This is a genomic window from Caballeronia sp. GAWG2-1 (genome assembly GCF_023631405.1).
Taxonomy (GTDB): Bacteria; Pseudomonadota; Gammaproteobacteria; order Burkholderiales; family Burkholderiaceae; genus Caballeronia.
In genome coordinates, this window is the sequence record NZ_JALQDD010000002.1 from 57056 (window position 1) to 171131 (window position 114076).

Here is a 114076-nt window from a genome sequence, read left to right on the forward strand (position 1 = left end):
GTCGGCGGCGTTGGCATCGACGATAGCCTGCTTGTAGCTGTCGAGCGCGTGCGCCTCGCGCGTCGCGATGAAGCGCGTGCCCATGTAAGCGAGGTCCGCGCCCATGGCCTGCGCGGCGAGAATCGAGCCGCCGTTGGCGATGGAGCCTGACAGCACGATGGGGCCGTCGAACATGCGCCGCACTTCGCCGACGAGCGCGAACGGCGAGATCGTGCCGGCGTGGCCGCCCGCGCCCGCCGCCACGAGAATCAGCCCGTCGACGCCCGCTTCGAGCGCCTTTTGCGCGTGCCGCAAGTTGATCACGTCATGCAGCACGATCCCGCCGTACGAATGCACCGCATCGATCATTTCTTTTACCGGTGCGCGCAGGCTCGTGATGAAGATCGGCACCTTGTGCTCGACACACACGCGCACGTCCTGTTCGAGCCGCGCGTTCGACTGGTGGATGATCTGATTCACCGCGATCGGCCCGATGACCGCATTCGGGTTCGCGGCCTTGTGTTCGGAGAGCGATGCCTGAATCTGCGTGAGCCATTCGTCGAGCAATTCGGCGGGACGCGCGTTGAGCGCCGGAAACGAACCGACGATGCCCGCCTTGCATTGCGCAAGCACGAGTTCGGGATAGCTGACAATGAACATCGGCGAGCCGACGACCGGCAATGCAAGGTTCTGCAGTACGGCGGGAAGTGCCATGGCGCGAGTCTCCGGGATGTCGTACTCATTTTACGGTTGGGGCGTCGTCTTCGAGCGGCTAAATTGAGACGCACGATCGTTCGATTATAGGCACAGGCGCCGCGGCCCTGTCATCCTCCGATTCCCGAGGAAATCCTCGGTTTCACCGTTTGTGTGCACGTTGCTCATCGAGCATTCGGAATGCCGCGCCTACAATGGACCGCTACGCCACGAACAAGAAATCACCATGTCCTTCAGAGGCTACGAGCCGTTTCGCGTGAATGCGGCGGGCGTCAAGATCGTCGGCGAGAAGGGCGGAGACGGCCCGCCGCTTTTGCTTTTGCATGGCTATCCGCAAACGCACGAGATCTGGCATTCATGCGCCGATGAACTCGCGCGGCACTTCACCGTGATCGCCACCGACTTGCGCGGCTATGGCGCATCGGCCAAGCCGCCGAGCGACGAACGCCACGCGCCTTACTCCAAACGCGCCATGGCCGCCGATCAAGTCGCGGTCATGCGTCACTTCGGCTTCGAACGTTTTCTTGTGTGCGCGCACGATCGCGGAGCGCGCGTCGCGCATCGGATGGCGATCGATTTTCCCGATGCCGTCGATCGCCTGATGCTGCTCGATATCGTGCCGACGCTTGCGATGTTCGAAGCGACCGACCGCGCGTTGTTGAGCGCTAATTTCCACTGGTTCCTGATGAACCAGCCATCGCCCTTTCCGGAAAAGATGATCGGCGCCGATACGACCGGGTTCATCGAACACTTGATGGGCCGTGGCCGTGCGGGTCTCGCGCCGTTCGCGCCGCACGCGCTGCAGGCATATCGCGATGCGCTGGCCGCGCCCGATGCGGTGTTTGCGACATGCGAGGACTATCGCGCGTCGGCGGGCATCGACCTCGAACACGACCGGGACGACACCGAGCGCGGCGTGAAGATAGCGTGCCCCGTGCGCGTGCTGTGGGGCGAGCAAGGCGTGCTCGAGCGCGCGTTTGACGTGCTTGGTCAATGGCGGCGCGTCGCGCGCGACGTAAGCGGCCGCGCGCTCGATTGCGGCCATTACGTGCCGGAGGAAGTGCCGCAGGAGTTACTCGTGGAGATGCGTGCGTTCTTCGAAGCAGAGTTCTGCTGACAAAGAGCCGATGATCCCAGGCGCGCGGCCTTACGCATGCTTCGAAAGTGCTTGGTTGGCTTCGGCCCGGACTTGTTCTATATCGGACGCCGCCAGCCAGTGGCAATACCCACCCAGCGTGGACCTATCGATGTCCTGCAGCGCAATGTGATCGTATGCGCCTTCGCGATACTTCAATTTCGACCAGTACTCTTCTGTTTGCCACGCATGAATATGCAGGACATCGCTGCCATGCGTAAGCGACGCGTAGGGGAAATGGTCGAGAAGTCCTATGGAGCAACGCTGCGGATACGTGCGGCGTAGCGCTAGTTCTCCTGCATACATGGTGATCACGTTTCTGCACCAGCCTGGCCACTCTCCACGGAAGTCTTTGAACTCCTCGTCGAGCAGGCGGATGCAACAGTCCATTTGAGCCGGCAGGAAGTCGCACACCATTGTCGATGGCCCCAGCACCGACGCACCGATATTGTGTAAGCCGGAATGAGGAAATCCCCACCGGGCACTGCATTCGTTAAGTTTCTGTCGGACCGACGCCTCATATGCGTAGGCTCCGAAACCAAAGCAAAGGCCGGCAGGATGAAACTTCGACAGCGCGGGCGTCACAAAGGTGTCGCAATCTGTTTTCAGAATGTAATCGAACTGCCGACAAACGTCTAAAACTGCTTTATCGCAGAGATTGGCGACAGAATTGATGTATCCATAATCCGACCATTCGCTGTTTTTCTGAGAATAAGGAACGCTCGGAATAACGACTATATTACTGTCTCGCGGCAGTTTAAATGTTGCTTCCGGATGGCACGCGACAATTAACGTGCTTCGGTCAAACAAGCCTGTATGGATGATGCTCTTATAGAGCCAGCCAAATTCCTCGATGTTACTCGGAACATTGTCTACATACACCAGTATGCCGATATCTTTTCGTGCTTGATTCAAGAAAGACCTTTAACGATACATTTATTTAGTGCCAGCGGCGAAGTTGGCCTGCGCTTGCCGGCACTTGGCACTTCTGCTCGCTTAGATCACGGGAAAAATAGTAACGGGACCGCTACAGTGGATGCAGATACGATTTTTCTACGATTAATGTCCATTATGATTTGTATTGAGTTGTAAAAATGGAGGCTCAAAATTACTTAAATTCAAGTAATCTCGGGCGTTTTAATCGTAGCGGAAGCAATTGCCTGCATCAATGCCGATTTTTCTTATTACTTGAGCAAAGTCGTGCCTGTTTTGTCTTTAAGCCAACGGCGTTATGCATCGCTTTGCCGCACATGCAAATCGCATTAAGCGGCATTAAAGTGAGTGTCGATAGCGCAAACATGGTTGCCTTTAGTGTGCGCTCTTCGTCAACTTACTGTAGGGAAAGCACCGATGCACGTGATATAGCGGCGGGTTACGATGGCGTCGACGTTGATCACGTCCATACTATTCCGCCGCTTGCCGTAGCTGACAAGCGGCTTTCTTTTTGCGCGCGGAGTTCATACCGCCGAGAGCATGTCGCGTTCCACGTTGAGCGATCCGCCGCGCGCCAATTCCCCGACTATCTTCTCCAGCAATGCGCGATGCTGCGCGGGCGCGGCAAGCGCGTTCGCGGCGGCGCGCATGACGCGGGCAGATGCGGTCATCGCGAGCAAGGTGTCGAAGGGCATCGAACGCACGTCCATCAACTTGAAGACGATCAGCACTTTCAGCGCGTTCTTTGCGTTGCGGGCAGGGTCGGCACGCAGATAGTCAAGCCGCGACGCGGCCACGTCGAGTGCGCGCGCGACATCGGTGAAAGGCGCGCCGTGGCCCGGAACGACGACATCGACATCGAGTTGCGCGATGAGATCGAGCACCGCGCGTTCTTCCGCAAAACCGCTTTCGCCTTCGAGTTCCGGAAAAATCACGCCAAAGCCGTTTTCCCATAACGCGTCCGCGCTGATGAGGATGCGCGCCTCGGCGCAATACAGCATGAGCGAGTGCGGATCGTGGCCCGGCGCGCCCAGCACGGACCATTCAAAGCCGCCGAGCATGAGCGTGGCGCCATTCTCGACCGTGCCGTCGGACGTGAACCGGTCACAACGCTGCGCCGTGGCGTGAAACGTCAGCGCCTCTTCGTCCCAGACACGCACCGCGTGCGCTTCACTTTGCGGGATCAGCGTATTGCACGCATAGGTGCGTTGCAGCAGTGCGTTGCCGCCGCAGTGATCCGAATGCAAGTGCGTGTTGACGATCAGATCGAGCTTACGCGCACCGAGCGCGTGCTGCACGAGCGCCAGCGTTTGCGGCGCGTGCGAGACGTAGCCCGTGTCGATCAACGCCGTGCCTTCATCGCTCGCGAAAAGCACGTTGTTCGACGACAACCAGCCGCGCTCGAACACCGTCATGGAAGCGGGCAGCGCGATCACGCTTGCTCCTTCGGCATGACGACGATAGTCGCCGTCGCCTCGATCACCGTCTCGCCAAGCTGATTCACCGCGCGGCCAGCGAGCTTCACCAGGTCGCCGCGAAGGCTCGTCTTCCACTTTGCATCGAGCACTTGCCAGCGCATGGCGAGCATGTCGCCGGCCTTCACCGCGCGCGTGAGCTTGATGCCGAACTCCAGTCCGAGCGGTTGCGCGTAAGTCGAGAAGTGTTCGGCGATCATCGCCATGAGATGCGCGGTCGGTTGCGTGCCCGACGCGATCAGCGAGCCGAAACGGCTGGCGCGCGCATACGCTTCGTCGTGATGCAGCGGGTTGGTGTCGTTGACGAGCGTGGCGAAGTGGCGAATGGAGTCCGCCGGCAAGGCAAGCGTCGCTTCGAACGATTCGCCGATACGCACCACGCGCGCGCCGCGACGACGGCTTTCGCCACGCGCGAGCACGTCGCGTTTCGCGTCATCGTCAATGGATGACCACGCCGCGATTTCGTCGATGGTGCGCAGGCAGCCGTCGCAAAAGCCCGTCTCCGGATTCATGCGACAGACGTCCACGCACGGCGACGCGACTTCGCCTTTCATGACGCGCGCAAGGCAACATCGACAACCGGCGCGCCCGTCAGCGACACGAGTTCTTGCGGCGTCAGATTGAACACCGCGTGCGGATGACCCGCCGCCGCCCACAGGCTTTCGAGCGTGAGCAAGTCTTCGTCGATGAGCGTCACGGGTTCGGTCGCATGACCGATCGGACATACGCCGCCAATGGCATAGCCGGTTTTCTCGCGCACGAACTTCGCATCCGCGCGCGCCAGTTCGCCGACGTGCGCCGCGACCTTCGCTTCGTCCACGCGATTCGCGCCGCTTGCGATCACGAGCACGGGCGCGTCGTCGTCGCGGCGCCGGAAGAGAATGGACTTGGCGATCTGCGCCACGGAACAGTTCAGTCCCGCCGCCGCTTCCGCCGATGTCTTGCCGGTTTCCGGCAGCATCACGACGGGCCGCGCGTGACCGCGTTCCTGCAACAGAAGCGCGACGCGGCGCGCGGAATCGGGGAGGTCATCGAGATTCTGTACTTCGGTCATTGCTTTCCTTTCCATCGAACGATCAACGGGTCAGACGCAGGCGGCAACGGCGTCGCGCTGCTTGGCGAGCAGCGCCTTGCCCGCACGCGACGAACTCGGCTTGCCGATGGCGCGCGAAATGAAGTCGCCTGTCTCGACCAGTCGATCCAGGTCGATGCCCGTCTGGATGCCGAGTCCATTCATCAGATACACGACGTCTTCGGTCGCGACGTTGCCTGTCGCGCCCTTGGCATACGGACAGCCGCCGAGCCCCGCAACCGACGCATGAAATATCTCGATGCCTTCGAGCAGCGCCGCATAAGTGTTGCCGATGGCCTGCCCATAAGTATCGTGGAAATGTCCTGACAGGCGTTCGCGCGGAAACGCTTTCGACGCCGCCGCCAACACTTCGCGCGTGCGCTTGGGCGTGCCGACGCCGATGGTATCCGCGATATCGATTTCGTCGCAGCCGAGCGCCTTCATGCGCTCGACGACATCCACCACCGACGCCACGCTCACCTCGCCCTGATACGGACAGCCGAGCGCGCACGAGATGCTGCCGCGCAGACGCAAGCCTGCGTCCTTCGCGGCTTTCGCGACCGGCTCGAAGCGCGCGATGCTTTCCGCGATGCTGCAATTGATATTCCTTTGCGAGAACGCCTCGCTCGCCGCGCCGAAGATGACGATCTCGTCGGCCTTTGCTTCGAGCGCGCCCTCGAAGCCGCGCAGATTCGGCGTGAGCACGGAGTAAATGGTGCCCGCGCGACGCTCGATGCCCGCCATCAACGCGTTGGCATCCGCCATTTGCGGCACCCATTTCGGCGAGACGAACGAAGTCGATTCCACATTGACGATGCCCGCACGCGCGAGCCGGTTCACGAGCTCGATCTTGGTTTCCGTGGCGACGAATTCCTTCTCGTTCTGCAAGCCGTCGCGCGGCCCGACTTCGACGATTTTGACTTGAGTGGGGATCATGCCTGTCTCCTTGCGATTCTCTGGCGTCGGTTCGTTGCGTCAGCCAGTTTGCCACATCGGAAGCGAGCGCAAATGTCTGCTTGATTCAAGTAGCTTGTATGTATTGATTGCCGGATGGCAGTTAATGCTTTGATTGAATTGTAGTTTTTTGGCGTTTCACTTCTTTAACGAAAGGCCTGCTAACTATCATGGGCAGCCGAGAATGCCAGCCGGTCCGGGCGAGCGCGACGAGGCGAGGCGACTGGCTCGGTCACTTAGTCCTAAGGAACAACGCCGAACGGCAGAAGGTCATCATGAAGTTCGAAACTTATCCGCTTTCCCGAACGCAGGCGCGTGCGGCGAAGCAAACCGCCGCGGCACGCAATCTGTGCGCGGTCTTTCGACTGGACAGCGTTCCCGACAGCGCGCGACTGGCGCGCGCGGTGGCGTGCGTGGCGCGGCACTCGCAACCGTTGCGCTGGCGCGTGATCCACGGCGACGATGGTCCGCGCTATCTGCTGCATGAAATCGGGTTGGCAGAACTCGAAGTCGTCGATATCGACGATGCCGATGAAGCCAGCGCATCCTCCATCATTCAGATGCTGTGCGCACGTCCGCTTCGCATAGACGCCGGCGCGCCTTGGGCGCTCACGTTGTTGCGCGGCGCATCTCGCGGCTATCTGGTCTTCGCCTGCCATCCCGCGCTGCTGGACCGCTTCTCATTGCAGCCGTTGTTCGCGGCGATCTCGCGCTCGTACGCGGGCGAGACGCTCGCAGGCGAGCTTTCGCTGGATCAGCGCGGCGTGCTCGTTGCGGAGCGCGCGTCGATGGAAGCGGAGCAATGGCGCGGCGATCTCGCGTTCTGGGTTCGGCAACTGGCCGACGGCGAATTCGCCTGGCAGCCGCCGCGCGTGGAAGGCGCGCCCGGCGAAGCGAGCTTTACGATGGCGCTCGGCGCCGCTACGAGTGGAGCGTTGCGTGAACAGGCCCGCGTGCTCGGACTGAGTATCGAATTTCTGCTGCAGAGTTGCCTGCATGTGCTGCTGCAGAAGATGTCGCGACAGTCGGCGGTGATTACGGCGCATCATCGGCGCGGGCGGGAGCAGTCATACGAGACGATGGGGCACGACGAGCGTCTGCGCTTCATCTGCAGCGAGTTCGACGACGCCATGACGTTGCGCCAGTATCTGCATCATGCGGCGTCGCAATTGGCGATGGCGGATTTCCACGGCAACATTCCCGCAGGCGATATCTTCGACGAACTCAAGCGCCTGCGTCCGGAATACGAACGCGCGACCACCGTGCTGTGCGAGCGCGATCATCTGCCGCATGACGCGCTCGTTCTCGGCGGCGCTCGCGGCGTGCTGCTCACGCGCTTCTGCCGCCGGCCCGAACGGCAGGACGTGGCGATCTATCTGCACGTGAGCGAGGACATCACGCTGCATGTGCAATTGCGTCATCCGCAAGCTTCGAACGGCCTTTCCATCGCCCTCGAACACTACGCGGCATTGTTGTCGGGACTCGCGGTACAACTCGATACGCCTGTCGGCGAGCTCGGTTTCGACACCGCATCGCTCGATGCGCGCCGTCGCGCGTGGTCGCATGGCGCGCCGCTTGCATCGCCGCCGCGCGATGTGCTTGCGTGCATCGACGAGATGGTGCGAACTCAGCCAGATGCCCCGGCGCTGAGTGGCCCCGATGCGCGTTTCACCTACGCGGAACTGGCGGAAGCATCGGCGCGTATCGCGGACGCGCTTGCGCCCCACGCGAAGGCCAATGGTCTCGTCGGCGTATGCGTGTCGCGCGGTGCGCGAGTCGTGGCGGCCATGGTCGGCGTGCTGGCGGCCGGCGCGGGATATGTTCCGCTCGATCCGTTGATGCCCGAAGAGCGGCTGCGCTTCATGGCCGAGGATGCGCAACTGTGCGCCGTGATCGCGGACACCGCGACGCAAGCGCGAGTGCGCGCCGCATTCGATTGCCCGGCGCTGCTCATCGAAGACATGTTTGATACACCGAGCGGCGGACCATCGGCGCTGTTTCGCGGGACCGATCCGTCGCACGCTGCGTATGTCATCTACACCTCCGGCACGACGGGCCGGCCGAAGGGCGTCGTGATCGAGCGCGGCATGCTCGCGCACATGATCGCGTCGCTCGAAGGTCGTTACGCACGCAATCCGGGCACGCGCTGGCTGCAGTTCGCATCCGTCAATTTCGACGCCAGTGTCTTCGAGATTTTCAATCCGCTCGCACATGGCGGACAACTCGTGGTTGCGCCGGACTCGGTTCGCGCCGATCCCGCCGCGCTGTTCGACTTTCTCGCGCAATCGCGCATCACGCACGCATTTCTGCCGCCGGCCGTCTTGCGCTTGCTGCCGCGCCGCCCGTTGCCGGACCTCGACACGATCATGTGCGGCGGCGAAGCCAGCGACGACGACACCGTGCGCTTCTGGTCCTCGGTCGTGCGCTTGTCCAACATCTACGGCCCGACCGAGGCGACCGTGCTCTGCACGGAGAACACCTTCGGCGACCAGAAGCTCGCCAATCAACTGGGCCGCCCGCTGCCCGGCTACGCCATTCATTTGCTCGATGCCAACGGGCGCGGCGTGCCGCTCGGCGGTATCGGCGAGCTTTGCATTGGCGGAGAGTCGGTGGCGCGCGGGTATTTGCGTCGTCCGGAAATGACGGCGGAAAAGTTCATCGATGACGCAAACGCAAACGAAGGCCGGCTGTATCGCTCCGGCGACCTTGGCCGCTTCCTTCCCAATGGAGAGATAGAGTTCCTCGGCCGCAGCGACTTTCAGGTGAAGGTGCGCGGTTATCGGATCGAGATTGCCGAGGTCGAGCATGTGATCGCAACGCAGCCGGAAGTCAGCGCGGTGTGTATCGGCACGCACAGGCATCAGGGCAGCAACGCGCTGGTCGCCTGGTACACGGCGAACGGGCTCGCCGTCGCCGAGCTGCGTCAGCGGCTGGAGACGCTTTTGCCGGCCTATATGATTCCCGCGTTCATCGTGCCGATTGCACATTGGCCGCTCACCTTGAACGGCAAGATCGATCGCGCGCGCTTGCCCGCGCCTTCGACGCCCTCATCGCAAGCGAGCGCACGCCAGTTCGATTCGCTCGAATGCGCTGTGCAATCGGCGTGGGCCGCGACGCTTGACTTGACGCCGGATGCCATCGACGAAAGCAGTCACTTCTTCGAGGCAGGCGGCCATTCGTTGCTGGCGACGCTGGCTTGCGGACGTATTGGCGCGGCGCTCGGCGTGAACGTGAAGCCCGGCCTTCTGCTTGCCCATCCCGGTTTCGATGCGTTCTGCCACGCCCTGCGCAATACGCTCGATGGCGACGACGCTCTGCCGCCCTTGCTTCACGATGCACGAGCCGCGCCGAGCGTCGCGATAACGAGCGGCATCGTCGAGGCGCTGTTTCATCGCGCGCGCATCGACCGGACTGATAACGCGTACAACATCGTCGTGCGCGCCGACTTCTCGCGCGAAGTGAATCCACTCGAACTGCATGCGGCGCTCAAACGGCTTTTCTCGCGCGATTCGCTCTTCAGTTCCACCCTCACGGATGCTCACGGTGAACTGCGTCTAATGTCGGTGGCGTCTCGCGACTCCGCGCTCATTCCGATCCAAAGCGCCACGGCGGAGACGATCCGCGCGCACATCGACGCATGGACCACGGCAGCGATTCATCCGGACGCAGCGCCTTGCTGGCGCGCGCACATGCTGCTCGATGCCGAAAGCGGCGTGAGCACGGTCCTTATCGGCGTCCATCACGCGCTGTTCGACGGCTGGTCGCTCAAGCTTCTGCTCGATGAACTCGCGGCGCATTACGAAGGTAAGCCGTTTGCGCAGCGCACGCCGAACTGGTTCGACTACTGCGCGTGGATGCATGAGATAGCGAAAACGCCGGCGCATGCGCGCGCACGAAACTACTGGACGAACAAGCTGCGGGGCACGCCACTGCGCCTCGAATTGCCATTCGATTTCACCACGCGCCACGCCAACACGAACCGCATCGTTCCCGTTCACCTCACGCGAGAACGCGCCGACAAGCTGCGCCGTATCGCGCAGGATCGAGGCACGACGCTATCGCCCGTGCTGTTCGCGCTGCACCTCGCCTGGCTATGGCGCCTGAGCGGGCAGCCGACGATTGTGAGCGGCTACCCTCAGGCGGGCCGCGACATTCCCGGCAGCGAGAACGTCTACGGCATGCTCGTGTCGATGGCCGTGATGAAAGTGCGCATCGATCCGCGTCAGAGTTTCGGCGAACTCGTCTCGGCCGTGCACGCGCAAATGCTCGAAGACCGCGATCATCTGCTCGCCACGCCTTACGAGGCCGGCATCGAAGATATCGGCGCGCTCAACACGCTGTTCAGCTTGCAAAGCGGCATCGACTTGCAGGCGCGCATCGGCGCTGGCAGCGTCAGCGTGGAGGAGTTGCCGACGAAGACCTCGAAGGCCGATATTTCCGTGATCCTTTACGCGAATCAGCAAGGGGAAATCGATGGCCGTATCGAATACGATGGTTCGCTCTTCGAAGCGCGCTCGGCCCACGCAATGAAAGACGTGCTGGACACCCTCATCGACGCCGCCGCGAATCAGCCTTCCGCGCTCGTCGGTGAGTTCGCCTATCTGAGCGATGCGCAACGCGCGCTCATCACGGGCTTTTCGCACGGCGCGCCGCTCGACGACGCGGCTTCGTCGATACCGGCGCGCTTCGCATCGATAGCGTCGCGCTTTGCCGATCGCGAAGCCATTCGCTTCGAGAACGAAACACTGCGCTATGACGAACTCGACGCTCTGAGCGAGCGCATTGCCGGCGGCTTGCTGGAACGGGTGACGGCGGGCTCGTGCGTCGGTCTCGCGATGGCGAAAGGTCCGCTTCTCGTCGCCGCGATTCTGGGCGTGCTCAAGGCCGGTTGCGCTTATGTGCCGCTCGACCCTTCCTATCCCGCCGAGCGTCTCACGCACTTCGCAACCAACTGCGCGCTTACCGCATGTATCGCCGATGCAGACGGCTGCGCCGGCCTCGAAGCCGCGCAACTCTCGCATCTCACCTTTCTCGATGCCGACATGCTCGCGCGAGCCGTCCCGCGCGCGCGCCCGGATGTATCGCCCGATGCACTCGCTTACGTCATCCACACCTCCGGCTCGACGGGCAAACCGAAGGGCGTGCTGATCGAACATCACAGCGTCGCGCGCATGGTCGCGGGCGCGGCGACGGCGCTCGGTTATGCGGCTGGCTGCATCAGCACCCTCGTGGCATCGACGAATTTCGACGCCAGCGTGCTCGAAATTTTCCTGGCGCTTCTGAATGGCGGCACGCTCGTCATCGCCCCCGAAGCGGCGCGGCGCGACCCCGAAGTCCTGCACGGCCTGCTCGAGCGCGAAAGCGTGACGCACGCCATTCTCGCGCCGGTGCTGTTGCAAGGCTTGCCGAAGAGGCCGTTGCCTGCCATGCAGATGCTTGCGTTCGGCGGCGATACCCTCGACGAAACCGCCGCGCGCTGGTGGTCCGGCCAGACGCGCCTCTTCACGCTCTATGGCCCAACCGAAGCCACGGTGATGGCAACCTGCGGCCAGATCGCGCCCGATGGCCGCGTGCGCGTGCTCGGCAAGCCGCTGCCCGGCTATGACGTCTATCTGCTCGACGCGCAGTCGCAACGCGTGCCGGTGGGCTCCATCGGCGAGATTTGTATCGGCGGGGCGAATCTCGCGCGCGGCTATCGCAACGAATCGACACTGACCATGCGCCGCTTCGTTGCCGATCCGTTTGCGGGCAAGCCCTATGCACGGATGTATAAGACCGGCGACCTCGGCCGCTATCTCGCGAATGGCGAAATCGAGTACTTCGGCCGCAACGACGAACAGATCAAGCTGCGGGGTTTTCGGATCGAGCTGGGCGAAATCGAGAACGAGCTTGCCAGCGTGCCGGGCGTGGAGAGCGTGGCCTGCGCGATGCGCGGCGAAGGCGAGCAACGCTACATCGCGGCTTATTACGTGCTGCAAGCGGATGCGTACGTCGATGAAGACAGGCTGCGCGCGCAGGTTGCGGCCGCGTTGCCGGATTACATGGCGCCCGCGCGCTATACCGAGCTTACGGCTTTGCCCGTTTCGGGTTCCGGCAAGATCGATCGCCGAGCGCTGCCCGAGCCGGCGGCACGATCGAGCGGCGCACCGCCGCGCGCGGGAGTAGAAGCGGACATCGCCGCGATCTGGTGTGCGCTGCTCAATCTCGATACCGTCAGCCGCGAAGACGACTTCTTTCGTCTCGGCGGCAACTCCATTCTCGCAATGCGCATGCATGCGCGCGTGCGCGCCGAGACGGGCATCGATTTCGCGATTCCAGCGTTTTATCGCGCGCCGACCATCGCGGCTCTCGCCAATGGCGATGGTTACGACGACATCGCCCGCGCCGTCGCGGACGCCGCCTTGCCGCTCGCGGCGCCCGACGTTGCGCTGCCGCCGTGGCACGAGAAAGACGGCGCGCGCATCGGCAGCGTGATTCTGACGGGCGCGAGCGGGTTTATCGGCATTCATTTGCTGGCCGAACTGAGCCGTCGGACCGATACGATCTTCTGTCTTCAACGCTGCGCCGATCCCGCAGCGGGCCTTGCGCGTCTTGTCGATGAAGCGCGTGCAGCCGGTCTGGCAATCGATTTTTCGCGCGTGCAGGTGCTGTGCGCCGATCTCGGGCGGCCGCGTCTCGGTCTGTCCGATGCCGACTGGCAGCAGCTCGCCGAGCGTGCGGATGCAATCCTGCATTGCGGCGCGCTCGTACATCATCTGCACGGTTACGGCAGTTTGAAGGCCGCGAACGTGGGCGGCACCGAAACGTTGCTGCAACTTGCGTTATCGGTGCGCATGAAGCCGTTGTGCTTCCTTTCCACCATGTCCGTGCCGATGATGCAACAAGGCGCGACACGCGTCGAAGAGCGTATCGACGGCGCGAGGCCGCAGTCCGACAACGGCTATTTGCTTGGCAAATGGGTCGGCGAGCAGCGCGTGCTGGCGTATAGCCGCGCATACGGCTTGCCGGCCACGGTCGTGCGCGTGGGCAACGTCACGGGGCACGGGGAGAGCGGCTATAGCAACTATCGGCATAACCACTTTTGGCTCTTCAATCAGGGATGCATTCAGATGGGCGCGTATCCTGCCACGGGGCAGCCCGTGGAAATGACGCCGGTCGATTTGCTCGCCCGCGCCGTATGCGCGCTGGCGCTGCATCCGCGAGATGGATTGCATGTGGCAAATCTGCAGAACCCGGAGCGTATTGAACAGGCGGAATGGTTCGATGCGCTCGCCAGGCAAGGTCTGCGCGCGAATCCGGAAACGCCGGAAGCGTGGAAGCAGCGCCTCGCGACGATAGACCCGACTAACGGTCTGGGGCTTCTCCGTGATTTCTACACGGGCGACCTCGACTGGCACGACATGCCGGTCGAACAGATCGGCACGATCAGCCGGCTCGCGCAGTTCGATGTGAGTCTTACAATCGACCGTGCGCGGTTGATGCGTGTCTATGTGCGGTATTTGCGCGATGAAGGCTTCATGCCGATCGAGGCAAAAACCATGTGAGGCCGGCGCTGCTGTCTCCTTCAGGCAAGACGGCAGCGCCGCTTACGGTTTTCGCATTCAATACCCTCGCGAAAAGTCCACGATACCGCCAATGGTTTCCCCGCGCGACAGCGCCTTGATCTTCGCCGCGATCTGCACGATGCTCTCCTGGCGCAACGTCTCCGCCGAGATATGCGGCGTGACCGACACGCGCGGATGCTTCCAGAACGGATGCTCCTTGGCCAACGGCTCGACATGAAACACATCGAGCGTCGCGGCGGCGAGCTGGCCGCTATCGAGGGCGGCGAGAAGGTCGTCATCGACGAGATGCGGACCGCGCGCCACGTTCACGAGATAAGCACCGCGCGCGAGCTTCGCGAAAGTGCGCGCGTTGAGAATGCCTTCCGTGTCCGGTGTATGCGGCAGCAAGTTGACGAGCACGTGCACGCCATCCAGAAACGCATCGAAGCGCTCGGGACCCGCATAAACCTCGACACCTTCTATTGTCTTCGCCGTGCGGCTGTAGCCTCGCACCGGCACGCCGAGCTCGAGAAGCCCGCGCGCCACTTCACCACCGAGAACGCCGAGACCCAGCACACCCACCGTGAACGATGCGCGCGCATGCTGCGTGAGCTTCTGCCAGCGTCCCTCCCTTTGCAGCGCTTCGTATTCGTCGAAGCGGCGCAGATAGCGCAGAACGGCATACGTCGAATACTCGACCATTTGTTGCGCCATGCCGGTGTCTTCCAGACGCACGAGCGTGGCGTTCGGCGGCAACGTGCCGGGTTCCTTGCGCTCGACATCGAGAATTGCATCGACGCCCGCGCCGAGATTGAAGATGGCCTCCAATTCCGGCCGGTTCGCAAAGAGTTCGCGCGGCGCGCGCCAGACGATGGCGTAATCGGCGGGCGCGGTGTCGCCAGGCTGCCAGATGCGCAGATCGGCGTCCGGCAGTTCGCGGCGCAAACCGCCGAGCCATGCGTCAGTGTCCGCGTGCTCTTCGTAGAAGATGATTTTCAACGTCCGCCTCCGTCGTTCGATCCACCCATTCTAAAGGGTGCAAAAGCGTGCGGCTGCATCCGCGAGCATATCGACATGACGATTGATTCGTTCGTCCTTGCCGCGCGCCACGCGAAAATGCAAGGTGAACAATGTCAGCGAGAACCGCACATGACGACCAGCAATCGAACACCGCGCCCCGCGCTGCTGACGGTGCCCGGCTTGCACGGCAGCGAGGGCGCGCACTGGCAAAGCTGGCTCGAGCATCAGTATGCCGATACATCGCGTGTCGAACAGGCAGACTGGGACGCACCGCATCTCGACATCTGGGCGAACGCGGTGCTCGCGCAACTAGCGACCATTCGCCGTCCTGTCGTGCTCGCCGCGCATAGCTTCGGCTGTCTCGCGACGGCGCACGCGCTCGCGCAGAAACGAACCGATGCCGAAGTCGTCGGCGTATTGTTCGTCGCGCCCGCGAGCCCGGAGAAGTTCCGTTTCGCCGGTCACTTCGAGCCGACGCGTCTTGCCGTGCCTTCCATTCTCGTCGGCAGCGAAACCGATCCGTGGATGCCGCTCGACCACGCGCGCGATCTTGCAGCACGGCTTTCGAGCGCGTTCGTGAATCTCGGCGATGCCGGTCATATCAACACGGCGGCGGGTTTCGGTCCGTGGCCGCGCGCGAAATATTTCATCGACACGCTGGCTCAATATGCTTACCCTGCTGAAAGTTTCGCGGGCGAAGTCTCCTTGCACGAGCACGCGTATGGCTGATGCGCCCGGTTTCATCGACGAACATGAACCATCCGGCCGCCATCGCGCGGCCTTTCTTTTGCAATCGCATTCTTGAGGACGATATGGCGGGATACAGTAAGCGCGTGCTGATGGCAGCCGCGGCGCTCTATATGACGGCGGGCATCGCGCATGCCGATACTTCGTTGCTCAACGTCTCCTACGACGTGACGCGCGAACTGTACAAGGACATCGATACGGCGTTCATCGCCGACTACAAAAGCCGCGCGGGCGAAACGGTGACGGTGAAGCAGTCGCATGGGGCGTCGAGCGCGCAGGCGCTGTCGGTGCTTCAGGGACTGCAAGCCGATGTCGTGACGATGAATCAGCCCAACGACATCGACCTGCTTGCCGAACGCGGTCAACTCGTTCCGGCCAACTGGCGCACGCGTCTTCCGAACGGCAGCGCGCCCTACACGACGACCATGGTGTTCCTCGTGCGAAAGGGCAATCCGAAGAACATCAAGGACTGGAGCGATCTCGCGCGGCCGGGCGTGCAAGTGATCATCGCGAATCCGAAGACTTCGGGTAATGGCCGCTACACGTATCTCGCGGCGTGGGGCTACAAGAAGCAGCAGGGCGCAACCGATGCGCAGGCGCTGGACTTCGAGAAAGCGATCCTCGCCAACGTGCCGACGCTTGACACCGGTGGGCGCGGTGCGACCACGACCTTCACGCAGCGCAATATCGGCGACGTGCTCGTGACTTTCGAGAACGAAGTCGGACTGATCGAAGCAGGCGTCGGCGCGAAGGACTTCGATGCGGTGTATCCGTCATCGAGCCTGTTGGCGGAGCCGCCGGTTTCCATCGTCGACAAGGTGGTGGACAAGCGCGGCACGCGCAAGGAGGCGCAGGCATACGTGGACTTTCTTTACACGCCGCAAGCGCAGGAGATCATCGCGCAGCATCATTTGCGGCCGCGTAACGCGGAGGTGCTGGCCAAGCATGCAAGCGAGTTCAAGCCGCTCAAGACGTTCACGGTGGAGCAGATCTTCGGTAGCTGGCAGAAGGCGCAGCAAACCCATTTCGCCGATGGCGGGACTTTCGATCAGGTGGTCGAGAAGAAATAACCGAAAGGGCTCGCCACGCGCGAGCCCTTTTCTTTTTACTCTCCGCTCAGTTCGAGCAGCCGCGTTCTTCCGCGCTGACGTTCTGCGCCGATTCCGCGCGCATTCCCAGACGCTCGATCAGCTTGCGGTCCGCTTCGGCTTGCGGGTTGCTCGTCGTGAGCAACTGATCGCCGTAGAAGATCGAGTTCGCGCCCGCCGCGAAACAAAGCGCCTGCAACGCTTCATCCATCTGCTCGCGTCCGGCCGAAAGACGGACCATCGCCTTGGGCATGGTGATACGCGCCACCGCGATCGTGCGCACGAACTCGAAGGGATCGAGCCGCGCGGTGCCCGTGAGCGGCGTTCCGGCCACTTGCACGAGATTGTTGATCGGCACCGACTCCGGATACGGCTCCATGTTGGCGAGCTGCGAGATCAAACCGGCGCGTTCACGCCGTGATTCGCCCATGCCGACAATCCCGCCGCAGCACACGTTGATGCCCACATCGCGCACGCGTTCGAGCGTATCGAGACGATCCTGATACGTGCGCGTCGAAATGATCTGGCCGTAGAACTCGGGCGACGTATCGAGATTGTGGTTGTAGTAATCGAGGCCGGCATCGCGCAAGCCTTCTGCCTGATGCGGCTCCAGCATCCCAAGCGTCACGCAGGTTTCCAGTCCCATTGCCTTGACGCCGCGAATCATGTCCTTGATCGGCTCAAGATGGCGATCCTTCGGATTGCGCCACGCCGCGCCCATGCAAAAGCGCGTCGCGCCGTTGGCCTTGGCGGCTGCGGCGGCCTTCAGCACTTCATCCACGGCCATCAGCTTGTCGGCTTGCAGGCCGGTGTCGTGATGCACGGACTGCGGACAGTACGCGCAATCTTCCTCGCAGCCGCCGGTCTTGATCGACAGAAGCGTGGAGAGCTGTACGGCGTTCGGATCGAAATGTTCGCGATGCACCGTTTGCGCGCGATACAGCAGGTCGTTGAACGGCAGGTCGTAAAGCGCGACGATATCGGCGACTTTCCAGCGCGCCTGCGCGGGCGTTTGCGTCGGCGCGGAGGTTTGCGCGGCAGTTTGCAACGATGCGTTGGCAGTGATGGTCTGCGTCATGAATTCAGTCCTTGAGTAAAAGCCGGTCGAGCAGAAGGCGCGTGTCGAGATGATCGGCGGCGCGCGCGGCGTCGGATGGCGCGAAATGCGGAATCACGCCGATGAGCGGTGCATCGAGCCGGTGTTGCAGCGAATGAATGTTTTCTTCCGGATAAAGCATGTGCGGATCGACGCGATTCGCCACCCAGCCCGCGATGCGCAAGCCGCGCGACGTGATCGCCTCGGCGGTCAGCAACGCATGGCTGATGCAGCCGAGCCGCATGCCGACCACGAGCACGACCGGCAGCTTCAGCGCGACGGCGAGATCGGCGGTGTCATGGGTATCGTCTAGCGGCACGCGAAAGCCGCCCACGCCTTCCACGACGACGATATCCGCATGATCGCACGCCACGCGATGCGCCTTTACGATGCGCCCGATATCCAGCGCAATGCCTTCACGCGCGGCGGCGATATGCGGCGCAATCGGCTCGCGCATCATGAACGGCGTGCGAATGGCGGGCGGCAGCGCGACGTTGGCGGCGGCATCGAGTTGATCGGCGTCTTCGTTATGCAGCACGCCGTCACGTTCGATTGCGCCGGACGCGATGGGTTTCATCGCGGCGGCGCGCAAGTTCGCGCGCGCGAAGCCATGCAACAGCGCGCACGAGACGAAGGTCTTGCCGATCTCCGTATCGGTGCCGGCGACGAATAGCGATAAAGCGGTCATGTCGTTTCTTTACTGAGCGTGCCAAGTGCTTCGTCGAGTCGGGCGAGGTCGTCGTCGCCATGCGCGGCCGATAACGAAATGCGCAAGCGCGATGTCCCCGCGGGCACGGTCGGCGGGCGGATCGCGGGAACCCAGAGGCCTCGTTTGTCGAGCGCGGCGGCGAGCGCGAGCGTTTCGTCGTTGCCGCCGATGACGAGCGGCTGCACCGCCGTCTTCGATTCGACCGGCAACCAGCGTGTGCGTTTCAACATGCCGCGCGTCGTTTCGATGAGCGATGCCAGATGCTTGCGTCGCGCATCGCCGTCTTCGCTGCCGATCAACCCGATGCTCACGGATACGGCGTGCGCCACGGCAGGCGGCGACGCGGTCGTGAAGATATAAGGCCGCGCGCGCTGGATCAACCATTCGATGACCGTCTCGCTTGCCGCGACGAACGCGCCGGAAACGCCCGCCGCCTTGCCTAGCGTGCCGACATAGACGAGATGCGGCGAGCGCAGCGCGAATTGCGCGAGCGCGCCGCGACCTTGCGGACCGAGCACGCCGAAGCCGTGGGCATCGTCGACGACGAGCCACGCACCGTATTTCTCCGCGAGTTCCACGAGACTTTGCAACGGCGCGATATCGCCGTCCATGCTGAACACGGTATCCGTCACGATGAGCTTCGTCGTCGCGTCCGCTTGCGATGCATCGAGCATGGCGTCGAGCGCTTCCATGTCGGCGTGCGGATAAATTTGCACCTGCGCGCGCGAGAGCCTGACGCCATCGATCAGAGACGCATGATTCAGCGCGTCGGAGAACACCATCGTGCCGCGTCCGGCGAGCGTCGAGAGCACGGCGAGATTGGCCATGTAACCGGTGCTGAAGTAAAGCGCGCGCGGGTCGTCGACGAAGCCGCCGGAAAACGCGGCGAGATCGTCTTCGAGTTGCGCGTGGGCGCGCGAATGGCCGCCCAGCAGATGCGAGCCGCCGCTGCCCGCGCCATACAGCGACGCGCCTTCGGCAAGCGCTTCCCGCAGCGCTTCGTGGGCGGCGAGACCGAGATAGTCGTTGCTCGCGAAGCCGATCATCGCGCGGCCATCGACGGTCATATGGGCCGAACACGCGCTGTCGATGGTTCTGCGACGGCGGCGCAAACCGCGCGCGTCGATATCGGCGAGTCCTTGCTGCAGCGTTTCGTAGAGCGCTTTCGATGTGTCGCTCATGCGGTGGCCTCGGCGGCGGCGAGCGTGGCATCGAGCGTTTCGCGCGTGCGCCTGGCGAGCAGCGCGAGTTCGTCGTCGGTGAGCACGTATGGCGGCATCAGATAAACCGTCTTGCCGATAGGACGCAGCAACAGTTCGCGCTCCAGCCCCAACTCGAAGAAGCGACGCGAGAACGCGCGATCTTCGGTGACGACATCGAACGCGAAGATCGTGCCGCGCTCGCGTAGATTGCGCACGCGTTCATGCTTCACGAGCGGCTGCAAGGCCTCGCGCAAAAGCGCGGCTTTGCGGCGATTCTCCGCGAGCACGTTGGCGCTTTCGAACAGATCGAGCGTCGCGAGCGCGGCGCGGCATGCAAGCGGATTGCCCGTGTACGAATGCGAATGCAGAAAGCCGCGCGTAACGTCGTCATCGTAGAAAGCGGCGTAGATGTCATCGCGCGTGAGCACGATGGAAAGCGGCAGATAACCGCCGCTGATGCCCTTCGACAAGCACACGAAGTCCGGCCAGATGCCCGCTTGCTCGCACGCGAAGAAGGTGCCGGTGCGGCCGCAGCCGACCGCGATCTCATCGGCGATCAAATGCACGCCGTGTTCATCGCACAGGGCGCGCAAGCGGGTGAGATACGACGCGTCGTACATCGCCATGCCGGCCGCGCATTGCACGAGCGGCTCGACGATCACGGCGGCGAGATGCGCGGCGCGTTGTTCGAAGAGCGCGCGCATGGCGTCGATGGCTTGGTCTTCGCCGCTCGCCGCCGGCGATGCGACCACATGCGCGTGGCGGATCAGCGGATCGTATGCGTCCTTGAAGAGCGCGACATCGGTCACGCCGAGCGCGCCGATGGTTTCGCCGTGATAGCTGTTCGCCATGCACACGAACTCGCGCTTTTCACTTTGCCCACGGTTGTGCCAGAAGTGAAAGCTCATCTTCAACGCGATCTCGACGGCGGACGCGCCATCGGACGCAAAAAAAGCATGACCGAGCGTGTGCCGTGTGAGCGCGGACAGCCGTTCGGCCAGTTCGACGGCGGGCGCATGCGTGCAGCCCGCGAGCATCGCGTGTTCGAGCGTATCGAGCTGATCCTTGAGCGCGCGGTTGATGTCGGGATTCGCGTGGCCGAACAGATTGACCCACCACGAACTGATGGCGTCGAGATAGCGGTTGCCCGCCGGGTCGTAGAGCCACGCGCCCTTGCCGCGCGCGATGGGCACGAGCGGCATGCGCTCGTGGTGTTTCATCTGAGTGCACGGGTGCCACACCGCGGCGAGCGAGCGCGCGACCCAGTCCTGATTGTCTTCTGTGTTCAAAAACGGCTCCCAGGCGGCGCATGGCGCCAGCCGGATACATCGGGCAAGCCGCGAGGGCCTGCGCTATTCGAGGATTGCGCCTGACTTCGCGCGCTTCGATTATGGCGAAAATATCCGGAAGCTTCGCTTTTCGGCCGGGTCCTGGATCGCCTGCGCACGCTTCCACGAAGTGGTGAAAAGCACGATCGCGGCTAACTTCGCCGAACGGACCGCCAACACGGGCGAAAGAAGCAAAAACGCCGGCGCAAGGCCGGCGTTCGAAAAATTTGGAGGGAAGAAGCGTATCAGCGCGATGCCGTCTGCGTTTGCTCGCCCGCTTCGTTCCACACGACGGCGTTATCCACCGCGTAGAGCTTGCAGGGATCGGCGCTCTGCTTCTGGCAACTGGCGAGCGCGACGGACATCGGGTCGTCGCCGCCTTCAGCCCACGACCACGCGCCCGAGTTCGACACGGCGAACGCGCGGCTCGAATATTGGCTCAGGAAGTTGCGATAGCCGTTGCGGCCGCTTTCATCGATGAAGGGCACGGATTGCACGGCATCGAGGTTCGCAAAGTCGGTGGCCTTCGGCGAATGCGGCTCGGCGACCTGATATTGCACCGTGGTCGGCATGCCGACTTGCGCGAGGAACGCCTTCACGCGCGGCCACCAGACCTGCACGCCGTCGCGGTCGCCGACGAGCCGATGCGCGTCGTTCTTGTAGGTGCCGAAGTCGGTCATCTGCGCGCGTGCGCCGTGCGACACGAACGCGGCATACATCTGCGTGGACAAGTCGCCTTGCCACACCGAATCGTTGTCACCGTAGAGCCACAGCGAAGGCAAACGAACGTTCTCGCCATAAGCGCCGAAGGCATCGACGAGATTTTTTTGCCAGCCGGCGCATTCGTCCTGACGCAGACCGCCCGAGAAATTGATGAGACCGCGCACGCCCGGCGCCGCGACCGCTTCGCGCGCACCGTAGGCCATCGTCGTCAAGCCGCCGTGCGAAGTGCCGCCCACGACAATATGCGTCTTGTCGACATAAGGCTGCTGGCTCATGTACGCGACCGCTGCGGCGACGTCTTCCGCCTGCGCGAAGCCGTTGGCTTCGACATCGCAACCATGGCCGGCGTAGTCGCCGCCCGAGCCCGCGAAGCCGCGACGATTCGGCACGACCACGACATAGCCATGACGCACGAACTCGCGTGCGAGCGCGACCGGCCGATTACGCGGTTGGGCGTGGGAGTCGCCGGGGAGCTTGCCGTGGTTGAAGACGATCATCGGGAAAGGACCCGCGCCGTCCGGTTTGAAAACGGTCGTTTCGAGCGAGATGTCGGCTTCGGGAATTTGAACGATGCTTTCGTTCAGACCATTGCCGACGACCGGAAGGTGAGCGTCGAGCGCGTCGGGTATCTGGCCGAAGACGGGGGCTGAAAGCCCTTCGGAGGGGCGAACGCCGCCGATCGGTTCGGCTTTCACGACAGTCGTGAAGAACGATGTCGCAAGTGAGCACACCATGCTGCATCCGACCAACCAGGTTCTGATCGCCATCCCTTAACTCCGCCTCGCTCCGATTAAGGCTTGATTGGCTTGGCCCCAAATGCACGATTGAAGTCACAAACCTATCTCGCTGCTCATGATGAGCAGTATCGAATGCGGGTTCCGGGAGCCATGCCTAGAAAAGGCATGACAATTGGCTTCAATACGGGGCTTCGCTGCGAACATCGGGGCGCGGCAATGACTGCGCCCTGACGTGAAGAGAGATTAACTGTTCAAAATTGCACTGCACAATAAGCGTAACCCCGTAACCATTTAATTTGAAAGGAGAAATCAAGGAAATTAATACTGAATCGGATTTATATGTTTTAAAGAGACATTTACTTTTCTTTTATGTCACCGTCGATATAGACCCAATGGCCGGCGTTGTCGCGGCAAAAGCGGCTGGCTTCGTGCAAGCGATGCGCTCGCCCTTCGACCTTGTAGCGCGCGACGAATTCGACTTCCTCGTGTTGTGTATCGATCACAGCGTGACGTTTGATTTGCAAACCGAGCCAGCGTGTGTGCGTGTCGTTCGAGACATCGAGATCGGGCGGGCGGCTTTTGTCGTCCCAGGTCGCGCGCAGGTAGGTCGTATTGCCGAGGACGTAAGCGGTATAGCGCGAACGCATGAGTTCCATTGCGTTCGCCGGAAAGGCGCCGCCTTCGATAAAGCGCCCGCAGCATGCTTCATAACGCGGCGCGCGGGCGTTCGGATGTTGATTGGGCGATGCTCCGCCGCAAGGACATTCCACCGGCTTCATTGATCCACGCTCGGCATGTCGATGCGCCCCGGCTGGTTCTTCACGCGCGCGAGCCAGGCGCGAATGGCCGGATAGCTAGCGAGATCGAGACCGGCTTCATCCGCGACATGCGTGTAAGCGTAAAGCGCGATATCGGCCACCGTGTAGCGCTCGGCGGCGAAGAACGTGCGCGTGGCGAGATGCTGCTCCATCACGTCGAGCGCGCGGTACGAACCAGCGATCTTGTCGGGCAGCCGCGGATCGTCGTGCTTCTTCAGGAACTGCTTGATGAAGCGCGCCACCGCGACATATGGCTCGTGACTGTATTGCTCGAAGAACATCCATTGCAGCACGCGCGCGCGTTCGAGCCGGTCGGCGGGCAGGAGCGGCGTGCCATCGGCGAGATAGCAGAGAATGGCGTTCGATTCGGTGAGCGCCATTTGTTCGTCGATGACGAGCACCGGAACCTTGCCATTCGGATTGAGCTTCAGGAACGACTCGGTGCGCGTGGCGCCGTTCATCATGTCCACTTCGTGCCAGACGTAGGGCAGATTCAGTTGTTCGAGCGCGAGCCGCACCTTGTAGCAGTTTCCCGATGACGAAACGCCATGTACCTGATAAGTCACGTGCAATCTTCCCTTGTTATGGATGGTCGTGGCACGGCGCCAACTCTTTAGACCAGTTCGATACCCATGGCCGTCGCTTCGCCGCCGCCGATACACAAGCTCGCAACGCCGCGCTTGAGCCCGCGAGCCTTCAGCGCCGCAAGCAAGGTCACGAGAATGCGCGCGCCGGACGCGCCGATAGGATGTCCGAGCGCACACGCGCCGCCGTTCACGTTGACCTTGTCGTGCGGCAGATCGTGCTCGCGCATCGCGGCCATGGCGACTACGGCGAAGGCCTCGTTGATTTCGTAGAGATCGATATCGCCGGAACGCCAGCCGTTCTTCTCGAACAGCTTGCGAATGGCGCCAACCGGCGCGGTCGTGAACAACGCGGGCTGCTGCGCGAAAGTGCTGTGACCCACGACTCGCGCGAGCGGCGTCACGCCCAACCGCTTGGCGGTGGATTCGAGCATCATCACGAGCGCGGCGGCGCCATCGGAGATGGACGACGAATTCGCGGCCGTCACCGTGCCGTCCTTGGCAAACGCGGGCTTGAGCGATGGAATCTTCTCGATGTTCGCCTTGAACGGCTGTTCGTCGCGCGCGATGACCGTATCGCCCTTTCTGCCTTGCACCGTGACGGGCGCGATTTCCCAGGCGAAGGAACCGTCGTCGTTGGCGCGCTGAGCGCGTCGCAACGACTCGACGGCAAACGCATCTTGCGATTCGCGCGAAAACTCATACGACGACGCGCATTGCTCCGCGAACGCGCCCATGAGACGCCCCTTGTCGTAAGCGTCTTCGAGGCCGTCGAGGAACATGTGGTCGAGCACCTGACCGTGACCCATGCGCATGCCGCCGCGAGCCTTCGGCAACACATACGGCGCATTCGTCATGCTTTCCATGCCGCCCGCGACGATCACATCGGCCGAGCCCGCCAGCAGCATGTCGTGCGCGAACATGGCCGCGCGCATGCCGGAGCCGCACATCTTGTTGATGGTCGTGCTGCCGGTGGAAAGCGGCAAGCCCGCGCCGAGCGCCGCTTGCCGTGCAGGCGCTTGACCTTGGCCCGCAGGCAGCACGCAGCCCATGATCGCTTCGTCGATCCGCGCGGGTTCGAGACCCGCGCGTTCGCATGCCGCGCGAATCGCGACCGCGCCGAGCTGCGGCGCGGTCATCGCGGCGAAATCGCCCTGAAATGCGGCCATCGGCGTGCGTGCCGCCGATACGATGACCACGGAATCCTTCGATGTCTCACTCATGTTTCAGCTCCTTGATGACGCCTTGAATGACGGCGGGAACGTCGCCGAGCCGCGCCGCATCCGACGCGATCACATCGTTCGCCGCGGCATGCGCGCCGCCGCGCGTCAACGCGGCGAGGCATGCCTGATAGGTTGAATCCACCTGGTCTTGCGCGCTGATCATCATGCCCATGTTGCGCAAGCGGCCATCGTGCACGCCATAGGTCCAGCCGTGCACGGTGAGGTCCTGACCGCGCGCCCACGCGTCGTTGACGATGGTCGTGCGGCACACGTTGAGCGTCTGCTCGATGGTATTGAGTTCGACCAGACGCCGGTGCCGCGCTTCTCCAACCGGCCATTCATCGAGCAGCGCTGCGTGTTTTTCGCGCACGTCCTCGACGTGCCGCAACCAGTTGTCCGCGAGACCCACGCGCTGGCCGACGAGCGCCGCACCCACGCCCGAGCAGCCGTAGTGGCCGACGACCATGATGTGCTTCACCTTCAGCAAGTCCACCGCGAACTGAATGACGGACAGCGCATTGAGGTCCGAGTGAACGACCACGTTCGCGATGTTTCTATGCACGAACACTTCGCCGGGCGGCAAGCCGATGATCTGGTTCGCCGGCACGCGCGAGTCGGAGCAGCCGATCCACAGATACTCCGGCGCCTGCTGGTGCGCGAGGCGCGTGAAGAACTCCGCGTCGTCGGATAGCTTGCGTTCGACCCACGCCTGATTGTTGTCGAAGAGATGGGCGAGGGGATGGAAGGCTTGGTCGTTTTGCTCAGTCATGGTGATGGTCGTGTTTCGGGTACTTGCGCGCTCGATGATGTATCAAGCCGCGCGTATCGATGCCGTTGCCTTGTCGAAACGCTCCGGATAGCGGATGCAGAATCGCAGGGCCCGGTCGTAGGGGAAAAAATCGGCGAGTTCGCCTCGTTGCAGCTGCTCCTTGTGACGCTGCCACAGCGCGGGATCGAAAAAATCCGCGTGATGACGCATGAATGCTTCGCGCACGCGCGGATCGCCGAGCAGGAACGTGCCGTACGTCTCCGGAAAGATGTCGTGCGGCCCGACGGTATACCACGGTTCCCCGGACAGCTCGTCTTCCTCGTAGCGCGGCGGCGGCACGCTACGCACGTTGCAATCGGTCAGATACTCGATTTCATCGTAATCGTAAAACACGACACGCCCGTGGCGCGTCACGCCGAAATTCTTGTACAGCATGTCGCCGGGAAAGATGTTCGCCTGAATCAACTGCTTGATTGCGTCGCCATATTCGCGGATGCCGTGATCGACGTCCGCGTCGCTGCCGCCTTGCAGAAAGAGATTGAGTGGCACCATGCGCCGTTCGATATACACGTGCTTGATGACGAGCTTGTCGCCTTCGTATTCGATCATCGAAGGCGCTTCTTTTTCAAGTTCGCGGATCAACGCATCGTCGAGGCGCGCAAGCGGCAGCGCGACGCTCGAATATTCGAGCGTGTCGGCCATGCGGCCCACGCGGTCGTGACGCTTGACGAGTTGATACTTGCCCTGAATCTTCTCGCGCGTGGTTTCCTTCGGCGGCGGAAACGCGTCCTTTATGAGCTTGAACACGTAAGGAAACGAAGGCAGCGTGAACACGATCATCACGAGCCCCTTGATGCCGGGCGCCACGATGAAGCGATCGCTCGAATGTTTCAGATGATGCAGCAGGTCGCGATAGAACAGATTCTTGCCCTGCTTCTGCAAGCCCACCGAGGTATAGATTTCGGCCTTCGGCTTGCCCGGCATGATGCTGCGCAAGAACTGCACATACGCGGACGGCACTTCCATGTCGACGAGAAAGTACGAATGCGAGAAGCTGAAGATGACGAGCAACTGCTCCCGGTTCAAAAGCACGGTGTCGAGCGCCAGCAAGTGCGGCTGCGTGTGACGGATGGCAACCGCGAACGGAAGTAAGGCATCGCCATTGATGATGCGCCCGACGACATATGCCGCCTTGTTGCGAAAGAACAGCGACGAGAGCACGTGAATCTGAAAGTTCGGCGCGGGCGTGAGTTGGCCAAAGGCCTCTTCGATTGCATCCACCACGCAATGCACGTCGCGCGGCAAATCCTCGAACGAAGGCTCCAGCTGAAAGTTCGTGACGATGCGTTCGAGCGTGGCCTGCAGCCCGTCTTTCTCGGGGTAATACGCGCGATACGTCGGCTTGGCGGCGGGCTCGTCGTTCTCGATGTATTCCGTCGAAATGGCGGGCCGCACGAAGATGAAATCGTTGTTGAAATACGAGCGATGCAGGATCTTGCAGCACACCGAGTTGAAGAACGTCTCCGCGCATTCCGGCTGCCGATGCGTCGTCAACAAGCCGATGAAGTGCAGCTTGATCTGCTGCCAGATTTCATCGTCGATGGTCTCGGCTTCGTACTCGTCTTCCAGCGACGTCACGCATTCCGCGACGCGATCGTCATAAGACGCGATGCGGTCGCGTGCGCGTTGCGCGAGCGCTTGCCAGTTGCCTTCCTCGAACAGATGCTTCGCCTCGACTGCCGCTTCGCGAAAGACGCGGTAATGGCGATCGAAGCCTTCGAGTATCGTCTGCGCGACATCGAAACCTATTTGCGACGAGAGCAGCTTGGGGAAGTGATTCATGTCGGCTGGGCGTCTCGTTGGCCATCATGCGGCTTTGGCTCTGCGGGCGCGCTTTTCGACGCCAGCGGCAAGGAGCGCGCGGCCTTGCTTCTCGTATGTTTCGAGTTCGGCGAGTGTCGTGGTGAGATCGACGAGTTGCCGCTCGAGCACTTCGCGATGCGCCGCGATGGTATCGACAAAAGCCTGCAACTGCCGCGTGCCGCCCGTGGGCGAGTCGTACAAGTCCAGCAGCGTGCGAATCTCCGACAACGTAAAGCCGAGCCGCTTGCCGCGTAGCGTGAGTTTCAGGCGCGTGCGATCGCGTGACGAATACACACGCCGCAGGCCGTTCGCGCCTTCGCGCTCGGGCGCGAGTAGACCGTGGTCTTCGTAGAAGCGAATGGCGCGCGACGTGATGTCGAACTCGCGCGCCAGTTCGCTGATGGTGTAGTGAATGGCTTGAGTCATTGCCGGCGCCGGAGCACGTGATCACACATGCGACGTTAGAATGAGGTTTACGTTATCGTCAACCTGGCGAAATTGCAACGTGGCTTGAACCCGCATTCATGCACACTTCAGAGGCGCAAAAGAATGAACGCACTCGAACATCAACTCGATTATGTTTTTGCCGACGAATTGCCCGAAGCGGGGCGCGTGAAGGAAGTCGCGCCTGGCCTTTACTGGCTGCGCATGCCTTTGCCGTTCGCGCTCGATCACATCAATCTGTGGCTATTGCGCGATGAGATCGATGGCGTGCAGGGTTGGACCATCATCGATTGCGGCATCTCGAACGAAAATATTCGCGCGAACTGGGAAAGCGTGTTCGACAGCGCGCTCGACGGCTTGCCTGTGCTGCGCGTGATCGTCACGCATTGCCATCCGGATCATCTCGGTCTTGCCGACTGGATCTGCAAGGGTGGCGACAAGGCACGCTGGAACGTGCGTCTCTGGATTGCGCTCGGCGAGTATGCAATGGGCCGCGTGATGGCCGCGGGCGATGGCTCGAACGCGGGCGGCGAGCGCGCGGCGAAGCACTTCGCGGCGCATGGTCTAACGGACGAGGCATCGCTCGATGCATTGAGAAAGCGCGACAGCTATTACCCGACGCTCGTGCCTTCCATCCCCGCCGAGTTCCGCCGTATCCGCGATGGCGACCGCATCGCGATTGGCGGACGCGAATGGCAAATCATTTCGGGCTACGGTCATTCGCCCGAACATAGTGCGCTGTATTGCGCGGCGGACAAGCTGCTCATTTCCGGCGATATGGTTTTGCCACGCATCTCGACGAACGTGTCCGTGTTCGCTATCGAGCCAGAAGGCAATCCGCTTGCGCTATATCTCGAATCGTTGGGACGCTACGAACACATGCCCGCCGATGTGCTCGCCTTGCCTTCGCATGGCAAGCCGTTTCGCGGCGTGCTCACGCGTATCGGTCAGTTGCGGGACCATCATCGCGCGCGGCTTGCGGAAGTGGTCGAGGCGTGCACGCAGCGTCCGTGCAGCGCGGGAGATATCGTGCCGATCATGTTCAAGCGCAAGCTCGATATCCATCAGATGACCTTCGCACTTGGCGAAGCGCTCGCGCATCTGAACTTGTTGTGGCTGGATGGCACGCTTACGCGCGAGACGGGCGAGGACGGGGTGATCCGGTACTCGCCCGCTTAGAACTCGTTACTGCACCAACACAGCCCCGAAGTTCTGCCGCCCGAACGGACTCACGTTATAGCCGCTGACGTTGGCACGCGTGATTGCCGCCGCAGTCGGATAAACGAGCGGAATCCACAGCGCCTGATCGTGGATGATCTTCTGCGCGTCCACATAAGCCTTCGTGCGTTTCGCGACGTCGGAGGTGACCTTGCCATCCGCGATGAGCTTATCGAGTTGCGGGTCGCAGAAGCGCGCGAAGTTGATGCCCGACTTCACCGCATTGCAACTGAAAAGCGGCGAGAGGTAGTTGTCCGGATCGCCGTTATCGCCGGCCCAGCCCATGAAGAGCATGTCGTGCTGGCCCTGCTTGGCTTCCTTGATGAGTTCGCCCCACTCGATAATCTTCACCTGCGCCTTCACGCCGATCTTCGCGAGATCCGCCTGCAGCAGTTCGGCGCCAGCTTTCGGATTCGGGTTCAGCACACTGCCGTTCGGACGCACCCAGATGGTCGTTTCGAAGCCATTGGGCAAGCCTGCATCCGCGAGCAGTTTCTTCGCGGCATCGGGCGAATACTTGTACGCCGCGATGTTCTTGTCATAGCTCCACGTGTTCGGCGGATACGGGTTCACAGCGGGCGTTCCCGTGTTTTCGAACACCGTCTTCGTATAGGTGGTGCGGTCGAACGCCATGTTCAACGCCTGCCGCACCTTCGGGTTATCGAGCGGCTTCTTCTGCGTGTTCAGCGCGACGAACGCGGTCATGAATGCGGGCGTCTCGCTAACCTTCAGCGACTTGTCCTTCTTCGCGTCGAGCACGTCCTGCGGCTTCGGCGACAACGCGATCTGACATTCGCCCGCCTTGATCTTCTGCGCGCGCACGGCGGCGTCCGGCGTGATGGCATAAATCAGGCGATCGATTTTAGGCTTCGGCCCCCAGTAGCTCTGATTCACGTCATAACGGATCACCGCGTCTTTCGTATAACTCTTGAGCACGAACGGACCGGTGCCGACAGGCTTGCTGTTCAGATCGACTTGCTGGTTCGCTTTCAGCAGCTTGTCCGCATATTCCGCCGAGTAGATCGATGCGAAGCCCATCGTGAGGATCGGCACGAAGGTCGCGTTCTGCTCGTTGAGTTCGAACTTCACCGTTTTGTCATCGACCTTGGTCACGGCCTTGATGAGCTTCACGAGACCCATCGATTGCGCATGCGGAAAGCCGCTCGCGCCCGCGATCTTGTGCCAGGGGTTGCTGTCCGACAACATGCGCTCGAAGGTGAAGACGACATCGTCGGCATTGAGCGGACGCGTTGGCTTGAAGTAGTCGGTGGTCTGGAACTGCACGTTCGGACGCAGATGGAACGTGTAGGTGAGACCGTCGCTGCTGAGCTCCCACTTCTCGGCGAGCGCGGGCGCGACTTTCTTCGCGGCCTCGTCGTATGACACGAGCGTGTTGAAGATGACATCCGCCGACGCGTTGGTCGTGACGAGCGAATTGAACTGCACGACATCGAAGCCGTCCGGGCTCGATTCTGTGCAGATGGTGAGCGGCTTGGCCATTGCGATAAGCGGCGCGACGGCGAACGTCGCGGCGATGGCGGCAGCGAAAAGTGTGTTGCGCATGAGATCTCCCGTGACCCGGCTGGTCACATTACGATTGTTCTTGTGGCTGGTTTTACCCTGTGCGCGTGTGGCGAGCAAGTAGCGCATCCGCGCGGCTAGGTTAGCGAAGCGCTCGCCGCTCGACAACGAATCGTTGCGCATACGCTTATGCCTCGAACGCGCCGTGCGGGTTGCCGAACCGGGCGGCTCAGGCTACACTGCCCCGGTCTTTGGGGAGTAGCCTTCCTTCCATCAGCGAAGGAGAACGCGTCAACATCCTCGGCCTTGCTGCCGTGGCGCGTTCGACCGGTCGGTGCTGTCGCATCCGGCGGTTTGGCGAGACCATCGATGCGCTTTGTCGTTCTTGGTCGGACGGCGCATGGCGCATCGTGGTTCGCTGAACGTCCGACCGTGGAATCATCGTGTCCCCACAACTACAAAAATCCCTGTCTCGCTGCGCGCTCATTCGCGCATGCGCGTTGCATCGTTTCCCGCGAGGTGCCGCATGACGATGCTCTTCGTCGAACTCGCGTTGATGCTCGCGGTCATTCTCATCGCATCGGAACTCTTCACCAATGCGCTCGAACATCTCGGCGAACGGCTCGGCATATCGGAGGGCGTGACTGGATCGCTGTTCGCGGCGGTCGGCACGGCGCTGCCGGAAACGACCGTGCCGATCATCGCGCTGCTGGGCGGCACGGCGAGCCGTTCGGTTAACGAAGAAATCGGTGTCGGCGCCATTCTCGGCGCGCCACTCATGCTCGCGACGCTTTCCACTTTCCTGATGACGCTCGCGGTCATCAAATCGCGTGGCTTGCGCGGCCGGATCATGCCCGAGCGCAGCGGCTTCACGCGCGACCTGAACTTCTTTCTCGTCGCGTTCCTGATTGCGGCCGGCGCCATGTTCGTGCCGCATCATGCGTGGCAGGTGCGGGCGATGTTCGCGGTCGGCCTCGTCGGCTTATACGTGATCTACGTGATCACCACGTTCAAGGCATCGGCGAGTCTTGTCGAAAGCGGACACGGCACGGAAGCGCCCGAGCGTCTCTTCATCACCCGCGTGGGTTTGCCGAACGGTATCGGGTCGATCATGCTGCAGTTCCTGATCGGCATCGTGCTGCTCGTCGGCGGGGCGAAGGGCTTCATCCACGGTGTGGAAGGCGTGTCGGCGGCGCTTGGCATATCGCCGCTCTTGCTCTCGCTCATCATCATTCCGATTGCGACCGAACTGCCGGAAAAGGTGAACAGCATTCTTTGGGCGCGACGCGGAAAAGATACGCTCGCGTTCGGCAACATCACAGGCGCGATGGTATTTCAGGGCACCTTGCTGCCGGGCATCGGCATCATGCTGACGCCGTGGGAGCCGCGCGTGGAAGTGCTGACCGGCGTGCTGATCACGCTCGCGGCGGCGGCATGGCTGCGCTTCAACGCGCGCGGCAATGGCGTGGTGTTGTGGGCATTGCTTGGCAATGGCATCTTGTACGCGGCTTATCTGACCTTAACCCTCGGCCGCTGAAGCCTTCGAGCGACGCAAATAAAAAATGCCCGCGCGAGGCGGGCATCAAGAGCGAAGCGCCGCGTCATGTCTGACGCGTTCTTCTCGTTGTTCTTATTAAGGTTATCGGCGCGTGCCGGAAAAACTTTAGAAGCGCGCGGCTTGTTGATATCGTCCGGCGGCTTTCGCCTGATCCATCGACTTGCGGTACGCCGTCGACAGCATGGCTTGCGCGGCGTTCGCACGGCCCATCGTTGCTTCGATGCTCGCCTGAATCCGGCGAATGGTCGCGAGCGATTCAGCCGGCTGATTCGCTTCCACGGCCATCAGGAGCGGCGTGCGCGCCTCTGTGAGTTCGGCCGCGCGCGCCCAGTTTTCTTCGTTGACCGCTGCTTCGATCGCCTCGGTCAGTGCCCAGGCGTGTTGAATCATTTCTTGCTGGTTCATGATCGTTCCTTACGACTTGTTGCTTGCCAGCGCGCCCGCGCTGTTGGTGCCGCCGAAGAGCGCGGTCAGGTAGCTGCCCTGCGTCGCCATCTGCGACATCAGCGTGTTGAGCGCGGTGAACTGATCGTTGTAGGTCGTGGTCAATTGCGCCGTGTAGGAAGCGAGCGCGGTTTGCTGGTCCGTGATGCTCGAAAGATCGGCGGTGAGCGCGGTCGTGCGCGTATCGACGATACCGCCTGTCGCGAGAAATCCGGTCAGGCTGTTGTTCAGTTGCGCGGCTACGCCCGTGCTCGAATTGAAGAGCGATGCCACCGCGCCCGAGTTGCTCGACAATGCTGCGGTCAGCGCGTCTTCGTCGGTCTTGAGCGTGCCGTCCGGTTGCAGCGTAATGCCGATCGATGCGAGGTTCACCTGGCTCGTGCCGGAACCCACGCCCTTGGCAATCGTGCTGGAAAGGGCGTTGCGAATGGTGTTCATCATCGAGTCGCCGAGCAGCGCGCCGCCTTGCGAACCGGCTGCCTGGGTCGAGTCGAACGAAGTCAGCGACGCGGCCGTCGTGATGAAGTTGTTGTACGCGGTGACGAAGCCATCGATGGCCGTCTTCTGCGTGGCCGTGTCCTGCGCGATGGTCAAGGTCTGGGTCGTGCCGACCGCATCCGACGTGAGATTCAGCGTCACGCCGGACAGCGCCGTCGTGACCGCATTGGTCGAGCTGCTGGCAGGCGTGCCCGCGATGGTGAAGTTGGCGTCCATGCCGGCCGTCGTCTGCGTCCAGTTCGACGAGCTGATGGCCGTCTGCGCCGGAACCGCATTGCCGTTCGAGTCTGTCGTGGCGGCGCTCAACGTCGATGCCACGTTGAGTTTGGACAAACCGTTGTCGTCGGGCGTCGTGCCGTCGGACTGCATGTTCGGCGTGACCGCCACGGTAATGCCGTTGGCCTGGCCCGTCGACGCCGAGCGCAGCACGAGGTGCGCGCCATCGGTGCCGTTGACGACCGCCGCCGTGATGCCGGGGTTACCGCTTGCCTTGTTGATCGCGGACGCAATGCCCGCGAGCGTGTTGTTCGAAGAGTCGATGCTGATCGACATGTCCTTGCCGCCCACCGACAGCTTCATCGTGCCCGTGCCGAGTTGCGCGGTGCTGGTGAACGCGGTGGAGGTAAGCGATTGCGAGGTGGCGATGTTGCTGACCGCGACCGAATAAGTGCCCGCGACCGCGCCGGTGCTGGCCGTGCCGGTCAGACCCTTGCCGCTGCCGGTCGCCGTGAAGGCGCCGAGCGTCGTGCCGTCCGCGAGCGAACTCACCGAGCTTTGCAAAAGCGACAGCACGGACTTGAGCGTGCCGACCGCGGTGAGCTGGGTGTTGTCCTTGGTTTGCTTGGCTGTCAGCGCATCCGTCTGTCCGGCGACCTTCGCGTTGACGATGGCGGTGACGAGCGAGTTCACATCCATCGTGGAGTTGGTCGAGCCACTGATGATCGACTGCGCGGCCTGCTGGACGGCGCTGGTCGGATCGACCGTGGATGCCGAAGTGGTTGCTACCGTGGACATGTATGGCTCCGTTTCTGGCTTCTTGCCGTGAGCGGTTGAAGATGCGTTTTACTGCGCCGTCAGCAGGCGATTCGTCATGAAGGCGCCTCTGGCGGAAATGCAAATCGGGAGGCAAGCCTCCCTGGGTACGTCGCCGGCGCGCCGTGATCGAGACGCGCCGGTTACTGCGTCGGCGATGCTTAGCCGAGGAGCTTCAGAACCTGCTGGGGCATCGAGTTCGCTTGCGCCAGAACCGAGATACCAGCTTGTTGCAGAACCTGAGCCTTCGAGAGGTTCGCGGTTTCTTGCGCGAAGTTCGCGTCGGTGATCTGCGACTGAGCGGACGACAGGTTGGTCGACTGCGCGGTCTGGGTAGCGGCAACCGAGCTGAAGCGGTTCTGCACAGCGCCCAACTGAGCTTGCAGCGAGTTCACTGCATCCAGTGCGTTGTCGACTGCCTCGATTGCGGACGATGCGCCGTTCGCCTTGCTGATGTCGATTTGCGACACTTGCGGCGGCGTGTTGTTCGCGGTCAGCGCGCCGACTTCGGACGTTTGAGCTGCGGTTGCCGAAGGAACGTTGGTGCTGTTCAGGCTGATGCTCGTGCTGCCTGCGGACAGACCCGTGAACACGTTCGACGAGGCGAACGAGCTGCCGAGCGCCTTGTTGTCCTGGTCGGTGAACGTGTAGCCGCCCGAGCCGTCAGCGATGACGTTGACCGACGTGATCGTTGCCGCGGTGGAAGCTGCGGATGCACCCGTGTCGCCCAGGCTCAGACCGTCGACCGTGCCGATGACCGTGCCCTTCTGCGGGTTGCTGCCGCCGAGCGACAGAGCCGAGACGTTTGCTGCCGAGCCGAGGTCGATCGTGATCGACTGGCCGACGTTCGCGCCAACCTGGAACGTCTTGCTGCCGGCGGTGCCGTCGAGCAGGTTCGTGCCGTTGAACGTGGTTTGCGACGAGATACGGTTGATTTCGCTGATACGCTGCGTCACTTCTTGTTGCAGCGAGGTCTTGTCAGCCGTCGACAGCGAGCCGCTCGATGCTTGCACGGCCAACTGACGGATACGCTGAAGGTTGTCCGTGATCTGCGACAGACCGCTCGAAGCCGTCTGAACCATCGACACGCCGTCGTTCGCGTTCGAAACGCCTTGGTTCAGGCCGTTGATCTGCGAGGTCATGCGCGAAGCGATTGCGAGGCCAGCTGCGTCGTCTGCTGCGCTGTTGATGCGCTTGCCCGACGAAAGACGCGTGATTGCCGACGACAGTGCGCTTTGCGTGCCGTTCAGGTTTTGCTGAGCGACCAGCGAGTTGATGTTGCTATTGATACCGATCATTTTGTTTCTCCGATGAGGCCTGGCGCATTTATCTGAGTTGATAACGCCATCGTTTGGCGGAAGCGTCCGTCGTTTGTTTGTTTGGCCGCTTGTTTAGGTTTTCGGCCCGTGCTAGGCAAACTTTAGTGCTCGTTTCGATTTGCCTGATAAATACCTGGAAATCCGTGCTAAAGCTTGCCCAGCGGGGCTCTGCTGCCGATGCTCGCGGTTTTTGAATGCCCCGTCTGAGAGCTTTAACGGCAGACGGAGCGACTTCTTTCGTTAAAAATTCGCTTCAGACGTCGAACGTGGCCGCAGCCTTGCCGGCGCACCAGCGCTGCCACATCTGGCGCATGCTGGCGGAGAGCGCGCGGGCCACCGTGTCGGGCTGGAACCCCGGCGACTGCAGGCAGCGCTCGCGCATGCCGGCGCGGATCTGCGCGAGTTCTTCGACCCGGCCCGCCCATTCGATGCCCTTCGCGACGAAGTCCGCGCGGTCGCGAGCCACGAAGTCACCGAGGCCCGTGTTGGAAAGCACCGACGTGCTGCCTCGGCTCGCGATCAGTTCGCCGGGCAAGGTGAGCGTGGGCACGCCCATCCACAGCGCCTGCATGGTGGTGACGCCGCCCGCGTAAGGGAACGTGTCGAGCGCGATATCGGCGTCGAGGTGATGCGCGAGATAGCGCACGAGCGACGAGCGCTGACGAAACTCGAGCCGGCTCACATCGATTCCTTCCTTCTCGAACCAATCGATCAGAATCGTGTGGCTGTTGTCGCGCGGCACGCCTGCGATCAACATGCGCGCATCCGGCACCGCGCGCAGCAGTTCCGACCACAGCGCGATGGTGCGCGGACGCAGTTTGTTGAAGCGGTTGAAGCTGCCGAAAGTGATGTGGCCGTTGGTGAGCGCGGGCAACGCGTTGAGCGCCGGCGCATGTTCCGAGGGCTTGAAAGGCGCATACGCCGGCAGATAAGCCAGCTTTTCGACGAACTGACCGTCGATCTGTTCTTCAGGCACATAGTGGCGATCGCCGATGTAGTAATCCATCGCGGTCATGCCGGTCGTGCCGAGATAGCCCATCCACGTCGCCTGGATCGGCGCGGGTTTGCGCGCGAAAGTCAGCAGGCGGTTATAGGCCGTGTGCCCCGAAAGATCGATCAGCACGTCGATGCCGTCCGCGCGAATCTTGTCGGCGAGCGCGGCATCGCTATAACCCGAGACGTCGTGCCAGCGCGGCACGATATCGCGCAGCGTGCGCGTGACCTCGTCGGTCACCGAGCGGTTGTAGTACGCGTGCACCGTGACGCTGGGATCGTTTACGAGATAGCGGAACACCGGCTCGATGAAGACAGCCACCGGATGCTGGTTGTAGTCGCCCGAGACGAAGCCCACGCGAATGCAGCGGTTCGGGTCCGGCTGGTTCCGATGCTTTTTCCACGTCGATTGCAGCGGCTTCGCGCATTGCTCGGCGAAGTACAGATGCTGCTCGAAGTACGCCTTCCGGTCGATTTCTTCCTTGTGCGACAAGCAGAACAACAGGTTCTCGTGCGCGCTGTCGCAAGTTGGATCGAGTTCGATCGCGCGACGCGAATGCTTCTCCGCGTCGTCGAACCGCGTCTGGTCCATCAGCACCACGCCGAGCGTTTCGTGCGCTTTCGCCGACAACGGCGCGAGTTCCACGGCGCGACGGCAAGCAGCTTGCGCGTCGTCGAGGCGCATCAACGAGCGCAGCGTCACGCCGAGAATGCGGTGCGCTTCCGGATAGTTCGGGTCCTGCTCGATCATGCGCCGGCATTCGGCTTCCGCTTCGAAGAACTTGTCGAAGAGGCGCAGGGAGTCGGCCAGGATTCGGCGAACGTCGATTCCATCCGGCTTCAATTGCAGATAACGGCGTAGCGAGGGAATGGCCGACTGCAGGTCCATCAGGCGAACCTGGGCCACGCCCATGACTTCCCATCCCAGCAGAAAAGTGGGGAAGCGCTGCGTCAGGGTCTTCGCGAGCGCCACGGCTTCTTCGAGTCGCCCGCCATTGAAGTGCGCATGCAACTGCTGTACTTCCTGCGGCGTCGGCGTCGTGCGGCCGTTTGGCGCCGTGATGCCTTCGCGCGACTTTGTCGCATCGCGCAGTTCGGCGGCCAGTTTCTCGATTGCCGGCCCGCTCATGCCTTGCGCGACCGCGACTTCGAACACGATATTCGCCGCCGCGACCTGACCGCTGCGCGTCAGCACGTCGATATACGTAGCCCAATAGATATGCTGCGTCGGGTCCGTGCCGATCGCGGTTTCGAAGAACGGCACGGCTGCCTCGTATTGACCGCGCTGCGCCATCAGCATGCCGAGGTTGAAGTTGGCGTCGGCGTGTTGCGGCCGCGCGTCTAGAACGAGGAGATAGAGCTTTTCGGCCTCGTGCAGGTTGAGCGTCTGATGCTGCAGGATCGCGGCTTGCAGCACATCGGCGAGATCGGCCTCGAACTGCTGGTCGGCGTTCGTCGCGACGTGTGCGGGCGTTTGGTCCAGTGCTTCGAAGGTGTTCATGGTCTCGGCATTTCGGTAGCGTTGCACGGATTATCGAGCCGTCCACCTTGAGCCGAAGGGCGGAACTGGCGGGGAAAAACCGCTCAGTTCGGCGCTTTTGCGCGAGGCACCGAAAAGCGCGCCGAGCGCACGGGCGCGTTCCCGCGTATCCTTTTCGATCCGTACCCATCAAGCATCCGGAGCACACATGCAGACACGCACCATCGGCAAATCGGATCTCAAAGTCGCGCCGCTTTCTTTCGGCGGCAACGTGTTCGGCTGGACCGCGGACGAGCGCACGTCGTTCTCCATCCTCGACGCGTTCGTTGATCACGGCCTCAATTTCGTCGATACCGCCGACGTTTACTCCGCGTGGATCGACGGGCACCAGGGCGGCGAGTCGGAGACGATCATCGGCAAGTGGTTCAAGGAAAGCGGCAAGCGCGACAAGATCGTGCTGGCGACCAAGGTCGGCATGCTGAGCACGCGCTCGGGGCTTTCGGCGGCGAATATCGCGGCGGCGGTGGACGACTCGCTGCGGCGCCTGAAGACCGATTACATCGACGTGTACTACTCGCATCGCGACGACGAAAACACGCCGCTCGAAGAAACGCTCGGCGCTTATCAGAATCTCATCGCCGCAGGCAAGGTGCGCGTGATCGGCGCGTCGAACTATTCGGGCGCGCGGGTGGAAGAGGCGCTGAAGATCTCGAAGGAGTCGGGACTGCCTGCATACGAAATCCTTCAGCCGGAATACAACCTCTACGATCGCGAAGCCTACGAGACGGATCTCGAACCGGTCGTCGATGCCAACAAGCTCGCCGTGGCGACGTACTTCAGTCTTGCAAGCGGCTTTCTGTCGGGTAAGTATCGCTCGAAGGAAGACACGCAGGAAAAGGCGCGCGGCTCGCGTGTGGAGAAGTATCTGAACGACCGCGGTTTGAAAATTGTCGATGCGCTTGTCGAAGTCGCCAAACGCAATGACACGGCGCCGGCGACGGTCGCACTTGCGTGGATCATCGCGCGCCCGAGCGTGACCGCGCCTATCGCCAGCGCGACGTCCGTGCAGCAACTGGAAAGCCTTGCGGAAGCCACGCGCCTGCAACTCACGCCGGAAGATGTCAAAGCGCTCGACGAAGCCAGCGCCTGGCAAAAATAATTCCGCTGCATCAAAGGCTTGCAGTGAACCGAGGTGTTGGCACGGGCGCGAGGTTCTGGTAACATCGCGCCCGAATCGAGAAATGTGTCCGATTTTTGCCTTTGCCGTCGAGCGTGAAAATGCTCAATGTGCAGCAGACGGCTCCAAATGCGCGTTCACGTCTTTCCAGCGAGCGCGCAACTGAATCTCAACTCTCTCTCTTTTCCGGCCTCCGTGGCCGCTTTGCTCGTGTCCGCCGTGTTGGGTGGACGATCGGAGTGCCGGCGCGCGGCGGGTTTGTCCGTCGTGCAGTTAGAAATACGTTTAGCGAAACAGGATTTACATGACCACCATTACCCTTAAAGAAAACGAGCCGTTTGATGTCGCGATTCGGCGTTTCCGTCGCACGATCGAAAAGAATGGCCTGATCGCGGAACTCCGCGAGCGCCAGTCGTACGAAAAGCCGACCACCGCGCGCAAGCGCAAGAAGGCAGCAGCCGTTTCGCGTCTGCGCAAGCGCCTGCGCAGCCAGATGCTGCCGAAGAAGATGCACTAAGCGTCTTCGCCTCGGGCCGGGTGCGAATCTGGTTCGGCAAAGGCAAACGGCGGTGCGACCCGTAAGGGCGCACCGCCGTTTTGCTTTCTACCGCCGGTCTTTAGACGAACGCGTGACGCTTGCCGAGTACCGCGAGCCGATGTGGCCATTCCTCGACGCTCGAGTCGTCGTGAATCTGCTCCAGCTCCATCAATAGATCGATCACGTTCGGATCGTACGCATTCACATTCGACGCATACAACGCGCGCAATAGCTTGCCGTCGTGCGCGTGCCGGTAGTACGAAATTCCCACGCCTTCGAGCGCCGGGTCGTAATGCTCGTCGCGCACCAGCGAACCGATTGCGCACTTGCGCCCGTTCGCGCTGCGCAGGCGGCAGGAACCGTTGTCATCTTCCGATACCGCGCCTTGCTCCAGCAAATGCCGGCTGACGCGTTGGTAGATGTCCTTTGGACTCAACATCGTGATTGGGCTCAACATCTCGACACCCGAAGCGCTTATGCAGCCGTTTTCAGGAGCTCGGCCGACAGACCGAACTGGCGCGCGATCGAAGCAAGACGCTCGCGCCATTCCCATTTGCCGAAAACGTCATGCACGTTCTGCAGGCAGGAGAGCAACTCGACGGTGTTGGGATCGAACACGTTGATACGCGCGCGCAAGAGCGCACGCTTGAGACCCGCGACGCCTACATCCATATACGCCGGCACCACTTCGGGCGCCTTCGCGATGTAGCGAATGGGAATGCCTTCCATCGCCGTGATGTAGTCGCGCGGCTGAATGAAGCTGCCGATCGGGCAGCCGCCGCAGTATCCGCGATACGCGCCGCCGCCGTGTGGCAGCAATGCGGCTTGTCCTTGCACGAGAAGATGCTGGACTGCGCGGTTGAAAATATCCTGATGTGTCAGGAAGTTAAGGCTTTTCATATTCATTCTCCCCTGCGCCCCTGCGCAGCGGCCAAGCGTTGAGTAGTTCGAGCAACCTGCACTTGCGGCACCGGAACAGCGGCATTGTTGCAACTGCTGTCCGGGTACTGCTTCGAGCATGATGGTTTTCCCGGCCTGGACGCCTGGGTCTCATAGCGTCCTTATGCTCGCGTCGGATTCTTGATTCCTTGAACGATCCGCTTACCGACAGTTATAACGGTTCGGCTCGGTAAAAAGGTGCGGTGGCGCACGCGAGGACGCCATTTTTACATGAACCGCACGTTCGTGCAGTGCGGAAGAAGCATCGGAAACCCTTATCCAGTAGGGTTTTCGCGCTGCTTCACTGCAAAAAAACGTCAGCTATAAGGATCTTCCCTTATACGTAGTTTTTGCACTCAGGCATGTTGCCAAAAAGCAAAGATTTTCCATATCGAACTGGGCTCATTGCTTGGCCTTGGCGGGCGCTTTCCGTTTTGTCTTGATTTTTTGCCGCGCCTGACACGTCGCCGCGTGGTCGTTGACCATGCCGGTCGCCTGCATGAACGCATAGCAAATGGTCGTGCCGATGAACTTGCAGCCGTACTTCTTGAGCGCGCGGCTGAGTTCGTCCGACTCGGGCGTCGATGCTGGTGTTGGATTGTCCGCGCTCCGGGGCGTGTCGATCGGCGCGTCGCCGACGAACGACCACACGAAGCTGGCGAACGACCCGTGCTCCGCCTGAATTTGCTGGACCGCGCGCGCATTGAGCACCGCCGATTCGATCTTCATGCGGTTACGCACCACGCGCGCGTCGCCGACGATCCGCTCGATGTCCTTTGCAGTGAAGCGCGCGACTTTCTCGATATCGAAGTCCGCGAACAGCGCGCGGTAGCCCTCCCGTTTATTGAGAATGGTCGACCACGAAAGCCCGGCCTGCGCGCCTTCGAGCACCAGCATTTCGAAGAGGTGACGATCGTCGCGGGAGGGCACGCCCCATTCGGTGTCGTGATAGTGGACCATTGCGTCCGTCGTGGCGGTCGCCCAGGAGCAGCGGGTTGCGTCGATATCGGCCATTGCGTTTCTCGGTTTTCGGATCGCGTCAGGATAGCCGAAGGGCCGCTTTCCGCCACCTCGGCCATTCGGCCAATTGGCGCGCGCCGCCAGCACCGGTAAGCTTGCGGCCATGACTACCTCGACTCTTACTTCTTCCGACGGCTTTCTGCTGGGCATCGACGGCGGCGGCAGCGGCACGCGCGTGATTCTTGCCGATGCTGGCGGCGCCGAACTCGCGCGCGCGAGCGGCGGTCCCTCGGCGCTCGGGCTCGGCGTGGAGCGCGCGTGGCAGGCTATCGGCGATGCCTGCCGGTGCGCCTTCGAAAGCGCCGGTCTGCCGTTCGACTGGAACGCGTGCTCGCTCGGCTGCGGTCTGGCTGGCGTCAATAACGCAGACTGGCTCGCGGGCTTTCTTGCTCACGCGCCACGCGTGCGCGCGTTAAGCGTCGAGAGCGACGCCTACACCACGGTTTTGGGCGCGCACGGAGGCGACGCGGGCGTGATCGTCGCGCTCGGTACGGGCAGCATCGCGGCATCGCTCGATGGAGCCGGTGTATGCCGAATCGCCGGCGGTTATGGCTTTCCGAGCGGCGACGAAGCCAGCGGCGCGTGGCTCGGCCTGCGCGCCGTCGTGCATCTTCAGCGCGTTCTCGACGGTCGCGCGGATGCCGACGGCTGGTCGCGCGCACTGCTCGAACGCACCGGCGCAAGCGATCGCGACAGCCTTGTCGTGTGGCTCTGCGCCGCCAATCAGACGGTTTACGCCACGCTCGCGCCGCTCGTCTTCGAGTTCCGCGATCATCCGGCGGCGGCGCGTTTGCTCGCGCAGGCCGCACGGGAGATCGAGACGCTCGTCGGCGCGCTCGATCCCGCGGGCAAGCTGCCTGTTGCGTTGTGCGGCGGACTAGCCGCGCTTTACGAGCCGTTCGTGCCTGCCGCCTTGCGCGAACGCGTGCGATCCCCGCGCGCCGATTCGGCCGCTGGCGCGTTGGAACTGGCGAGACGTGCGCATCGTCCGGCGCGATAAAATAGCCCGCTTCGCGGCAGCTTCGATCCGCTCACACAGGGCAGTTCATGTACTCGGCCATTGCAACCGATCTCGACGGCACGCTTCTCAATAGCAACCACCAGCTCGACCCCTTCACCGCGACCACCGTTCGCACGCTCGCGTCGCGCGGCGTGCCTATCGTGATCGCGACGGGGCGGCATTATCGCGACGTCGCGGGTATTCGCGATGTGCTCGGCGTCGACGCCTATCTGATCACGTCGAACGGCGCACGCGTGCACGCGCCCGGCGACGAACGCATCTACTCGCGCGATCTCGATCCCGCCGCCGTTCGCCGTCTGGTGCAACCGGATCTTGCGGGCGGCAATGGGCGCGTGATCGTCAACCTCTTCGCCGACGACGCGTGGCTGATCGACCGCCACGCGCCGCAATTGCTCGTTTTCCATCAGGATTCGGGCTTCAAGTACGAGGTGATGGATCTGCGCGAGCACGACGGCGAGAACATCGCGAAGGTGCTGTATATCGGCGAGCCGGCCGATCTGAAAGAGACAGCGGCAAATCTGGAGCGCGAATTCGGCGACTCGCTGTACGTCACTTATTCGCTGCCGGACTGTCTTGAGGTGATGACCTCGGATGTGTCGAAGGGACGCGCGCTGCGCTACGTTTTGCAGCGACTGGATATCGATCCCGCGCAATGCGTCGCGTTTGGCGACAACATGAACGACATCGATCTGCTCGAAACGGCAGGGCATCCGTTCATGATGAACAACGCGAATCCCGATCTCATCAAGCGGCTGCCGGATGTACCGCGTATCGGCAACAATTTCGAGGCCGGTGTCGCGCATCAGTTGCGTAAGCTTTTCGGGATTCGCGACGAAATTGCGGGCGCCTGACCTATTGATGGAGCGTGCGGGGCGGCGGTGGCTCGTGCTGCGACTCCAACTGCCAACGCAACTGCGAAGGCAACGGCGACCGCGAGTGCCATCGCAACTGCGAAGGCGACTGCCACCGTAAGTGCGACTGCGACTCCAACTGCCAACGCAACTGTGACGGGCAACGGCGACCGCGAGTGCCATCGCAACTGCGAAGGCGACTGCCACCGTAAGTACGACTGCGACTGCCACCGTAAGTGCCACCGCGACCGCCACCGTAAAGGCCACCGCCACCGCCACCGCCACCGCAGCTCCGGCCGCTGCAGCTCCGGCAGCCGCAGCCGCAACCGACTGCGCCATTTTTATCCGCGACGTCCCCAGCCATTGTGATTGCCGTTGTCATGCCAGCCGGCGCGATTCCATCGGCCATTGTCGTGGCCGTAGTTGCCATGCCAGCGCGGTTCCTCATGACGATAATAAGGTCCGCCATACACCGGCGCCGGGCGCACATAAACCGGAGCCGGCGCCACATACGCGGGTGCGCCGAGCGAAACGCCGATGTGAAGATCACTGTGGGCCTGAGCCGCTCCAACCGCACCGATCGCGAGGCCGGCAGCTACGAGCATGTGGGTAACGATGCGCTTCATGGTGTTCTCCTTTAGAGCGACGCGTGTCGCATGAGTCCAATGTAAGCGCCGCGCGTCTTACAAGCCTCGACGAGTTGTTACGGTATGAAAGCGCGTCGTAAAGACGATAAATCATGCCGGAGCCTTTCCAGCAAGGCTTTCAAGCGAGGGAACGGCGCGCAAAACGAAGATAGTAAGCATGCTTCGTAATTGTCCATTACATTTGTCTCGCCGCTTTAATCTAAGAGCACAGAATTCGCGCTGGAAAAGCAAAACGGGCGCACGAGGCGCCCGTCTTTGAAGCATGATCAAACGTACTTAGGCAGTGATCAGTGCCTTTCTGCGTTCGCTCGTCAGGATCGGGTACACCACGCCCGCGACGATTGCACCGGCCAACGGCGCGATCCAGAACAGCCACAACTGGTCGAGTGCCCAGCCGCCGACGAACAATGCCGGGCCAGTCGAACGCGCCGGATTCACCGACGTGTTGGTGACGGGAATCGAGATCAAATGGATGAGCGTGAGGCACAGGCCGATGGCGATCGGCGCGAAACCCTTCGGTGCGCGGTCATCGGTGGCGCCGAGAATGACGAACAGGAAGAAGAAAGTCATTACGCCTTCGCAAACCAGTGCCGCGAGCATCGAATAGTTGCCCGGCGAGTGCTCGCCGAAACCGTTCGCCGCGAAGCCGCTGGCAACCAGATTGAAGTCGGGATTGCCCGTGGCGATCAGCGACAAAACCCATGCGCCGAGCGTCGCGCCGATCACCTGAGCGATGATGTACGGACCGAGATCGCGTACCGGGAAGCGGCCCGCAACCGCGAGACCGATGCTGACCGCGGGGTTCAGATGGCAACCCGACACATGGCCGATGGCATAAGCCATGGTGAGCACGGTGAGACCGAACGCCAGCGAAACGCCAGCCAGGCCAATGCCGACATGAGGAAAGGCCGCGGCAAGCACGGCGCTTCCGCAACCGCCCAGCACAAGCCAGAAAGTACCGAAAATTTCAGCGCCGAGACGCTTCGACAATTGCATGATCCTGCCTTCGTGAAAAATATGAACAACCGTTGACAAAATGCAAGAAAGCTCAACTCCTCTTGCGCAGCGGAGTTTAAGCGCGATTCTTTGGCAAAACTGTCAAAAATGGTTGATTTGCAGTCAATTCACGCGATAACAGCAGAATCTTCGGAATATCCTTAGCGGTTTGAATTAGGTTCACACAATGAAAAACCGCCCGTTGTCGGGCGGTTTTTTTGAGCGATACCTAAGGTCTGGCGCGTCGCGTATTAGCCCACTGCGACCTGACGAAGCACCGGACGCTTCGCCGCCTGAAGCATGGCCGTGTAGCTATCGACGTAATTTTGCGCCATGGTCTTCGCGCTGAAACGGCGCTCGAACTGCGCGCGGATTTCCGTGCGCGATAGCTCATCTATCCGATGCAGCGCGCCCACTGCGCCTTGCACGTCTTCGCAGATAAAGCCGGTCACGCCATGATCGATCACTTCCGGCACCGAGCCGCGATTGAACGCGATCACCGGCGTGCCGCATGCCATCGCTTCGATCATCACGAGGCCAAACGGCTCGTTCCAGTCGATCGGGAATAGCAGCGCCTTCGCGCCCGACAAAAATTCCGGCTTCTGCGCTTCATTGATCTCGCCGATGAACTCGACATGCGCCTGCGACAAGAGCGGCTCGATGGTCGACTTGAAATATTCCTGGTCGACCTTGTCCACTTTCGCTGCGATCTTCAGCGGCAAACCGCTTTGCGCCGCGATCTTGATGGCCAGATCGGCGCGCTTTTCCGGGCAGATACGGCCGAGGAACGCCAGGTATTCCGGCTTCTTGTGCGGCTGCGGCGTGAGCAAATCTTCCGGCAGACCGTGATAGACCGTGTTCAGCCAGTTCGCTTGCGGCAGCGGCGTGCGTTGATTGTCCGAGATGGAAATCACGTTCGCCTTCGTGAACGTGTTGAAGATCGGCTGGAGTTCAGGCAGGTCGAGACGGCCGTGCAGCGTCGTCACGAAAGGCGTGTCCATCTGCGTGAACAGCGGGAACGGCATGTAGTCGAGGTGGAAGTGCAGCACGTCGAATTCATGCGCGCGGCGGCGGACGGTTTCGAGCAGGAGCATGTGCGGCGCGAGCGCGTCGCGCACGGTCGGGTCGAGGCGCAGCGCGCGCGGCCAGGCCGCATCGAGAGTCGCCTTGGTTTGCGAATCGCCGCTGGCGAACAGAGTTACATCGTGGCCGAGGTCGACGAGTGCGTCGGTCAGATACGACACGACGCGCTCGGTGCCGCCGTAAAACTTCGGGGGAACTGCTTCGTGCAACGGTGCAATTTGTGCGATTCGCATAACGTGACTCTCCTGTTATTTAAGGCATTGCAGTCACGCTCCGGTCGAGCGCTCGACGCATGCCGTTCGGGCGGGCCGCGTTCGTGTAGAAGACGCCGCCCGAGACTGGCCCGGACAAGAAACTGTTCAACCGGGTTATCCCTTACTGCTCATTATCGGGATCGAGCGCGGCATTACACTTCATTTTTCAAACGCTTAACCTTGTTACAGCGCGAAACAACGGCTGTTACGAAGTCAAAAAGTGCATCGATATCAATGACGTAGACGAATTCGACGCACGCAGGGCATTGCCGCGAGGCATTGAAGTAGCACGGATCGGGCCTAACGCATATGGGCCGGTTCTGCGCATGGCACGGGGCGATTCGTGCTCACAGCGTGTCAAGTCAGATGAAAAGCAGCCGATAGTTGAGTTTGGTGCTCCCGATTCGCTCAAACAGCCGTTCAACTATTTCGCGTAGGAATTTTTCTTACACGACGTCGCGGGCTTTTCCGTCGGTAAATCGGTCGATTTATCCGATTGGCGCGCGCTCGAAGCCTCATCGACAATCGAATCCACACCATGAGCGGGGCCGAATCGCCGCAATCCAGAGCGATCCGAGCAAACGTTTCCCGCACGGCCTGACGAGCCGGGTATCGATTCGGGGAAAAGATGACGGCCAGCACAACCACCACGCTCGCGGAGATTCGCGAGCTTAATCTCGCGTACTTGCTTCTGGCGCAGCAGCTATTGCTTGCGGACCGCGCTTCGGCCATGGCTCGGCTGGCGCTTTCGGACGACGTGGCGCAGTTATTGGCTTCGCTTTCGCCCGCGCAGGCGGTGAGGGTGGCGTCGTCGAGCCATTTGCTGTGCCGCTTTCGCTTCGACGATCACGCCATCCTTTCTTCCCTCGACGAAACGGACAAAAGCGCCGCGCCGGACGCGACCCTCCTCGCGGATGCATTGGCGATAGAAGCCGGCTGATCTGCGCGTTGATTCGAGCCGATCACGGCGGCGTTTGCGTTCCACGTTCACAGCGCTGACCGAACGCAACGGCGCGCAGCCGGCATGAACCGATCGGACGAGCGGCCGCCGTGCCAACACCTCGTAAGTTGGTCGGCATACGTCTGCGGCCCTTGACAGGCGACCCATGCAGTGAGCCGCCTCGCTGCCAGATCGACGCACGTCTCGCGGTCAACTCGTCTTTAACCACGAACAACTGGCTTATCGCGAAGAGCTATACGCCGCCATCGCGCGCACGAAAAGGCACTCGCACCGTAGCTTCCCCGCGCGCCATGCGCCATTGCGCCGCATGTCGTCAGAGCCCCATCCCACGCGGGTTTTAGCGTTTGCCTCACCTCCCGGTCATGCACCAAAGTTTTCCCTTGCCGTGCCGTAAACCCACATAACGGCGGTCATCCCGCAACTACCTTGAGGACTCGACTGTGCTGATTTTCGTTGGAACGCTCGTGACATTGCTGTCCGTATTCGGCGGTTACGCGCTCGAAGGCGGCCACCTTGGCGCGCTCGTGCAACCGGTCGAAATCTTGATGATCGCGGGCGCGGGTGTCGGCGCATTCATCCTCGGTAACGGCATCAAGACGATCAAGTCGACGCTGCGCGTCATTCCCACGCTGTTCAAGGGCTCCAAGTACAACAAGGATGTGTACATGGAACTGATGGGTCTGCTCTACGTCCTGCTCGCCAAGGCGCGCAAGGAAGGCACGCTCACCCTCGAAAGCGATATCGACGATCCCCATAAAAGCCCGATCTTCGGTCAGTACCCGAAGATTCTCGCGGACGAGCACATCGTCGAATTCCTGACGGATTATCTGCGGCTGATGGTCGGCGGCAACATGAACGCGTTCGAGATCGAAAGCCTCATGGACGAGGAAATCGAGACGCATCACGCCGAAGGCGAAGCGCCCGCACAAGCGCTGCACAAAGTGGGCGACGCCATGCCCGCGTTCGGTATCGTCGCGGCCGTCATGGGCGTCGTGCACACGATGGCTTCCGCCGATCAGCCGCCCGCGATTCTCGGCGAGATGATCGCGCAGGCGCTCGTCGGCACCTTCCTCGGCATTCTGCTTTCGTATGGCTTCATCGGCCCGCTCGCGGGGGTGGCGGAGCAGCGCGTGGCCGAGCAGACCAAGATGTTTCAGTGCATCAAGGTGACGATCCTTGCGAGTCTGAACGGCTATGCGCCCGCCATCTCGGTGGAGTTCGGCCGCAAGGTGCTGTTCTCGACCGAGCGCCCGTCGTTCTCCGAACTGGAAGAACACGTGCGCCGCGTCCGCGCGAAGTGAAGCGAGGAACGACGCCATGAGCTCACCCGACAAAGACCGGCCAATTTTCATCAAGCGAATCGTCGCGGGCCGCAAGGGACATCACGGCGGCGCGTGGAAGCTCGCCTACGCGGACTTCATGACCGCGATGATGGCGTTCTTCCTGCTCATGTGGCTTCTGAGTTCGACTTCGCCGGTGCAACGACGCGGTATCGCCGAATACTTCAACACGCCGCTCAAGGCCGCGATGGTCGGCGGCAAGACCGTCGGCATGGACTCCAGCATCATCATGGGCGGCGGGCGCGATCTGTCGAGTCCCGAGCCCGGCACGGTGCGCACCACCGAAGGCAATACGCCGTTCGCGGTGCGTTCGTCGGCAAGACCCGATGAAGCCGCGTTGAGACAAGCCGAAGGCGAGATCGAACGCCGCGAGCAAGAGCGCCTGCACGACCTCCAGGTGAAGCTCATGTCGGCCGTCGAGGCCAACCCGACCTTGCGCCAGTTCAGGCAGCAGATACGCATCGATTCGACCCAGCAGGGCTTGCGCATCGAGATTGTCGATACCCAGAAGCGGCCCATGTTCGCGCTCTCCAGCGACTCCGTGCAGCCGTACATGCGCGACATTTTGCGCGAGATAGGCAAGACGCTGAACGACGTGCCCAATCGAATAGTCGTGCAAGGACATACGGATGCCGTGAAGTACGCCGGCGGCGACAAGGGCTACAGCAACTGGGAACTATCGGCGGACCGCGCGAACGCGTCGCGGCGCGAGCTGATCTACGGCGGCATGGACGAAGCGAAGGTGCTGCGCGTGCTCGGGCTTGCATCGACGCAGAACCTGAATCGCAAGGACGCGATGGACCCGGAAAACCGGCGCATCAGCATCATCGTGCTCAACCGGCGCGCGGAGAGCGCCATGTTGCGCGACGACGGCGCGCCGCCCGCGACATTCGACAACGCGGCGGGCGCGGCTCCCGTGCTGGACAAACTCGCGCCCGTATTCCAAGCGCGACCGCAATAAAAGCGAAATCCGCGCGAAAGACTCTCAAGACTCCACACGTTTTAGCCGTCAACCCGGCAAGACCGCAAGAGACACACATGATCAAGAACATTCTGGCAATCGACGATTCCGCCGCCATGCGGCAGATTCTCTCCGCCACGCTGACGACGGCGGGCTACGAAGTGACCGTCGCGTCGGACGGCAACGAAGGGCTCGAATGGGCCCTCGCCGAGCGTTTCGATCTCGTCCTGACGGACCAGCACATGCCCGGCAAGAGCGGGCTCGATTTGATCGCGGAGTTGCGGGTGAATCACGCCTACCAGGCAACGCCGGTGCTCGTGCTGACGACCGAGGACAGCGAAGCGTTCAAGGACGCGGCGCGCGCGGCGGGAGCGACCGGCTGGATTCAGAAGCCGCTCGATCCCGAGCTCTTGACCGAGTTGGTGGCGGCACTGTCGGAACCCGAAGAGCAGCACTGAGCAAGACGAAGCAAACCTCGACCGAATAACGCGACTGAACAGCATTTCTGCGGTGACTCAAGCATGACACTCGACATTACCCAGTTCTATCAGACCTTCTTCGACGAAGCAGACGAACTGCTCGCGCAGATGGAGCAGCTGCTGCTCGTTCTGGACATTGCGAATCCCGATCCGGAAGACCTCGCGGCGATCTTTCGCGCGGCGCATTCGATCAAGGGCGGCGCGGCGACCTTCGGCTTTACGGCGCTCACGGAAACGACGCACATCCTCGAATCGCTTCTGGACCGCGCGCGCAACAACGAACTCGTTCTGCGCCGCGACATGATCGATACCTTCCTCGCGACGAAGGACGTGCTCTCGGACCAGCTCGCCGCGTATCGCGCGAGCGCCGAGCCGGATGCGGCCGCGGCGGCCGCGATCTGCGCGAAGCTCGAGCGTCTGAAGCACGAAGACCCGGAAGCGCCGGCGGCACCGGTGATAGAAGAAGCCGCCGCCGTCATCGAGAAGGCGCAACAACACGAACCCGCCTACGAAGGCCCGAACGCTCCGCCCGCGCATGTCATCGCGCAGGCTGCGGAAGCGATCGAGGACGACGGCACGTGGGACGGCGCGTTCGAAGTCACGGACGGCGCACCGATTGCAGGAACCGCTGCGGCAGCATCGGCAGCGGAAGCAGGACCCCACCTGAAAATTACGCTACGGGGGGTGGGCGAGAAGGACCTGGCGACTTTGACCGAGGAGCTGGGTAACCTGGGAAGTATCGTCGGAGAAAAGAAGACTGACGCCGAACTCGTGCTTTGGCTCGAGTCGGACGTGAGCGCCGACGACATCGTGGCCGTGTGCTGCTTCGTGATCGATGAATCGCAGATCGGAATCGGCCGTGGCAATGCGGCGGATCAGTCGGCGCAGTCGCCGGCCGCGTCCGTCGAAGTACCGCCGGCAACGGCGGCGCATCACGCGCTACAGCAACAGCCGGACGCATCGCAGGCGCTTGACGCGTCTGCATCCACGGCGCAACAAAAACAACAAGCGGCGACGGCGGCGGTCCCGGAGACTGCCGCCCAACCGTCACAGAAACCGGCCAACGCCAATACGAACGATGCCGATAAAAAGGCGCGTCCGGCAGCGGCCGCATCGGCGGAAGGCAGCTCGATTCGCGTCGGCGTGGAGAAGGTCGATCAGCTCATCAACCTGGTGGGCGAACTGGTCATCACGCAGGCGATGCTCGCGGAAACGACGAGCACGTTCGATCCTGCATTGCACGACCGTCTTTTCAACGGCATGGCGCAGCTCGAACGCAATGCGCGCGATCTGCAAGAAGCCGTCATGTCCATCCGCATGATGCCGATGGATTACGTATTCAGCCGCTTCCCCCGGCTCGTGCGCGATATCGCGGGCAAGCTCGGCAAGGACGTGGAACTCGTCACGTTCGGTCAGGCGACCGAACTGGACAAGAGCCTGATCGAACGCATCATCGATCCGCTCACGCACCTCGTGCGCAACTCGCTCGATCACGGCATCGAAACCGTGGAAGCGCGTCGCGCGGCGGGCAAGTCGACGACCGGCCAGCTCGTGTTGTCGGCGGCGCATCACGGCGGCAACATCGTGATCGAAGTCAGCGACGACGGCGCGGGCCTGCGCCGCGACAAGATTCTCGCGAAGGCGCAGAAGCAGGGCATGCAGGTTTCCGAGTCGATGAGCGACGAGGAAGTGTGGCAGCTCATCTTCATGCCGGGCTTCTCGACCGCCGAACAGGTGACGGACATTTCCGGCCGCGGCGTGGGCATGGACGTGGTCAAGCGCAACATCCAGTCGATGGGCGGCCACGTCGAAATCAAGTCGCGTGAAGGCGCGGGCACGACCACCAAGATCGTGCTGCCGCTCACGCTCGCGATTCTCGACGGCATGTCGGTGAAGGTCGGCAGCGAGATCTTCATTCTGCCGCTCAACTTCGTGATGGAGTCGCTTCAGCCGGTGGCCGAAGACATCTACACGGTCGCCAACGGCGAGCGCGTGGTGCGCGTGCGCGGTGAGTATCTGCCGCTCGTGGCGCTGCATGCCGTGTTCGACGTGGAGAACGCGCGCACCGAGCCCACGCAAGGCATCGTCACCATCATGCAGACCGAAGGCCGGCGCTTCGCCATGCTGATCGACGAACTCGTCGGCCAGCAGCAAGTGGTCGTGAAGAATCTCGAAACCAATTATCGCAAGGTGCACGGCATTTCAGCCGCGACCATTCTGGGCGATGGCAGCGTCGCGCTGATCGTCGACGTGGCCGCGCTCAACCGCGAATCGCGTGTGCAGCACAGCGCGCACGCTCATTAACACCCGCATCGAAGGAGTTACCGTGGCAGACATTCAAAACATCCATTCCGCGACGTCTTCGCGTCGCGACGCGCAACACGCGGAAGCCGCCGGACAAGAGTTTCTGGTGTTCACGCTCGGCGCCGAAGAGTACGGCATCGACATCCTGAAGGTGCAGGAGATTCGCGGTTACGACAACGTGACGCGCATTGCCAATGCGCCTTCGTTCATCAAGGGCGTGATCAATCTGCGCGGCATCATCGTGCCGATCGTGGACATGCGCATCAAGTTCAATCTGGGTCGCGTCGAGTACGACAACCAGACGGTCGTGATCATTCTGAACGTCGCGCATCGCGTGGTCGGCATGGTGGTCGACGGCGTCTCCGACGTGCTCACGCTCACGCAAGAGCAAGTAATGCCCGCGCCCGAATTCGGCGCGACGCTGACCTCCGAATATCTGACGGGCTTAGGCACCGTGGATGGCCGCATGCTGATTCTGATGGACATCGAGAAGCTCATGACGAGCCGCGAGATGGAATTGATCGACTCGGTTGCCGCTTAAAACAACCGCGTTCGTGTACCGAAGCGCGGGCTCAGGGAAGAAAGACATGTTCAAGAAGTTGTCGATCCGCACGATGCTCACGCTCGTCGGACTGCTATTCGTCAGTTGCGCGGCCGTGATCGGCGCGCTGTCGCTCGTCGGCCTGAACTCGGCGAGCCATTCGCTCACGTCGCTCGCGCAGGAAGACATGGTCGCGATGCGCGCGCTCGCGGAGACCTCGTCGTATCTGCTGCGCTCGCGCATCACGCTCGACCGCGTGCGTTCGCTCGCCGAAGCGGGCAACGACGCGGAAGCGAAGAAAGCGCTGGACCGCGGCCAGTATCTGCTCGACAAGAGCAACGAGAACTGGAAGCTCTATCTCGACACCCATAAGCCGATGCTGCCGAAGACCACGCTCGATGAGCTCGTGGCGCAGCACGACACGCTCGTGAAGACGGGCGTCGAGCCGGAATTCACCGCGATCCGCGCGAACGACATGGCCGCGTATCACGCCATCGCGGATACGAAGATCAGCCCGATGTTCGTGTCCTTCGATCAGGCGGTAGTCGCGGCGGTGGCGTTCCAGCAGAAGCACGCGGAAGAATCGCGCTCGAACACGGCGTCGCACATCTCGACGCTTAGCCTGACCATCGGCGCGCTGCTCGCGTTGTCGGTGCTCATTCTCATCGGGACGCGCATCGCGTTGCGCGGCCTTATCGTGCAGCCGATCAACGACGCCGTCGATCACTTCGACCGCATCTCGCGCGGCGATCTCACGAAGTCGGCGCATACCGACAGCACCAACGAAATCGGGCGTCTGTTCGCGGGCATCGAACGCATGCGAACGGACCTGACGCATATGGTCGGTGCGGTGCATCGCGGCGCGGAATCGATCGATGTCGGCGCGCATGAAATTTCGAGCGGCAACACGGACCTCTCGCAACGCACGGAAGAACAGGCAGCGTCGCTGCAGGAAACGGCGTCGAGCATGGAAGAGCTGACGAGCACGGTCAAGCAGAACGCGGACAACGCGCGTCAGGCGAGCCAGCTTGCGGTGAACGCGTCGGATATCGCGTCGCGCGGCGGCCAGGTCGTCGAGCAGGTCGTCGATACGATGAACGCGATTGCATCGAGTTCGAGCAAGGTCGTGGACATCATCGGCGTGATCGAAGGCATCGCGTTCCAGACCAACATTCTCGCGTTGAACGCGGCCGTGGAAGCGGCGCGTGCAGGCGAGGAAGGACGCGGCTTCGCGGTCGTGGCGGGCGAAGTGCGCTCGCTTGCACAACGCAGCGCGGCGGCGGCGAAGGAAATCAAGGCGCTGATCGGCGATTCGGCCGGCAAGGTGCAAAGCGGCTCCGAACTCGTCACGCGCGCCGGTGAAACCATGGGCGAGATCGTGCAGGCGGTGCGCCGCGTGACCGACATCATGGGCGAGATCAGCGCGGCATCGGAAGAGCAGTCCGATGGCATCGAGCAGGTGAATCGCGCCGTCACGCAGATGGACAGCGTCACGCAACAGAACGCGGCCCTCGTCGAGGAAGCGGCGGCTGCCGCGGCATCGCTCGAAGAGCAGACGCGGCAACTGAAGGACGTGGTCGGCCAATGGCGCATCGAAGCAGGCACCAAGACGGTTGCCGCGCCCGCTACACGCGTGTCGCCGAAGGCTGCCGTCTCGAAGGCGAAGACGTTCAAGCGCGCCGAACCCACAAAAGTTTCGCACGAGGCTAACGTCGCGCGCGAACCGGCCGTTATCAAGGTAACGGCAAGCGAAGCGCAACAGCCAGCGAAGAAGCCCGCGCCGCGTATGGCAGCGAAAGCCGCCGTGAGCGCACCGCGCGCCAAGGCGACGACCGCGGACGACGGCGACTGGGAAACCTTCTAAGCCGGGTTTGCAAACAGCAGCGACCATGCAGGCTTTCGACATGAGCTCCGTTCGCGGAGAACAGCGACGACAAAGCCACGCAAGATCGCATTCAACGACACAACGGCGCGCGTCGCCGAAGAAGACGCCAGGGAAGCACGAAGCATCATGACGGCAACGCGCAACGCACGCATCGACCCGGCCGCCGGCACGCGCGGCTCCGAAGTCGAACGCGACTTCGAATTCACGGCAGCGGACTTCGCTCGCATTCGCGGACTGATTCATCGCCGCGCGGGCATTTCGCTCTCCGACCACAAGCGCGACATGGCGTATAGCCGTCTCGCCCGCCGTCTGCGCGCATGCGGCATCGACACGTTCAAGCTGTATCTGGACCGGCTGGAAGCCAACGAAGACAGCAACGAATGGGAAGCCTTCGTCAATGCGCTGACCACGAACCTCACCGCGTTCTTCCGCGAGTCGCATCACTTTCCGATTCTCGCGGACTTCGCCAAGCGCCGGCAGCAACCGGTGTCGGTGTGGTGCTCGGCGGCATCGACGGGTGAAGAGCCTTACTCGATCGCGATGACGCTCGTCGAAGCGCTCGGCGATCACGCCGCGCGCCAGTGCACGGTGTTCGCAAGCGATATCGACAGCCAGGTGCTCGCCAAGGCCGACGCCGGCGTGTATTCGCTCGATCAGGTGAAGACGCTGCCGGCGGACCGCCTCAAGCGTTTCTTCCTGAAGGGCACGGGCGCGCATGCGGGCCTCGTGAAGGTTCGTCCCGAGCTGCGCGCGATGGTGAACTTCGGCCGCGTGAATCTGACGGATGCGCGCTACGACATCAAGGGTCCGTTCGACGCGATCTTCTGCCGCAACGTGATGATCTACTTCGACAAGCCGACGCAATCGCACGTGCTGTCGCGCTTCGATCCGCTGATGAAGCCGGGCGGCCTGCTGTTCGCGGGACACTCGGAAAACTTCACGTACGTGTCGCAGGCGTTCCGTCTGCGCGGCCAGACCGTGTATGAACTGACGCGCGACATGAAGAACGCGGGCGCGGCGAAACAAACGAAGGCGCTGGCGGGAGAAGTGGCATGAGCGGCCTGCCGATCGCGTCGAATCTGTATTTCGACAATCACTTTCAAAAGCCGGGCGTGAAGCTCCTGCCGAACGAGTTTTACATGACGAGCGAAGACATGGTGCTCGTGACCGTGCTCGGCTCGTGCGTGGCGGCGTGCATCAACGATCGCACGGCGGGCATTGGCGGGATGAATCATTTCATGTTGCCCGACGACGGTTCGGATGCGTCGGCGGCGGCGTCCGATTCGATGCGCTACGGCGCCTATGCAATGGAAGTGCTGATCAACGAACTCATCAAGCGCGGCGGACGGCGTGAGCGTTTCGAAGCGAAGGTGTTCGGCGGCGGCGCGGTGCTCGCGGGCATGACGACCATCAATATCGGCGATCGTAATTCGGAGTTCGTGCGGCGTTATCTCGCGCTGGAAAAGATTCGTATCGTCGCCGAGGATTTGCAGGGCATGCATCCGCGCAAGGTGGCGTTCATGCCGCGCTCGGGACAAGTGATGGTCAAGAAACTGAAGGCCGCGCACGAGCCGGTGGTGGTGGAGCGCGAGCAGGCGCTCGTGCTACGCACGCCGGAAGAACGCGCGGAGCGGCTCGCAAAGGCACGCTCGCGGGTCGAGTTATTCAACACGAAGCCGGGTGCGGCGGGCGCCACGGGCAAGCCGCGCGTGGAACTGTTCGGCGCATCGAGTGCGGCGGGCGCAAAGCCCCGGGCCGAGCTATTCAGCAGCGGCCTGGCGCGTGCGCCGCGCAGCACCAGAGCGGCGGAGGAAGCATGAGTATCGTCAACGCGAACAATAAGCCGGCGACGCCGAAGATCAACGTACTGTGCGTCGACGATTCGGCGCTGGTGCGCAGCCTGATGACCGAGATCATCAACTCGCAGCCCGACATGCACGTGTGCGCGACCGCGCCCGACCCGCTCGTCGCACGTGAGCTCATCAAGCTGCATAACCCGGACGTACTGACGCTGGATGTCGAAATGCCGCGCATGGACGGCCTCGACTTCCTGGAAAAGTTGATGCGCCTGCGGCCGATGCCGGTCGTGATGGTGTCGTCGCTGACCGAGCGCGGCAACGAAATCACGTTGCGCGCGCTGGAACTCGGCGCGGTGGATTTCGTGACGAAGCCGAAAGTCGGCATCCGCGACGGCATGCTCGATTACGCGGAGAAGCTCGCCGACAAGATTCGCGCGGCCTCGCGCGCTCGCGTGCGGCAGACCACGCATGCGGCAAGCGCGCCCGCCAGCGCGGGGTCGGCTGCCGCCGTGCGGCCCGCGCCGCATTTGAACAACCCGTTGGTATCGACGGAAAAGCTGGTGATCGTCGGGGCATCGACGGGCGGAACGGAAGCGATCCGCGAAGTGCTCGTGCCGCTGCCGCCCGATGCGCCCGCCGTGCTGATCGCGCAACACATGCCGCCCGGCTTCACGAAGTCGTTCGCGCAGCGTCTGAACGGACTATGCCGTATCACGGTGAAGGAAGCCGAACACGGCGAGCGTGTCTTGCCGGGCCACGCGTATATCGCGCCGGGCCACGCGCATCTGGTGCTCGCGCGCAGCGGAGCGAACTACGTGGCGCATCTGTCGGACGCGCCGCCGGTCAACCGGCATCGTCCCTCGGTGGATGTGCTGTTCCGCTCAGCCGCGCAGCACGCGGGCAAGAACGCGATCGGCGTGATCCTGACCGGCATGGGCCGCGACGGCGCGGCCGGCCTGCTCGACATGCAGCAGGCGGGCGCTTACACGCTTGCGCAGGACGAAGCGAGTTGCGTGGTGTTCGGCATGCCGCGCGAAGCAATTGCAATGGGCGGTGCGAGCGAAATCGCGCCGCTCAACGAAATGAGCCGGCGCGTCATGGCGCGGCTTGCCTCGATGGGCGAACGCGTGCAGCGCGTCTGATTTTTCACTTTGGATTCGCGGCGTCGCGCCGCATTGAAACAACCGGGAGTAGTGATGGACAAGAACATGAAGATCCTCGTCGTCGACGATTTTCCGACGATGCGCCGTATCGTGCGCAATCTGCTGAAAGAGCTCGGCTATTCGAACGTCGATGAAGCCGAAGATGGCGCCGCCGGTCTCGCGCGACTGCGCGGCGGCGGCTTCGACTTCGTCATCTCCGACTGGAACATGCCGAACCTCGACGGCCTCGCCATGCTGCAGCAGATTCGCGCGGACGCCAACCTCTCGCATTTGCCGGTACTCATGGTGACGGCGGAATCGAAGAAGGAAAACATCATCGCGGCGGCGCAAGCCGGTGCGAATGGTTACGTCGTTAAGCCGTTCACGGCCGCCACGCTCGACGAGAAGCTCAGCAAGATTCTCGAGAAGATGGCCAAAGCGGGGAGCTGATCGTGAACGATCTGACTACTGATTTTGCCGCCCCGCTCATGCAGGCGGAGATCGAGAACGATCAGTCCACTGACCGGATTCTCGCCCGCATCGGGCAACTGACGCGCACGCTGCGCGACTCGATGCGCGAACTCGGCCTCGACAAGCAGGTGGAAGCGGCAGCCGTTGCCGTTCCGGACGCACGCGATCGCCTGAAGTACGTCGCCACGATGACTGAGCAGGCTGCCGAGCGCGCGCTCAACGCGATCGAACTCGCGAAGCCGATGCAAGAAGCGATGCAGCACGAAGCGCAGGCGCTCGATGCACGCTGGGAGCAATGGTACGGCGCGCCGCTCGGACAGGGCGAAGCGGGCGAATTGCTCGCGGATACGCGCACGTTTCTGCAAAGCGTTCCGGCGAAGACGCAGGCGACCAATGCGCAACTGCTCGAAATCATGCTCGCGCAGGATTTCCAGGATTTGACCGGACAGGTCATCAACAAGATCACGGATGTCGTGTATCTCATCGAACAGCAATTGCTTGGCGTGCTGCTCGAAAACATCGCACCGGAGCGGCGCGAGCAGTTCGCGGCATCGGCGGCGGCGCTCGTCTCTTCGAGCGGCAGCCCGGAAGCCTTGCTCAACGGTCCGCAGATCAATCCGCAAGGCCGCAGCGATGTCGTGCAGGATCAGTCGCAAGTGGACGACCTGCTGGCGAGCCTGGGTTTTTAAGCTCCTGCATCGGCGGCTTTCTCGCCCGCGAATGACGCGGCGCGCACGAAGAGTGCGCGTCGCGTTTTTTCGCGCGCGTCTTAAATTCGTGTGAATGAATCGCACTGTTTCCGGTCCAATTCGCCAAAACGCAAACGGCGCGTGCTGGCGAACGTTCGGACAATTCCGAGGACTTTGGCATACTGACGGTTGTGCGGCACCCTGGCGGTGCGCAAATCGGCGGTTCTTGCGTCACCGGAACGTCATGAGCCGGCCGCTTGCGAGCGCGCCGGCGGCGTCAAACATCATGGACAGCGAATATCAGGAGGCCCAGTGAAGGCACTGAAGCAACCCCGTCTTGGGCATCTGCAAAGACACTTCGTTCTGCTAGCGGGAGCGTTCGGCATCTGCGCCGCGGCACCGGCATTGGCCGCGCTTGGCGGCGATCCGCTCACCGCGCCACCGGGCGCCACGGCGACGAATGCGGTCGTGCGCGCAGCCGTGGGCGCCTCGGGCGCGTCGTCTGCCAGCGCTTCGAGTTATACGGTCCGGTCGACCACGCTTGCGAGCGGCACCATCGTCAACGAGTATTTGTCCACGGAGGGCACGGTGTTCGGCATCGCCTGGCGCGGACCGCGTGTGCCCGACCTGGCCACGCTGCTCGGCAGCTATTTCCCGCAGTATCAGCAAGGCCTGCTCGCGCAACGCGTCGAGCGCGGCGCACGCGGTCAGGTGAGCGTGCAGGATTCGGGTCTCGTCGTGCGCTCGGGCGGACACATGGGTGCATTTGCCGGCAGCGCCTATCTGCCGCAATCCTTGCCCGCCGGCGTATCCGCCAGCGACATTCAGTAAGCGACGGGAGAACCCAGTATGCGTAGAACTACACTCGGCCTCGGCGCTTCCTCTTCTTCGAGCGCACGCAACTGCGTGCGCTGGCTCGGCGCGCTGTTCCTCGCGTTCGCGCTCGCCGCATGCGGCGGTGGCGGCGACGACAACAAATCCAGCTCGAACGGCGGTTCGAGCGGCGGCTCATCCGGCGGCTCGGTTGGCGGCGGCGGTTCCACCAGCACGGCGAACGCGCAGCCCGTTGCGGCCAACGGCACCAATGCCGTGCCGATCAGCGTCAACGCGGGTGTGGCGGGCTTCGTCAATATTCCGAACGTGTCGGTGACGGTATGCGCGCCGGGCACGAACGTATGTCAGACCATCGACAACATTCAGCTCGATACCGCTTCCTACGGCCTGCGTATCCTGAACACGGCGGCGCAGTCGGTACTGGGCAGCCTGCCTGTCACGAGCGCGGGGAACGGCGGTCAGCTCGCCGAATGCGCCGGTTTCGCGGATGGCTATACGTGGGGCACGGTGCGTCAGGCGGATGTGCGTATCGGTACCGAAGTCGCGAGCAACGTGCCGTTGCAGATCATCGGCGATCTGGCTTCGACCTCGGCGCCGTCCGGCATGAACGGCTGCCCGTCCGGCAATGACGAAGCGACGACCGCTGATATCGGCGCGAACGGCATTCTCGGCGTCGGTCCCGCGACCTACGACTGCGGCACGTCCTGCGTGAGTTCCGCGCTCAACGCGACTTACTTCTCCTGCCAGAACGGCACGAACTGCACGGGCACGGCAGTGCCGCTCGCGCAGCAGGTCGTCAACCCGGTCATGCGCTTTCCGACCGACAACAACGGCGTGATCGTGCAGTTGCCGCCCATTCCAGACAACGGCGCGGCGAGTGCCGCCGGCACGCTGGTGTTCGGCATCGGCACGCAGAGCAATAACTCGCTTTCGGGCGTCACGAAGTACGGCACGGACCAATTCGGCGATCTGACGGGCTCCTACAAGGGCACGACGTATCAGACCTTCTTCGATACCGGCTCGAACGGCAACTTCTTCCAGGACAGCTTCACGCTCTGTTCGAGCACGAGTTCGTTCTATTGCCCGAGTTCCGAGCAACAGTTGTCGGCCACGATCACCGGCAGCGAGGGCAATACCGCCACCGTGCCGTTCAGTCTCGTAAGCGCGCGCACGCTGACCTCGGGCGGCGGGAAGTACGCATTCGACAGTCTCGGCGGTCAGTTGGGCATGACGGGCTTCTTCGACTTCGGCATGCCGTTCTTCTACGGACGGCACGTGTATGTCGGCTACGATCCGCAGGGAAGCTCGCCTTACGTGGCGTTCTGACCGGCCAGTAAGTTCGAAGCAAAAAAATCCGGCAGCGTTGAGCGCGTTGCCGGATTTTTTATTGGCCGTCGCGCGGCTTGCGTGGCGCGCGTTCGAAGATGAAGTCGTAGAGCCAGCGCGGCATGACATGCAGCAGCATGCCCGCAATGCGCATTTGCCATGGAAAGGTCGCGTAGCGCACCTTGCGCGCGATGGCGTCGGCGGCCTTGCCGGCGAAGCGGTCCGCGTCCATGAGAAAGGGCATGGGATAGGGATTGTGCGCCGTCATTTCCGAGCGCACGTAGCCCGGCGCGATGGTCACGACCGCGACGCCTTGTGGCCGCATTTCCACACGCAACGCTTCCAGATACTTCGCCGCCGCCGATTTCGACGCACTGTAGGCGCCCGATCCTGGCAGCCCGCGCACGCCTGCGACGCTCGCGATACCGACGAGCGTGCCGCTTCGCGCCGCCGTCATCGACGCGATGAACGGCTCGAACGTGGCCACCATGCCGAAGTAGTTGGTGTCCATGACGGCGCGGAAGGCTTCGAGATCGCCGTGGCCGGTGAGGGCGCCACGGCTTACGCCTGCATTGGCGATCACGATATCGGCGGGACCGTGTTCTTCGATGAAACGGCGCGCGGCATCGGCAAGCGCGTTCGCGTTGCGCACGTCGGCGGGGTAGATCGAGATGGAGGCTTGCGGATGGCGGGCGGCGAATGCCGCGAGGGAATCGACGCGACGGGCGACGAGGCCGAGTTCGGCCCCGCGCTTGACATACTCTTCGGCTAAAGCGAGGCCGATGCCACTCGACGCGCCGGTCAGGAAAACCTTGAGACGAACTGCGTTCATGCCGGCCCGTGTCGATTACATCTTCTTGTCGCGAACTTGCTGAACGAGAAAGTCCATCACGTCGGTCGTGCCTTGCAGACTGTTGGTCGCGGCCGGACCCGTGACGTACTTACCCTGCACGATGACGGTAGGCACGCCGTCGATCTTGTAGTCCTGCAGCAACTTGGCGTCGCGCTTGATGTCGCTCTGCGTCGAGAACGAGTTATACGCGTCCATGTACTTCTTCTTGTCGATGCCCTGAGTCGCAAGGAAGGTCGCCTGCGCCTCGGGCGTCAGCAGATAGTTCTTCTTCACGTGGATCTCGTTGAACACGGCCGGCGTGACCTTCTCCGCGACGCCCAGCGCGACGAGCGCGTGATACATCTTCGAGTGCGGGATGAAGTCGTCGCGGAAGGCAACCGGCACGCGCTTGAACACGACGTCCGGTCCTTGCTTCTTTTCCCACGTCTCGATGTACGGCTCGAATTCGTTGCAATGCGGGCAGCCGTACCAGAAGAATTCGATGACTTCGACCTTGCCCGCGGGCGCGCCGACCGGCTGAGGCGCCGACAGCACCGTATAGTCCTTGCCCGAAACGGGCGCCGCCGATGCGACATTAGCCGCACTCAGCGAAAGAGCCGCGATGCCGAAAGAAAGAGCGAGGGCGCTAAGCAGTTTTTTCATGATTTGAGAGGAAGCACAGAAGGTCCATAAGTGGGACATACGACGCTTAAGCCGAGCTTAAAGTCGGCCCGCATCGCGTTGATTACGACGCGGGCCACGCCCGTCATTGCTTCGAGAACCGGATGACGGCGGTATCGACGCCTGCATCGGACAGACGCTGGCGTGCCGTGTTCATGTCCTCGAACTTCGCGAACGGGCCGACGCGCACGCGATAGTACGTCACGCCGCCCGCGTCGCGCTGCGTCACCTTCGATTCGAAACCCTGGAAGCCGAGCCGCGCGCGCTGCTGTTCCGCGTCGGCCTGAGTCTTGTACGCGCCGACCTGCAGGAAGTAACCCGTGTTGACGTCGCCAGGAGCGGGCGGCGTGGTCTTGGCCGTGCCCGTCGTCGAGCTCGGCTTGGGCGTAGCGGCGGCGGAACTCGTCGCGTTGTCGGGCGTCTTCGGATTCGCGGCGTTGCCGTTCCTCGGCGTGGACGCGGCCGAACCGGAAGGCGGCACTTCGACGATCTGCGGTTCGTCCAGCATGCCCGACGATTGCGTCTGATTGGTGCTCTGGCCCGGCGCGGTATTAGGTGGCGTGGGTTGCGCGGCTTGTGGCACGGCCTGCCCAGGCGTCTTGCCTTGCAGCGGACGATTCGGATCGTAAGGCTGCGCGGCGGGCGCGGAACTGGTGTCGGAGGGCGGCGGCGCAACCTTCGCCACGAACGGCGTGGGCGCGCGGGTGATATATAGCGCGACGATCACGGCGATCGCGAGCCCGACGATCAGGCCCAGCACGATGCCGAGAAAAGTACCCCCGGTTTGCTTCGACTGCGACTGCTTCGACGTGCGACGTGGTTTTGCCATCGTATGAATCACCTGCAAAAAGTCTTCGAGTTGGCCGACGATTATAACGGTGGCTTAAAGCCAAGTCCGCGCCAGGCAGCCGTCCGCGCGCGTCGAAAGTCGTGTTTTCGGCGCGACGGACGTCTTCTGACCATTACATCTTTTCGGGAGCCGACACGCCGATGGTCGCGAGACCGTTGGCGAGCACCTGACGCGTCGCGGCAAGCAGCGCGATGCGCGCGTCGCGTTCCTTTTGTTCGTCCACGAGCACGCGCTCCGCATTGTAGAACGAGTGAAATTCGCCAGCGAGGTCGCGCAAATAGAAAGCGACGGCATGCGGCGCCAGTTCTTCGGCGGCGTGCGCGAGCATTTCCGGATACTCGGCGAGCTTGTTGAGCAATGCCATGGCGCGCGGGCTCGACAGCGGCTCGAGATCGGCGTGCGCGGCCTGGGCCAGATCGCCGCCGTAGCGCTCCTTCCAGTCGTTGAGAATCGTGCTGATGCGCGCGTGGGCGTACTGCACGTAATAGACCGGATTTTCGTCGTTCTGCTTGAGCGCGAGGTCGATATCGAAGACGAATTCGGTATCTGCCTTGCGCGAAATGAGGAAGAAGCGCACGGCGTCGCGGCCGCGGCGGATGGTGTCTTCGTCCAGTTGATCGGGCGCGGCTTCGTTGCCGGGCGTCATGCCGCCCGACCATTCGATCAGATCGCGCACGGTCACGTAGCTTCCGGCGCGCTTGCTGATCTTGACTTCCTGGCCGTCGCGCATGACGGTGACCATCTTGTGCAGCACGTAGTCGGGGTAGCCTTTCGGAATACCGATGCCGAGCCCTTGCAGCCCAGCGCGAACCCGCGCGATGGTGCCGTGGTGGTCCGAGCCCTGCACGTTGATGACCTTGGTGAAGCCGCGCTGCCACTTGGCAACGTGATACGCCACGTCCGGCACGAAGTAGGTATAGGTGCCGTCGGTCTTGCGCATGACGCGGTCTTTGTCGTCGCCGTCGTCGGTGGTGCGCAGCCACAATGCGCCCTCTTGCTCATAGGTCTTGCCGGCAGCCACGAGCGCCTCGACGGTCTGCTCGACGCGTCCTTCCTTGTACAGCGACGACTCCAGATAGAACTGATCGAACTTCACGCCGAACGCGGTCAGATCCATGTCCTGTTCGTGACGCAGATAAGCGACCGCGAAGCTGCGGATGGCTTCGAGATTCTCGACATCGCCCACGCCCTTGACCGGCTCGCCGTCTTTCGCCGCGACGGTTGCGCCCGCCAGGTAATCACGCGCGATATCGGCAATGTATTCGCCGTTGTACGCCGCTTCCGGCCACTCGGCGTCGCCTGGCTTGAAGCCGCGCGCACGCGCTTGCGTCGAGATGGCGAGGTTGCCGATCTGCACGCCCGCGTCGTTGTAATAGAACTCGCGATGCACCGCGTAACCTTGCGTGCCGAGCAGGTTCGAGAGCGCGTCACCAAGCGCGGCCTGACGTCCATGACCGACGTGCAGCGGTCCGGTCGGGTTCGCGGAGACGAATTCGATCAACACTTGCTTGCCTGCATCGCGCCGCGAGTCGCCGTATGCGGCGCCTTCGGACAGCACTGCCGGGATCACGGCTTGCTTCGCCGTTGCCGCGAGTCGCAGATTGATGAAGCCCGGACCCGCGACTTCCGCGCCTTCCACGAGCCCCTTGGCTGCTGCGTTGCCGAGTAGCGCATCGACGATTTGTTGCGCAAGCTGACGCGGATTGGCGCGCAGTGGCTTGGCGAGTTGCATCGCCACGTTCGAGGCGACATCGCCATGCGCCGCGACCTTCGGTCGTTCGAGCACGATGGTCGGCGCGACGAAGGCCGCTTCAGTCGCGCCCTGCGTGGCTTGCGCGACCTGCTTGACCGCGTCGGTGAGGAGCGTTTCTAGGGTTTCTTTGTGTGCGGGCAGCATGCTGAAAATGATCCAGTGGAGCGAGTCCGATGTGGTGTGGCGTAGGCGAGGGTGGTGCGCGCGGATGCGCGACGCGATGCTGGTCCGGCCGTAAGAGGCCTCGACAGGCCGCGGGAATCAAACTACGCGTAAAGCGGGATTTTAGCAGGTGCTAATATGTCGAATCAGGGTGCATACCGGGCAGTCGGCGCGACTCGCGGCAACATCGTGCAGCTTTCAAAGCTGCATATCAACATAAAGAAAAGGACCTAACCATGCTGATCACTTTCAAAACCAGCGCGGCTCCGGACGTCATGATGCTGCAAAACCTCGCCGAGTATCTGCTTGGCATCATTGGTAAACAGCTGAACGAACGGGGCGTCATCACTCACGACGAACTGCCCGCGGCTATCGAAAAACTCGAAGCCGCCGTGTCGACTGACAAGAAAGAGCGCGCCGAGCACGACGGCCACTTCCACGAAGGTGAGGACGGTCACGAACCGCACGAGATTCCCATCGGGCTGGCGCAACGCGCTTATCCGTTTCTCGACATGCTGCGTCTTGCGCAGAAAGAGCATACGGACATTCTCTGGGGCGTCTGAACGTTCGTTTGCATTGGCGAATAAAAAACCCGCATCGGCGACGATGCGGGTTTTTACTTTGCAGCGGACATAACGTCAGACGGCTGAGTCGCGATGCTGCCGCTTACTGCGACTGACCGCCTTCCGCCGGAGCAGGTTTGGCGGACGCTCTCGGCTTCTTGGGCTTCTTCGGCTTCTTCTTGTGCTCGGTAACGGGCGGCGAGTACGAAGACGCCGTGGTGGTGCTGGCCTGCGCGAACGCAGCCGAACTCGATGCTGCAAGTACGGCTGCCGCAAGCGCTACGGTTACGGCGGACGTCATCTTCTTCATGCGACTTTCTCCGTGACGAAAAGAAATGCGTGGCCGTCGTGGTGACGACCTATCGCGGCTACAAGTCTACGGAAATCAAAATTTTCCCGCCGATAGCGTGCATTTTTTTCGTTATCACAGATTGCATATGTTGTTTTGCAGCATTAGCGCTGCGGCGCGAGGGCGCGTTCCGCATCCGCGTTCGAGATCGCCATGCGTTCGGCGAAGCTCGCAAGTTGGTCGTCGCCGATCTTGCCCACCGAAAAATACGTGCTCTCCGGGTGCGCGAGATAGAAACCCGACACGCTCGCGGCCGGCAACATGGCAAGCGACTCCGTTACGCTCATGCCGATTTCGCCTGCCTGAAGTACTTCGAACATATCGCGCTTGACGAGGTGATCCGGGCACGCCGGATAACCCGGCGCCGGGCGAATGCCGGCGTACTTTTCCGCGATGAGCGATTCGTTGTCCAGCGTTTCGTTCGCCGCATAGCCCCACAGATCGCGACGCACGCGCGCGTGCAGTGCTTCGGCGAATGCTTCGGCGAAACGGTCGGCCAGCGCCTTCAGCATGATTGCGCTGTAGTCGTCGTGATCGGCTTCGAACTGCTTTTCCTTCTTGTCGACGCCAAGGCCCGCCGTCACCGCGAACATGCCGATGTAGTCGGCCACGCCGGAATCTTTCGGCGCGATGAAGTCGGCAAGCGAGCGGTTCGGCCTTTGCACGCCATCGACAATCGGACGCACGCTTTGTTGACGCAGATTGCGCCATGTCATTGCGACTTGCGAGCGTGAGTCGTCCGTGTAGATTTCGATGTCGTCGTCGTTCACGGTGTTCGCGGGCAGCAGCATGACCACGCCGTTCGCCTGAAGCCAGCGGCCCTGGATGATGCGCGAGAGCATGGACTTGCCGTCCGAGAACACGCGCCGCGCCGATTCGCCGACGATTTCATCGTTGAGAATCGCGGGGTAGGGGCCCGCGAGATCCCATGTCTGGAAGAACGGCGCCCAGTCGATATAAGTCGCCAACTCGGCCAGATCGTAATTCTTGAACACGCGCCGCCCGATGAAGCCCGGCTTCTTCGGCCGATACGCGCTCCAGTCGATCTTCGTTTTGTTGGCCCGCGCCTGATCGTAAGTGACCATGGGCAGCGCCTTCTTGTTCGCGTGTTGCGTGCGGATGCGGTCGTAGTCGGTCTTCAGGTCGTCGAGATACTTGGCCGCACCCTCGTCCGACAGCAGGCTCGACGCCACCGAGACCGAACGCGACGCATCCGGCACATACACCACCGGCCCTTCGTAATGCGGCGCGATCTTCACGGCGGTGTGCACGCGCGAAGTCGTCGCGCCGCCGATCAGAAGCGGCGTCTGCTTGCCACGGAAGTAGTCGTCGCGCTGCATTTCGGACGCGACGTACGCCATCTCCTCGAGACTCGGCGTAATGAGTCCCGAGAGCCCGATGATATCCGCGCCTTCTTCCTTCGCCTTTTGCAGGATGGTCGCGCAGGGCACCATCACGCCCATGTTGACCACTTCGAAGTTGTTGCACTGGAGCACGACCGAGACGATGTTCTTGCCGATGTCGTGCACGTCGCCCTTCACGGTCGCGATGACGATCTTGCCCTTCGGCCGCACGTCGGCGCCTGCATCGGCGAGACGCTTCTTCTCTTCTTCGATGAACGGAATTAGATGCGCAACCGCCTGCTTCATCACGCGAGCGGACTTGACCACTTGCGGCAGGAACATCTTGCCCGCGCCGAACAGGTCGCCGACGACATTCATGCCGTCCATGAGCGGCCCTTCGATCACGTTGATCGGCCGGCCGCCTGCCTTCTCGATCTTCGCGCGCACTTCTTCCGTATCTTCGACGATGAAGTTCGTGATGCCGTGCACGAGCGCATGCGACAGACGCGCTTCGACCGGCTGATTACGCCATTCGAGGTTCTCCTCCTTTTTTGCCGCGCCGGTCTTGAACTTGTCGGCGACTTCGAGCAGACGGTCGGTGCCGTCGTCGCGACGATTGAGCACGACGTCTTCCACGCGTTCGCGCAACTCGGCGTCGAGATCGGCATAAACGCCGAGCTGGCCCGCGTTGACGATGCCCATGTCCATGCCCGCCTGAATGGCGTGGTAGAGGAACACGGTATGGATGGCTTCGCGCACGGGGTCGTTGCCGCGAAACGAGAACGACACGTTCGACACGCCGCCGCTCACCTTGGCGTGCGGCAGATTTTGTTTGATCCAGCGCGTGGCGTTGATGAAATCGACCGCGTAGTTGTTGTGCTCTTCGATGCCCGTCGCGATAGCGAAGATGTTCGGATCGAAGATGATGTCCTCGGGCTCGAAGCCCACTTCGTTCACAAGGATGTCGTAGGAGCGCTTGCAGATTTGCGTCTTGCGCTCGAAGGTATCGGCTTGCCCTTGCTCGTCGAAGGCCATGACCACGGATGCCGCGCCGTAGCGACGGATCAGGTTTGCGTGATGACGGAAGGCGTCCTCGCCTTCCTTGAGCGAGATCGAGTTGACAATAGCCTTGCCTTGCACGCATTTGAGACCGGCTTCGATCACTTCGAACTTCGACGAGTCGATCATGATCGGCACACGCGCGATATCCGGCTCCGAGGCGATCAGATTCAGAAAGCGCACCATGGCGGCTTTCGAATCGAGCATGGCCTCGTCCATGTTGATGTCGATGACCTGCGCGCCGTTCTCGACCTGCTGACGCGCGACGGCGAGCGCTTCATCGAACTGGCCGTTCAGGATCATGCGCGCGAACGCCTTCGAGCCGGTCACGTTCGTGCGCTCGCCGACGTTGATGAAGAGCGAGCTGTCGGTGACGTTGAACGGCTCGAGGCCGGAGAGGCGCATGGTGTGGTCGGTCATGGTGTCTTTTATCTTGTCGTCGGTCGATGTCGGTATCGTCGTCAAGCAGCGTCGCGATACTGCGAAGGAAACGCGCGCGGCTTCACCTCGGCAAGCGCCTTCGCGATCTCCGCAATATGCTCCGGCGTCGTCCCGCAGCAACCGCCCGCAAGGTTCACGAGCCCCGCCTGCGCAAACTCCTTCAGCAAGCCCGAGGTCACATCCGGTGTCTCGTCGAAGCCCGTATCGCTCATCGGATTCGGCAGGCCCGCGTTCGGATAGCACGAAACGTAGGTATCGCAGAGCTTCGCCAATTCGGCGATATACGGACGCATCAGCGCCGCGCCCAGTGCGCAGTTGAGGCCGAAAGTCAGCGGCTTCGCATGACGCAGCGAGTTCCAGAACGCTTCGACCGTCTGTCCCGACAAGATGCGGCCCGACGCATCCGTTACCGTGCCCGAGATCATGATCGGCAGGAGTTCGTTCGTGTCCTCGAACAGCTCGTCGAGCGCGAAGAGCGCGGCTTTCGCGTTCAAGGTGTCGAAGATGGTCTCGACGAGGAACAGATCGCAGCCCGCGTCGAGCAACGCCTTCGCCTGATCGTAATAAGCCTCGCGCAATTCGTCGAAGGTCACGTTGCGCGCGCCGGGATCGTTCACGTCGGGCGAGATGCTTGCGGTCTTGGGCGTCGGTCCGATCGCGCCCGCCACGAAGCGCGGCTTGTCGGGCGTGGAGAAGGCATCGCAGGCGGCACGCGCGAGCTTCGCCGACTCGACGTTCATCTCGAAAGCCAGGTCTTCCATGCCGTAGTCGGCCTGCGCCACGCGTGTCGCGCCAAACGTATTCGTCTCGATGATGTCCGCGCCCGCCGCCAGATACTTGTCGTGAATCTCGCGGATGATCTGCGGCTGCGTGATCGAAAGCAGTTCGTTGTTGCCCTTGATGTCGCGTGCGTAGTCCTTGAAGCGCTCGCCACGGTACGCGGCTTCGTCGAGCTTGTAGCGCTGGATCATCGTGCCCATCGCGCCATCCAGGATGAGGATGCGTTTCTGCAAGAGCGCGGGGAGCGCGGCGCCGCGCGTGTAGACGCGCGAAGGAGCTTTGGATGTGGCGTTCTGGTTCATGACGGACGGGCCCTGCACCAATGTGAAATAGTCTGCATTGTAGCCGCAGCGCGGCTCGATCGCCGTGTGCGGGAGCGCTCGCGGACATGGCGCCGATGCAAAAAAAGAACCCCGCCTGGTTGCCCGGACGGGGTCTTTCGTGTCGCATGCTGCCGTGATCACCGCTGCTGGAGCGGGCGCGACGCGGCACTCAACCGCGCGCGCAGTCGAGTTTCAGTGGAGCACCACCGGCTGATTCATCAAGATATCGAACTGACCGAGGAATTCATCGACGTCTTCGAGCGACGGTTCTTCTTCGATCAGTTTCTGCACGTGCTCGCGAAACTTGGCGGCAAGCGCACCGTCGATGAAGATTTCCCGCTGCGTATTTTTGTCGACGATCTCATAGCCGCCCGACATCATCGCGAGATGATTGTCCTGCGGCGGGAACTCGACGACGCAATAGTTAGGGCTGTTGTAGATCATTTGCATGGCGACACTCCTTATTCCTGTTGCTCCTGGCAATCCTGCACCGTAATTGGAGCGCTCGGGTGGGAATTCAAGGGGTGGCCTCGACGTGATGCCGGTTTATCGAGGCTTTCTTGTGAAGCTTTTGACGCGGAAAGCTTATGACGCGGACGTGCGCAAGAAGTCATTCAACAATGCGCAAAACCGTTGCGACTCCTCGACCGGGCTTAGGTGCGCTGCGTTGAGTAGTTCGAATCGCGCGCCTGGTACGGTATCGGCAATCACCTGAGATGCAGCATGTGGCGTGCCACTGTCGTGCTCGCCGGCAATTACCAGCGTGGATTTGTCGATGGCTGCGAGCTTGTCCCGGACGTTGAAACGGCTGATTGCTTCAGCCGCGCGGGCGAAACCTTCGACGGGCGTTTGCGCAATTGTTTCGCCAATTTGCTCGACCACTTCCGGATGCGCCTTGCGAAATTGCGGCGTCAGCCAGCGTTCGAGCGTTGCATCCACCATACTCGCTACGCCGTTTTCGCGCACGGAAGCTGCCCGTTGACGAAAGGTAGGCTGCGCTTCTTCTGGAATAAACGCCGGCGCACCGACGACCGTCAGCGAATCCACTTTATCCGCATGGTTGATCGCAAACGTCTGCGCGACCATGCCGCCAATGGATAAGCCCACAAGGTGCGTGGTCTTTGCGCCAAGCTTGTCGAGCAATCCGGCCAGGTCATCGGCGAGGTCCCTGATACTGAACGCGTCCTGCGATACCGCAGTCCTTCCATGTCCGCGCAGGTCATAACGCAACACGTTGTAGCCATGACGGAAGTATCCCGCCATCTGGTCCCACACCGAGAGATCGCCTCCAAGTTGATGGATGAAGGTGAGCGTCGGGCCGCCGCCTTCGTTGTCGAGAACATACCGTGTGTCGATGCCATTGATCGTCGACTGCATATCGGCTCCGTGGAGAATGCGGTTTGCGCTGCTGTCTCCGTTTTTCGTGCGCGCGGCGGTGTCAGTTCGAAGTCCGGGCCACTGCACTGCCGTGACGTGAATTCTTCATACGCATCCGGCGTGCCTGAATCGTCGTCTTAGCGCGCATCGGGAGCTATTCCCAACTTGTCCGCCCACAGCATTTCGATCTGCATGCCATTCGGTTCGGTTTGCAGGATACGCACAGGCAGCCAGCCGAGCGCGGGCGCGAGCCAGATGTCGAGCTTGCGTTTGTCCCCTTCGCGGCGTGGCAGGCGCGTGAAGTGGCGCGCCGTGGTGAATCCGCCGCGCGACTGCACGTTTTCGTCGCCGACGGTTTCGAGTGCCCAGACTTCGTTGCTGTCGTTATCGGCGACGCTGAACTGGCGCGTCACGCCAGGCTTGTATTGATCGGGCGATCCGCGCACCAAACTGGACAATTGCATGACCACGCTGAAGCGGTCCTGCGCGCCATCGGCGAGCGGCTGGCTATTGGGCGTACGCGTATAGACGATCTGTCTGGTCTCGCGATTGAACACGGCGATATCGGCGGCGCGGCGGCCGCGTTGTTCGGAATACTGGTCCGGCGCGATGCCGAAGGTATCGATGTGACCTTTGCTCGAATAGACGTATGGACCGACGAAGGGCAGCGGAATGGAAACGACCATCTCGTAATGCTGTCCATCGTTCGTCCAGTGAATGGTGCCGGTCTGATTCATAACGCCGTTCACGAGCGTGTCGTAACGAAGCTCGCCGGATGGCGGCACGCTGAATTTGTCGCCGGATGCGACGGCTGGCTGCGATGCAGGCACGGCAGCTTGCGCGGATGCAGAAGCGGCAGAAGCGGCAGAAGCGGCTGCAATCGCGGCGGCTTGTGCTTGGGCGGTGTCGTCATCGGCAACGATTGGGGTGACAGGCGGCGCGGGCGTTGTTGACGGTGTGGGCGTTGGCGCCGGTGCGGCTGGCTTCGGTTGGGGTGTGGGCTTCGGTGGTTCGACAGCCTTCGTCGGTGCAGGTTTGACGGGCGTCTGTGCAGGCGTGGGAGGCTGTGGCGCAGGCGGCGCAACCGGTTTCTGTGTCAACAGTTCGACCTGCACGGGTGGGTTTTCCGGCGGCGGATTAACCGGCCGTTGCGCACGGCCAACCCAGCGCATCGCGCCCAAGTGCAGACACACGACGATCAGAATGACCAGCGCCCAGCGGCCCCAGCGGCGCGGCGGGTTTTCGGCATCGGATGGCTCGCCGGATGCAAAAGCGGTACTTCGACGGCGAAACGGGAAAAGTGGCATTGAACGAAGCGACGGAAAGGCGCGTGTTACGGAACACGAGGAACGTTTTCGACACATTTGAACGAAACGATGTTCCTTGAATGCGCCTCGCACGCGAAGCTTTTACAAAACGCGTCAAAGCGAGCGCTCGTCTTCCGCATAACCCAGCTCATACGACAAACCGCGCGCGCACTCACGCAGCGCGGAATCGATTTCACCGCCCCAGCGCGTGTCGAACGCGCCTTCGTGACCCAGTGCGATCAAACCCAGTGCGAGTTCGCCCGTCGAATCGAAAACCGGCGTGCAGAATGCATGAATCGATGGCAACAGCATGCCTTCCACGCGCGCCGCGCCATGTTCGCGCACACCGGCGAGAAGCGGCTCGACATCCGCGAGCGTTTTCTTCGTGGTGGCGAGTTCACGCGCGAGCATCGCCTGCGTCTTGCTGCGCGGCAGGTAAGCCGCGAACAGCAGACCAGTTGCCGACGAAAGCAGCGGCATGACATCGCCGAGCTTGAGCGATGCCTTCGCCGGATAGCTCGATTCCATCCAGTGCACGACGGTCGGCCCCTGATTGCCCCACACGGCGATGCCGACCGTCTGATCCAGCCTGTCGCGCAATTGCGCAAGCGCCAGGCGCGCGAGCTTCACGCCATCGACGCGTGCAAGGCGTGCCAGTCCCATCTGCAAGGCGAAGCCGCCGAGCTCGTAGCGCCCCGACAAGGGATCTTGCGATGCCAGCCCGAGCCGCACGAAGCTCACCAGATAGCGATGCGCCTTCGCCGGGCTCATGCCGGCCCGCTGCGCAAGATCGCGCAACATCATGGCACGCGGTTCGTTGGTGAGCACGTCGAGCAGACGAAAGCCGACTTCGATCGATTGAATGCCCGAGCGGGTTTTCTCTGAAGCGGTGTCGACGAGGTCGTCGTCCTGGGTTTCATCCATCTGGAGCGCGTAAAAAGGCTTATGCCGAATGGCCGACTCATCGACCGGCGATTCACCATCGTAAAATAGATTTTCCTTAACGTCATCACGGCTTACCCTTCGCTCTATGAAACTCGCCACGCTGAAAGACGGCACGCGCGACGGCCAACTCGTCGTCGTCTCGCGCGACTTGCGCACCGCGGCCATCGCCGATGGAATCGTCTCGACGCTGCAACGCGCGCTCGACGACTGGGCCTTCTATGCGCCGCAACTCATGGACGTCTACGAAGCGCTGAATCAATCGCGCGCACGCAATAGCTTCACGTTCGAACCCAAAGCCTGCATGGCGCCGCTGCCGCGCGCCTTCCAGTGGGCGGACGGTTCGGCCTACGTGAATCACGTCGAACTCGTGCGGCGCGCGCGCGGCGCGGAAATGCCGCCCGAGTTCTGGACCGATCCGTTGATGTATCAGGGCGGTAGCGACGATTTCATCGGGCCGACGGACGATATCGTGTGCGCGTCCGAATCGTTCGGCATCGACTTCGAAGCGGAAGTGGCGGTCATCACGTCGGATGTCCCGATGGCGCCCACGCCCGATGAAGCGTTGAAGAGCGTGCGCTTGCTGATGCTCGTCAACGATGTGTCGTTGCGCAATCTGATTCCGCCCGAACTGGCGAAAGGCTTCGGCTTCTTTCAAAGCAAGCCCGCGAGCGCGTTCGCGCCCGTGGCCGTCACGCCCGACGAACTCGGCGACGCCTGGAGCGAAGGCCGCGTGCATCGCCCGATGATCGTGCATTGGAACGGCAAGAAGGTCGGTCAGCCGGAGTGCGGCGTCGATATGGTCTTTCACTTCGGCCAGTTGATCGCGCACGCGGCAAAGACGCGCAACCTGCGCGCGGGGTCCATCGTCGGCTCGGGCACCATCTCCAACAAGGACGCGCGGCGCGGCTACTGCTGTATCGCGGAGAAGCGCTGCCTCGAAGTCATCGAGCACGGCGCGGCAGAGACGGAGTTCATGAAGTTCGGCGACAGCGTGAAGATCGAGATGTTCGACGAGCGCGGCAAGTCCATCTTCGGCGCGATCGATCAAGCCGTGACGCAACTGGAGCACTAAGGCACCGAGCGCGCGGCGGGGTTTAGCCCGATGCGTCGCGAGCCTTTGCCGTCTTACACTTGCCGGGCGCTGCGGCGTGAATGAAGTTCGAACTAAAGCGCGAATAAAACAACAAGGAGACGTTCCATGCGCAAAGGCAAGTGGAGGATGGCGGTGGCGGCGCTGGCATTCGCCTCGGTGTTCATGACGACTGGGGCCATCGCGCAGACGCCGCACGTGAAGATCGGTCTCGTGCTCTCGCTGACGGGGCCGGCTGCATCGCTCGGCATTCCGGCTCGGGAAACCGTCGCGCTTCTGCCCAAGGAAATGGGCGGCCGAGCGGTCGACTACATCGTGCTCGACGACGCATCCGACACCACGCAAGCGGTGCAGACCACGAAGAAGCTGATCAGCGAAGATCAGGTCGACGCGATCATCGGTTCGTCGATCACGCCGAACTCGCTCGCCATGATCGATGTCGTGTCGCAAGGTCAGACGCCCATGATCTCGCTCGCTTCGTCGGCGAAGATCATCGAGCCGGTGGACGACAAGCGGCGCTGGGTCTTCAAGACGCCGCAGACCGACGCGATGATGGCATCGGCCATTGCGGAACACGCGAGCAATCACGGCGTGAAGACGATTGCGTTCATCGGCCAGGCAGACGCGCTCGGCGAAACCTTCTACGCGGAAGTCGCGAAGTTCGCGCAGATCCACAAGATCGAAGTCGTGGCCAACGAGCGGTTCAATCGCACCGACCCGAGCGTGACCGGCCAGATTCTCAAGATTCTTGCGGCGAAGCCTGATGCCGTGGTCGTCGGCGCGGCCGGCACGCCTGCCGCCTTGCCACCCAAGACGCTCGCGCAGCGCGGCTTCAAGGGCAAGGTCTATCACAACCACGGGGTGGGTAATCGCGATTTCCTGCGCGTGTGCGGCACGGACTGCAACGGCACCTTTCTGCCTGCGAGCCCGGTGCTCGTCGCCGCCCAGTTGCCTGACGATCATCCGGCGAAGCGCCTCGCGCTCGACTACATCAAACTGTATGAAACGAAGCAGGGCGCGGGCTCGGTCTCCGCGTTCGGCTCGTATGCGTGGGATGCCGGCATGCTGCTCGATCGCGCCGTGCCCATCGCGTTGAAAGCGGGCGCGCCCGGCACGCCCGCGTTTCGCGCCGCGCTGCGCGACGCGCTCGAAAGCACGAAGCAGTTCGCCGATACCAACGGGCAGGTCAACATGACGCCCAACGATCACATCGGTCTCGATCAACGCGCGCGCGTAATGGTCGAGATTCGCGACGGCAAATGGATCTATCAGCCGCGCTGAACGCAACCTGACATCGACATGACCGACCTTGCCCTGTACTCGAATTACCGCTCGCTCGAACTGCGCCGCCATGCGGATGGCGTGCTCGAAGTCGTGATGCCCGGCGCGGGCGCGAACAAAAGCGGCCTCTCTACCGCCAATGCCAACATGCATCGCGAACTCGCGGAAATCTGGCGCGATATCGACCGCGATCCCGACACGCGCGTCGCGCTGATTCGCGGCGAAGGCAAGGGCTTTTCGGCGGGCGGCGATCTCGGGCTCGTCGAGGAAATGGCCAACGACTTCGACGTGCGCGCCCGCGTTTGGCGCGAGGCGCGCGATCTCGTGTACAACGTGATCAACTGCAGCAAGCCTATCGTTTCCGCCATGCATGGTCCGGCCGTCGGCGCGGGACTCGTCGCGGGTTTGCTCGCGGATATTTCGATCGCATCGAAGACGGCGCGCATCATCGACGGCCATACGCGCCTGGGCGTTGCAGCGGGCGATCACGCGGCCATCGTCTGGCCGCTGCTGTGCGGCATGGCCAAGGCCAAGTACTATCTGTTGCTATGCGAGCCGGTGAGCGGCGAGGAAGCGGAACGCATCGGGCTCGTGTCGCTCGCGGTCGAGGAAAGCGACTTGATGCCGAAGGCGCTCGAAGTCGCGAACCGTCTCGCGCATGGCTCGCAGACCGCGATCCGCTGGACCAAGTACGCGCTGAACAACTGGCTGCGCTCGGCGGGACCCACATTCGATACGTCCCTCGCGCTCGAATTCATGGGTTTTGCAGGACCAGACGTGCACGAAGGCATGCGCTCGTTGCGAGAGCGTCGCGCGCCGGACTTCCCCGGCGGCGCGCCGTTCTGAATCGGGGCACCCGAACACCTTGCTGAGGAGAGAACAATGACCGACAACGCCGGCGGCAACTCGCCATTCACGATGCCCGGTTTTCCCGGATTCGGCCAGGCCGACATGATGGGCAAGATGTGGGAGCTGATGCGCCTGAATCCGTTCGCCGCCGCGATGCAGGGCGGCGGTCAGGGCATGAGTCCGTCGCTCTCGGCGATGTCCGACATGATGGCGCCGCTCACCAACATCGAGGAACTCGACAAGCGCGTGACCGACATGCGCGCGGTCGAGCAGTGGCTGAAGCTCAACCTCAGCATGCTGCAATCGGCGATTCAGGCGCTAGAAGTGCAGCGGGCGACACTCGCCACGTTGCGTGCGTTCGGCGCGTACGCGCAGACGTCGATGGAAGGCAAGCAAACGCCTGCCGAGAAGCCGAAATCTGCAGCCGGCTGGCCGATGACCGGCGCGGCGAAGGAAACGCCTCCGCCACAAGCGGCGGCGCAACCGGCGGCGTCGAGCGAGGAGTCGGAAGAACCCAATGCGGATGCCGCGCTGCCGCCCGGGTTCGATCCGAGCGGCTGGTGGAACGTGCTGCAATCGCAGTTCAACCAACTGGCGCATCTCGCCATGATGCAGCCCGGCATGACGGGCGCGCCGGGTGTACAGCCGGAATCCGGTGACGCCGCAGCGTCCTCGACATCCGACTCCGATAACGGCGACAAGGCGTCCGATACCGCCGCGAAGAAAGCGCCCGCAAGGAAAGCCGCGCCGCGCAAGAAAGCAGAGTAGTCGAGCTAGCTGCCGGGGGCACACACATTCCTCCGGCTTATTTTTGCTTTCGGGCAAGTTCCTCGTATGCTCTGCCCGATTCCACTTTTAACGCTCGGCGTGCGTCCAAACGCCGACTCTCTCCGTATATTCAATGGCGCAACAGCCCGCCCGGACGTATCGCGGGCGGTTCGTTGTATGGCAATCGTTCGTTCCCCGCAATCGCGACGCCGCTGATCGGACTAGTTTTTGTCTATGATTGGATGGTTGTTCGGAAGGTTTTGTCCATCCGCGCTGCCGGGAACGCCTTGTGCGAGTGTACGTGTGTTCGCTTTCAATCCGAATTGTCCATGACAAATCAATCTGAGCAAGAATTCGAACGGGTGTCCGACGGGACGGCGTCATCCGAAAGATCGTCCTACAGCCATTCGGCTGAATTCGCGGTATCCGGCGTTGGTATTGGTGCAATCGCGCAGGAAATAGGTCTGACAAAAGACACCTTGCGCGTTTGGGAGCGCCGCTACGGCTTTCCGCAACCCATGCGTTCCGCCGGCGGCGAACGCCTGTATCCGCAAGAGCAGGTGTCCAAGCTGCGGCTCGTCAAACGTCTGCTGGATGCGGGACATCGGCCGAGCAAGGTTCTCGTGCAGCCAGTCGAAGCACTGCAGGAACTGGCGCAGTCGTCGGGTGTGGGACAGGATGCGCCGGACGTCGAACTCGATCACATGGTTTCGCTGCTGCGCTCGGGCGCCTACGACGAGTTCCGTTTTCTGCTCCTGAAGCGCGCGACCCGCGACGGTTTGGAACGTTTCGTCGTGGACGTGGCGGCGCCGCTCGCGGCTCGCGTCGGCAACGCGTGGGCAGCGGGTACGCTGCAGGTGTACCACGAGCATCTCTTCAGCGAAGCGATTCAAAGCACTCTGCGCTCCCTGATTCGACCGCTCTCCGATGCGCTGCGCGGACGTGGCGGACGGCCGCGCGTGCTGCTCACCACTTTGTCGGGCGAAGGTCACGGGCTTGGCATTCTGATGGCAGAGGCCATGTTTACTCTGTCTGAATGCGACTGCATGCAGCTCGGCCTGCAGACACCGCTCACCGACATCGTCGAAGCGGTGAAGATGCATGACATCGATATCGTGGCGCTGTCGTTTTCGGCCGTGCTTCCGGCGCAGTCCATCGCCAATGGCGTAACGGACCTGCGCAACATGCTTCCACCACACGTGCGCATTTGGGTCGGCGGTAGCAGTCCTGCATTGCGTCGCAAGTTTCAGGAAGGCGTCGACCACCTCCCTGGACTTGGACCTATCGACGAAACTGTGGCCGAGTGGCGTCAATCCGCCGTGCTATGATCGGCGAACGCCGCTGACGCAGGGCTCGGCGCAATTGCGCCGAGCCTCGACCATGTCACATGACAGTCGGCAGCGGCTGGCATCATCGGCGGAACAACGCCTCGGGCAGCACACGCGGCTGCCGATCGAACATACCTCAGGCACAGGACTCGCTCCTCACCCACGGTAGAAAAGACGCTGACAACGCAACATTGCACGTAAGTGCAGTGTTTACGCGGAGCGCAACGCGTACCGCGCGCCATTATCTGGCGCTTCATTGTCGGTTTTCGTCTTTGGCCGTCGCAATCCCGCGTAAAATTGAAAGCTTGGCTGCTTGCGTGCAGCAATTCGCGCCGCACGCTCGTGCCGAAGATCTTAGATATAACGTCGCATAAGTGGCATCAGGGGTGGACAATGAACACCATGCTTTATCCGGAACTGTACAAATCGCTGGAATCCGTCCGTTGGGACATGGAGAAGGACATTCCATGGGACAAGTTCGACGCGTCTCTGCTCACCGACGAGCAGGCCAAGACGATCAAGATGAACGCGATCACCGAATGGTCCGCTCTTCCTGCAACCGAGATGTTCCTGCGTGACAATCACAACGACAGTGACTTCTCGGCTTTCATCAGCGTGTGGTTTTTCGAAGAACAGAAGCACTCGCTCGTCCTGATGGAATATCTGCGGCGCTTTAAACCCGAGTTCGTGCCGAGCGAAGAAGAACTGCACGAAGTGCGCTTCGAATTCGATCCCGCGCCGCCGCTCGAAACGCTCATGTTGCATTTCTGCGGCGAGATTCGCCTGAATCACTGGTATCGCCGTGCGGCCGAATGGCATACCGAGCCTGTCATCAAGCATATCTACGAAACCATTTCGCGCGACGAAGCGCGTCACGGTGGCGCGTATCTTCGCTACATGAAGAAGGCGCTCGTGCAAGCGGGCGACACCGCGCGCGCCGCCTTCGCCAAGATTGGCGTGTTGATGGCGTCGGCGCGTCGCACGGAAAAGCCGCTGCATCCCACGAATCTGCATGTGAATCAGGCGCTATTTCCGCGTGATACGGTGCAGTCGCGTCTGCCGGACCCCGAATGGCTCGAGCGCTGGCTCGACGACCAGATCCGCTTTGACGACAGCTGGGAAAAGAAGGTCGTGGAGCGCATTCTGCACAACCTCTCGATTCTTTTCGAGCGCTCGTTCGTGACCGCGCAGGAGTTGAACCGCTATCGCAAGGAAGTGGTGCAGCGTCTGCAAGCGGCATCGGGCGGTGCGGCGGAACAGCCTGCCTGAGTTCTGGCTGGCGTCGGTCGCAATGGGTGAAACGGCTCGCCGGAGCAATCCGGCGGGCCGTTTTGCTTATGACCTCTGGATGACATTCGGAGGAACGTACTCGCGTGGCACAATCGCGCTTCGAGTTCTACTGCACTGAGCGCCGCCATGCCCGCCACTTTCGAACGCAAGATCACCACGCGCGATGCGCTCGCCGCGCTTCGCTTAAACCTCGCCGGACCGGTTGTTTTCACCAACGGCGTCTTCGACATTCTTCATCGCGGTCACGTCAGTTATCTCGCGGATGCGAAAGCGCTTGGCGCGACGCTCATCGTCGGCGTGAACAGCGATGCCTCCGTGCGCACGCTCGGCAAGGGCGACGATCGGCCGATCAATCGCGAAGACGATCGCATGGCGTTGCTGGCAGCGCTCGAGAGCGTGGACTGGGTGGTGAAGTTCGAAGAGACGACGCCGCTGCAACTCATCGATGCAGTGCATCCCGATGTGCTCGTGAAGGGCGGCGATTACGACATGGACAAGCTCGCGGAATCGGCGCTCGTGCGAGGTTGGGGCGGCACGGCGCTGGCCATTCCGTTCGAGCATGACCGGTCGACGACTGCGTTGCTCAGGAAGGTTCGCGCGCAGGGTTGAGTTGCTTGTTGGGGCATAGGCGCAAGGCACGGGAATCGCCCGTCAAGGCTGCGCGCATTCATTCGCCAAGGCACACATAAGGGTTTGCACGCCGAGCAGTACATGGACTCCACGCCGAATCGCAGACCGACAAACACGATGACACCGCCGGCGCAGACGCGAGCCCACGCATTGAATCACCGGCCGAATATCAGGCTGGGCCGCACGGTGAGACATTCACGAACAGCGACGAACTCACAAGTTATATGCACTCACCGGCCAAGTGAGCGCACCTGAATTCGCGGCAGGCGCGGGATCGAAAACGAAGCGCGCGCCGTACGCAGTCACTGGCCAAGCGGCCGCTCCTGCACATTTGCAGCAGGCGCGGGCGCGCCGACTTGCGGCTGATCCGCCGCCTCTTCGGGATGCAGCGCCCGCGTCACCAGCGTTTCCGGATGCACCTGTTCCAGCAGATGATGCGGCTCGCGCGCGCCGGCCGCGGGCAGCGGTCCGAAAGTGCTGCGCACGATCGCGAACATCAGCAGATTGGCCAAAATGAGTAGGGCGATCAGCCAGCGCAGCATGCTTGGGCTCCGTCAATCAATCAGAGAGTTTGCGAGATATCGGCGCAGTCGCGTCGCGCGCGATGAGCGCCAGGCCGGACAGCACGAGTGAATCATGGCGAGTATGCGGCACGGACAGCGCGCCCGCGATTTCATTCGCCGCACCGCCGCCTAGCACGAGACGCACTTCGGCTTGCCATTGCGCGCGCAGATCGTGCCACGCGCGCTCGATGAGACTCGCTTGCGCGAGCAGGCAGCCGGCGGAAAGCGCGGCGGCGGTATCGGTGGCGAAGAGACTCGCGGTTCGGTCGAGCGCGGCGCGCGCCGATGCGGCATCGAGCGTCGGCAACTGCGCCGTGTTGCTGCCGAGCGATTGCATCATCAACGACCAGCCCGGCGCGATCAGGCCGCCGATGAACGTGCCATCCGCGCGCAAGGCTTCGAGCGTCGTCGCCGTGCCGAAGGTGGCAATCAGCAGATGTTCGCCCGGAAACGCTGCCCGCGCGCCGATCATGCCTGACCAGCGGTCGCTGCCAAGGCGTTCCGGTGACGTGTAGCAGTTGACGACGCCGCATTGCCGCGCTTTCGCCCGGACGACCGTTCGCCGCAGATCGGGCCAGCGTACATCCAGCATACGTTCGATGCGCGCTTGCACCGAGGCGCCCGCCACGTTGGAAATCCACACGCTCGATGGCGTGGGTAACTCGGACCAGGCGGCTTCGGTCGATGGCGTCGCTGGCGCTGTTGCTTCGGACGTTATGGATGCGTCATCGCCGTTGGGTGCTTTATTCGCGTGCGTGTGCGCCGACGAATCGCGTGCCTCGAATGCGTCATGAAGCGGCTTCGGCGCCGGGTCAACTTGCACGGTCGCTTGTGAGAACGCGAAGCCGCGTGCATCGGCCGCGTCATGAGGCGACTTCGGCGCTAAGTCACTTTGCGCGGGCGTTTGCGAGAGCGCGGAGCCGCGTGCATCGAGCGCACCATGAAGCGGCTTCACGACGTCGCCAAGACCCGTCTCATCACGCTCATGCTCGAACGCCCCGTTCGCCATCCACTCGCCGCGCGAATCCACGAGCGCCCATTTGATTCGGCTATTGCCCGCGTCGATCAGCAAACACGGCGCCTCGCTCACGGACGCTCCTTCGCCAGGCGCAAACTCAGTTCGCCCGTTGCGACGACGCGCGGTCCTTCGGGCGCGTCGATCAGCAGATGGCCTCCGTCATCCACACCCGCCGCAATGCCACGCGTCACTTCCAGACCCTGATCGATCAACACGACTTCGCGCCCGGCGTAGGCATGCGCGTCCATCCAGCGCTGCCGAAACGGGCGGAAGCCTTCGGCTTCGAAGCGCGGCAGCGCGGCGTCGAGCGCGTTCAATAGCGCAGCGAGCGTCTCGGTAAGGTTCGCATCGGGCCAGGCGCGCGCAAGCGCGGCCGGGGTCGCGCCCGGTGCGGCGGAGTTTGCTTGGCGATTCGCGTCGTCGACCTGAGCGGCGAGCCGTTCGACGCCATGCAAGTTGATGCCGATGCCGATCACCACCGCCGTCGCTTGCGGCGTGCTCCATGCCGTTTCGATGAGGATGCCCGCGAGCTTGCCGTCGTCGAGCAGAACGTCGTTGGGCCACTTGAGCGCCGGACGCGCGGACGGCGTGAGCGGCAGGCGCGCGAGCGCGTCGAGCACGGCGGTGCCGATGGCGAGACTCAGACCCGAAAGCCCCTCGATGGGCCGCTTCAGCACATAGCCGACCGACATCAAAAGCGCGTTGCCCGGCTCCGCGAGCCACGCGCGGCCACGTCTTCCGCGTCCCGCTGTCTGTAGATAAGCGATGCGCGCAAGCGGCGCGCTTGCTTCCTCGTGCGATTTGTCGCGCGGCTGGGCGCGAAATTTCGCGAGCAGGTCGGCATTCGTGGAGCCCGTTTCATCGACGATTTCGATGGTCCACTCGCGGGCAGGCCGCTCGGCCAGCGTCGCGAGCCGGTTACGGTCGATGCGCCACGGCGCGTCCGGGGCGAAGGAAGAGGGTGGGTTCATGGCGGGTATTGTAGCGGCGCGCCGGCGCTCGTTACATACGACGCGCGCGCCCGGACAGCGAATATTAGGGCGCGCGAAAAGCAGAAATCACAGCCTATGATTCATAGGCGCTGCAGTTTTCTCGCGACCCCGGAAACCGTCAGCTATCGTTGTCTCTCGGATAACGGCGCCGCGCATGAAGCACGTTAATAACCGTAATTCGATCCGTGACTCGATATATCACGAGATAGTTCGGATGAACGACGAGCTCGCGGGTATTTGGCACGCGTCCGCGTCGATAAACGTAGGGATTGTCAGGCAAAGTTGCCACAGCATTCATCACGAGCTCGAAAAGCTTTTCGGCTGCCTGCGGATCGCGTTCTTCGATGTACTCGTAGATCTCCGTGAGCCGCCTGATTGCACGCGGTCGCCACTCAACGATCATTGCGTGTCTTTCGTTTCGCTGAAATCAGTGCCTCCATGTCCGCCAACACCCGGTCGTGCGGAATGGACGGTCGCGGGTCTTCCAGCGAAGCATCGATTTCCGCTCGAAACCACTTGTCATAGGCTTCGGCTTCTTCGACGGTATCGAATTCGTGAATCAGGGGGTCGAGGTCTTTAGCCATTTCGCATTCAAGTTGACTGGTCAAACGATGATATCGCAAGGGGGCACACGCGTCACAGGTCTGCCGAACGGCCAACATGGCGGATACAGCCATCCCACAACCCCCGCGCCATAACAGCGCCGCCTCATTAACCTTCGTTACAATGTCCTCTCCCCTTCACGCCGCGTTCTGACGCGCATCGCTCCTTGAACTTCGACACGCCGCCCCGCCTCAGTGTGGAAGCTGGTCAGCAAGGCAAGGTGGTTCGGCTCTCGGGCCAGTGGACCGCGCTTGCGCTCGCGCGCGACCGGGCCAAGAGCGGTGTGACGCGGCGGCTGCGCGCGGTCGGGCGCGAAGCCATCAGCCAATGGGATCTGCTGTCGGTCGAGCGGCTCGATCACGTCGGCGGACAAGCGCTCTGGCGCGTGTGGGGCCGCCGCATGCCGGCGACCATTGCGCTGTCGGACACGCAACGCGAAATCTTCGAACGCGTCGCGCTGCTCGACGCCGAACGCGAAGAGCCCGAAGTCGTCACGCGCACCAACCCGGTCACGCGGCTCGGGGAACTGATCTTCGGCTTCTTCGACCATCTGCAAGGCGGCCTGTCGATGTTCGGCGGCTTCGTCCTCGATCTCTTCGGGCTCGTGCGGCGGCCGAGGCGCATTCCCTGGGTCGAAATCTCCGCGAACATCTACAGCGCCGGCGCGCAGGCGCTCGCCATCACCGCGCTGGTGGCGTTCCTGATCGGCATCGTGCTCAGTTATCTGTCGGCGCAGCAGTTGCGCGTGTTCGGCGCGAATCAGTACATCGTGAATATTCTCGGGCTCTCGGTGATCCGCGAACTCGGGCCGGTGCTCTCCGCGATTCTCGTCGCCGGACGCTCGGGTTCGGCCATCACCGCGCAGATCGGCGTCATGCGCGTGACGGAAGAACTCGATGCCATGCAGGTCATGGGCATCCCGCACGGTCTGCGGCTCGTCTTGCCGCGCGTGATCGCGCTCGGCATCGCCATGCCGCTGCTCGTCATGTGGACCAACATCATCGCGCTGACGGGCGGCGCAGTCGCGGCAAAGCTCGTGTTGTCCATCGACATCTCGTTCTTCATCCGCTCGCTGCCTTCGGTCGTGCCTATCGCCAATTTGTGGATCGGACTCGGCAAAGGCGTGGTGTTCGGCATGCTGATCGCGCTTGCCGCGTGTCACTTCGGCTTTCGCATCAAGGCGAATTCGCAGAGTCTCGGCGAAGGCACGACGACTTCCGTGGTCAGTTCCATCACCATCGTGATTCTCGCGGATGCCGTCTTCGCCATCCTGTTTCAGAACGTGGGGCTATAGGCGCATATGTCGACGACCCTCGCCACTGCCGTTCGTCATCAGCCGCCGCCCGTCATTGCCGAGCCGGTGATCGAAGTGCGCGACGTCACTAAGCGCTATGGCCGAACGGTGATTCACGAGCATCTGAATCTGAATGTGCGGCGCGGCGAGATCGTCGCGTTGCTGGGCGGCTCGGGTTCGGGCAAGACCACGCTCGTGCGGCAGATTCTCGGCCTCGAATCGCCGACTTCGGGCAGTATCCGCGTGCTCGGCGAGGAATGGGCGCACATGGACGACGAAACCGCGAAAATGATGCGCACGCGTTCCGGCATGATGTTTCAGCAAGGCGCGCTGTTCTCGTCGCTTTCCGTGTACGACAACATCGCGCAGCCGTTTCGCGAACTCGGCAAGATTCCCGAAGACCTGATCCGCGAATTCGTCATGCTCAAGCTCGAAATGGTCGGGCTGTCGTGCAAGCACGCGAGCAAGATGCCGTCGGCGTTATCGGGCGGAATGGTGAAGCGCGTGGGCATCGCGCGGGCCATTGCGCTGGAACCGGAACTGCTGTTTCTCGACGAACCCACCGCCGGTCTCGATCCGAAGGCCTCCGATGAATTCGTCGATCTCATCGCGACCCTGCATCGCGCGCTCGGGCTGACTGTCGTGCTCGTCACACACGATCTCGATACCATGGTCGCGCTGTCCACCCGTGTCGCCGTGCTGGCGGACCGGCGCGTACTGGTCGCGGCGCCCGTGGAAGAAGCGTGCGCGGTGGATCATCCGTTCATCCGCGAATATTTTCTGGGGCGGCGGGGCCGGCGCGCATTGCAGGCGCTGCCGCCCGAACGCCGCGCAAAGCTGCCCGCCGCCGCGCTGGAGGACGCGACCATCAGCGTCAACAAATGAGCACCTCCCGCCAACGACGCGAAGGCCACCGCACGCGCGAGCCAGCAAGCAAAGGAACATGACGATGGAAAACAAATCACATGCGTTCTGGACCGGACTGTTCACCATCGTTCTCGTGCTCGCCATTGCGTTCGCGGTGTTCTTCTTCAACGTGGACCGCACGGTGCGCGTGCCTTACGACCTCATCGCCCGCACCAACGTGACCGGGCTTTTTACGGACGCCTCCGTGCGTTATCGCGGTCTCGGCGTCGGCAAGGTGCAGTCCATTCGCTTCGATAAAGCGCATCCGGGGCAGATCCGCATTCGCATTCTCGTCGACCAGAACGCGCCGATGACGCATTCCACCTTCGCCACGCTCGGCTTTCAGGGCGTGACGGGCATCGCGTTCGTGCAGCTCGACGACACGGGGAAAGACCCGAGCGCGTTGCCATCGTCGGCGCAGAACGTGGCCGAAGTGCCGATGCGTCCCGGTCTCTTCGAACAATTGCAGGAGCGCGGCGACGTCATCCTCAAGCGCTTCGAACGCCTCTCCGAAGATGCCGACAAGTTCCTCTCCGACGATGTGCGCGTCCAGTTGCTCGACACGACGAAGAGCCTGAAAAATGCCGCCGACGGCATTGCGACACTTACCAATCAGGTGTCGCCCGCGACCGAGCATTTGCCCCAGACGCTCAAGCAACTCGACCGCACGCTGGCATCGACCAATACGCTGATTCAAAACCTGAATCGGCCCGACGGCCCGTTCGTCACCAATCTGAACAAGGCAGGCAACGCGGCCGACCAGGCGGCTGCGGCGCTCACCGACATGAACGAGTCGCTGCGCAACGTGACGGCGCGCGTGGGCTTCGAAGCGTTGCCGCGCCTTTACTCGTTCACCGACGACGTCGGCAGCGCCGCGCGTTCCGTCGACCGCGCCGCCGATGCATTCAGCACCAATCCGCGCAGCGTGTTGTTCGGCGCGCCGCAGAAGTCGCCGGGGCCGGGCGAACCGGGTTTCGCGTGGCCCGCAAGCCCGACGCCGACGGCGCATTGACGTGATTCGAAGGAACGCTATGCACAACGACCACCGCAACATGACGATGACCGCCGCGCTCGCGCTCGCCTGCATGACGATGCTCGCGGCGTGCGCGTCCACGCCATCGGCGATGCCGAACGTGCGCTACGACCTGGGCGTTGCGCCCGCCATCGACCAGAGTGCGAACAGCACGTCGGCTACCCCGCCGGCCACCACGCCGCCGGTCAAGGTGCTGGCCGTGAGCGCGCCGCGCAATCTCGAAACGGACGACTTCATCTACCGGCTCAGTTATGTCGATGCACAACGCACCGGCAACTATTCGAACAGTCATTGGACGATGCCGCCCGCGCAACTCCTGACGCAACGTCTGCGCGACAGCTTGTCGGCGCGCGGTCCGGTTCTTACGGGCGCCGATCCGGTGCGCGCGGCCTTGCTCGAAGTCGAACTCACGCGCTTCGAGCAAGTCTTCGATGCGCCCGAGCGCAGCCACGGACTGGTCGCGGTGCGCGCGACGCTCACGCAGCAAGGACGCGTCGTCGCACAACGCAGCTTCAGCACCGAAGCGAGCGCGCCCACCGGCGACGCGGCGGGCGGCGCACGCGCGCTCGCCGCCGCGTCCGACGAGATGATTTCGCAACTCAGCGCGTGGCTCGACAAGCAGCCGCTCACCGCCGCCGCACAATGAGGCATTCGCGCGGCTCATGACGATCAAGCAATGGCAGCGCCGCCCGTCGGCGTTTTCCCGGCAGGCGCTCGCCGCTTACGCGACGCTCGTGGTCTATGCGTCGCTGTATCCGTTTTCGGGCTGGCGCACGCTCGGCATCGGGCCGTTTGCTTTCATCGCGGATCCCTTGCCGCAGTATCTGACCGCGTTTGATGTCATCACCAACGTGCTCGGCTACATGCCGCTCGGCGCGTTGATCGTGCTGGCGCTTTATCCGCGCTTCAGGGGATCGGTGGCGGTGTGTCTCGCGCTCTTCGGCGGCGCGCTTCTGTCGGGCGCGATGGAAGCCATCCAGACTTACTTGCCGACGCGCGTCGCCTCCAATCTCGATCTCGCCGCCAATGCGTTCGGCGCGCTTGTCGGCGGCGTGCTGATCGCGCCCGCGACGAGTGCGCTGCTCGATCGCGGCTGGCTCAGGCGCATCCGCTTCACCTGGTTCGAGCGGCACGCGGCGTATGTGATCGGATTGACGGCGCTGTGGCCGTTCGCCGGCATGTTCCCCGCGCCTTATCTGTTCGGCGGTGGCGACCTGCCGCGCGCGCTTTGGGACGGGCTCGATCCCGCGATGCAGGACGCGATCCTCGCCTGGGCGCCCGCCTCGTGGGACCTCGAAACCTGGTCGGACCGGCTCGGCGCGCTCCTGCCCGACGACGCATGGGAAGCGATCATCACGTCGTGCAATCTGTATGCGGCGCTCGTACTTGCAACCTTGCTCACGCGCGAGCGCGCGCCCCGCATCCGGCTAATGCTCGGCCTGATCGTCGCGACGTTGTTCGCCAAGGCGGCCGCGACGTTTCTGCAATCGCGCGCGGGACTTTTTTACGACTGGGCAACGGACGGCGCGCTCGAAGGCATCGCGATCGGCGCGCCGGCGGCCGTGCTGTCGGTTGCATTGCCACGCTCGTTGCGCGCCGTGCTTGCCGGCGCGGCGCTCGTCGCGGGGCTTGCGCTCGTCAATCTGCTGCCGCTGAATCCGTACTTCGACATCGTGCTGGCCGACTGGCGGCAAGGGCGCTATCTGCACTTCAACGGCCTTCTGCACTGGCTCGCGTGGGTGTGGCCTTACGCGGCGCTCGGCTGGCTCGCGTCGGCGGCGGAGCGCGCATGGCTCGCGCGGCGGCGGGCGCGGGCCGGGTAGGCATGAACATCGCTCGCTATAATCGATCCGAACACACTCGAGGCCCCACGCCATGGACTCTTTCTACAAGTACCACGTGTTCTTCTGCCTCAATCAGCGCGATGCCGACGCCGCGCGCCCGAGCTGCGCCAATTGCAACGCGCAGCAAATGCAGGAACACGCGAAGAAGCGCGTGAAGAAACTCGGCCTCGCGGGCGAGGGCAACGTGCGCATCAACAAGGCTGGCTGTCTCGACCGATGCGAACTTGGACCCGTGCTCGTCGTGTATCCGGAAGGCACGTGGTACACGTATATCGACGAAACCGACATCGACGAGATCGTCGATTCGCATCTTGCGAACGGCAAGATCGTTGAGCGCCTCCTGATCGATCAACCCGCGTGACCGCTTGGTGACCCAGACTCAGTAACCCGATGAACGCGCAAACCGAAAAATTCCTGATCGACGGTCCAGTGGGCAAGATCGAAGTCGCGCTCGACCGGACCGATGCCGCCGATAAAGCGCAGCGCGGAATCGCGCTCGTCGCGCATCCGCATCCGCTCTTCGGCGGCACGATGGACAACAAGGTCGCGCAGACGCTCGCGCGTACCTTCGTGCAACTCGGCTACACGACGTATCGCTCGAACTTTCGGGGCGTCGGCCAGACGGCGGGCGAGCACGACAACGGTATCGGCGAACAGGACGACTTGCTCGCGCTCATCGACCACATGCGCGCGCAGCCGGGCCAGGAAGACGTGCCGCTCGTGCTCGCGGGCTTTTCGTTCGGCACCTTCGTGCTGTCGCATGTCGCGAAGCGGCTCGTCGAAAGCGGCAAGAGTATCGAGCGCATGGTCTTTGCGGGCACCGCTGCGAGCCGCTGGGAAGTCGCGCCCGTGCCCGAAAGCACGCTCGTGATCCACGGCGAAGTGGACGAGACCGTGCCCATTTCCTCCGTCTACGACTGGGCGCGCCCGCAGGAATTGCCGGTTGTCGTGATACCGGGCGGCGAGCATTTCTTCCATCGCAAGCTGCATGTTTTGAAACGCATCATCGTCGATGCCTGGCGCTGAAAGAGCGTTTCAATCTCGTCGTCGTCGAGCGTTTCGCCGCGCGAATCGGCGCTCGAATGGCTATCGGCGTATTTCCTCGAATTGCGGCGCGGCAAACGTGAAAACACGCGTCTTGTCCGTAGATTCATCGGAAACCGCACCCTCGGCGCGCGTATAATGACGCAGAATTTTTTGCTGCGAGCGTGAGCAAACGTCCTGCCGAATGGCCTTTCATGTTGCGTGACGCAGCGAAGACCCGGCGCCCGAGCGCGCAAGCTTTCATGCGGGCTCACGCGATATTCGAAGACCTGCGTTTCGTACCCATGTTGCCCGGGCGTCGGAACGCTCACGGTTTTCTCCGCGTGCGCGGCGATAGACTTCGATGGCGCGTCCGTCTGTCGAGCAAGCGCGAGTTCGCGTGACCAGTCGAAGACCATTGGCTGGCAACACGAGCGACTAGCGCGACCGGTATCGACGGTCCACCTGTTCAACCCGCGTTTCGCCAACGCCGATCACACCCGGCGAAACGCCGATGCTTCTTCTTCCGACCGATCCTATGCGCTTTTTCCCTTCCGGCTTGTCTGTTTCTCCCCTTTCAGCAGTCGAGCGTCGCACGTTGCAAGCCGCTATCGTGATGCCCGCCGTGCTCGCCGCCGCGAGCGCCTTTGCACAAGTCCCGCCGCCGGACGTCACCGCGCATTCGTGGGTGCTCGTCGACGCCACCAGCAATCAAGTGCTCGCATCGGGCAATCCGGATGAGCGTGTGGAACCGGCATCGCTCACCAAGCTGATGACCGCATACCTCGTCTTCGACGCGTTGAAGTCGAAGAAGATCAACATGGACCAGACGGTGATGCCGACCGAGGCCGTGCGCCGCGTGAAGACGGACGAGTCGCGCATGTTCATCGAGGCGAACAAGCCGGTAACCGTGCATGACCTGGTCTACGGCATGATCATCCAGTCGGGCAACGACGCGGCCATCGCGCTTGCCGAACTCGTCGGCGGCAGCGAAGGCAACTTCGTCACGCTAATGAACGCCGGCGCCAAGCGCATTGGCATGAAGCACACCAATTTCGCCGATGTAAACGGCATGCCCGACCCGCAGCACTACACGACGGCGGGCGACCTGGCGGTGCTGTCCACGCGCCTCATCCGCGACTTCCCCGAGTACTACAGCATCTTCTCGGTACGCGACTTCACGTACAACAAGATCAAGCAGCCGAATCGCAATCGTCTTCTGTGGCTCGATCCTTCCGTCGACGGTCTCAAGACCGGTCACACCAAGGCGGCGGGATATTGCCTGATCGCGACGGCCAAGCGTCCGCTCGTCGGCACGCCCGACGCGAGCCGCCGTCTGGTCGCCGTGATGATGGGCGAGCCGAAGGAATCCGCGCGCGTGCAAGACAGCCTGAAGATGCTGAACTACGGTTACACGGCCTATGACGCGGTGCGTCTCTTCAAGGCGAATCAGGTGATCGAATCGCCGCGCGTGTATAAGGGCGCGTCCGACAACGTGCAGGCGGGCGTCGAGACGGATCAGTACATTACCGTGCCTAAGGGTCTCGGCGAAAAGGTCAAGCCCACGGTCACGCGTAACGATTTGCTGATCGCGCCGATCAAGAAGGGCCAGCAGATCGGCACCGTGAAGATGGTCGCGGACGGCAAGGACGTCGCGCAGTTCCCGCTGGTCGCGCTGCAGGACGTGCCAGAAGCCGGCATCTTCGGCCGCTTGTGGGATTCGGCTTTGTTGATGTGGCAAAAGCGTAAGTAAGGAGCAGGTTCGATGAGCATCGCCGAAGACTTCGACCCGACGGTCTATCTGAACGGAGAGTGGGGCCCGCTTTCCGAAGCGCGCATTCCGGTGCTGGACCGGGGCTTCATTTTCGGCGATGGCATCTACGAAGTCGTGCCGCTCTACGCGCAGGCAAACGGCGAGCGTCTGCCGTTTCGCCTGACTCAGCATCTCGCGCGACTCGAACGCAGTCTCGGCAAGATCAGCATCGCCAATCCTTTCGACGATGCCGGCTGGCGCGCGTTGATCGTCCGTGCGATCGAAGCGAACGCCGGCGCCGGCGATGCGCTCGTCTACATCCAGGTCACGCGCGGCGTGGCGAAGCGGCGCGGCCACGCCTTTCCGGCGGGCATCACGCCGACCGTGTTCGTCATGGTCGGACAACTCGTGTTTCCGAGCGTCGAGGCGCGGGCTCGCGGCGCGGCCGCCGTCACCGCCGAAGACAAGCGCTGGCTGCATTGCGATATCAAATCGACCTCGCTTCTCGGCAATGTGCTCATGGCGCAGCACGCCGCCGAACACGACGCGCTGGAAACCATCCAGTTGCGCGACGGCTTGCTAACCGAAGGTTCGTCCTCAAATGTCTGGGTAGTAAAAGGCGGCACGCTCCTCGGCGCGCCGCGTGGGCCGCGCATTCTGGAAGGCATCCGTTATAGCCTCATCGAAGAGTTGGCGAAGGAAGCGGGCATCGTGTTCGAGGAACGCGACATCACCGAAGCCGAACTGCGCGCGGCCGATGAACTCATGATCAGTTCGGCGACCAAAGAGGTCATGCCGATTACGACGCTCGACGGTCAGCGCGTTGGCGACGGCCGGCCCGGCGCGGTCTATGCTGCGTTGTATGGCGCTTATCAGCGAGCCAAGACGCGCGAGTTCGGCCTGTGAGCGAACCGCGCCATGCGAAGGAGAAAGCCATGTCCGAATCCAAACCTCAAACCGCCGCAAACCCCGACATCGACGCGTTGTTCAACTTTCCGTGCGACTTTCCGATCAAGGTGATGGGCAAGACGCATCCGGAGTTTCAGGACGCGATCGTCAACGTACTGCGTGAATACGACAACGAGTTTCACGACGGGCGCGTCGAAGCGCGGCCTTCGTCGGGCGGCAATTACACCGGCCTGACTTGCACCGTGCGCGCGCAGAACCGCGCGCATCTGGACGACATCTATCGCGCGCTTACCGGCCATCCCATGGTCAAGGTAGTGCTTTGAGCGTGCTTTCGGGTGCGTCGCAGACTGCGGGCGTGCGTTCGTAGAGCTGCCGGAACTGCTCGGCTTCGTCGAAAATCCAATTGCGAAATGCCTGCACGCGCGCGGTTTGCATCGCCGCGGGCGGGCAGACGAAGAAATAGGTCCACGGGCTCGGACCATCCACGTTGAATAAACGCACAAGCCTTCCCGCGATGATTTCCTGCATCGCCAGCGACCTTCGCACCAGCGCGACTCCTTGACAGTCGATCGCCGCCTGCAGCAGATTCGACGAATCCTCATACAGAACGCCGCGCTTCGGTTCCGGCGTTTCCGTCAGGCCGGCTGCGTCGAACCACGGGCGCCACAACTCGTCGTTCGAACGGAGCAACGGCAGGTTCGCCAGATCGGCCGGCGTGCGCGGCAGATTGCCGCCGTTGAAGCGCGGCGAACACGCGGGGAAGAACACTTCGTCGAGCAACTCTTCTGTATGCAGACCGGCGTATTTGCCGTAGCCGAAGCGAATCGCGAGGTCCACGTCGTCGCGATTGAAGTCGATGAGCGCGTTCGTCGAGTGCAGTTCCAGATCCACTTCCGGATGCTTCTCGATGAATTTGCCCACGCGCGGCGTCAGCCAGCGCGCCGAGAACGACGAAAGCATCGACACGATCAAGCGGCGGTCCCGGTCGCCGGAACGAATTCGTCGTGTGGATTCGGCCAGCGAAAGGAGCGAGGCCCGCACTTCGACGGCGTACTGGCGGCCGCGATCGGTCAGGCGCACGCGCTTGCCGTCGCGCGCGAAAAGCGGCACGCCCAGTTCGGCTTCGAGTGCGCGAATCTGATGACTCACCGCACCGTGCGTCACGAAAAGCTCGTCGGCGGCGCGCGAAAAACTCTCATGACGCGCGGCGGCTTCGAACGCTCGAAGCGCATTCAGAGCGGGCAACTGGCGCAAATCTGTATGGATAGTCTGAGGGTCGGTTGTCAATTTGGCTCACATAGCAGTGAAAATTGATCGTTTGGTTCAACGCCTTGCCACGCCTAGGATTGTAGTCATCGAAACGTTCCTTTGGCGGAGTGGATCATGCGAGAAATATCAACAAGCGTCATGTTCGAAATCAAGCCGGGCGAAACGGTGCCGATGCGCATCGTGCGTGGCACGCGGCTTTCGGTGCAAGGCAGCACGGTCTGGGCGACGCGCAGCAACGACACCGAAGACTATTGGCTCGTGCCCGGCGACCAACTCAAGTTGCGCGAACGCGAACGCCTATGGCTTTCGGTGGACGGCGACCGCCCCGCGCAAGTCGTCTTCACCATTGTGCCGCGCTGCGACGAGCGCGCGATCCACTGGGTATCGACGAGCATCGAGCGTCTCGCGCAGCGGTTGCGTTCGGGCTGGCGCACGGTCTGAAGCGCGGTCCGGCGCATTATCTTCGGGTTCAGCGTCGGCGGGCATCGAGCGATTTCGGTAAACTATCGGAATCATGTCCGCCATTTCCACCGCTTTCGCGCCGGAACGCTCCACTCCCGCCGAACCGTCCAGCGTCTTCCGCTTCGGCGACCATCCGGTCACTTTGCGCTGGCGCGGCTTAGAGCCTTATCAGGAAAGCTTCGACGCGATGCGCGCCTTCACCGACGCACGCACGCCCGAGACGCAAGACGAAATCTGGCTCGTCGAGCATCCGCGCGTGTTCACGCTCGGACTTGCCGGCAACCCGGCGCATCTGCTTTTAGCCGACAGCGGCATTCCGCTCATCAAGGTGGATCGCGGCGGACAAATCACCTATCACGGGCCCGGTCAGATCGTGGCCTATCTGCTGCTCGATCTGCGGCGTCGCAAGCTGATGGTGCGTGAACTGGTGCGCCGGATCGAAGAGGCCGTGATCGAAACCCTTGCATCGTATAATCTTGTCACGGATCGTAAGGTCGGCGCGCCTGGCATTTATGTCGCGAAGCCTTCCGCGCGGCACACGGAACTGGGCGCCAACGCCGGTTCGCACGCGCCGCACGAAGGCGCGAAGATCGCCGCGCTGGGACTCAAGATTCGCAACGGCTGCAGTTATCACGGCGTGAGTCTCAATGTGAGGATGGACCTGCAGCCCTTCCTCGCGATCAACCCGTGTGGCTACGCGGGACTCGAAACGGTCGACATGGCGACGCTCGGCGTCGAAGCCGACTGGCGCGACGTAGCCGCGACGCTCGCCGAACGGCTGGCGCATCAGATCGACGGCGTTCCTGCTGCCGACGCACAATTGCACGACGGCGCCGCCGTCCAAGCAGACTCAAACGGATCAAGCGAATGACTGACGCAACCGCAAATCTTGCTGGATCGACCGACGGCAACACCGCCGTTCCGCCCGCCGCTTACGACGCCACCGCGAAGCAGAAGGCGCAGGCGAAAACCGCGCGCATCCCGATCAAGATCATCCCGATCGAAAAGCTCAAGAAGCCGGAATGGATTCGCGTACGCACGGCCACCGGCAGTTCGCGTTTCAACGAGATCAAGCAGATTCTGCGCGAACACAATCTGCATACGGTTTGCGAAGAAGCGAGCTGCCCGAATATCGGCGAGTGCTTCGGCAAGGGCACGGCCACGTTCATGATCATGGGCGACAAATGCACGCGCCGTTGCCCGTTCTGCGACGTGGGCCACGGCCGTCCAGACCCGCTCGATGCGGAAGAGCCGTTGAATCTCGCGCGCACCATCGGCGCGCTGAAGCTGAAGTACGTGGTGATCACGAGCGTGGATCGCGACGATCTGCGTGACGGCGGCGCGGCGCACTTCGTCGAGTGTATTCGGCAGGTGCGCGAGCATTCGCCGGAAACGCGCATCGAAATCTTGACGCCGGACTTCCGTGGCCGGCTGGATCGCGCGATCGGCATTTTGACCGCCGCGCCTCCCGACGTGATGAACCACAATCTGGAAACCGTGCCGCGTCTCTACAAGGAAGCGCGTCCGGGCTCGGATTATCATCATTCGCTCAAGCTCTTGAAGGACTTCAAGGCGCTGCATCCGGAAGTCGCGACCAAGTCCGGGCTGATGGTCGGCCTTGGCGAAACCGAGGAAGAAATTCTTCAGGTGATGCGCGATTTGCGCGCGCACGACGTCGACATGCTGACCATCGGCCAGTATCTGCAACCGTCGGAGCATCATCTGCCGGTGCGGGCTTACGTGCATCCGGACACGTTCAAGATGTACGAGGAAGAAGCGTACAAGATGGGCTTCACGCACGCGGCAGTCGGCGCGATGGTCCGTTCGAGCTATCACGCAGATTTGCAGGCGCATGGCGCTGGCGTGGTTTAAAGCTGCTTACTGCCTTTCCTGCATTTCGCACGAAGAAGAAAACCCACGGAGACCGTGGGTTTTTTTTGGCCGACAGCGCGCAGATGGCGTGAACTTCGCCCACACGAAGACGTCGTGACAGACGGCAACGAATAATCCGAACTCCCGGACAAGCATTTTCCGGATTTCCGGAAAGCTGGATTGGCAGTCGCCAAGGTCCTAAAAATATTCAGCCAAATCAGCAGGTTACGCAGCAAAAAGTCTGGCATTGCCCTTGCAATAGAAGAGTTACGGCCCGCGAAGCCGTCTATAAAAGTCAAGGAGACAAGCTGATGAATCCCTTCGCATCCATCCGTTCCTGAATCCGTCGACGTAGCGGCTCTCGCTCGAACGACGCGTTTCCGATGCTCGTCGCCAACACAATCGACACGCATCAAGCGTCAAAGCCCGCCGCTGGCTCTTTTTTCGCCAACTGCCTGACCTTTGCCTGGAACTATCGTGAAGAAACCTTTCTATAAAGTCCTGTACGTGCAGGTGCTCTTGGCCATCGCCATCGGTATCGCGCTCGGGCATTTCTATCCCGCTCTCGCCACCGACATGAAGCCGCTCGGCGATGGCTTCATCAAACTCATCAAGATGGTGATCGGGCCGATCATCTTCTGTACCGTCGTGACCGGTATTGCCGGCATGGAGGACATGAAGAAGGTCGGACGCGTCGGCGGCAAGGCGCTGCTGTATTTCGAAGTCGTCTCGACCTTCGCGCTCGTCCTCGGCCTCATCGCCACGCACGTGCTCAAGCCCGGCGTCGGCTTCAACGTCGATCCCGCGACGCTCGACCACAAGGCCGTCGAGTCGTTCGCGACCAAGGCGCACGGCCAGAGCACGGTCGATTTCTTCCTGCATATCATCCCCGACACGCTGATCTCCGCGTTCGCGCAAGGTGAAATCCTGCAGATTCTATTGATCGCGCTCCTGTTCGGCTCGGTGCTCGCGCATCTCGGCGAACGCGGCCGCGTGGTGACGAGCTTCATCGAAGGGCTGTCGAGCGTGCTGTTCGGCATGGTCGGCATCATCACGAAACTCGCGCCCATCGGTGCGTTCGGCGCGATGGCGTTCACCATCGGCAAGTACGGGATCGGCTCGCTGCTGCCCATGCTCAAGCTGATCGGCACGTTCTATCTGACGTCGATCGTCTTCGTGCTCGTGGTGCTCGGCACCATCGCGCGGATGGTGGGCTTCTCGATCCTGCGCTTCGTCGCTTACATCAAGGAAGAGATGCTGATCGTGCTCGGCACGAGTTCGTCCGAAGCCGCGTTGCCGCAACTGATGCTCAAGCTCGAAAAGCTCGGCTGCTCGCGCTCGGTCGTGGGTCTCGTCGTGCCGACGGGCTACTCGTTCAATCTCGACGGCACCAACATCTACATGACGATGGCGGTGCTGTTTATCGCGCAGGCAACCAACACGGACTTAAGCTGGGGCCAGCAGTTGACGCTGCTCGCGGTGACCATGCTCACGTCCAAAGGCGCAAGCGGCGTGACCGGCGCGGGCTTCATCACGCTGGCGGCAACCCTTGCAGTCGTGCCGACCATTCCGCTCGCGGGCATGGTGCTAATTCTCGGCATCGACCGCTTCATGAGCGAATGCCGCGCGCTGACGAATATCGTCGGCAACGGCGTGGCGACGGTGGTGGTGTCGGCGTGGGAGAACGAGCTCGATCGCAACAAGCTGCGCGACGCGCTCAAGCACGGCGCGGCCGAGCACGAACCCGAAACCGTCGCTTAAAGCCGCGGAAAGCAGGCAGCCATGCACGCGGCGAAGCATCAGCCAACCGGCGCTTCGCCGCGGCCTTACATCGAAGGCGCGTATGCCACAATGGCAGATACTCATTTGCGGGAATCTGCTCACGTGTCGCGCCGCATCCTCGTGTTCTTCGCGCTCGCCGCTCTGCTTGCGGCGTGTTGCGCGCTCACCTGGCAGATCGCGTGGCGGCGGGGTATCGACGAGCTTCGGCTCAATGCCGCGGTGCGCGTGGATCGCACCACGAACACGCTCAAAAGCACGCTCGACCGCTACGAATATCTGCCGTATCTGCTGTCGCGCCATCCGCTCGTGCAGAACGTGCTCGACACGCCCGACCGCAACAACGTCGATCGCGCGAACCAGTATCTCGAAGATCTCAACCAGCGCGCGCACGCCACCGCGACTTATCTGATCCGCAAGGACGGCTTCTGCGTCGCCGCCAGCAACTGGCGCGGACCGGACAGTTTTGTCGGCGTCGAATATCTTTTCAGACCTTATTTCGTCGATGCCGCGAAGGGCGGCGTCGGACGCTTTTTCGGGCTCGGCACCGTTTCGCTGGAACCGGGCTATTACATCTCGCAGCCGGTGTTCAAGGAAGGCACGCGCGAACTGATCGGCGTGGCGGTCGTGAAGCTCAATCTCGAATGGCTGCAAGGCGCGGATGCCACGGAGCCGCTACTCGTCACCGACGACCACGGCGTGATCTTTCTTTCCTCGGTGCCTTCGTGGAAATATCACACCGTGAGGCCGTTGCCGCAAAGCGTCGAGGCGTCCGTCTATCAGACGCGCCAGTACGCGCAACAACCCATCACGCCCTTGCCGATGACCATCGCAAAGACGCTCGAAGGCGGCGCGCAGATCGTGCGCGTCGGCGGCGGGCGCAATGCGCCGAGCTTTCTGGCGACGCGGCGTTCTATCGGCGAACCCGACTGGCAGTTGATCACGATGGCGCCGCTCGATCCGGTCGAGAGCGCCGCGCAAAACGCGGTGGTCGTGACGGCCCTCGTATTCGTGTCGCTGTGTCTGCTGGCGTTTTACTGGCGCATGCGGCGCGCGCGCGTGCGCGAGATGATCCGCAGCCGCGAGATGCTGCAGACCGCGTATGCCGAACTGAATCAACGCGTCGCGGAACGCACAGCGGATCTGTCGGAGGCCAACGAGCAACTGACGAAGGAAGTCAACGAACGCACGCGCGCCGAACAGGACCTGCGCGCGGCGCACGACGAACTCATCCAGGCAAGCAAGCTCGCCGCGCTCGGGCAAATGGCGGCCGGCATCACGCATGAATTGAATCAGCCGCTTGCGGCTCTGCGCAGCTTTTCGGACAACACGCGCGTGTTGATCGAGCGCGGCGATCAGGCGGCGGCGCGCGAGAATCTCGAAGCGATTGCGTCGCTCACCGAGCGCATGGGCAAGATCACGAATCAGCTCAAGCTCTTCGTCGCGAAGGCGCGGCCGAAGAACGCGCGCACTGACGTCGCACGCGCGCTGCACAACACGCTCGCCATGCTGCGGCCGCGCATGAAGAACGTCGCGCTCGATATCGCGCCGGAGATCGAAGGCGAATGCGCGTCGGTCTTCGTGCGTTGCGAGGACTTGCGGCTGGAGCAAGTGCTCATCAACCTGATCGGCAACGCGCTCGATGCCGTCGCGTCATGCGATGCCCCGCGCATCGTCATGGAACTCGACGCGCGTGAAACCGTGGTCGAGATCGTGGTGCGCGACAACGGCCCCGGCATTCCCGCCGACGTGCTCCCGCGCCTTTTCGAGCCATTCTTCACGACGAAGGAAACGGGTCACGGGCTCGGTTTGGGACTCGCGATTTCGTCGGCGATCGCGCGAGATTATGGCGGTACGCTGATCGCGCGCAATCGCGTGGCGCCAATCGTCGCGGCCGGTCCCGAAGGCGGCACGCAAGCCGACGCCGACGGTTCCTACGGCGCCGAATTCGTACTGACGTTGCGCCGCGCCTGAAGGCCGGCGTGCATGAGGCAACACAAGGGGCAAGACCATGAGCACCGGTTCGCAGGTGATCTATATCGAAGACGACGAACTCGTGCGGCGCGCGAGCGTGCAGAGCCTGCAGCTCGCGGGCTTCGACGTGATCGGCCACGGCAGCGTCGAAGCGGCGGCGCGCGCCATCGACGCGAGTTATACGGGCGTGATCGTGAGCGATATCCGTTTGCCGGGCGCGAGCGGTCTCGACCTGCTCGCGCAATGCCGCGAGCGCGCGCCCGAAGTGCCGGTGATACTCGTCACCGGTCACGGCGACATTTCGATGGCCGTGCAGGCCATGCGCGACGGCGCGTACGACTTCATCGAGAAGCCGTTTGCCTCCGAGCGGCTGATCGAAGCGGTACGCCGCGCGCTGGAGCGACGCACGCTGGTGCTCGAGAACCAGGCGCTGCGGCGCGAACTGGCGGGGCAGAGCCGCATCATCGGGCGCAGTCCGGCTATCGAACAGGTGCGGCGGCTGATCGCCAACGTGGCGCCGACGGATGCGTCCGTGCTCATCAACGGCGATACCGGCGCGGGCAAGGAACTGATCGCGCGCAGTCTGCACGATCTTTCGGCGCGCCGCGACAAGCCGTTCATCGCGGTGAATTGCGGCGCGTTGCCGGAGCAGATGTTCGAATCGGAGATGTTCGGCTACGAGGCCGGCGCGTTCACCGGCGCGCAGAAACGGCGCATCGGCAGGCTGGAGGCGGCATCGGGCGGCACGCTGTTCCTCGATGAAATCGAGAGCATGCCGCTCTCGCTTCAAGTGAAACTGCTGCGAGTGCTGCAGGATGGCGTGCTAGAGCGGCTCGGCTCGAATCAGCCGGTACGCGCGAATCTGCGCGTGGTGGCCGCCGCGAAAGGCGACATGAACGAACACGTCGCGGACGGCACGTTTCGCCGCGACTTGCTGTACCGGCTCAACGTCGTAACCATTTCACTGCCGCCGCTCAACGAGCGTCGCGAGGACATCGTGCCGCTTTTCGAACACTTTTTGCTCGATGCCGCCGTGCGCTACGAACGGCCTGCGCCGCTCATCACGGACCGTCAGCGCGCCGAACTCATGCAGCGCGAATGGCCTGGCAACGTGCGCGAACTGCGCAATGCGGCGGATCGCATGGTGCTCGGTGTCATCGACGATACGGGAGCCGCGCTCGATACGTCCACGCAGCCGCTCAAGGAACGCACGGAGCAATTCGAACGCGCGGTGATTGCACAGACGCTGGAGCAGTGCGGCGGGGCGGTGGCGGTGGCGGCTGATCGCCTGCAGCTAGGCAAGGCGACGCTCTACGAGAAGATCAAGCGATACGGGATTGCGGTGAAGGGGGATGCTGAGCGGTAGGGTGCTGGCGCGTATTGGCTGGCCGGTTCGGGCTGGCCTTTAAGCCGGGCGAAAGTGGAACGGCGGATGAACGGTTCAACGCCCGTTCCTTGAATCGCTTTTTGCGCCGCGTTATTACCTAGATCCACCGTTGAGCGCTGCTAGCCAATCCTGAGCGCCTCGGTACGCCGCACGCTCAAGCCAGTCGTAAGTTTTCCCCAACGCGACGCCGCTCAACGCGCTCGTTCCTTCAAGCCGCTCCAAGCGCCTTGTTGAGCAATGCATCCAGCTCGGCAAAAGTCGGTTCGCCGACATAGCGCTTGAGAATCTTGCCGTCCTTGTCGACCACGAACGTCGTCGGCGTCAGTTGGACGTTGCCGAACTGTTTGGCGGCGCTGCCGTCGTCCATGGCGACCTTGAACGGCAGGTTGCGCGTCTGCGCATAGTTGCTGACGTACATCGGCGCGTCGTAATTCATGGCGACGGCCACGAATTCGAGCCCGCGACCCTTGAACTTGTTGTACGTGTCGATCATCTGGGGCATTTCCTTCATGCAGGTCTCGCAACTCGTCGCCCAGAAGTTGATGAGATAGACCTTGCCCTTGAGATCGTTCGATGTCGAAATCTTCTGCCCTGAAAGCAGCGTGAAGGTTGCATCGGGCACCTTCTGTTGTCCGCCGAACGCGAAATACCCCGTGCATGCGATCACGCCGGCGACGAGCGCCATTACAACGTAGCGCAACGGACTCTTGGCACGAGTCTGAGTATCTTGAGTGGCTTGGGACATGACAACCTCGAACGGCTCGTAGTCGAGCGAAGCGCCTTGTAAGGCGCAACTGCAATGGGAAAGTGCTGGTTATTTTAGCGCCAAACGTGCCGCGCAGTCGTGACGCATCCGGTCGGCCGAACGAAATCCGGGTATCGCGGCGCGATAATGATGCTTTTCACGCAACGGTCAGCCATGAAGAGAGTTCTTTCTGCGAATACGGCCAGTTTGCGCCGGTTTCTCGTGCGCAATATTCCGAATCGTTCCATGCGCGCACGTTCATTGAGCGCGATGGTGTGCGCATGTGTCGCATGCGGCGCGTTGATCGCGTGCACGCCGTCGTATGACTGGCGCACGATCATGAATAACGACGACGGCTACGAAGTCACGCTGCCCGCCAAGCCGCACGCCGAGGAGCGCAAGATTCAGATCGCCGGCCAGCCGATGACCATGCGCATGCAGACCGCCGAAGCCAATGACGCGGTTTTCGCAATCGGCACGGTTGTCCTGCCCAGCGCCGATCCCGCGTTGCAACGCGCCGCGCTCGATTTCCTCCAGCAAGGCCTCGCCCGTAACGTGAATGCCCAGCCGGCCGCGCGCGCGACGCAGATCGACCTTGCTGTCGGCGGTCGAGTGCTCGGCAGTGAGATGGAAGTCAAGGGACAAGGCGGGAATCAGCGCGAGAGCCGGACGATTCACGCGCGCTTCGTGGCGCATGGCGTGCACGTCTACCAAGTCGCGATTGTCTCGGACAAAGCGCCGCCTTCTGAACAGTCCGACCAATTCTTTTCTTCCTTCAAACTGTTTTAGAGGTAAACCTCGGTTTTCTGCGACTGCTCACTTAAGAGTGCTGCTCGTGAGGTTTACAAAGCCGAAGTTCATTCACAGCTTTGACGTCTAATGCCCGGATTTGTCAGGACTTTTTTCGCTATCCACAGAGTCTGTGGATAACTTTGTGGAAAACAGTGTCGGTGAGTCGCTGGAAGCCCGCTTCATGTGGCCGGGCTTACTTTGCCTCCCTTCATGGCAAGTTAAATAGTTCAATAAAATCAATGGTCTGTGCAATGCGTTCTGTCATGTAGGTTGATAGTAGGAAAAAGAAGGGCGGATCGGCTTGGTGTGCATAAGTCAAGTCTTGACAGGCAATATTTCGCGCCCGATGACCTTGAGGCTCATGCCGCAGGAAACGCGCGACGGTATTGCACGGCTTCCGCGACATGCGCCGCGGTCGGAATGTTCGCCCCGGATAGATCGGCAATGGTCCGTGTGACTTTCAAAACGCGGTAATAGCCGCGCGCCGACCATCCGAAGCGCTCGCTCGCGGCGCGCAGGAGCGCGGCGCCTTCGGCATCGGGTCGGCAGAGCGTGTCGGCATCGCGGCCGTCGAGTTCGCGATTGGTCTTGCCTTGCCGCGCGAGCTGGACGGCGCGCGCCGCCTCGACGCGTGAAGCCACCGTTGCGCTGGATTCGCCATGCTTGGCGCCGCGCGCCGAGAGTTCAGCGGGCGAGAGCGCAGGCAACTCGATCTGAATATCGATGCGATCGAGCAGCGGTCCCGACAACTTGCGCAGATAGCGCGCGGCGACGTCGGGTGAGCATCGGCAGCGTCCACCTGGATCGCCACGCCATCCACACGGACACGGATTCATCGCGGCGACGAGCTGACACGCGGCAGGAAACTCCGCCTGTTGCGCCGCCCGGGACACGGTGATGCAACCCGCTTCGAGCGGCTCGCGCAGCGTTTCGAGTACCTTGCGATCGAATTCGGGCAACTCGTCGAGAAAAAGCACGCCCAGGTGCGCAAGCGTGATCTCGCCCGGCTGCGGCGGATTTCGGCCGCCAACCAGCGCCACCGCGCTCGATGAATGATGTGGCGCGCGAAACGGCCGCCGCCTCCATTGCGCGGGCGTAAATCCGAGCGAGCTTGCCGACAGAATGGCGGCGGAGGCGAGCGCTTCGTCGTCGGTCATTGGCGGAAGCAGGCCGGGCAAGCGCGCGGCGAGCATGGATTTGCCCGCGCCGGGCGGCCCGACCATCAGCAGATGATGACCACCCGCCGCCGCAACCTCCAGCGCGCGACGCGCAGCCGAATGCCCGATGACATCCGCGAGATCGGGCGCGGTCGGCCGCGATGACGCATTCAATTGCGCAAAAGCCCGCGCGGGACGAAGCCGCGCATCCGGAACGCCGTTCAGATGCGCGCAGAGCGTCGGCAAATCCGCCGCGCCGAACACTTCGATGCCGGGCACCAGCGCGGCTTCGGAAGCACTTGCGAGCGGCACATAGATTTCCGGCGCACGCCCGCTCTCCGAACCGTTCGATGCATGGTGCCGCGCCGCTCCGCACACCATTGCGAATGCTCCGCGCATGGGCCGCAGCGCGCCGGTCAGCGAAAGCTCGCCAGCGAACTCACGATTTTCGAGCGACGCAGCCGGAATCTGTCCGCTCGCCGCCAGAATGCCGAGCGCGATAGGCAAGTCGAAACGTCCCGACTCCTTTGGCAAATCTGCCGGAGCGAGATTGACGGTGATGCGGTTGACGGGGAATTCCAGTCCGCAATTCTGCAGCGCGGCGCGCACGCGCTCGCGGCTTTCGCGAACTTCGAGATCGGGTAAGCCGACGATGGAGAACGACGGCAATCCGTTTGCGAGATGAACTTCGACGACCACTTCCGGCGCGCGCCCAGGGGCGGGCGCGCGGCTCTTGACCACGGCAAGCGACATGATTTCACCTGAAACGGCGCGCGCTCGAAGGCGGCGCCGGCAATGAGACTAGGACTTCACGGCTCGCCGGCCGAGGTCGACAGTGGCTAAAGCCGTCAGTCCTGCGACGAGGAGACGCCCGGCTGGTGCTGCTCCAGTTGCGCGACGCGTTTTTCCAGCTCTTCCAGCCGGGCGCGCGTACGCACGAGCACCTGAGTCTGCGTGTCGAATTCTTCGCGGGTCACGAGATCGAGCTTCGAGAAGCCCTGCGAAAGCATGGCTTTCACATTTTTCTCGACGTCTTTAGCAGGCGAATTCTTGAAGAGCTCGCTCATCTTCTGCTGCAGGTCATTGAAAACGTCGTTGGGCTGCTTCATCGTTTCTCCCTTTGCACAAAAAAAGTGCATTCATTGTTAGGTCAGTGCCCCGGCCGGTTGCATGATCGATTTTGGTGCATTCGTCACGCACTGCCGGGCACATTCGAGGCGCCGCGATTTTAGCGCTCCCGCGCTCCCGCGTTTTCCGCCTTTGCCCCTTTTAACGGGACCTTGCGAGCACTCTAGCAACGAACCCACCCCGGCGCCAGCAGGTACGGCGCGCGTTAGCCGTTCGGCAGATCCCTTGCGCGCGCCTGTCGTGAAATCGTGCAAAGCCCCGTGAGCACTCGATTGGCATACGAGTTGCATAAGTGGCGCGGACCTTTTCTGCACGCTTCTTTCAGCGGCCCGACAGGACGGACGTGGGCTTGCAACCGAGGCATCCCGCTTTAGAAGGCATCGAAGGATCAGAGGCACACCACAGCGAGGGATACATGAAGCTCATTACCGCAATCATCAAGCCGTTCAAGCTCGACGAAGCGCGCGAAGCGCTCTCGGCGATCGGCGTCTCGGGCATCACGGTGACCGAGGTAAAAGGCTTCGGCCGCCAGAAAGGTCACACCGAACTTTATCGGGGCGCGGAATACGTCGTCGATTTCCTGCCGAAGGTGAAGATCGAAGCGGCCGTGTCGGACGACATCGTCGATCAGGCGATCGAAGCGGTCGAACGCGCGGCGCGCACGGGAAAAATCGGCGACGGCAAGATCTTCGTCACGGCAATCGAACAGGTCATTCGTATTCGTACCGGTGAGACCGGCGCGGACGCGCTCTAAGAAAAGAAATCGGCGATAAGAGGAAACCGAAGAATGCGTAACTTTTTGATGTCATTGCTGGTGGCGGGCGCCCTGGTCGGCGCCAATGTCGGCACCGCACTCGCCCAGGACGCGTCCGCTCCGGCCGCTGCCTCGGCACCCGCGGCCGACGCCGCATCGGCGCCTGCAAGCGCACCGGCCAGCGCCAACACGGCGATGGCTTCGTCGGCGGAAGGCGCTTCCGCAGCGGCGGCAGCTTCCGACGCCGCTCCCGCCGCGCCGACCGAACCATTCTCGGTCGATTCGTCGAAGATCAGCTCGGGCGATACCGCCTGGATGCTCACCTCGACCGCACTCGTGCTGTTCATGACGGTTCCGGGCCTCGCGCTGTTCTACGCAGGCATGGTTCGCAAGAAGAACGTGCTGGCAACGGTAATGCAGAGCTTCGCAATCTGCTGTCTCGTCACGATCATCTGGACGGTCGTGGGCTACAGCATCGCGTTCACGCCGGGCAATTCGTTCCTGGGTGGCTTCTCGCGCGTGTTCCTGCACGGCATGAACTACATCAAGGGCGACAAGGCCACGACGCTGACCGTCAGCCATCTGGCATCGACGATTCCGGAATCGGTCTACTTCGTCTACCAGATGACGTTCGCGATCATCACCCCGGCGCTCATCACCGGCGCGTTCGCCGACCGGATGAAGTTTTCCGCGATGCTCGTGTTCATGACGCTGTGGTCGATCATCGTCTACTCGCCGATCGCGCACATGGTCTGGGAACCGACCGGCTGGCTGGCAGGCGCGGGCGTGCTCGACTTCGCGGGCGGCACGGTGGTTCACATCAACGCCGGTATCGCGGGCCTGATGTGCTGTCTGGTGCTCGGCAAGCGCGTCGGCTACGGCCGTGAAGTGATGGCGCCGCACAACCTCGTGCTCTCGCTGATCGGTGCATCGATGCTGTGGGTGGGCTGGTTCGGCTTCAACGCGGGTTCGGCAGTCGCGGCTGACGGCCGTGCCGGCTTCGCCATGCTCACGACGCAGATCGCCACCGCATTCGCCGCCTTCGGCTGGATGTTCGCGGAATGGATTTCGAAGGGTAAGCCTTCGGTGCTCGGCATCATCTCGGGCGCGGTTGCAGGTCTCGTTGCAGTGACGCCGGCTTCGGGCTTCGTGGGCGTGACGGGCGCTATCGTGATCGGCATCGTGGCGGGCGTGGTCTGCTTCTGGTCGGCGACGTGGCTCAAGCACAAGTTCGGTTACGACGATTCGCTCGATGCGTTCGGCGTGCACGGCGTGGGCGGGATCATCGGCGCATTGCTGACGGGCGTGTTCGCAGTGAAGGACATCGGCGGCTTCGATGGCAATGTCATCGTGCAGGCGAAGGGCGTGCTGGTCACGCTGGTCTATAGCGGCGTCGTCAGCTTCGTGCTGCTCAAGATCATCGACATGGTCATGGGTCTGCGCGTGACGGAAGAAGAGGAACGCGAAGGTCTCGACGTCACGCTGCATGGCGAGCACGTCGAATAAGGGATTTGAGCCGCGATCCGGCGTGCCGCGAGAGGGCGCGCCGGTTCTCCTCCGCTCGGCGCATGTCGCCGGGGCGACGGCAAACGAACGAGCGCAGCGACTTGGCCCGCCTTCATGGCGGGTTTTTTTTCGTCCGCGCGATACGTCGGGTTTTCGTCCAACGCGGCTCGCGCCGCAAATTGCCCGAATTGCCTGTGCAGATTGCCGCGATGGGCCGCAAAGCCTTGCTAAATGGCGGTCCATACCCAGTTAGGCAGGGCAATTGCTCTACAATCTTTCGTCCCTGTATCGGCTGGAACGATCGCCTTGGCGGTTGCCTAGTCCCACGCAAAACGCTGTCCACGAGAAATCAATGGTTCCGCACTTAGTTACGGCGTTAAGTGGCCCGCTGCTCGACCTCGAGCGGAAAATTCTCGAGGCTACGCCTTCCATCGAACGGTGGTTCCGTCTCGAATGGCAGGAGCACACGCCGCCGTTTTACTGTTCCGTCGACCTGCGTAACGCCGGTTTCAAGCTCGCGCCCGTCGACACTAATCTCTTTCCCGGCGGCTTCAACAATCTGCCGCACGAAGTGCTTCCGCTTGCCGTGCAGGCGGCGATGGCGTCCATCGAAAAAATTTGTCCGGACGCGAAGAATCTGCTCGTGATTCCGGAGCGGCATACGCGTAACGCGTTTTATCTGGAGAACGTTGCGCGGCTCGCGACCATCATGCGTCAGGCGGGACTCAACGTCCGCTTCGGCACGCTCGATGAAAACATCCACGGGCCCGTGACCATTCCGCTCGCCGATGGCCAAAAGGTCGTCCTCGAACCGCTCGAACGCACGCCGCGCCGTCTCGGCTTGAAGAATTTCGATCCGTGCTCGATCCTGCTCAACAACGATCTTTCCGCCGGCATTCCGCCCGTGCTCGAAAATCTGCACGAGCAATACATCCTGCCGCCGTTGCATGCGGGCTGGGCGGTGCGCCGCAAGTCGACGCACTTCTCCTGCTATGACGATGTCGCGAAAAAGTTCGCGAAGCTCGTCGAGATCGATCCGTGGATGGTGAACCCGTACTTCGCGCACGTCGAAGGCGTGGATTACGAGGCGCGCACGGGCGAGGAAGCGCTGGCCGAGGCAATCGACGGCGTTATCAAGAAGGTCGCGAAGAAGTACCGCGAGTACGGCATCAGCGAGAAGCCGTATGTCGTCATCAAGGCCGATGCCGGCACGTACGGCAAAGGCGTGATGACCGTGCACGACGCAAGCGAGGTAGCCGCATTGACCAAGCGCGAGCGCACGCGCATGAACGACGCGAAGGAAGGCCTGCAGGTGCACGATGTGATCGTGCAGGAAGGCGTGCACACATTCGAGCGCGTGGAGAATGCGGTGGCGGAGCCGGTCGTGTATATGATCGACCGGTACGTGGTCGGCGGGTTTTATCGCGTGCACGACTCGCGCGAACGCGACCAGAACCTCAACGCGCCCGGCATGCATTTCGTGCCGCTCGGCTTCGAGCACACCGCGCTGCCGGATGCGCATGCGAAGCCCGGCGCCGCGCCGCCGAACCGCTTTTACATGTATGGCGTGGTGGCCAGGCTTGGGTTGCTGGCGGCATCCGTGGAACTCGAGAAGACCGACCCGGAAGCGATTCAGGTCTGAGTGCATAATGCCCTGCTCTCGTGGCCAATACTCATGGCCACGGTCACTAGCCCAAGCGAATACACATGGACATTCTCTTCATCGCCGATCCGCTCGATCGTTTCAAGATCTATAAAGACACGACCTACGCGATGATGGCCGAAGCCGCGCGGCGCGGTCACGTGCTGTACGCATGCGAGCCGCAGCATCTGGCGTGGACGGGCACGACGGTCGACGCGAGCGTGCGACGCATTGCGATTGTCGGCGACGAAGCGAACAGCGACCGCTGGCCGTGGTTCGCGGCGGAACAGGCGGAGCATTTGCCGCTCACGCGTTTCGGCGCGGTGCTGATGCGCAAAGACCCGCCGTTCGACCTCGAATATGTCAACGCAACCTGGCTGCTCGAAATCGCGGAACGTGCCGGCGCGCGCGTTTTCAACAAACCGCAAGCCATTCGCGATCATTCGGAGAAGCTGGCTATTGCCGAATGGCCGCAATACGTGGCGCCCACGCTCGTCACGCGCGATGCGGCTCGCCTGCGCGGCTTTCACGCGGAACATGGCGATGTCATTCTGAAACCGCTCGATGGCATGGGCGGCATGGGCGTGTTCCGCGTGAAAGCGGACGGCATGAACCTCGGGTCCATCATCGAGATGTTGAGCGAAGACGGCGCGCGCACGGTGATGGCGCAGAAGTTCATCCCCCAGATCACGGACGGCGACAAGCGCATTCTGGTGATCGGCGGTCAGCCGGTGCCGTATTCGCTGGCGCGTATTCCCCAGGGCAACGAGGTGCGCGGCAATCTGGCGGCGGGCGGTCTTGGCCGTGCGCAACCGCTGTCGGCGCGCGATCGCGAGATTGCTGAAACGCTTGGGCCAATTCTTGAAGCACGCGGGCTTTTGCTGGCCGGCCTCGATGCCATCGGCGATTACCTGACGGAAGTCAACGTGACGAGCCCGACATGTTTCCGCGAAATCATGGATCAGACGGGCTTCGACGTTGCTGGAATGTTCATCGACGCGCTCGAACGCGCGGTCGGCTAAACAGCCTTTCGAGCGTTAGCCAACGCTCGAATTGGCGCACTGCAAAAACATAATCGCCGACGCTGTTACAATTATTTCCCGGTTGCTTGCAAGTTTTAGGGTTGGAACGTGCTTTTTCCGGTCTTAAACTGTGTTTAAGAGTGCAAGCGTAAGCTGTGGTAATGGTGGAACGGTGTCTGGCGTAAGGCGGTTGATTTTCGGCCCGCGTGCGACCATATAGGCATCGATCCCGCGCCGCTCGCGCGTTTTCGAGCGATCTCTAGACGCCGGCAACCCTGGCGTCGTTACAGAGGCAGCAATCCTGACATGGCTGGCATTCTGATCATCGCGCATGCTCCGTTCGCTACCGCGCTACGCGAGTGTGTCGCGCACATTTACGGCGGCTTGCCCGCACGCATCGGCGTTGTCGACGTAACGCCCGACTGCGATCCCGTCGAAGTCCGCGCGTTCGCGCGCTCGGAACTCGACCGTCTGCGAGAAGACAATGGCGCCATCGTGCTCACCGACGTCTTCGGCGCGACGCCCGCGAACATCGCGGCGAGTCTCGCGGAAACGGACGTGCGCGTGCTCGCAGGCGTCAATTTGCCGATGCTCGTGCGCGCCGTGTGTTATCGCGCGACTCCCATCGACACGCTTACCGAAAAAATTCTGCAAGGCGGCTCGAAAGGCATCCAGGAACTGGATTCCTCCACGCCGCTGAATCCTTGCGCGCTCGCGACGAAGGCTGCCGGTTCGCAAGATCCGGCGTGCTCCGCGAGTGCCGATCTCGTCGCCGCGAAGGCCGCGAGTCACTGACGCCGCTCAATTCATCCACTAGCGCCCGGAGCATCATGCTGCAACAGGAAACAACGATCGTAAACAAGCTGGGACTCCACGCGCGGGCATCGGCGAAGCTCACGCAACTGGCCGGTAGCTATCAGTCGGAAATCTGGATGAGCCGTAACGGTCGCCGGATCAACGCCAAGAGCATCATGGGCGTGATGATGCTGGCAGCAGGTATCGGCAGCACGGTGACCATCGAAACCGAAGGCGCCGACGAAGCCGATGCGATGAAAGCGATCCTCGCGCTTATCGCCGACAAGTTCGGGGAAGGGCAGTAAGCGCTTCATCCCGCATCGGAAGTAGCCAACGAAAAGCCGCGCTTCGAGCGCGGCTTTTTTGCGTCCGCGTTCTTTGCAGGACAAACGGCCGCGCCTCGCTGCGACGGCCGTTCGGCGACCGCGGCCTCATTCGAACTTATAATGCTAGCGCGGTCCTAAGCGCCTGCCGCAGGCCCCTAGAGACCGCGCAGAAACTACAGAGGAGGTGCGCGTGTCGTTCACGCTGCATGGAATTCCCGTCTCACGAGGCATCGCCATTGGGCGAGCGTATCTGATCGCGCCTGCGGCGCTCGATGTCGCTCACTATCTTATCGATCCCGACCAGATCGACGCTGAAATCGCGCGGTTTTATGCCGCGCAAGCGGGCGTGCTCGCCGAACTCGAAACGCTTCGCAACGACCTGGCCGCGGACGCGCCTGGCGAAATGACAGCGTTCATCAACGTTCACATGATGATCCTGAACGACGCCATGCTCGTGCAGGAAGTCATCGATCTGATTCGCACGCGGCGCTACAACGTCGAATGGGCGCTCACCGAACAACTCGAAATCCTGAGCCGCTATTTCGACGAAATCGAAGACGAGTATCTGCGCGAACGGAAGGCGGATATCGAGCAAGTGGTGGAACGGCTGCTCAAGGCGCTTGCAGGCGCGCCGACCACTGCATCGATGGTGGCGCATACGGTTGCGAGCAACGGTCACAACGAGATGATCGTCGTCGCGCACGACATCGCGCCGGCCGACATGCTGCAGTTCAAGACGCAAGCATTCAAAGGTTTCGTCACCGATCTCGGCGGCCGCACGTCGCATACGGCGATCGTCGCGCGTAGTCTCGGCATTCCCGCGTCGGTCGGCGTGCAGCAGGCGAGCGTGCTGATTCGTCAGAACGATCTCATCATCGTGGACGGCGATCACGGCATTGTCATCGTCGATCCCGCGCCGATCGTGCTCGAAGAGTATTCGTACCGGCAAAGCGAAAAGGTGCTGGAGCAGCGCAAGCTGCAGCGCCTCAAGTTTTCGCCGACGCAAACCTTATGCGGCACGAAGATCGAGCTGTGCGCGAACATCGAACTGCCCGAGGATGCGAAGGTCGCGGTGGAAGCGGGCGCGATGGGCGTCGGCCTCTTTCGCACCGAGTTTCTCTTCATGAATCATAAGAACCAGTTGCCGGAGGAAGAGGAGCAGTTCGAGGCCTACAAGCGCGCGATCGAACTGATGAACGGCAAGCCGGTGACCATTCGCACGATCGATGTCGGCGCGGACAAGCCACTCGATTCGATGAGCGCCGGCGACGGCTACGAAGTCGCGCCGAACCCGGCGCTCGGGCTGCGCGCCATTCGCTGGAGTCTGTCCGAGCCGCAAATGTTCATGACGCAACTGCGCGCCATCTTGCGCGCATCCGCGTTCGGTCCGACCAAGATTCTGATTCCAATGCTCGCGCACGCGCAGGAGATCGATCAGACGCTCGATCTGATCCGCGAGGCGAAGCGTCAACTCGACGACGCGGGCATCGCCTACGACCGCCAGATTCAGGTCGGCGCGATGATCGAGATTCCCGCCGCCGCCATCGCCGTGCGGCTCTTCCTGAGCCGGCTGGATTTTCTGTCGATCGGCACCAACGATCTGATTCAATACACGCTCGCCATCGACCGCGCGGATAACGCGGTCGCGCATCTGTACGATCCGCTGCATCCGGCCGTGCTGAATTTGATCGCGTTCACGCTGCGCGAAGCGAAGCGCGCCGGCGTGCCGGTTTCGGTGTGCGGTGAGATGGCGGGCGACCCGACGGTCACGCGCTTGTTGCTCGGGCTCGGTCTGACCGAGTTTTCGATGCATCCGAGCCAGTTGCTTGTCGTGAAGCAGGAAATCTTGCGCTCGAATCTCAAGGCATTCGATAAGCCCGTAGCGGACGTGCTCGCGGCTTACGAGCCGGATGAATTGCAAGCAGCGTTGGCGCGGCTTCAGAAGATTTGAGGCTTACGAAGCACGCGCATGCCGCTCGCCGCAGACCACGCAATCGGCCTGGCGCGCGATCTTCATCGTGTTCCACTCCATGCGCAGTGAATCCAGCA

At 62.3% G+C, this 114076-nt stretch carries 106 protein-coding genes, 1 pseudogene and 1 riboswitch (2 of these 108 cut by a window edge); of the genes and pseudogenes, 56 read left to right on the forward strand and 51 right to left on the reverse strand.

Going from position 1 to position 114076, the window contains the following annotated elements; genetic code table 11:
* Window positions 1-693 carry the 5' portion of an NAD(P)H-dependent flavin oxidoreductase gene (locus tag NCR98_RS00665; RefSeq protein WP_250525282.1) on the reverse strand. Its footprint begins 270 nt before the window's first position, so the window shows 693 of its 963 coding nt (coding positions 1-693); the start codon lies at window positions 691-693; the stop codon falls past the left edge of the window.
* Window positions 694-919: 226 nt separating this feature from the next.
* Here NCR98_RS00665 and NCR98_RS00670 point away from each other — a divergent pair, with 226 nt between their 5' ends.
* On the forward strand, window positions 920-1810 hold the full coding sequence (locus NCR98_RS00670) for an alpha/beta fold hydrolase (protein WP_250525283.1): 891 nt from the start codon (window positions 920-922) through the stop codon (window positions 1808-1810).
* Window positions 1811-1840: 30 nt separating this feature from the next.
* On the opposite strand, the gene NCR98_RS00675 is transcribed toward NCR98_RS00670, so the two are convergent.
* The 5 genes from NCR98_RS00675 to NCR98_RS00695 all read right to left on the reverse strand — a co-directional run bounded on the left by NCR98_RS00675 (window position 1841) and on the right by NCR98_RS00695 (window position 6244).
* Complete coding sequence (locus NCR98_RS00675; RefSeq protein WP_250525284.1) at window positions 1841-2743, reverse strand: DUF7164 domain-containing protein; 903 nt, start codon at window positions 2741-2743, stop codon at window positions 1841-1843.
* Between the two features lie 542 nt (window positions 2744-3285).
* Window positions 3286-4197 (reverse strand): MBL fold metallo-hydrolase, encoded by a 912-nt coding sequence (locus NCR98_RS00680; protein WP_250525285.1) that lies wholly within the window; start codon window positions 4195-4197, stop codon window positions 3286-3288.
* Complete coding sequence (locus tag NCR98_RS00685; RefSeq protein ID WP_250525357.1) at window positions 4194-4748, reverse strand: FAS1-like dehydratase domain-containing protein; 555 nt, start codon at window positions 4746-4748, stop codon at window positions 4194-4196. Before NCR98_RS00685 ends, NCR98_RS00680 begins: the two co-directional genes overlap by 4 nt.
* Before the next feature lie 38 nt (window positions 4749-4786).
* On the reverse strand, window positions 4787-5290 hold the full coding sequence (locus NCR98_RS00690) for a YbaK/EbsC family protein (protein ID WP_250462638.1): 504 nt from the start codon (window positions 5288-5290) through the stop codon (window positions 4787-4789).
* Between the two features lie 30 nt (window positions 5291-5320).
* Entirely contained in the window at window positions 5321-6244 is a 924-nt protein-coding gene (locus tag NCR98_RS00695; protein WP_250525286.1) for a hydroxymethylglutaryl-CoA lyase, read from the reverse strand.
* A 293-nt stretch (window positions 6245-6537) separates the two neighbouring features.
* Here NCR98_RS00695 and NCR98_RS00700 point away from each other — a divergent pair, with 293 nt between their 5' ends.
* Window positions 6538-13806 (forward strand): non-ribosomal peptide synthetase, encoded by a 7269-nt coding sequence (locus NCR98_RS00700; RefSeq protein ID WP_250525287.1) that lies wholly within the window; start codon window positions 6538-6540, stop codon window positions 13804-13806.
* Between the two features lie 57 nt (window positions 13807-13863).
* On the opposite strand, the gene NCR98_RS00705 is transcribed toward NCR98_RS00700, so the two are convergent.
* Window positions 13864-14805 carry a 2-hydroxyacid dehydrogenase gene (locus NCR98_RS00705; protein ID WP_250525288.1) on the reverse strand — a complete coding sequence of 314 codons (942 nt, stop codon included), beginning with the start codon at window positions 14803-14805 and terminating at the stop codon, window positions 13864-13866.
* Between the two features lie 150 nt (window positions 14806-14955).
* Between NCR98_RS00705 and NCR98_RS00710 the strand changes: the two genes are divergently transcribed.
* Both NCR98_RS00710 and NCR98_RS00715 read left to right on the forward strand, forming a co-directional pair.
* Window positions 14956-15555, forward strand: a complete 600-nt coding sequence (locus tag NCR98_RS00710) for an RBBP9/YdeN family alpha/beta hydrolase (protein WP_250508468.1) — start codon at window positions 14956-14958, stop codon at window positions 15553-15555.
* Between the two features lie 110 nt (window positions 15556-15665).
* Window positions 15666-16643 carry a sulfate ABC transporter substrate-binding protein gene (locus NCR98_RS00715; RefSeq protein ID WP_250491775.1) on the forward strand — a complete coding sequence of 326 codons (978 nt, stop codon included), beginning with the start codon at window positions 15666-15668 and terminating at the stop codon, window positions 16641-16643.
* Between the two features lie 46 nt (window positions 16644-16689).
* Here NCR98_RS00715 and bioB read toward each other — a convergent pair whose 3' ends face one another.
* The 11 genes from bioB to NCR98_RS00770 form a co-directional block, all read right to left on the reverse strand.
* Window positions 16690-17739, reverse strand: coding sequence for a biotin synthase BioB (gene bioB, locus NCR98_RS00720; protein ID WP_250525289.1), 1050 nt, complete (start codon window positions 17737-17739; stop codon window positions 16690-16692).
* Window positions 17740-17743: 4 nt separating this feature from the next.
* Window positions 17744-18445: a dethiobiotin synthase gene (gene bioD / locus NCR98_RS00725; RefSeq protein ID WP_244826784.1), complete on the reverse strand. Its 702-nt coding sequence runs from the start codon at window positions 18443-18445 to the stop codon at window positions 17744-17746.
* A complete protein-coding gene (bioF, locus tag NCR98_RS00730) occupies window positions 18442-19647 on the reverse strand; it encodes an 8-amino-7-oxononanoate synthase (RefSeq protein ID WP_250525290.1) in 1206 nt (401 codons plus the stop codon). Before bioF ends, bioD begins: the two co-directional genes overlap by 4 nt.
* Window positions 19644-20957, reverse strand: a complete 1314-nt coding sequence (locus NCR98_RS00735; protein WP_250525291.1) for an adenosylmethionine--8-amino-7-oxononanoate transaminase — start codon at window positions 20955-20957, stop codon at window positions 19644-19646. The genes bioF and NCR98_RS00735 overlap by 4 nt, the downstream gene beginning before the upstream one ends.
* A gap of 284 nt (window positions 20958-21241) precedes the next feature.
* A complete protein-coding gene (locus NCR98_RS00740; protein ID WP_244826787.1) occupies window positions 21242-22486 on the reverse strand; it encodes a dienelactone hydrolase family protein in 1245 nt (414 codons plus the stop codon).
* 326 nt (window positions 22487-22812) lie between these two features.
* A complete protein-coding gene (locus NCR98_RS00745) occupies window positions 22813-23235 on the reverse strand; it encodes a YchJ family protein (RefSeq protein ID WP_250525292.1) in 423 nt (140 codons plus the stop codon).
* Complete coding sequence (locus tag NCR98_RS00750) at window positions 23232-23840, reverse strand: glutathione S-transferase family protein (RefSeq protein ID WP_250462659.1); 609 nt, start codon at window positions 23838-23840, stop codon at window positions 23232-23234. Before NCR98_RS00750 ends, NCR98_RS00745 begins: the two co-directional genes overlap by 4 nt.
* Window positions 23841-23887: 47 nt before the next feature.
* On the reverse strand, window positions 23888-25081 hold the full coding sequence (locus NCR98_RS00755; RefSeq protein ID WP_250525293.1) for an acetyl-CoA C-acetyltransferase: 1194 nt from the start codon (window positions 25079-25081) through the stop codon (window positions 23888-23890).
* On the reverse strand, window positions 25074-25850 hold the full coding sequence (can, locus tag NCR98_RS00760; RefSeq protein WP_250462664.1) for a carbonate dehydratase: 777 nt from the start codon (window positions 25848-25850) through the stop codon (window positions 25074-25076). The genes NCR98_RS00755 and can overlap by 8 nt, the downstream gene beginning before the upstream one ends.
* A gap of 42 nt (window positions 25851-25892) precedes the next feature.
* The gene (gene aceK, locus NCR98_RS00765; protein ID WP_250525294.1) at window positions 25893-27692 is read right to left on the reverse strand and encodes a bifunctional isocitrate dehydrogenase kinase/phosphatase; all 1800 of its coding nucleotides are present in this window, start codon (window positions 27690-27692) and stop codon (window positions 25893-25895) included.
* A 24-nt stretch (window positions 27693-27716) separates the two neighbouring features.
* Window positions 27717-28139, reverse strand: coding sequence for a MerR family transcriptional regulator (locus NCR98_RS00770; RefSeq protein WP_244826793.1), 423 nt, complete (start codon window positions 28137-28139; stop codon window positions 27717-27719).
* A gap of 123 nt (window positions 28140-28262) precedes the next feature.
* Here NCR98_RS00770 and NCR98_RS00775 point away from each other — a divergent pair, with 123 nt between their 5' ends.
* Window positions 28263-29336 carry an MBL fold metallo-hydrolase gene (locus NCR98_RS00775; protein ID WP_250525295.1) on the forward strand — a complete coding sequence of 358 codons (1074 nt, stop codon included), beginning with the start codon at window positions 28263-28265 and terminating at the stop codon, window positions 29334-29336.
* A gap of 6 nt (window positions 29337-29342) precedes the next feature.
* Here the strand turns inward: NCR98_RS00775 and NCR98_RS00780 are convergent, their stop codons facing one another.
* Window positions 29343-30938 (reverse strand): ABC transporter substrate-binding protein, encoded by a 1596-nt coding sequence (locus NCR98_RS00780; protein ID WP_250525296.1) that lies wholly within the window; start codon window positions 30936-30938, stop codon window positions 29343-29345.
* A gap of 199 nt (window positions 30939-31137) precedes the next feature.
* A riboswitch (yybP-ykoY riboswitch) is annotated at window positions 31138-31291 on the forward strand.
* 131 nt (window positions 31292-31422) lie between these two features.
* Between NCR98_RS00780 and NCR98_RS00785 the strand changes: the two genes are divergently transcribed.
* The gene (locus NCR98_RS00785; protein WP_244826796.1) at window positions 31423-32433 is read left to right on the forward strand and encodes a sodium:calcium antiporter; all 1011 of its coding nucleotides are present in this window, start codon (window positions 31423-31425) and stop codon (window positions 32431-32433) included.
* Window positions 32434-32559: 126 nt separating this feature from the next.
* Here NCR98_RS00785 and NCR98_RS00790 read toward each other — a convergent pair whose 3' ends face one another.
* The 4 genes from NCR98_RS00790 to NCR98_RS00805 form a co-directional block, all read right to left on the reverse strand.
* Window positions 32560-32859 carry a flagellar protein FliT gene (locus NCR98_RS00790; protein WP_244826797.1) on the reverse strand — a complete coding sequence of 100 codons (300 nt, stop codon included), beginning with the start codon at window positions 32857-32859 and terminating at the stop codon, window positions 32560-32562.
* Between the two features lie 9 nt (window positions 32860-32868).
* A complete protein-coding gene (fliD, locus tag NCR98_RS00795; protein ID WP_244826798.1) occupies window positions 32869-34410 on the reverse strand; it encodes a flagellar filament capping protein FliD in 1542 nt (513 codons plus the stop codon).
* A 179-nt stretch (window positions 34411-34589) separates the two neighbouring features.
* Window positions 34590-35726: a flagellin gene (locus NCR98_RS00800; protein WP_250491681.1), complete on the reverse strand. Its 1137-nt coding sequence runs from the start codon at window positions 35724-35726 to the stop codon at window positions 34590-34592.
* A 274-nt stretch (window positions 35727-36000) separates the two neighbouring features.
* The gene (locus NCR98_RS00805; RefSeq protein WP_244826800.1) at window positions 36001-38241 is read right to left on the reverse strand and encodes a tetratricopeptide repeat protein; all 2241 of its coding nucleotides are present in this window, start codon (window positions 38239-38241) and stop codon (window positions 36001-36003) included.
* Between the two features lie 187 nt (window positions 38242-38428).
* Here NCR98_RS00805 and NCR98_RS00810 point away from each other — a divergent pair, with 187 nt between their 5' ends.
* Together NCR98_RS00810 and rpsU are read left to right on the forward strand one after the other, a co-directional pair.
* Entirely contained in the window at window positions 38429-39379 is a 951-nt protein-coding gene (locus tag NCR98_RS00810; protein ID WP_250491683.1) for an aldo/keto reductase, read from the forward strand.
* Window positions 39380-39701: 322 nt separating this feature from the next.
* The gene (gene rpsU, locus NCR98_RS00815) at window positions 39702-39914 is read left to right on the forward strand and encodes a 30S ribosomal protein S21 (protein ID WP_244826802.1); all 213 of its coding nucleotides are present in this window, start codon (window positions 39702-39704) and stop codon (window positions 39912-39914) included.
* Between the two features lie 100 nt (window positions 39915-40014).
* Here the strand turns inward: rpsU and NCR98_RS00820 are convergent, their stop codons facing one another.
* From NCR98_RS00820 to NCR98_RS00830, 3 genes are all read right to left on the reverse strand, one after another.
* On the reverse strand, window positions 40015-40374 hold the full coding sequence (locus tag NCR98_RS00820; RefSeq protein WP_250462691.1) for a phospholipase D-like domain-containing protein: 360 nt from the start codon (window positions 40372-40374) through the stop codon (window positions 40015-40017).
* Window positions 40375-40409: 35 nt separating this feature from the next.
* Window positions 40410-40835: a hypothetical protein gene (locus NCR98_RS00825; RefSeq protein ID WP_244826804.1), complete on the reverse strand. Its 426-nt coding sequence runs from the start codon at window positions 40833-40835 to the stop codon at window positions 40410-40412.
* Between the two features lie 441 nt (window positions 40836-41276).
* A complete protein-coding gene (locus NCR98_RS00830) occupies window positions 41277-41888 on the reverse strand; it encodes a DNA-3-methyladenine glycosylase I (protein ID WP_250525297.1) in 612 nt (203 codons plus the stop codon).
* A 109-nt stretch (window positions 41889-41997) separates the two neighbouring features.
* Between NCR98_RS00830 and NCR98_RS00835 the strand changes: the two genes are divergently transcribed.
* Window positions 41998-42894, forward strand: a complete 897-nt coding sequence (locus NCR98_RS00835; RefSeq protein ID WP_250525298.1) for a glucosamine kinase nucleotide-binding domain-containing protein — start codon at window positions 41998-42000, stop codon at window positions 42892-42894.
* A gap of 47 nt (window positions 42895-42941) precedes the next feature.
* The gene (locus NCR98_RS00840) at window positions 42942-43766 is read left to right on the forward strand and encodes a Cof-type HAD-IIB family hydrolase (RefSeq protein WP_250525299.1); all 825 of its coding nucleotides are present in this window, start codon (window positions 42942-42944) and stop codon (window positions 43764-43766) included.
* 341 nt (window positions 43767-44107) lie between these two features.
* Here the strand turns inward: NCR98_RS00840 and NCR98_RS00845 are convergent, their stop codons facing one another.
* From NCR98_RS00845 to NCR98_RS00855, 3 genes are all read right to left on the reverse strand, one after another.
* Window positions 44108-44392 carry a PXPV repeat protein gene (locus NCR98_RS00845; RefSeq protein ID WP_244826808.1) on the reverse strand — a complete coding sequence of 95 codons (285 nt, stop codon included), beginning with the start codon at window positions 44390-44392 and terminating at the stop codon, window positions 44108-44110.
* A 297-nt stretch (window positions 44393-44689) separates the two neighbouring features.
* A complete protein-coding gene (gene aqpZ / locus NCR98_RS00850; RefSeq protein ID WP_244826809.1) occupies window positions 44690-45409 on the reverse strand; it encodes an aquaporin Z in 720 nt (239 codons plus the stop codon).
* A 251-nt stretch (window positions 45410-45660) separates the two neighbouring features.
* A complete protein-coding gene (locus tag NCR98_RS00855; protein ID WP_244826810.1) occupies window positions 45661-46725 on the reverse strand; it encodes a glycosyltransferase family 4 protein in 1065 nt (354 codons plus the stop codon).
* A 649-nt stretch (window positions 46726-47374) separates the two neighbouring features.
* Here NCR98_RS00855 and flhD point away from each other — a divergent pair.
* The 14 genes from flhD to NCR98_RS00925 all read left to right on the forward strand — a co-directional run bounded on the left by flhD (window position 47375) and on the right by NCR98_RS00925 (window position 61478).
* The gene (gene flhD / locus NCR98_RS00860) at window positions 47375-47686 is read left to right on the forward strand and encodes a flagellar transcriptional regulator FlhD (RefSeq protein ID WP_250525300.1); all 312 of its coding nucleotides are present in this window, start codon (window positions 47375-47377) and stop codon (window positions 47684-47686) included.
* A 461-nt stretch (window positions 47687-48147) separates the two neighbouring features.
* Complete coding sequence (gene motA, locus NCR98_RS00865; protein ID WP_244826812.1) at window positions 48148-49008, forward strand: flagellar motor stator protein MotA; 861 nt, start codon at window positions 48148-48150, stop codon at window positions 49006-49008.
* Window positions 49009-49024: 16 nt separating this feature from the next.
* On the forward strand, window positions 49025-50008 hold the full coding sequence (motB, locus tag NCR98_RS00870) for a flagellar motor protein MotB (protein WP_244826813.1): 984 nt from the start codon (window positions 49025-49027) through the stop codon (window positions 50006-50008).
* A 77-nt stretch (window positions 50009-50085) separates the two neighbouring features.
* Entirely contained in the window at window positions 50086-50466 is a 381-nt protein-coding gene (locus NCR98_RS00875; RefSeq protein ID WP_244826814.1) for a response regulator, read from the forward strand.
* Between the two features lie 63 nt (window positions 50467-50529).
* A complete protein-coding gene (gene cheA / locus NCR98_RS00880; RefSeq protein WP_250462705.1) occupies window positions 50530-52791 on the forward strand; it encodes a chemotaxis protein CheA in 2262 nt (753 codons plus the stop codon).
* A gap of 22 nt (window positions 52792-52813) precedes the next feature.
* On the forward strand, window positions 52814-53332 hold the full coding sequence (cheW, locus tag NCR98_RS00885) for a chemotaxis protein CheW (protein WP_244826816.1): 519 nt from the start codon (window positions 52814-52816) through the stop codon (window positions 53330-53332).
* A 46-nt stretch (window positions 53333-53378) separates the two neighbouring features.
* On the forward strand, window positions 53379-55196 hold the full coding sequence (locus tag NCR98_RS00890) for a methyl-accepting chemotaxis protein (RefSeq protein WP_250525301.1): 1818 nt from the start codon (window positions 53379-53381) through the stop codon (window positions 55194-55196).
* 147 nt (window positions 55197-55343) lie between these two features.
* The gene (locus NCR98_RS00895; RefSeq protein WP_244826818.1) at window positions 55344-56273 is read left to right on the forward strand and encodes a CheR family methyltransferase; all 930 of its coding nucleotides are present in this window, start codon (window positions 55344-55346) and stop codon (window positions 56271-56273) included.
* Window positions 56270-57037 carry a chemoreceptor glutamine deamidase CheD gene (gene cheD, locus NCR98_RS00900; RefSeq protein ID WP_250525302.1) on the forward strand — a complete coding sequence of 256 codons (768 nt, stop codon included), beginning with the start codon at window positions 56270-56272 and terminating at the stop codon, window positions 57035-57037. Before NCR98_RS00895 ends, cheD begins: the two co-directional genes overlap by 4 nt.
* Complete coding sequence (locus tag NCR98_RS00905; RefSeq protein WP_244826820.1) at window positions 57034-58158, forward strand: protein-glutamate methylesterase/protein-glutamine glutaminase; 1125 nt, start codon at window positions 57034-57036, stop codon at window positions 58156-58158. Before cheD ends, NCR98_RS00905 begins: the two co-directional genes overlap by 4 nt.
* Before the next feature lie 54 nt (window positions 58159-58212).
* The gene (gene cheY / locus NCR98_RS00910; RefSeq protein WP_244826821.1) at window positions 58213-58608 is read left to right on the forward strand and encodes a chemotaxis response regulator CheY; all 396 of its coding nucleotides are present in this window, start codon (window positions 58213-58215) and stop codon (window positions 58606-58608) included.
* A 38-nt stretch (window positions 58609-58646) separates the two neighbouring features.
* A complete protein-coding gene (gene cheZ / locus NCR98_RS00915; RefSeq protein WP_244827944.1) occupies window positions 58647-59318 on the forward strand; it encodes a protein phosphatase CheZ in 672 nt (223 codons plus the stop codon).
* A gap of 321 nt (window positions 59319-59639) precedes the next feature.
* A complete protein-coding gene (locus NCR98_RS00920; protein ID WP_502799706.1) occupies window positions 59640-60149 on the forward strand; it encodes a DUF2844 domain-containing protein in 510 nt (169 codons plus the stop codon).
* A gap of 18 nt (window positions 60150-60167) precedes the next feature.
* Window positions 60168-61478: a DUF3443 domain-containing protein gene (locus NCR98_RS00925; protein ID WP_250462714.1), complete on the forward strand. Its 1311-nt coding sequence runs from the start codon at window positions 60168-60170 to the stop codon at window positions 61476-61478.
* A 58-nt stretch (window positions 61479-61536) separates the two neighbouring features.
* Here the strand turns inward: NCR98_RS00925 and NCR98_RS00930 are convergent, their stop codons facing one another.
* From NCR98_RS00930 to argS, 4 genes are all read right to left on the reverse strand, one after another.
* Window positions 61537-62310 (reverse strand): SDR family oxidoreductase, encoded by a 774-nt coding sequence (locus tag NCR98_RS00930; protein ID WP_250525303.1) that lies wholly within the window; start codon window positions 62308-62310, stop codon window positions 61537-61539.
* A gap of 15 nt (window positions 62311-62325) precedes the next feature.
* The gene (locus NCR98_RS00935; RefSeq protein ID WP_244826825.1) at window positions 62326-62973 is read right to left on the reverse strand and encodes a thiol:disulfide interchange protein DsbA/DsbL; all 648 of its coding nucleotides are present in this window, start codon (window positions 62971-62973) and stop codon (window positions 62326-62328) included.
* A gap of 103 nt (window positions 62974-63076) precedes the next feature.
* Entirely contained in the window at window positions 63077-63820 is a 744-nt protein-coding gene (locus tag NCR98_RS00940; protein WP_244826826.1) for an SPOR domain-containing protein, read from the reverse strand.
* A 133-nt stretch (window positions 63821-63953) separates the two neighbouring features.
* Window positions 63954-65738 (reverse strand): arginine--tRNA ligase, encoded by a 1785-nt coding sequence (gene argS, locus NCR98_RS00945; protein WP_250491693.1) that lies wholly within the window; start codon window positions 65736-65738, stop codon window positions 63954-63956.
* Window positions 65739-65992: 254 nt separating this feature from the next.
* On the opposite strand from argS, the gene NCR98_RS00950 reads away from it, so the two are divergent.
* The gene (locus tag NCR98_RS00950) at window positions 65993-66319 is read left to right on the forward strand and encodes a DUF1840 domain-containing protein (RefSeq protein ID WP_244826828.1); all 327 of its coding nucleotides are present in this window, start codon (window positions 65993-65995) and stop codon (window positions 66317-66319) included.
* Window positions 66320-66422: 103 nt separating this feature from the next.
* On the opposite strand, the gene NCR98_RS00955 is transcribed toward NCR98_RS00950, so the two are convergent.
* From NCR98_RS00955 to NCR98_RS00985, 7 genes are all read right to left on the reverse strand, one after another.
* Complete coding sequence (locus NCR98_RS00955; RefSeq protein ID WP_250462726.1) at window positions 66423-66629, reverse strand: hypothetical protein; 207 nt, start codon at window positions 66627-66629, stop codon at window positions 66423-66425.
* Between the two features lie 143 nt (window positions 66630-66772).
* A complete protein-coding gene (gene metH / locus NCR98_RS00960) occupies window positions 66773-69490 on the reverse strand; it encodes a methionine synthase (protein WP_244827945.1) in 2718 nt (905 codons plus the stop codon).
* Window positions 69491-69531: 41 nt separating this feature from the next.
* Window positions 69532-70593, reverse strand: a complete 1062-nt coding sequence (locus NCR98_RS00965; protein WP_250525304.1) for a homocysteine S-methyltransferase family protein — start codon at window positions 70591-70593, stop codon at window positions 69532-69534.
* A gap of 213 nt (window positions 70594-70806) precedes the next feature.
* Window positions 70807-71064 carry a BTH_I0359 family protein gene (locus NCR98_RS00970; RefSeq protein WP_244826831.1) on the reverse strand — a complete coding sequence of 86 codons (258 nt, stop codon included), beginning with the start codon at window positions 71062-71064 and terminating at the stop codon, window positions 70807-70809.
* A 135-nt stretch (window positions 71065-71199) separates the two neighbouring features.
* Complete coding sequence (locus NCR98_RS00975; protein WP_250525305.1) at window positions 71200-71991, reverse strand: alpha/beta fold hydrolase; 792 nt, start codon at window positions 71989-71991, stop codon at window positions 71200-71202.
* Between the two features lie 137 nt (window positions 71992-72128).
* On the reverse strand, window positions 72129-73298 hold the full coding sequence (locus NCR98_RS00980) for a DUF3108 domain-containing protein (RefSeq protein WP_250525306.1): 1170 nt from the start codon (window positions 73296-73298) through the stop codon (window positions 72129-72131).
* Between the two features lie 114 nt (window positions 73299-73412).
* A complete protein-coding gene (locus NCR98_RS00985; protein WP_250525307.1) occupies window positions 73413-74222 on the reverse strand; it encodes an IclR family transcriptional regulator in 810 nt (269 codons plus the stop codon).
* Window positions 74223-74328: 106 nt separating this feature from the next.
* On the opposite strand from NCR98_RS00985, the gene NCR98_RS00990 reads away from it, so the two are divergent.
* The 7 genes from NCR98_RS00990 to rfaE2 all read left to right on the forward strand — a co-directional run bounded on the left by NCR98_RS00990 (window position 74329) and on the right by rfaE2 (window position 81458).
* Entirely contained in the window at window positions 74329-75315 is a 987-nt protein-coding gene (locus NCR98_RS00990) for a fumarylacetoacetate hydrolase family protein (protein ID WP_244826835.1), read from the forward strand.
* A 126-nt stretch (window positions 75316-75441) separates the two neighbouring features.
* A complete protein-coding gene (locus tag NCR98_RS00995; protein WP_250525308.1) occupies window positions 75442-76614 on the forward strand; it encodes an ABC transporter substrate-binding protein in 1173 nt (390 codons plus the stop codon).
* A gap of 18 nt (window positions 76615-76632) precedes the next feature.
* The gene (locus NCR98_RS01000; protein WP_250525309.1) at window positions 76633-77460 is read left to right on the forward strand and encodes an enoyl-CoA hydratase/isomerase family protein; all 828 of its coding nucleotides are present in this window, start codon (window positions 76633-76635) and stop codon (window positions 77458-77460) included.
* Window positions 77461-77496: 36 nt separating this feature from the next.
* Window positions 77497-78231 (forward strand): PhaM family polyhydroxyalkanoate granule multifunctional regulatory protein, encoded by a 735-nt coding sequence (locus tag NCR98_RS01005; RefSeq protein ID WP_250525310.1) that lies wholly within the window; start codon window positions 77497-77499, stop codon window positions 78229-78231.
* A gap of 329 nt (window positions 78232-78560) precedes the next feature.
* Window positions 78561-79559 carry a MerR family transcriptional regulator gene (locus NCR98_RS01010; RefSeq protein ID WP_250525311.1) on the forward strand — a complete coding sequence of 333 codons (999 nt, stop codon included), beginning with the start codon at window positions 78561-78563 and terminating at the stop codon, window positions 79557-79559.
* Between the two features lie 393 nt (window positions 79560-79952).
* The gene (locus tag NCR98_RS01015) at window positions 79953-80828 is read left to right on the forward strand and encodes a ferritin family protein (RefSeq protein ID WP_244826839.1); all 876 of its coding nucleotides are present in this window, start codon (window positions 79953-79955) and stop codon (window positions 80826-80828) included.
* Between the two features lie 147 nt (window positions 80829-80975).
* The gene (gene rfaE2 / locus NCR98_RS01020; protein WP_244826840.1) at window positions 80976-81458 is read left to right on the forward strand and encodes a D-glycero-beta-D-manno-heptose 1-phosphate adenylyltransferase; all 483 of its coding nucleotides are present in this window, start codon (window positions 80976-80978) and stop codon (window positions 81456-81458) included.
* Window positions 81459-81781: 323 nt separating this feature from the next.
* On the opposite strand, the gene NCR98_RS01025 is transcribed toward rfaE2, so the two are convergent.
* The 6 genes and pseudogenes from NCR98_RS01025 to relB all read right to left on the reverse strand — a co-directional run bounded on the left by NCR98_RS01025 (window position 81782) and on the right by relB (window position 84636).
* Window positions 81782-82021 carry a hypothetical protein gene (locus tag NCR98_RS01025; RefSeq protein ID WP_244826841.1) on the reverse strand — a complete coding sequence of 80 codons (240 nt, stop codon included), beginning with the start codon at window positions 82019-82021 and terminating at the stop codon, window positions 81782-81784.
* A 16-nt stretch (window positions 82022-82037) separates the two neighbouring features.
* Window positions 82038-82865 carry a type III pantothenate kinase gene (locus tag NCR98_RS01030; RefSeq protein WP_250525358.1) on the reverse strand — a complete coding sequence of 276 codons (828 nt, stop codon included), beginning with the start codon at window positions 82863-82865 and terminating at the stop codon, window positions 82038-82040.
* A gap of 165 nt (window positions 82866-83030) precedes the next feature.
* A pseudogene (locus NCR98_RS01035) lies at window positions 83031-83132 on the reverse strand (type III pantothenate kinase); the annotation flags it as partial.
* Window positions 83129-84031, reverse strand: a complete 903-nt coding sequence (locus NCR98_RS01040) for a biotin--[acetyl-CoA-carboxylase] ligase (protein ID WP_250525312.1) — start codon at window positions 84029-84031, stop codon at window positions 83129-83131. The gene NCR98_RS01040 and the pseudogene NCR98_RS01035, both read right to left, overlap by 4 nt.
* Before the next feature lie 139 nt (window positions 84032-84170).
* A complete protein-coding gene (locus NCR98_RS01045) occupies window positions 84171-84455 on the reverse strand; it encodes a type II toxin-antitoxin system RelE/ParE family toxin (protein WP_250491704.1) in 285 nt (94 codons plus the stop codon).
* The gene (relB, locus tag NCR98_RS01050; RefSeq protein WP_250491705.1) at window positions 84445-84636 is read right to left on the reverse strand and encodes a type II toxin-antitoxin system RelB family antitoxin; all 192 of its coding nucleotides are present in this window, start codon (window positions 84634-84636) and stop codon (window positions 84445-84447) included. Before relB ends, NCR98_RS01045 begins: the two co-directional genes overlap by 11 nt.
* Window positions 84637-84821: 185 nt before the next feature.
* On the opposite strand from relB, the gene NCR98_RS01055 reads away from it, so the two are divergent.
* The 10 genes from NCR98_RS01055 (at window position 84822) to NCR98_RS01100 (ending at window position 93740) form a co-directional block, all read left to right on the forward strand.
* The gene (locus tag NCR98_RS01055) at window positions 84822-85949 is read left to right on the forward strand and encodes an MlaE family ABC transporter permease (RefSeq protein WP_244826845.1); all 1128 of its coding nucleotides are present in this window, start codon (window positions 84822-84824) and stop codon (window positions 85947-85949) included.
* A gap of 6 nt (window positions 85950-85955) precedes the next feature.
* Entirely contained in the window at window positions 85956-86834 is an 879-nt protein-coding gene (locus tag NCR98_RS01060) for an ABC transporter ATP-binding protein (RefSeq protein ID WP_250525313.1), read from the forward strand.
* Window positions 86835-86898: 64 nt separating this feature from the next.
* On the forward strand, window positions 86899-87867 hold the full coding sequence (locus NCR98_RS01065) for an MlaD family protein (protein ID WP_244826847.1): 969 nt from the start codon (window positions 86899-86901) through the stop codon (window positions 87865-87867).
* 19 nt (window positions 87868-87886) lie between these two features.
* The gene (locus NCR98_RS01070; protein WP_250525314.1) at window positions 87887-88534 is read left to right on the forward strand and encodes an ABC-type transport auxiliary lipoprotein family protein; all 648 of its coding nucleotides are present in this window, start codon (window positions 87887-87889) and stop codon (window positions 88532-88534) included.
* A gap of 16 nt (window positions 88535-88550) precedes the next feature.
* The gene (locus NCR98_RS01075; protein WP_250525315.1) at window positions 88551-89711 is read left to right on the forward strand and encodes a VanZ family protein; all 1161 of its coding nucleotides are present in this window, start codon (window positions 88551-88553) and stop codon (window positions 89709-89711) included.
* Between the two features lie 52 nt (window positions 89712-89763).
* Window positions 89764-90093, forward strand: a complete 330-nt coding sequence (locus NCR98_RS01080) for a (2Fe-2S) ferredoxin domain-containing protein (RefSeq protein WP_244826850.1) — start codon at window positions 89764-89766, stop codon at window positions 90091-90093.
* A 29-nt stretch (window positions 90094-90122) separates the two neighbouring features.
* Window positions 90123-90758 carry an alpha/beta hydrolase gene (locus NCR98_RS01085; RefSeq protein WP_250525316.1) on the forward strand — a complete coding sequence of 212 codons (636 nt, stop codon included), beginning with the start codon at window positions 90123-90125 and terminating at the stop codon, window positions 90756-90758.
* A gap of 535 nt (window positions 90759-91293) precedes the next feature.
* Complete coding sequence (locus tag NCR98_RS01090) at window positions 91294-92508, forward strand: D-alanyl-D-alanine carboxypeptidase family protein (protein WP_370652117.1); 1215 nt, start codon at window positions 91294-91296, stop codon at window positions 92506-92508.
* Between the two features lie 12 nt (window positions 92509-92520).
* Window positions 92521-93414: a D-amino acid aminotransferase gene (locus tag NCR98_RS01095; protein ID WP_250525317.1), complete on the forward strand. Its 894-nt coding sequence runs from the start codon at window positions 92521-92523 to the stop codon at window positions 93412-93414.
* A 29-nt stretch (window positions 93415-93443) separates the two neighbouring features.
* Window positions 93444-93740, forward strand: a complete 297-nt coding sequence (locus NCR98_RS01100) for a DUF493 family protein (protein WP_244826853.1) — start codon at window positions 93444-93446, stop codon at window positions 93738-93740.
* Here NCR98_RS01100 and NCR98_RS01105 read toward each other — a convergent pair.
* Complete coding sequence (locus tag NCR98_RS01105) at window positions 93724-94704, reverse strand: transcriptional regulator GcvA (protein ID WP_250491710.1); 981 nt, start codon at window positions 94702-94704, stop codon at window positions 93724-93726. The two genes, NCR98_RS01100 and NCR98_RS01105, sit on opposite strands and share 17 nt — an antisense overlap.
* 96 nt (window positions 94705-94800) lie before the next feature.
* Between NCR98_RS01105 and NCR98_RS01110 the strand changes: the two genes are divergently transcribed.
* From NCR98_RS01110 to NCR98_RS01135, 6 genes are all read left to right on the forward strand, one after another.
* Entirely contained in the window at window positions 94801-95127 is a 327-nt protein-coding gene (locus tag NCR98_RS01110; protein WP_244826854.1) for a DUF2917 domain-containing protein, read from the forward strand.
* 73 nt (window positions 95128-95200) lie between these two features.
* The gene (gene lipB / locus NCR98_RS01115; protein WP_284503739.1) at window positions 95201-96019 is read left to right on the forward strand and encodes a lipoyl(octanoyl) transferase LipB; all 819 of its coding nucleotides are present in this window, start codon (window positions 95201-95203) and stop codon (window positions 96017-96019) included.
* A complete protein-coding gene (gene lipA / locus NCR98_RS01120; protein WP_244826855.1) occupies window positions 96016-97020 on the forward strand; it encodes a lipoyl synthase in 1005 nt (334 codons plus the stop codon). Before lipB ends, lipA begins: the two co-directional genes overlap by 4 nt.
* Window positions 97021-97497: 477 nt before the next feature.
* The gene (locus NCR98_RS01125; protein ID WP_244826856.1) at window positions 97498-98781 is read left to right on the forward strand and encodes a dicarboxylate/amino acid:cation symporter; all 1284 of its coding nucleotides are present in this window, start codon (window positions 97498-97500) and stop codon (window positions 98779-98781) included.
* Window positions 98782-98802: 21 nt separating this feature from the next.
* Entirely contained in the window at window positions 98803-100773 is a 1971-nt protein-coding gene (locus tag NCR98_RS01130) for a sensor histidine kinase (protein ID WP_244826857.1), read from the forward strand.
* Between the two features lie 37 nt (window positions 100774-100810).
* Entirely contained in the window at window positions 100811-102139 is a 1329-nt protein-coding gene (locus NCR98_RS01135; protein WP_244826858.1) for a sigma-54-dependent transcriptional regulator, read from the forward strand.
* Between the two features lie 229 nt (window positions 102140-102368).
* On the opposite strand, the gene NCR98_RS01140 is transcribed toward NCR98_RS01135, so the two are convergent.
* A complete protein-coding gene (locus tag NCR98_RS01140; RefSeq protein ID WP_250462782.1) occupies window positions 102369-102905 on the reverse strand; it encodes a peroxiredoxin family protein in 537 nt (178 codons plus the stop codon).
* Between the two features lie 246 nt (window positions 102906-103151).
* Here NCR98_RS01140 and NCR98_RS01145 point away from each other — a divergent pair, with 246 nt between their 5' ends.
* A complete protein-coding gene (locus tag NCR98_RS01145; RefSeq protein ID WP_250525318.1) occupies window positions 103152-103694 on the forward strand; it encodes a hypothetical protein in 543 nt (180 codons plus the stop codon).
* Between the two features lie 362 nt (window positions 103695-104056).
* Here the strand turns inward: NCR98_RS01145 and NCR98_RS01150 are convergent, their stop codons facing one another.
* Both NCR98_RS01150 and NCR98_RS01155 read right to left on the reverse strand, forming a co-directional pair.
* Complete coding sequence (locus NCR98_RS01150; protein ID WP_250525319.1) at window positions 104057-105607, reverse strand: YifB family Mg chelatase-like AAA ATPase; 1551 nt, start codon at window positions 105605-105607, stop codon at window positions 104057-104059.
* Between the two features lie 95 nt (window positions 105608-105702).
* The gene (locus NCR98_RS01155; RefSeq protein ID WP_250525320.1) at window positions 105703-105963 is read right to left on the reverse strand and encodes an accessory factor UbiK family protein; all 261 of its coding nucleotides are present in this window, start codon (window positions 105961-105963) and stop codon (window positions 105703-105705) included.
* Window positions 105964-106397: 434 nt separating this feature from the next.
* Between NCR98_RS01155 and NCR98_RS01160 the strand changes: the two genes are divergently transcribed.
* From NCR98_RS01160 to ptsP, 7 genes are all read left to right on the forward strand, one after another.
* Window positions 106398-106736 carry a P-II family nitrogen regulator gene (locus tag NCR98_RS01160; protein ID WP_014190273.1) on the forward strand — a complete coding sequence of 113 codons (339 nt, stop codon included), beginning with the start codon at window positions 106398-106400 and terminating at the stop codon, window positions 106734-106736.
* A gap of 33 nt (window positions 106737-106769) precedes the next feature.
* Window positions 106770-108242: an ammonium transporter gene (locus NCR98_RS01165; protein WP_244826862.1), complete on the forward strand. Its 1473-nt coding sequence runs from the start codon at window positions 106770-106772 to the stop codon at window positions 108240-108242.
* A gap of 352 nt (window positions 108243-108594) precedes the next feature.
* On the forward strand, window positions 108595-109884 hold the full coding sequence (gene gshA, locus NCR98_RS01170; protein WP_250525321.1) for a glutamate--cysteine ligase: 1290 nt from the start codon (window positions 108595-108597) through the stop codon (window positions 109882-109884).
* A gap of 65 nt (window positions 109885-109949) precedes the next feature.
* Window positions 109950-110906, forward strand: coding sequence for a glutathione synthase (gene gshB, locus NCR98_RS01175; RefSeq protein ID WP_250525322.1), 957 nt, complete (start codon window positions 109950-109952; stop codon window positions 110904-110906).
* A gap of 306 nt (window positions 110907-111212) precedes the next feature.
* Window positions 111213-111701 (forward strand): PTS sugar transporter subunit IIA, encoded by a 489-nt coding sequence (locus NCR98_RS01180; RefSeq protein ID WP_244826865.1) that lies wholly within the window; start codon window positions 111213-111215, stop codon window positions 111699-111701.
* Window positions 111702-111736: 35 nt separating this feature from the next.
* Window positions 111737-112006 carry an HPr family phosphocarrier protein gene (locus NCR98_RS01185; protein ID WP_244826866.1) on the forward strand — a complete coding sequence of 90 codons (270 nt, stop codon included), beginning with the start codon at window positions 111737-111739 and terminating at the stop codon, window positions 112004-112006.
* A gap of 211 nt (window positions 112007-112217) precedes the next feature.
* Entirely contained in the window at window positions 112218-113978 is a 1761-nt protein-coding gene (gene ptsP, locus NCR98_RS01190) for a phosphoenolpyruvate--protein phosphotransferase (RefSeq protein WP_244826867.1), read from the forward strand.
* A 3-nt stretch (window positions 113979-113981) separates the two neighbouring features.
* Here the strand turns inward: ptsP and NCR98_RS01195 are convergent, their stop codons facing one another.
* Window positions 113982-114076, reverse strand: partial view of a HesA/MoeB/ThiF family protein gene (locus tag NCR98_RS01195; RefSeq protein WP_250525323.1) — the 3' end only. It continues 670 nt past the right edge of the window; the window shows 95 of its 765 coding nt (coding positions 671-765); the start codon falls outside the window, past its right edge; the stop codon is at window positions 113982-113984.

Excerpts from the sequence above, each read along its gene's own strand:
- NCR98_RS00670 (WP_250525283.1), top strand. The coding sequence starts at position 920 with ATGTCCTTCAGAGGCTACGAGCCGTTTCGCGTGAATGCGGCGGGCGTC.
- NCR98_RS00685 (WP_250525357.1), bottom strand. The coding sequence starts at position 4,748 with ATGAATCCGGAGACGGGCTTTTGCGACGGCTGCCTGCGCACCATCGAC.
- NCR98_RS00690 (WP_250462638.1), bottom strand. The coding sequence starts at position 5,290 with ATGACCGAAGTACAGAATCTCGATGACCTCCCCGATTCCGCGCGCCGC.
- NCR98_RS00695 (WP_250525286.1), bottom strand. The coding sequence starts at position 6,244 with ATGATCCCCACTCAAGTCAAAATCGTCGAAGTCGGGCCGCGCGACGGC.
- NCR98_RS00700 (WP_250525287.1), top strand. The coding sequence starts at position 6,538 with ATGAAGTTCGAAACTTATCCGCTTTCCCGAACGCAGGCGCGTGCGGCG.
- NCR98_RS00710 (WP_250508468.1), top strand. The coding sequence starts at position 14,956 with ATGACGACCAGCAATCGAACACCGCGCCCCGCGCTGCTGACGGTGCCC.
- NCR98_RS00715 (WP_250491775.1), top strand. The coding sequence starts at position 15,666 with ATGGCAGCCGCGGCGCTCTATATGACGGCGGGCATCGCGCATGCCGAT.
- bioB (WP_250525289.1), bottom strand. The coding sequence starts at position 17,739 with ATGACGCAGACCATCACTGCCAACGCATCGTTGCAAACTGCCGCGCAA.
- bioD (WP_244826784.1), bottom strand. The coding sequence starts at position 18,445 with ATGACCGCTTTATCGCTATTCGTCGCCGGCACCGATACGGAGATCGGC.
- bioF (WP_250525290.1), bottom strand. The coding sequence starts at position 19,647 with ATGAGCGACACATCGAAAGCGCTCTACGAAACGCTGCAGCAAGGACTC.
- NCR98_RS00740 (WP_244826787.1), bottom strand. The coding sequence starts at position 22,486 with ATGGCGATCAGAACCTGGTTGGTCGGATGCAGCATGGTGTGCTCACTT.
- NCR98_RS00745 (WP_250525292.1), bottom strand. The coding sequence starts at position 23,235 with ATGAAGCCGGTGGAATGTCCTTGCGGCGGAGCATCGCCCAATCAACAT.
- NCR98_RS00755 (WP_250525293.1), bottom strand. The coding sequence starts at position 25,081 with ATGAGTGAGACATCGAAGGATTCCGTGGTCATCGTATCGGCGGCACGC.
- can (WP_250462664.1), bottom strand. The coding sequence starts at position 25,850 with ATGACTGAGCAAAACGACCAAGCCTTCCATCCCCTCGCCCATCTCTTC.
- aceK (WP_250525294.1), bottom strand. The coding sequence starts at position 27,692 with ATGAATCACTTCCCCAAGCTGCTCTCGTCGCAAATAGGTTTCGATGTC.
- NCR98_RS00770 (WP_244826793.1), bottom strand. The coding sequence starts at position 28,139 with ATGACTCAAGCCATTCACTACACCATCAGCGAACTGGCGCGCGAGTTC.
- NCR98_RS00775 (WP_250525295.1), top strand. The coding sequence starts at position 28,263 with ATGAACGCACTCGAACATCAACTCGATTATGTTTTTGCCGACGAATTG.
- NCR98_RS00780 (WP_250525296.1), bottom strand. The coding sequence starts at position 30,938 with ATGCGCAACACACTTTTCGCTGCCGCCATCGCCGCGACGTTCGCCGTC.
- NCR98_RS00785 (WP_244826796.1), top strand. The coding sequence starts at position 31,423 with ATGACGATGCTCTTCGTCGAACTCGCGTTGATGCTCGCGGTCATTCTC.
- NCR98_RS00790 (WP_244826797.1), bottom strand. The coding sequence starts at position 32,859 with ATGAACCAGCAAGAAATGATTCAACACGCCTGGGCACTGACCGAGGCG.
- fliD (WP_244826798.1), bottom strand. The coding sequence starts at position 34,410 with ATGTCCACGGTAGCAACCACTTCGGCATCCACGGTCGATCCGACCAGC.
- NCR98_RS00800 (WP_250491681.1), bottom strand. The coding sequence starts at position 35,726 with ATGATCGGTATCAATAGCAACATCAACTCGCTGGTCGCTCAGCAAAAC.
- NCR98_RS00805 (WP_244826800.1), bottom strand. The coding sequence starts at position 38,241 with ATGAACACCTTCGAAGCACTGGACCAAACGCCCGCACACGTCGCGACG.
- NCR98_RS00810 (WP_250491683.1), top strand. The coding sequence starts at position 38,429 with ATGCAGACACGCACCATCGGCAAATCGGATCTCAAAGTCGCGCCGCTT.
- rpsU (WP_244826802.1), top strand. The coding sequence starts at position 39,702 with ATGACCACCATTACCCTTAAAGAAAACGAGCCGTTTGATGTCGCGATT.
- NCR98_RS00820 (WP_250462691.1), bottom strand. The coding sequence starts at position 40,374 with ATGTTGAGTCCAAAGGACATCTACCAACGCGTCAGCCGGCATTTGCTG.
- NCR98_RS00825 (WP_244826804.1), bottom strand. The coding sequence starts at position 40,835 with ATGAAAAGCCTTAACTTCCTGACACATCAGGATATTTTCAACCGCGCA.
- NCR98_RS00830 (WP_250525297.1), bottom strand. The coding sequence starts at position 41,888 with ATGGCCGATATCGACGCAACCCGCTGCTCCTGGGCGACCGCCACGACG.
- NCR98_RS00835 (WP_250525298.1), top strand. The coding sequence starts at position 41,998 with ATGACTACCTCGACTCTTACTTCTTCCGACGGCTTTCTGCTGGGCATC.
- NCR98_RS00840 (WP_250525299.1), top strand. The coding sequence starts at position 42,942 with ATGTACTCGGCCATTGCAACCGATCTCGACGGCACGCTTCTCAATAGC.
- NCR98_RS00845 (WP_244826808.1), bottom strand. The coding sequence starts at position 44,392 with ATGAAGCGCATCGTTACCCACATGCTCGTAGCTGCCGGCCTCGCGATC.
- aqpZ (WP_244826809.1), bottom strand. The coding sequence starts at position 45,409 with ATGCAATTGTCGAAGCGTCTCGGCGCTGAAATTTTCGGTACTTTCTGG.
- NCR98_RS00855 (WP_244826810.1), bottom strand. The coding sequence starts at position 46,725 with ATGCGAATCGCACAAATTGCACCGTTGCACGAAGCAGTTCCCCCGAAG.
- flhD (WP_250525300.1), top strand. The coding sequence starts at position 47,375 with ATGACGGCCAGCACAACCACCACGCTCGCGGAGATTCGCGAGCTTAAT.
- motB (WP_244826813.1), top strand. The coding sequence starts at position 49,025 with ATGAGCTCACCCGACAAAGACCGGCCAATTTTCATCAAGCGAATCGTC.
- NCR98_RS00875 (WP_244826814.1), top strand. The coding sequence starts at position 50,086 with ATGATCAAGAACATTCTGGCAATCGACGATTCCGCCGCCATGCGGCAG.
- cheA (WP_250462705.1), top strand. The coding sequence starts at position 50,530 with ATGACACTCGACATTACCCAGTTCTATCAGACCTTCTTCGACGAAGCA.
- NCR98_RS00890 (WP_250525301.1), top strand. The coding sequence starts at position 53,379 with ATGTTCAAGAAGTTGTCGATCCGCACGATGCTCACGCTCGTCGGACTG.
- NCR98_RS00895 (WP_244826818.1), top strand. The coding sequence starts at position 55,344 with ATGACGGCAACGCGCAACGCACGCATCGACCCGGCCGCCGGCACGCGC.
- cheD (WP_250525302.1), top strand. The coding sequence starts at position 56,270 with ATGAGCGGCCTGCCGATCGCGTCGAATCTGTATTTCGACAATCACTTT.
- NCR98_RS00905 (WP_244826820.1), top strand. The coding sequence starts at position 57,034 with ATGAGTATCGTCAACGCGAACAATAAGCCGGCGACGCCGAAGATCAAC.
- cheY (WP_244826821.1), top strand. The coding sequence starts at position 58,213 with ATGGACAAGAACATGAAGATCCTCGTCGTCGACGATTTTCCGACGATG.
- cheZ (WP_244827944.1), top strand. The coding sequence starts at position 58,647 with ATGCAGGCGGAGATCGAGAACGATCAGTCCACTGACCGGATTCTCGCC.
- NCR98_RS00925 (WP_250462714.1), top strand. The coding sequence starts at position 60,168 with ATGCGTAGAACTACACTCGGCCTCGGCGCTTCCTCTTCTTCGAGCGCA.
- NCR98_RS00930 (WP_250525303.1), bottom strand. The coding sequence starts at position 62,310 with ATGAACGCAGTTCGTCTCAAGGTTTTCCTGACCGGCGCGTCGAGTGGC.
- NCR98_RS00935 (WP_244826825.1), bottom strand. The coding sequence starts at position 62,973 with ATGAAAAAACTGCTTAGCGCCCTCGCTCTTTCTTTCGGCATCGCGGCT.
- NCR98_RS00940 (WP_244826826.1), bottom strand. The coding sequence starts at position 63,820 with ATGGCAAAACCACGTCGCACGTCGAAGCAGTCGCAGTCGAAGCAAACC.
- argS (WP_250491693.1), bottom strand. The coding sequence starts at position 65,738 with ATGCTGCCCGCACACAAAGAAACCCTAGAAACGCTCCTCACCGACGCG.
- NCR98_RS00950 (WP_244826828.1), top strand. The coding sequence starts at position 65,993 with ATGCTGATCACTTTCAAAACCAGCGCGGCTCCGGACGTCATGATGCTG.
- NCR98_RS00955 (WP_250462726.1), bottom strand. The coding sequence starts at position 66,629 with ATGAAGAAGATGACGTCCGCCGTAACCGTAGCGCTTGCGGCAGCCGTA.
- metH (WP_244827945.1), bottom strand. The coding sequence starts at position 69,490 with ATGACCGACCACACCATGCGCCTCTCCGGCCTCGAGCCGTTCAACGTC.
- NCR98_RS00965 (WP_250525304.1), bottom strand. The coding sequence starts at position 70,593 with ATGAACCAGAACGCCACATCCAAAGCTCCTTCGCGCGTCTACACGCGC.
- NCR98_RS00970 (WP_244826831.1), bottom strand. The coding sequence starts at position 71,064 with ATGCAAATGATCTACAACAGCCCTAACTATTGCGTCGTCGAGTTCCCG.
- NCR98_RS00975 (WP_250525305.1), bottom strand. The coding sequence starts at position 71,991 with ATGCAGTCGACGATCAATGGCATCGACACACGGTATGTTCTCGACAAC.
- NCR98_RS00980 (WP_250525306.1), bottom strand. The coding sequence starts at position 73,298 with ATGCCACTTTTCCCGTTTCGCCGTCGAAGTACCGCTTTTGCATCCGGC.
- NCR98_RS00985 (WP_250525307.1), bottom strand. The coding sequence starts at position 74,222 with ATGGATGAAACCCAGGACGACGACCTCGTCGACACCGCTTCAGAGAAA.
- NCR98_RS00990 (WP_244826835.1), top strand. The coding sequence starts at position 74,329 with ATGAAACTCGCCACGCTGAAAGACGGCACGCGCGACGGCCAACTCGTC.
- NCR98_RS00995 (WP_250525308.1), top strand. The coding sequence starts at position 75,442 with ATGCGCAAAGGCAAGTGGAGGATGGCGGTGGCGGCGCTGGCATTCGCC.
- NCR98_RS01000 (WP_250525309.1), top strand. The coding sequence starts at position 76,633 with ATGACCGACCTTGCCCTGTACTCGAATTACCGCTCGCTCGAACTGCGC.
- NCR98_RS01005 (WP_250525310.1), top strand. The coding sequence starts at position 77,497 with ATGACCGACAACGCCGGCGGCAACTCGCCATTCACGATGCCCGGTTTT.
- NCR98_RS01010 (WP_250525311.1), top strand. The coding sequence starts at position 78,561 with ATGACAAATCAATCTGAGCAAGAATTCGAACGGGTGTCCGACGGGACG.
- NCR98_RS01015 (WP_244826839.1), top strand. The coding sequence starts at position 79,953 with ATGAACACCATGCTTTATCCGGAACTGTACAAATCGCTGGAATCCGTC.
- rfaE2 (WP_244826840.1), top strand. The coding sequence starts at position 80,976 with ATGCCCGCCACTTTCGAACGCAAGATCACCACGCGCGATGCGCTCGCC.
- NCR98_RS01025 (WP_244826841.1), bottom strand. The coding sequence starts at position 82,021 with ATGCTGCGCTGGCTGATCGCCCTACTCATTTTGGCCAATCTGCTGATG.
- NCR98_RS01040 (WP_250525312.1), bottom strand. The coding sequence starts at position 84,031 with ATGAACCCACCCTCTTCCTTCGCCCCGGACGCGCCGTGGCGCATCGAC.
- NCR98_RS01045 (WP_250491704.1), bottom strand. The coding sequence starts at position 84,455 with ATGATCGTTGAGTGGCGACCGCGTGCAATCAGGCGGCTCACGGAGATC.
- relB (WP_250491705.1), bottom strand. The coding sequence starts at position 84,636 with ATGGCTAAAGACCTCGACCCCCTGATTCACGAATTCGATACCGTCGAA.
- NCR98_RS01060 (WP_250525313.1), top strand. The coding sequence starts at position 85,956 with ATGTCGACGACCCTCGCCACTGCCGTTCGTCATCAGCCGCCGCCCGTC.
- NCR98_RS01065 (WP_244826847.1), top strand. The coding sequence starts at position 86,899 with ATGGAAAACAAATCACATGCGTTCTGGACCGGACTGTTCACCATCGTT.
- NCR98_RS01070 (WP_250525314.1), top strand. The coding sequence starts at position 87,887 with ATGCACAACGACCACCGCAACATGACGATGACCGCCGCGCTCGCGCTC.
- NCR98_RS01075 (WP_250525315.1), top strand. The coding sequence starts at position 88,551 with ATGACGATCAAGCAATGGCAGCGCCGCCCGTCGGCGTTTTCCCGGCAG.
- NCR98_RS01080 (WP_244826850.1), top strand. The coding sequence starts at position 89,764 with ATGGACTCTTTCTACAAGTACCACGTGTTCTTCTGCCTCAATCAGCGC.
- NCR98_RS01085 (WP_250525316.1), top strand. The coding sequence starts at position 90,123 with ATGAACGCGCAAACCGAAAAATTCCTGATCGACGGTCCAGTGGGCAAG.
- NCR98_RS01090 (WP_370652117.1), top strand. The coding sequence starts at position 91,294 with ATGCGCTTTTTCCCTTCCGGCTTGTCTGTTTCTCCCCTTTCAGCAGTC.
- NCR98_RS01095 (WP_250525317.1), top strand. The coding sequence starts at position 92,521 with ATGAGCATCGCCGAAGACTTCGACCCGACGGTCTATCTGAACGGAGAG.
- NCR98_RS01100 (WP_244826853.1), top strand. The coding sequence starts at position 93,444 with ATGTCCGAATCCAAACCTCAAACCGCCGCAAACCCCGACATCGACGCG.
- NCR98_RS01110 (WP_244826854.1), top strand. The coding sequence starts at position 94,801 with ATGCGAGAAATATCAACAAGCGTCATGTTCGAAATCAAGCCGGGCGAA.
- lipB (WP_284503739.1), top strand. The coding sequence starts at position 95,201 with ATGTCCGCCATTTCCACCGCTTTCGCGCCGGAACGCTCCACTCCCGCC.
- lipA (WP_244826855.1), top strand. The coding sequence starts at position 96,016 with ATGACTGACGCAACCGCAAATCTTGCTGGATCGACCGACGGCAACACC.
- NCR98_RS01130 (WP_244826857.1), top strand. The coding sequence starts at position 98,803 with ATGCACGCGGCGAAGCATCAGCCAACCGGCGCTTCGCCGCGGCCTTAC.
- NCR98_RS01135 (WP_244826858.1), top strand. The coding sequence starts at position 100,811 with ATGAGCACCGGTTCGCAGGTGATCTATATCGAAGACGACGAACTCGTG.
- NCR98_RS01140 (WP_250462782.1), bottom strand. The coding sequence starts at position 102,905 with ATGTCCCAAGCCACTCAAGATACTCAGACTCGTGCCAAGAGTCCGTTG.
- NCR98_RS01145 (WP_250525318.1), top strand. The coding sequence starts at position 103,152 with ATGCGCGCACGTTCATTGAGCGCGATGGTGTGCGCATGTGTCGCATGC.
- NCR98_RS01150 (WP_250525319.1), bottom strand. The coding sequence starts at position 105,607 with ATGTCGCTTGCCGTGGTCAAGAGCCGCGCGCCCGCCCCTGGGCGCGCG.
- NCR98_RS01155 (WP_250525320.1), bottom strand. The coding sequence starts at position 105,963 with ATGAAGCAGCCCAACGACGTTTTCAATGACCTGCAGCAGAAGATGAGC.
- NCR98_RS01160 (WP_014190273.1), top strand. The coding sequence starts at position 106,398 with ATGAAGCTCATTACCGCAATCATCAAGCCGTTCAAGCTCGACGAAGCG.
- NCR98_RS01165 (WP_244826862.1), top strand. The coding sequence starts at position 106,770 with ATGCGTAACTTTTTGATGTCATTGCTGGTGGCGGGCGCCCTGGTCGGC.
- gshA (WP_250525321.1), top strand. The coding sequence starts at position 108,595 with ATGGTTCCGCACTTAGTTACGGCGTTAAGTGGCCCGCTGCTCGACCTC.
- gshB (WP_250525322.1), top strand. The coding sequence starts at position 109,950 with ATGGACATTCTCTTCATCGCCGATCCGCTCGATCGTTTCAAGATCTAT.
- NCR98_RS01180 (WP_244826865.1), top strand. The coding sequence starts at position 111,213 with ATGGCTGGCATTCTGATCATCGCGCATGCTCCGTTCGCTACCGCGCTA.
- NCR98_RS01185 (WP_244826866.1), top strand. The coding sequence starts at position 111,737 with ATGCTGCAACAGGAAACAACGATCGTAAACAAGCTGGGACTCCACGCG.